This window comes from Candidatus Enterococcus moelleringii, from assembly GCF_017377575.1.
In the GTDB taxonomy this organism is placed as follows: domain Bacteria; phylum Bacillota; class Bacilli; order Lactobacillales; family Enterococcaceae; genus Enterococcus_A; species Enterococcus_A moelleringii.
This window is the reverse complement of the sequence record NZ_JAFREM010000004.1, coordinates 288,356-403,698: the sequence shown is the minus strand read 5'-3', so window position 1 is coordinate 403,698 and position 115,343 is coordinate 288,356. Positions and strand designations below refer to the sequence as shown.

The window sequence follows — 115,343 nt, the reverse complement described above, 5'->3', positions numbered from 1 at the left end:
GCTCTTGATGGGCTACTCGAAAGTCTAAATAGAATTGCTGGATATCGTCCTTGATCTGATTGAAGTTTTTCTGGTCTTGGTACAAGCTGTAAGATGGCATCGGTGTGCTGGGCTGCGTTTCGCACAGGTATTCATTGTACAACTTGTTGCGCAGTAAATTCAGAATATGCATGTTGCGGCGATCCTCTGGTAAGAAAACCGTGAATTTGCGGCAGAATTCTGTTAACAGCTTTTCCGAAAATTCAAAGGAGGTAAATTTCCCTTTGCGTAAAATCTCGTACTGATGCTGCGTCTCTTCCAGACTAGAAACCTTAGTAATGGCTAAACGGCTCAACACGTTAATGATGATGCGCTGCTCCTGACTTAGATCCGCGCAGGCTTTCAAAATATCGATACCGGGATCTTGAAAAATCTTAGTGGTAGAGTGATGCTCAATTTCTTCCCGGATACTTTGAAAGGATGTATAAGGATAATACTTCGTGCAAAGCAGCAGCAAATCATACAATTTGTGCAGCAGACCGCCATTTAAGCTTTGCAGGACATCCTTTTTAACCAGCTTATTCAGCAGCGATTCTTTTTCTTCTTGCGTCGCATTAAAGGGCAGCTTGGTGCTGGAAAAAATCGACCAGTGCACATCCAGTATGCAGTAAATAATTTGGAATTCGGTGCCCAGCATTTGTTTTTCGCCGTCATTTGAGAAACGAATGCCTACACCGTACAGCTGCAAAAAGGCGTTGATATCCTTCATTCGGGAATAAATATAGGAAGGACTGTAGCTGGTGGCTTGGCTCAGCTTCAATACTGAAGTAACTTCTCGGTTCAGCAGTGCCAGTCCGATGCGATAGTTGGTGGCTTGTTGGCAGTAATGGCTGAAAAGCAAGTGAAATTGATAGGTGAAATCCTCGTTTGAGCAATACAAACGAATCAGACCCTTTTGATTAACCAGCTCGAGATTGCTGTTTACAGCTAGGATGTCTTCCTTGATTTCTCTGCTGTAACGCAAAAAATTAGTGGTACTCACTTCAAATCTAGTGGCTAGGTAGTTGGTGTTGTAAAATTGCTGATTCTTCAATAGGAATTGGATAATTTCGATTTTTTTGACAGATTGCTTCGGCAAAAGGAATTTTTGGACAGCTTCTTGCGTTTGCATGTTTTTCTAACCTCACTTTCCAATCAATTCACCTAGTGCACACTTTTAATATAACACATAAGTGACAAAAACAAGGTCGATAACCCTTTTGACCGCAATCGCGGTTTGCCAAAAATCGGCATGTTTTGATAAAAAGAAATGAAGGAGTGATGTAAATGATCCAAGTATTGTCTGATCCGGGGTGCCCCAACTGCCGGAAAACGAAAAAGCTGCTGCAAATGAATAACGTGGACTTTGAGTACAGCAATTTGCAAACCGAACCGATGAAAAAAGAAACACTGGCGAGGATTTTGCAGCTGGTGGAGGATGTCGATGAAATTCTTACGGTGGGTTCGCCGATTTACAATGAACTGGAAGTCGATTATTCCAAGCTTCCACCGGAGGAACTGTTAGAAACATTGCGGAAATATCCAGATTTAATCAATCGTCCGATCTTGTTTAATGAAAAGAACTTGTGTGTCGGTTACGATCCTGAGAAGCTGACGGCTTTTGGGGTAAGTGCAGACGTGTTTTAGCATAAATGAACCGAGGAACAGCTGTCTAAGATGACGGCGGTTCCTCGGTTTTTCGTTAAATCGTAGGATTGATAATTTCCAGCAGGCGGAAGCTGTCATTTTCGAATTCATACTTCATGATGCAGCAGTTGCCTAAGCGTCCTTCGTGGGTAATCTCACTAGTGTGGGCCCAGCTGCGCATGAATTGACGGCAGGATGCGCCGTGAGAAACCATCAAGACATTTTGGTGCGTTTCTTTTTGCATCAAGTCCAAGATGGTGCTGGAGACGCGTTCTCTAAATTCTAATTCCAATTCACCGCCAAAGTCGGCAAAGAAATCCCCGTAAGGCAGCGGCGGATTCAAGTATTCGTGCTCGCCTTCCAACTTGCCAAAGTTCCATTCCTTTAAGCCTTTGACTCTTTTATAAGGCAGATCGGTAATCAGCTCCAGGGTATCCGCAGTTCGTTCCGAAGTAGAAGCGTAGGCGCTCTCAAGGGTGATTTGGTTGTCCTTGAAATATTGAGCGGCCATTTTAGCCTGTTCTTTTCCCAGCTCCGTTAAGGGTGAATCGCACCAGCCTTGGATTTTTTTCTGTTGGTTAAACAAGGTTTGCCCGTGGCGCATTAAATAAAGTGTTTGTGTCATGTGATCCCTCCATTGATTATCTTACCTTTAAGTGTAACCTATGGAGGGCACTTAAGGGCAATAAAATTTCGGCTTTTCTCTGATATCAGCGGATGGTTTGTGGTATATTCTAAGAAATACGCGATGAAGGTCGTTTGCTTGAAGGGGAGAAAGAGATGAAAATTGAACCATTTAAAGTCGAGCTGTGGATGAACGAGCACGAGGAAAAAGCCGTCTACAATACCGGTGAAACCTGTGTTGATTCCATCAGCATGGAAGAGCTGTTTGAATTAGCCGAGATTAATAAGGAAGAAAAACTAACGGAATTAATGCAGAAACGCTTAACCTACGGACACATTTTTGGCAATCCGGTGTTTAAAAGTGGGATCGCTTCTTTATATAAACAAATCAAACCAGAACAGGTGCTGACTACCCATGGAGCAATTGGAGCCAATCATTTGGTGCTGTATTCTATGATCGAGCCGGAGGATGAAGTGGTAGCCGTCTTGCCGACTTACCAGCAGCTGTACTCGATTCCTGAATCCTTTAGAGCCACGGTGAAACGGCATACTTTAAGTCCGGAAAACAACTTTTTGCCGGATTTGGCGGAGGTTCGCCAACTGGTTTCGGATAAAACCAAGATGATTATTATCAACAATCCTAACAATCCAGCCGGGTCCTTGATGGATGAAGGGATGCTGAAGGAAATTGTGGCTATCGCTGAATCAGTGGGGGCTTACGTCTTATCAGATGAAACTTATCGCGGCTTGACCCAAGCAGAGGAAGACAGCCCGTCGATTGCCGATCTGTATGATAAAGGGATCAGCGTCAGCAGTATGTCGAAGGTCTTCTCACTGGCAGGCCTGCGCCTTGGCTGGATCGCTACCAGGAATCCAGAAGTGATCGAGGAATGCAGCTTGCATCGGGACCACAATACTATTAGCTGCGGCATGCTGGATGAGGAATTAGCCGGCATTGCTTTAGCCAATAAAGACAAAATTTTAGCTCGCAACAAAAAAATCGTGCGGGACAATTTGAAGATCTTAGACGAATGGGTACAAAAGGAAAAGCATATCAGCTATGTGAAACCTAAGGCCGGAACGGTTACGCTGCTGTATTATGATTTTGATCGCCCAAGTCGTGACCTGTGTATTGATTTGATCGATAATCATGGCCTGCTGTTTACCCCAGGAGACTGTTTTGAATTTGAACAGTGTATTCGCATCGGCTATGCTTGTAAGACGGAAGAACTGATTGCCGGCTTGAATAAGTTTTCGGAATATTTAGCAACGATATAAGAAAAAGGCGCAATCCTCAAAAAGTGAGGATTGTGCCTTTTTAGATGGGCAACGCACTGCGGATAACAAAGGCTAAACAAAGGATGACTAAGAATCCAGTGAACCATTTGAAATGAACCAGCATGGCGATGTATTCGCGAATCAATGCAGAAGGCAGGAAGTAAAAGGCAGTGGGTGCACCGACACCTTCAGCTTTCAAGCCCGCTTTTCTGGCATAAACTGCGCCGCGCAGGACGTGATAATTGTTGGTGGAGAAAAGAACCGATGGCGTACCGGCTTTTTGCCAATGCTTAGTGATCACTTCTTTTGAGAACTTCATGTTTTCCAGCGTGGTGGTGGAACGATCTTCTACTAGGATCCGTTCGTCAGGGACACCTTGGGATAATAAGTATTTTTTCATAGCGAAGGCTTCTGACACCGGTTCGTCGGGACCTTGCCCGCCGCTGACTACAATGTAGGCATCTTTATTTTTGTGATAGTATTCCAGCCCTTTATCTAAGCGACTCTTCAATAAAGGCGGCACTTCTTCACTGCGAATGCCGGAGCCTAAAACGATGATGTAATCCACCTGTTTTTTCACCGGCAGCATTTGATACATCCAGGAATAAAACAGGTAGCAGGCAAACAGCAGCACCAGCAGTAAGTCCAAGATCAGCAAAAAAATCAGTAAATTGTAAACCACTAAGGGCAAAGGACCATTGCCCATCACGATTAAGTAGAAAAACAGCGGTACAGCAATTAAAACGTTCAGTCCTAACATCGCCGACAGCTTGGCCGTAAAGCTGCGGCCTTCCTTGGTGCTCATGGTGCGAGTATTAAAAATAAAGGCTAAAACAATCGCCAGAAAAATTAGTGGAAACAAGCCATAAACGATTACTAGCGAGGCCGTATCGCCAATTGCTGAGGAATTAGCCAAGCGGGTCAGGGCCTCGACTAAACCAAGGAATACCAGCAGCATGCCGCTAAAAGCGAAAAGCAACCCGCCAAACATACTTCTTCTTTCTTTTACCAATACCGCGCCGCCCACGGCTAAAAGCGCTAAACAAACAAACGTAACGAACATTATTTTCTCCTTTATGATTCAGATGAAGCTAAGCATAGCATGAAACGGCAAAATTCTCCCGAATCTTGATTAGTAAGAAGTACCTAGAACCATCGCTAACAAAGCAATTCCCCATAAATGTAAGGGATAGTACACGTAAAACAGGTATTTCGCCCAAGGCTTACTGCTGCCTTTTTCGCCATTGTAAAGATGAAGTATCGGAATCACGGTAATAAACATCCATGAAGAATTAAAGCCCAAGTTCAGCCAAAATTCCCGGCTAGTTTGCGATTGCAGAATCGGTGACAGGTCAAACAGTACCAATAAAACTAGCGCAAAAAGTACATATAGAAAATCCCGTCTGATCCAATTGTTTTTAGTAAAGTAAGTGATCAGGATAAATGGCAAGACCACGATGCCACCTTCGGTCAACACCGATCCAACCAGTAGTAAGATCAGGAACCCGAGGACCAGCATGAATTTTTTTGGCGTTGACAGTCCTCGTTGAAATAATTCAATCAAGTAAAGCAAGGTGGCGCCCACCGCTAAGGTCAGGAAAATATTGTTGTGAATCTGAACGGGGCCTTGCAGCAGGTGATTGATCACGAAGTTCCCTGCCAACATCACCAACGCCCAACCATACAAGCGGCCGATATAGCCCTTTTGGTTGCGGGTATAATGGAAGCCTTCCACCAGCATATAGCCGAAGAAGACCGCCACACAGCGGGTCAGGGCATGGAAAAAGGTGGCCCATTCTCCCGTAATAAAGGGGGCGATATGATCTAAAGTCATTAGGCCCATCATAGCAATTTTCAATTGATTTCGATTAAACATGTTCAATACCTCATTTTCTATTGGTTGTCAGGATTATACATCTGCTGGATTTTCAAGTCTTTGTAGTCGGTAATCACTTTTGATGCATCCTCATTTGAGCGAATCGCCGCTATGTGAATCGTCGGTGCGTTTTGGAATTTTTGGTACATGGCGTTATCCGTAACTAAAATGTGAGAAACGAACATGGATGAATCGCCTAAAACGACATATTCCGTCTGATTAGGTGTAATAGTTTCGCCAGCATCATCAGTGACGGTGATGGTTGAATCTTTGGAAAACAACAGCGGCAGCTGGTCAGGTAATTTCGTAACCGGCTCAAACAAGAAGTGATCCTTCTCTGTAGTTACTTTATTCAATGCTTTCAAAGTAGTCAATTTTAGCGCTTCTTCTTGAGATAGAACCAATAGATGATTGTCATCCTGCCATTTCCCTTCTACTTGTACTTGCTTGGCATCCTTATCCAATTGGGCCAGCTTGTTATCTATTTTTTGTTTGTCGTAATCCAATACGATGATTCCATGAACCGGTTTGTGGCGGAAGGTCTCGTAGGCAAAAAAGCCCCCTCCGATTATTGCTGCCAACAAACCAATTGTTGCGATTAACTTCTTCATATATATTTTCCTCTTTCTCTGGTTGTCATTTTCAATCCTGTCATTAGGCAAAAAAGTTGAGCTGTCGGATTGGCGGCAACTCACAACCCTATTCTAGGGGAGAATGGAAAAGATCGACATCGAATCAGCTGTAAACGAACTTACAATATCGTCATGCTTCAAAATTATTTTGTTTCTTGAATAATCGTCTAACGTTTTTGTTAGATGGATGACTGCTGGAACGATGGTGGAGAAGACTGAGAAGGAGTATTCTTAAGGAACCAGTTAGGGGGGATCGAATGAAAAAGATGAAACCAAAATCGAAGCTATACCAAATCGTGACACTTATACTTTCAGAAATTGCTGACCGCATTATGTTCTAGACCAGCGGATAACTAATAAATTGTAATGGGGCACTTGGCTTTTGGCTGGGTGCCTTTTTTAGTGCTCTTTTTTCGAAAGTCCCTTGCCACTCCCCGTGATGATAGGCATAATAAAGAGACAACGTGGAAGGGCTAGGGAAAAAGGGATGAACAATCAGAAAAATACCAAATTAAACTTACAATATATCAGTATGCAGATGCCGTATTGGATGGGCTATTCGGTTTTAGCCACCTTTACATCAGTCTTTCTGCTTTCTAGAAATTTTAACAATGGGCAAATTGGGGTAGTGCTGTCACTGGCGAATCTGGTGGCTTCGCTGCTGCAGCCGTTTATCGCGTCATTTGCCGATCGCATGCAGAAGCTGACCTTGTCCCATTTGGCAGCGATCATGGCTGCTTGTATTATCGGCTTTTCTTTCATACTAATCGTGCTGCCTAGGCAATTTTTGCCGGTGGCGTTGATTTATATTTTGCTGTACACTAGTTTGATTTTGCTGCAGCCGATTACGATTTCCATCGGCACGTTTTTCATTAGTCGCGGCTATGCCTTAAATTTCGGGGTGGCCCGGGGATTGGGTTCACTAGCCTTTGCGGGCGCTTCGGCGGTAACCGGCTTTTTGATTGAACGCTTTTCGGCCAATGTGATTTTGTACTTAATGATCGGGATTTTTCTTCTGTTTATCGCCGCGACGGTCTGGATTGATACTCGTAAGAAAGCCGGGAAGTATTCGGCTTCAATGATCGATACTGGGGAAATGGAATTGGAGTTGCCTGAACCCAGCAGTCTGCCGGTTTTTATGCGGAAGTACAAACGCTTCATGGTATTGCTGGTGGGCGTGTCGATGCTGTTTGTCTTCCATAATATCGGCAACAGCTACATGTATCAGATCATGGCACCTTTAGGCGGGAGCGAAGGCAGTGTGGGTTCGTCGCTTTCAGTGGCGGCGTTGAGTGAATTGCCGACAATGTTTCTATTTTCTTGGCTGCTGACTCGCTTTCGCTGCAAATCATTAATCCGTACCGCGGCTTTCTTTTTCACCGTCAAAGCGGTCCTGATTTTGTTTGCCAATAGTATTGCTATGATTAATGTCGCGCAAAGTCTGCAAATGCTGGGCTTTGCCCTACACACCACCGCATCGGTTTATTATACGAATAAAATTATTCCCCAAGAGGATTTGGTGAAAGGCCAGACCTTGATGGCCACCGCTAATACTATCGGCGGCATCGCCGGATCATTTCTCGGCGGACAGCTGCTGAACTTCTTTTCAGTAGAAGCCATGCTGGTGGTGGGGACGATCATTTCGGCTACCGGAACGATCATTGTTTTTCTGGCAGCTGAGGATTAAAAAAAGCGCAACGATCATTTTAGATCGTTGCGCTTTTTTAGTCTAAGCCTAAAAACTTCGAGGTGCCTTCATTTTGCTTATTCATAATATCTGCTAAAACCGAAGCATCAAAGGAACCATCTTCACGACTGGAATAAGTTTGAATGGTCAGCTGATGATCTGCTAAATTGTAGGCAGACAGTTTTTCCTGAAGAACTTCAACGTCGGAGTCCTCCAGCGTCTCTCCCACCAGTGTCAGCTGAAGTTCTTTCGGCGAGCTGCTGATCTCCTGCTCCAGTACAAAATAGTCGGCCAACTCAGTTTCGCTAAACTGCTTGGCGCGATATTCAGTGATGGTAGTATCCACTGTAGAATAAACAAAGAAGCCGCCAATCAGCAAAAAGGGCAGCACAAATAGGGCATAGCGACTTAAATTACGTTTTTCAAAGGAACCGTATTTTAACAGCCAAACGACTACAAAAACAGCTAAACAAATCAAAAAGACGTTGATTAAAAACAGCTTCACCGAATTCCAGGCAGTAGTAAAATCGCCGTTGGACAGGCCATACCCAGTCACACACAAAGGCAGAATCAAGGAAGTTCCAATCGACACCCCCACTACCACATTGTTGTCTTTGGCCCGGGTCTTAGAAATAGCCAGCGCTGTTCCGCCGAGAAGAGCAACTAAAATATCCCAAATGGTGGCGGAAGTTCGCGAAGTGATCTCCGGTGTCGGCTCTTTAATGGGCGTTAAGTAAAAGAACAAAAAGGAAATCCCTAAAATAATCGCAAACTGCAGCAGGAAAATGAATGTTCCTCGTTTAGCCATGTCTAAGCGAGAAAAGCCCAGCCCAAAGCCGATGCCGCTGATACCCGACATCAAGGGTGAGATCAACATCGCTCCAATAATAGTGGTAGTGGAATTGTAGTTTAAGCCAACAGAAGCCATCAAGGTGGCACAGACTAGAATCGCGTAAACCAGGGCGGTTTGTTCCATATCATTATCAACATTCTCCACCAGCTGCTCCTTAGAAATAAAGTCAGGTTTTAAGTTCATAAGCAAAAGCTCCTTTTCTTCAGCTGTTTCTATTTTCTAACCAAATCAGGATTTTGACAAAGAAAAGGCTTTCTCTCCCGCGGCAGATTATTCGCCTAATTTTATGAATGCGGGTACACTGGACTTACAAGAAAGGGTGGATACCATGACAAGTTATCAAAAACGAACCGAGGATCATTTGCTTTCTCCCGAGAATACGGTTTTGACCGTAATCGACTATCAGCCAACTCAAATCAACTCCATCAATTCCATGAACCATTCGGAACTGATTCGCAATACCGAAATCGTGATTGAACTAGCCAAGCTGTATAATATTCCGATTATCTTATCAACGGTAAATGTTGAAAAAGGTTGGAACACCGATACGATTCCTGTATTGAAAAGAGCCGCCGGCGAAGACATCAAATCCTATGACCGCAGCTCAATCAATGCTTGGGAAGACAAAGAATACAACGAAGCCATTAAAGCAACTGGCCGCAAAAAAATCTTGATCGTGGCTTTGTGGACCGAAGCCTGCTTAACTTTCCCAACCTTAGATGCGTTAAAAGAAGGCTACGAAGTATATCCGATCGTCGATGCGGTTGGCGGTACTTCCCAACTTGCCCACGAAACAGCCTTGCGTCGGGTAGAGCAAGCGGGCGCGCAATTAACTTCGATTGCTCAATTGGCCTGCGAACTGCAGCGGGATTGGAACCGGGAAGAAACGGTAGACGGATTTGACGAACTATTAACTAAATTCGGTGCCTTCTCTAACTTAAGATAAGTATGCTAAGTCGTATCCACAGGGATGCGGCTTTTTTGGTGCCCAGAAGAAAATTGTTCGTTTCTTTATTTTCGCAAGCGCCAAACGAAAAAAATCTGGAAAACAGAGGTGAAATTCCCTGCTATACTTCGTCTTGTAAGAAAAGAGGTGCACAAGTAATGGAAAATAATTTTATAAATCCTTTTCCATGACGAGAGCGGTAATAAGAGAATAAACGAAAAGGAAGTCTTGATATGGACAAAAAACAGTTATCTTTATTCGGTTTTTTTGCTTTAACCGCGTCGATGGTTTTAACCGTCTATGAATACCCAACCTTTGCGACTTCCCAGCTGCATTTAGTTTTCTTCCTATTATTAGGCGGAATTTTGTGGTTTTTGCCAGTGGCTTTGTGTGCGGCTGAGATGGCAACGGTGGAAGGCTGGAAGGATGGCGGGATTTTTACTTGGGTGAGTCAAACCTTGGGGGAACGCTTCGGCTTTGCGGCGATCTTTTTCCAATGGTTCCAAATCACCGTCGGCTTTATTACGATGATTTACTTTATTTTAGGCGCGCTGTCTTATGTACTGAATTTCCCAGCACTAAATACGGATCCCTTTATTAAATTCATTGGTGTGTTGGTGATTTTCTGGGCCCTGACATTTTCGCAACTAGGTGGAACGAAATGGACGGCTAAAATTGCTAAAGCTGGTTTTTCCATCGGGATTGTTATCCCATCGATTGTTTTGTTTGGGTTAGCAGCGGCTTACTTTATCGGTGGCAATCCGATTCAAATGACCATCAGTGCCAAAGCGTTTATCCCTGATTTTTCACAGCTGTCCACTTTAGTCGTGTTTGTTTCCTTTATTTTGGCCTATATGGGAGTCGAGGCTTCGGCTTCGCATATCAATGAGCTGGAAAATCCCCAAAGAAACTATCCTTTGGCGATGTTTCTATTGGTCATCTTAGCGATTGCACTAGACGCGATTGGTGGGTTTTCAGTGGCGGCGGTGATTCCGCAAAAGGAATTGTCTTTAAGCGCCGGTGTGATCCAAACCTTCGAATCGTTGATCTTGCACTTTAATAGTCATTTAGGCTGGCTGGTAAAAGTGATAGCTTTAATGATTGCCTTTGGTGTCATGGGAGAAGTTAGTTCGTGGGTCGTGGGACCTTCAAGAGGAATGTTTGCTGCAGCGCAACGAGGCTTGCTGCCAGCCTTTTTCCGCAAGACCAACAAACAAGGGGTTCCGGTTCCTTTAATTATGGTGCAAGGAATCATTGTAACTATTTGGGGTGCGGTCTTAACCTTCGGCGGTGGCGGCAACAATTTATCTTTCTTAGTAGCCATTTCCCTAACCGTGGTCATTTACCTGGTAGGCTATTTATTGTTTTTCATCGGCTACTTTGTGCTAATTTATAAGAAGAAAGAATTAAAACGTACCTACAATGTGCCTGGGAAAACTCTTGGCAAAACGATTATCGGCGGTTTAGGCTTTATCTTGTCGGTGTTTGCTTTACTGATCTCCTTTGTTCCGCCCGCATCGATTGCGGCCAGTGAACATCGGACTTATCAAATTATTTTGCTGATCAGCTTTGTGGTGACGATCCTGTTGCCTTTGATCATATATGAATTGCACGACAAAAAAGGGCACACGACTATTGAAGAGCCAACTCATCTGAAAGCCTTGGATGTGAACCCGGCGGTTTATCCAGCTGCTCGCGGGGAGCACCACATTATTCAAAAAGAAGAACATACATTGAAACATTAGGAGGAATTTATGATGTTATACGGAAAAGATGATCAAGAAGAAGCCAGCTATTTAGAACCAATCTTTGGTTCAGCCAGCGAAGATGTGGATTTACCTAAATACAAATTAAACAAAGAATCAATTGAACCGCGAATTGCTTATCAATTGGTGCAAGATGAAATGTTGGATGAAGGCAATGCCCGCTTGAACTTAGCCACCTTCTGTCAAACCTATATGGAACCAGAAGCAGTGAAGCTAATGAGCGAAACGTTAGAAAAAAATGCCATTGATAAATCCGAATACCCTCGTACCACCGAAATTGAAAACCGCTGCGTCAATATGATTGCTGATTTATGGCATGCCTCCAGCGAGGAAAAATTCATGGGTACTTCTACTATCGGTTCCTCGGAAGCCTGCATGCTGGGCGGAATGGCCATGAAGTTTGCTTGGCGCAAACGAGCTGAAAAATTAGGCCTAGATGTTCAAGCGAAAAAGCCTAACTTGGTAATTTCTTCCGGCTACCAAGTATGCTGGGAAAAATTCTGTGTCTACTGGGACGTTGAAATGCGGGAAGTGCCAATGGACGAAGACCACATGTCACTCAACTTGGATACCGTGATGGATTACGTAGATGAATACACCATTGGTATCGTCGGGATCATGGGCATTACCTATACCGGCCGCTATGACGATATTAAGGGCTTGAATGATTTAGTAGAAGCCTACAATCAAACCACCGACTACAAGGTCTACATCCATGTGGATGCTGCTTCCGGTGGTTTCTATGCACCATTCATTGAACCAGACCTAGTTTGGGATTTCCAATTGAAGAATGTCATCTCGATTAATTCTTCAGGTCATAAGTATGGCTTAGTGTACCCCGGTGTCGGTTGGGTCTTATGGCGCGATCAACAATATTTGCCAGAAGAATTGATTTTCAAGGTCAGCTACTTAGGCGGCGAAATGCCGACTATGGCGATTAATTTCTCCCACAGTGCAGCCCAATTGATCGGCCAATACTACAACTTTGTCCGTTACGGCTTTGACGGTTATCGCGACATTCACCAAAGAACCCACAATGTTGCCCTGTATCTAGCCGAAGAAATTAAGAAGACCGGCTTGTTTGAAATTATCAACGACGGTTCCCAATTGCCTTTGGTTTGCTACAAGCTGAAGGAAGACCCAAATCGAGAATGGACCTTGTACGATTTATCTGATCGTCTATTGATGAAAGGCTGGCAGGTTCCAGCGTATCCATTACCAAAAAATCTGGATCAATTGATTATCCAACGCTTGGTGGTTCGTGCCGACTTTGGCATGAACATGGCCCACGATTACGTGGAAGATATGAACCAAGCCATTGCAGACCTGAATAAAGCCCACCTCGTTTATCACAAAAAACAGGAAGTGAAAACGTACGGCTTTACTCACTAAAATCCCCGATATTTCCCCGTCGGCAAACAGTTCAACCGCTGTTTGCCGGCTTTTTTAGTTGGAAGGGTTATTTCCGTTTTTTCCGATGCCGGTTCTTTTTACTGGTATTCTTCTTGGAATAGGCGGGCTGCTGTTTTTGATTGTTCTGCCCTTTGTTTTTCCCCTTTTTACCTGGCTTGAGGAGATCTTTATATTTTGCATCCGGTCGCCGCCCTTCTTCCTCGGAGGCGTCTGGTTTCTTTTCCTGCGAGCCTTTTTCTACTGGCGGCGGAGATGCATCATTTTTAGTCGGTTTCCCTGTTTCTGCCGCTGTTTTGCGGTTAGCTGCTGCATCAGTTCCTGCTGTTTGGTTAACGGTCTTAGTCATACCCGTTGACGGAGTATTAGCTACTTCTGAAGATTGTTTAGATTCAACCGCTTCTACTTCTTCAGGTAAGTCAGTTTCTTTTGGCACGTAGGTTGGATCATCTTCTTTTCTGGTATCGAAGGCACGAAACTTCTCATCCACCGCAAAGTCCAACCAAATAGCGCGGGTAAAGCGACGGGTGCCATCTTCCTTCTTAAAAATAGTCAATTGGTCGAAGATAGCCAAAACAGCCTGGTTTTCCAAGGGATCAGGATGAGGCACAACATTGCTGAGACTCCAGCTGTGGATGCTGCCAGCCGCATCGGAAAAGGCGGTCTTAAGGTTGTATTTCTTTTCTAGCTGGTATGCACCGGAGTAGAGGCGATGTCCCAGCATCTCTATAGTTGAACGAGCTGTCTCGGTAATTTGTAAATATTCCTGTTGATTGGCGAATAGTTTGGCAACGATCTTTTGCCACTCTTCTTTTTCGAAATAATTTTCAAAATAGGGGCATAAATGACGAATCTCAGCTAGTTCCTCACGGGTTCCTTCTAAGAATAGGGGGCAAATAATTTCTTCGGCGAAGGATGAAAAATTTTCTACACTAAAGCAGTTTCTGATCATGACTGCGACAGCACATTGAATAAGATATACCTTATCCTTTGACTGATTGCCAAATTGTGAGAATCTTTTTAAAAGAGACTCCCTCTTCATGCCGTATATTTGTCTGGAACCCAGTGGTTTCGCTTTCATTCGACTATACTCCTCTCGATTATCCCTTTGATTAGTTCGCTGCACCTTTAGTCAGATGATTTTGCCAGATACCTGAGACCTCAATTGTGAGCGGTTAAATTTTTTTAGATTCATTATCTTTTTTATTAGGATATACGATATTGACACAGTATTCAATAACAAATTTCAAATTTTCAGAGTCCTGAAGACAGCTGGCTATTTTTTGGGGTTATTTTATAATTAGCCCCTTGATACTTAATTAAAAAGCTATAAAAATTGAAGCCCAGAACAGGTGAGTTTAGTTATTTATATTCGATGAATCAGCAAAATACGAGTGTTATTCTAAAAATAGAAAGAAGATATTTTTTGATGAAAAATTTTCTTAAAATAGGTGTCCTCTGATTAATTAACCGAATTTGTAGCTGTCATGACAGTTCTATGAAGATTTAAAATAATGAAAGGAGTTATATAAAAGAACATAAAAAAAGGTAATTACAATGGCAAACAAGCGAGGATCCTCAGATTCTCGCTTGTTGAAACAACACGATGTTGGTTTTTTTAGAAGATGTATCTTTGAGGGGTGTCAGCTAGAACCTGTACCTGTTGATTCAACTGCGCAACCACCTCGGCAATGGTGTGGCAGTTGATGGAATAAATAAGAGTATTGTCACTGCCTACGTCTTCCTGGTAGAGGGAGCTGTCGCACAGGATTACGCGCTTCGTGCAGAAGAACGTGTCGTCCACCACCTCATTTAAGTGGTTGCAGATCATGCTGCTGATGTTGAAGTGTTCCCCCAGCAGCTCTTCTAATTGCTGGTGGTAATACAAATATTTGAAATCGGAAGGCGCGACAATGAAGACCTCAATCTTTTTAGCTGGCTGTTGATTTAACAGGCTCAGATTTATCGTCAGTCGGCGAACCAAGTTATCGTCCCAGCGAATCGTCAGCTGGTTGTCTTTTTTCCACTGGTCCAAAAGCTGACGAACCTGCGCATAAAGGGGCTTCTGCTGACGGCTTAATACGCATATTTTTTCCGGTTGGAACAGCTGCATATCGGCCCAGGTGGAACGAATAAAGGGCAGAAAGGCCTTTTCAAATAGTAGCTGATTGCTTTCAGATAAGCACAAAGCTGCAGTAAGTCGCTGACTAAGCTGAAGCACTAAGGGATTGTACTGCACGTGGTTTTGATACACCACCTCAAAATCCTTTTGTAATAGCTCAAGATTATTGCATAGATAATTCCGCGAGTTAAAGAGAGAGTAAAGATAAAATTCTTCGTTTTCATCGTGACACAAGGAAAAAGACAGCTGTTTTAACCCTCGTTTAATTAATTGAAACAGAGGTGTTCGGCGAGCCTCGGCTTTCTCTTTCTCAGTAAAGAAGATCGGATTTGTTTTGGCCCGCTGCAAGCCAATAGCAACTCCCAGCAGAATCAACTGCTTTTCTTCTATTGGATAGCAGCGGGAAAAGAAGCGGCCTTCTACATACTCTATCAGCTTATTTCCCGCTTGGCTGATGGGTTGATTCATTTGCACCAAGTCGGTTTGATTGGTGTAATGCACCACCGACAGCAGCAAATAGCGATAATCCTTTTCAGGAATCTGAAGTGTTCCGTCAGGCTGTAAATAGTGCAGGTCATCAAAGAAGGAGCGCAAACTGCTTCGCAGGTGATAGACCTTGCTTAAGGAAATAAAGGATGCTTCAGCCATAGTTCCCCAGTGGCGTTCACCAGCCAGGTATAACCCTAAAATACGTAAAAAATAAGAGCGTTGATAAATGAGTTGGGTAAGCGATAGGCTGGAGCAGTCTGGGTCAAAAACAACCGTGCAGCAGTTCCGTCCTTTAGCAGTAGAGACAATGTGCGGTTCCAACAGCTCGATGATTGCCTCCAGATCATTCGCGATTGTAATCGAGCTGACCTGCAGCTGCTCCGCTAATTCGTGGAGGCGAATCGTTCGATTTTCGTAAAGCTGTTCACAAAGATACACTTGACGGAAGATGTTTTTCTCAAGATAGTTTTCCAGCATAAAAAAATCCTCCTGTTTTTATTAAGTACATAAATAATTATAGACCTTGCAGAAAATCAGCCAAAAAGATAAAACGATTTCGCCGCTAAAACTCGCTGTATTTTTAGAATTGGGGTTAAAATAAACGGAATAAATCTAAGAAAGAGCGTAAAAATAATTCTGTAACACTCGTCATTCAGCAAAAAATTGTGCTTTCAGCTGAATAAAAAACTTATAAGCTGCTGAAAAAAGGTATTATCTATAATGAGAAAAATACCGGAAAGCAGAAAATTACCTGCTTTCCGGTATTCGTTAGTTGCTTAAACGCATATCCACATGGGGGATATTGTCCTCTAAATAAATGTCTGAGACCACTTCAAACCCAAAGCCTTCATAAAACTTCCGCAAGTAAGCCTGGGCGGAAATCGTGACGGACTTATCAGGAAAACGCTGCTGGATCTCTTGGAGCGTTCGCTGAACCAGCTTTTGTCCCAGCTGCTGCTTCCGAGCTGACTTCACCACCAGGACCCGGCCAAAGGTGACATCATCCTCACGATCAATAATACGGGCGTAGGCCTTCAAGCCTTGTTCGTCTGCTAGACAAACATGCAGGGCTTTTTGGTCGTCTTGGTCGGCTTCTTGATAGGGGCATTCCTGCTCCACGACAAATACGGCGACACGTTCAATAAAAATTGCCAATAATTCTTCGGCAGATAATTCCGGGGTTGCTTTGATTTGGAAATCCATTAGGGTAAAACTCCTTCGTGTACTTTTTAGAAAAAAGACTCTTAACCATTATAGCAATTAACGAACAATTTTCCATATTTTTTGCTATTTCTTTCGCTAATCAAAGGTTTTTTTATAATTGTTTTGGTGAATATTAGAAGGTGTGAAAATCCTTTAGCAGCAAGCATTACAAGTGATTATTTCTAGATGTAAACGGTTTATTTCGGCTGCAAGATAAGTTTTTTTATTTAAAGTGCTTGACAATTAGAAAAAACACATCTAGAATTAACCCAATCTTAAAAAACAGTTTGGAGCGATTGATATGATTAAAAATATTAATACACAACTGAATACTTATTACTTTAGCTATTTTAGATAGGTTTGTGTTCATGCACTCATGGATGCAAACTACAACCAGTTTGTATCTATGATGGCTAGAGGAGTTTGAGATGACTTTCGCCACGTAGATGAATTTATCTATAGTGGCTTTTTCTTTACCCAGCTTTCGGGAGCAGAAGACTCATTGTAGATTTTTCATCTACAATGAGTCTTTTTTTGGTACTGATTTTTAAGATCTGATTTATAAAAAACCTAGGAGGTAAGGTATGGAAAAAGCAATTTCGGGAAAAACAAGATTGGCTGGCTTATATGCCCTGCCAGCTAGACACAGCTTTTCGCCAACGATGCATACGACGTCGTTTCGCGAGTTAGGAATCGACGCCGTCTATTTAAGCTTTGACGTGCAGCCTAAGACGTTAGGCCGATCGATCCAAGCGATTCGTGATTTGGAAATGCTAGGGGTGAATCTTTCAATGCCCCATAAGATGGCAGCTGTGGAATATATGGATGAATTAAGTCAAGCCGCTCGTCTGATTGGCGCAATCAACACGATTGTCAATCAAGACGGCAAGCTTGTCGGACACACAACCGACGGCATCGGCTGCTTGGAAAGCTTAAAGGAACACGACCTGACAGTGGTTGACCAGAAGGTAACAATCTTAGGCGCTGGTGGTGCGGCGACAGCGATTATTACTCAGGCCGCCCTGGATGGCGCGAAGGCAATTGATGTCTTCAATATTCAAGATTCCTTCTATCAAACGATTGAACCAAAATTAAAACTGATTGAACAAGAAACCAATTGCCACTTAAACCTGTACGATTTAGCAGACGAAGAACAATTGAGTCGTTCGTTAGCTGAGAGTGATCTGCTGATTAACGGAACCAATGTTGGGATGGACCCAGAGCCAGACAAAATGCCGATTCCAAGTGCTGATCTGCTTAGAAGTGATTTGCCAGTTTTTGATGTGATTTATCATCCGGCCAAAACAGCCCTGCTTAAAGCGGCTGAAGCCAAAGGCGCCGTTGCAATTAATGGATTAGGAATGCTGCTGCATCAAGGAGCTGCTGCCTTTAAATTATGGACCGGTCAAGAGATGCCGCTAGCGGTCACCCGACCCTTGCTGGCAGCTGAAATTCAAAAATAGGAGAGTGGATCAATGATTTTAATTATGAAGCAAGAGGTCACAGAAAATCAACTGTCACCGATTATCAATAAAATAAAAGAAAAAGGCTTAGGTGTTCAAGTGAACCACGGCAAGGACCGCATTGTTTTAGGACTGTTAGGCGATCCGGAAATCCTTCAAACGATTTCTTTCAAGAGTTACCCAATGGTGGATCGGGTAGTGCCGATCACCAACAGTTACAAGCTAACCTCTCGGGAATTCCACCCGCAAAACACGGTGGTGGATGTCGATGGCGTCAAAATTGGTGACGGCAGCTTCGTAACCATGGCCGGTCCTTGCTCAGTCGAAGGGGAGGAACAGATCATGGAGGCCGCTCGCATGGCTAAGGCCGGCGGGGCACAAATTCTCCGGGGCGGAGCCTACAAACCACGGACTTCGCCTTACGCCTTCCAAGGACTAGGTGAAGAGGGCTTGAAGATGATGCGCAAAGCTGCCGATGCTCACGGCTTGAAGGTGATTACCGAAGTGATGGATGAAGCCCATATTGAGGTAGTTGCCAAGTACGCTGACGTAATTCAAATCGGTGCCCGCAACATGCAAAACTTCCGTTTATTGGAAGCAGTCGGCAAAACCGGCAAGCCAATTGGTTTAAAACGCGGCATCTCCGGTACGATTGAAGAGTGGTTGAACGCGGCTGAATACATTGCGGTTCAGCAGAATTTCAATATTTTGTTCATTGAACGGGGCATTCGCACCTACGAACGAGCGACCCGCAATACCTTAGATTTAAGTGCCGTACCATTAATGAAAAAGCTGAGCCATTTCCCAGTCATCGTGGATCCAAGCCACGGTACAGGAATCTGGGATTTGGTTTCGCCGATGGCTCGGGCTGGAGTTGCCAGCGGCGCCGACGGCATGATTGTGGAGATTCACCCGGATCCAGTCAACGCTTGGTCCGATGGGGATCAATCCTTAAATGAAAAGAATTACCTGCAGATGATGCGGGAAGTAACCATTTTAACTAAAGCAATGAAGCAAATTACTGAACAAACAAAGGAGGAAATCGTATGTTAAATATCGACTTAGCTAGTAAAAGCTACGAAATTCTTGTCCAAAAAGATGCCTTGAAAAAGATCGGCAGCTGGACAGGTGAACTTTGGTCCCAACGAAAAATTGCCTTAATCAGTGACTCCAATGTGTTTCCCATTTACGGCGAAACCGTGACTCAGTACCTAGGCATTCAAGGCTTCGAGGTTCATTCCTACGTAGTGGACGCCGGTGAAAAAAGCAAATCGCTGGCAACAGCTAACGAGATTTACGATTTTCTAACGGAGCATGATTTCAGCCGCAGCGATTCCTTAATCGGTTTAGGCGGCGGGGTCATCGGAGATTTAACCGGATTTGTGGCTTCGACTTACATGCGAGGCTTGTCCTTCATTCAAGTACCGACTTCTTTATTGGCGCAAGTGGATTCCAGCATCGGCGGAAAAACCGGCGTCAATTGTGAGAAGGCTAAGAATTTAATCGGCACCTTCGCTCAACCAGATGGGGTCTTGATTGATCCGAATACCTTAAAAACTTTGCCAGACCAACGCCTGTCTGAAGGCATGGCAGAAGTCATCAAATGCGCCTTGATTCAAGATGACAACTTATGGAAGCAGCTGCGGCAGATGACCAAGCTGGAAGACATCATGGCTAATAGCGAAAGTATCATTCAGAAGGCTTTGCAAGTGAAGAAAGTATTAGTGGAAAAAGATGAGTTCGACCAAAATGAGCGCTTGCTCTTAAACTTCGGTCATACCATTGGCCACGGCTTAGAAGCCAGCTCCAATTACGAAATGATTAGTCATGGCGAAGCTGTCTCTCTAGGGATGGTGCAAATGACCCGCGGTGCGGAAAAAAAGGTTTATGCAGAAGTCAGCTAACCGATGAAATTATTCAAATGGTGGAAAAATTTCAGCTGCCTTCTGCCTATATACCTTGGGACCCGGCGAGAATTTATCAAGCAATTTTACACGATAAAAAAGTGCGGGGTGACCAGATTCACATCGTACTAGTGGAGGATATCGGTAAGAGTAAAATCCTTACCGTTCCGCTAGTTGAATTAAAAGACTATTTATTAGCATAAAAAACAAAATCGAAAAGGAGCAAAACACAATGGAATCTATTATTTTAATCGGCTTTATGGGAGCTGGAAAAACCACAATCAGTCGCGAGGTCGCAAACCTATTAAACTGTCAACGGGTAGATATGGACGATGTTTTAGTCGAACGCATCGGCTCTATCAGTCAATACTTCGAAAAACATGGCGAAGCTTCTTTCCGCCAGCACGAAACCGAATTGTTAAAAGAAGCCATCACCCAAAAATCCGTCATCGCAACGGGCGGTGGCGTAATCATGCAGGAAGAAAATCAGCAGGTTTTAGCTGATAAAAAAGTGATTTACTTAAAAGCTGATCCGGAAATTTTAATTGACCGTATCAGAAACGACGAAGAAAATATTCGGCCCAATGCTTCTAATAAAGACGATAGCGAAATCAAGCATTTATTCTACTCTAGAGAAAGATACTACGAACAATTAGCTAAAATTACCGTGGACACCACCCATAGATGTCCCAAAGAAATCGCCCAAGAAATTATTCAGCACCTGGCTTAGCCCCAACAGCGGTAAATTGTGGTAAACTGTCTGTATAAATCCATGCCTTTTGCATGCGGGAGAGGAGCGAGGAACATGATTGCCCACAAAAGAGATGTACTCCATGTAATAGCCAAAAACTAATTTTAATTACATGGAGGAAAATAAAATGACCAACAACATTTATGACAACGAAGAATTTTTTGAAAGCTACAGCCAAATGGAACGCAGTAAAAAAGGCTTAGACGGCGCCGGTGAATGGCAGACCTTAAAGGAACTGCTGCCGGATTTTAAAGACAAAACCGTCCTGGATCTAGGCTGCGGCTATGGCTGGCACTGTATTTATGCTGCAGAGCATGGGGCTAAAGCCGTTACAGGAGTGGATATCTCTGAGAAAATGCTGGAGGTAGCCAGACAGCAAACCCCTTATGACAATGTGACTTACTTGCAGGCAGGGATCGAGGAAGCCGACTTTGACGCAGACCAATTTGATGTAGTCATCAGTTCTTTAGCGTTGCATTACATCCCCTCATTTGAGGTAGTGGCAAAAAATGTTCACCGCTATTTAAAAGCAGGCGGACAATTTATCTTTTCAGTGGAGCATCCCGTCTTTACCGCCTATGGTACCCAAGACTGGTACTATAATGAAAAGGGCGAGATTGACCATTTTCCAGTAGATAATTATTTCTACGAAGGCAAGCGTTCGGCTCATTTCTTAGGCAGCGAGGTCACCAAGTATCATAAGACCTTGACGACTTATCTAGATGGCCTTTTGACCAACGGTTTCACCATTGACCGGATCGTTGAACCGACACCGCCGGAAAATATGCTGGATGTCCTTGGCATGAAAGATGAATTTAGACGACCTATGATGCTGATTGTTTCAGCAACCAATTCAAAATAAGATTCCGGGCCCTATCAGAAAAAAATGCTGATAGGGTCTTTTTTGTAGCGCCACTTATGCTACACTTTTAAAAAAGGGGTGTGAGTAATGGCAATAATCGGAATTGATTTGGGAACATCAAACAGCTTGGCGGCCTACTGGGACGGCCAAGAGGTAGGACTAATTAAAAGCCGCTTTGGCAACCATTTGACACCATCGGTTGTGGGGATCGATGACAATGGGGAGCTTTTAGTGGGAGAGATCGCCAAGGAACGGCTAGTGAGCCATCCGCAAAAAACGGCGGCGACTTTTAAGCGCTTTATGGGAACGGAAAAAATTTACCAATTAGGTGAGCAGCATTTTACACCGATTGAACTTTCTTCATTAATTATCGCCAGCTTAAAGGAAGATGCAGAGCTGTATTTACAGCAGCCCTGTGAGGAAGTAGTCATCAGTGTGCCGGCTTATTTTAATAATATTCAACGGGAAGCTACGATGGAGGCGGCGAATTTGGCCGGCTTGAAGGTGCTGAATTTAATCAGCGAACCCACCGCAGCAGCGATGGCCTATGGCTTCCACAAAGAAGATGACCTGTCGATTTTAGTCATAGACCTTGGCGGCGGTACCTTCGATGTTTCTTTATTGGAAATGTTTGAAGGCATCATGCAGGTGGAAGCTATTGCCGGGGACAATCATTTGGGCGGGGAAGATTTCACCCAAGTGATTGTGCGGGATTGTTTGGCGGAAAATCAGCTGGAGAACGAAAGTCTGCCGGCAGCTGTGCATTCGGTGTTGTATCAAAAGGCCGAAACCTTGAAAAAAGAACTGGCCAATCAAGGCAAAACCGGTTTCGATTTTACCTATCAGGATACCAGCTATCACTATCAGCTGGATCGCCAAAAATACGAAGAACTATGCGAACCGTTGCTGGCTAGAATGCGGATGCCGATTGGTCGGGTGTTAAATGACAAACGCATGGCGGTAGAGGATATCGATCGAGTGATCCTAATCGGCGGTGCCACCAAAGACTCGGTGGTCCGCAGCTTCTTAGCCAAGCTGCTGCGAAAGATTCCTTATACTGGGATTAATCCTGACGAAGCCGTGGGCATGGGTGCCGGGATTCAAACGGCTTTGAAAAAGGATCAGAAGATGGTTTCCGAGATGATGCTGACGGATGTTTGCGCCCATACATTAGGGGTGGAATCGGTTCGTCAAATGGGTGATGAATGGATCGGGGGTGTATTCTCACCGATTATTGAGCGCAACACCACGATTCCGGTGAGTAAGATCGAGACCTTTTACACTGTTCGGGATCAGCAGCCGAAGATTCGTTTCGGTGTCTACCAAGGGGAAAGTCCCCGTGTAGAGGAAAACCTGAAAATCGGCGAAATCGTGATTCCGCTTGAACCAGCACCGAAGGATTATCCAGTGGATTGTCGCTTTACCTATGATACCAACGGTCTGCTGGAGGTCTTAGTCACGATCCAAAAAACCGGCAAGACCCATCAGCTGATTATCGAAGAATCACCTGGCAAATTAACTAAGGCCGAAATTAAAGAAAGTCTGCGGAAGCTGGAGAAATTGAAGATTCATCCTCGCGATTCAGCCGAAAATCGCCTGCTGATGGCCCGGCTGGATCGCTTGTATGCGGAGACAACCGGCGAGATGCGGGGGTATGTTCAAAATATGCTGCTGCAATTTGAAGCAGTCATGCAAAAACAAGACCCGCAATTAGTTAAAAAGACCGCCAAAGAGCTGAATCAGAAGCTGAATGAACTGGAGAAAGGGTTTTGGCTATGAGCTTTTGGGACATTTTAGAAATTGAACCGACTAAAGAGCTCAAGGTCATCAAAAAAGCCTATGCCGTCAAACTCAAGCAGCTGATTCCTGATGAACAGCCGGCAGAATTCCAGCAATTAAAGGAAGCCTTTGATGCGGCAGTCCGCTATGCGAAGCGTACAGAGCCGGTTTTCGTGGTAAGAGACGAAGAGACAATCGTTGAAAAAGTGCCGGAAATTCCGGAAATCTCGGAGCCGGAAGTGGAAGAATCAGCGCCTTCTTTTAGGGAACAAGTCTATCAGCTGTTGGACACCATGAGCTTTTTTGAAGATGAAGCCGCCTGGAAAGCCTTGCTGACGGATAACCGAGAGTGGTCGATTCAGGAATTTATGCAGAACTCCCGCATCATTCAACAGGTGCTGGTGGAAAATTTCATGTATTTAGCCAAGCCGATCATTGAGCGACTGCTGCAAAGCTTCCAATTGCTGGAGCTGGAAAGTGATGCGTTGGGACAACCAATGGCTTTACCGCAATTTTTATATCAGCGGGAACAAATTTTAAACGCGCCGGCTTTTTCTTTTGCGCTTTGGCCGGAGCTGCCGGAAGAGGAGCGGAAAAATTACTTCTTGTACCGCTATAAATATTATACTTACTTGAATTCAGAAGAGCATGAAGAAGTCCGGTTAAAATCCTTAGCTAAAAAAATGCTGGCCCTAGTGACCAATGACGGTGATTTTGCGCTTTTGCAGGCCCAGCAAATCCTGATCAAAGCCCGGGGCGATTTGACTGAGCCGGAAGTATTTGCAGCCTTTAATAAAAAAGTCGAAGCTGCTATGAAGATGCGCTATGGCAATAAGCAGCTGGCAACCTTTCTGTTGATCTATCGGGAGGTTTGGCAAAAGGGGACGATGTCCGACTTCCAGAAGAAGCAATTAGCAACAAAAAATTATTTAGTCTTTCCAGCTTGGCAAGCGTATTTGCTGGGGATGCTTTATTACCGGCTGGAATATTATCCACAGGCCTTCGCTTATTGGGAGCAGGTTTCTTATTATCAGTCGTTGACCTTAGACCGTTACTGGAACCAGGCCAGCCGCTATTTGTCTACTGAAGAGAAAAGCAGTTACCAGCAGATCAGGGCCTTTCATCGAAGACAACACGGTCAGCCGCCGGAAAGGCAGCAACAGGAAAGGCAGTTCCAGGAAATCCGGCAGCCCGAGGCTAAAAAGAAGCAGTTTAAATGGTACCGTTATCTGTATATTGCAGCAGCTCTGGTCATGTTTATCGTAAAGGTTAGTAACTTTAGTCAGCGGCGACCAGAATTGCCGCCGACGGTTCCAAACATTTCAGAAAATCGAACCTACCAAGATAATTATCAGAAAAGTATGAAGAAATATTTTTCCATGGAAAGTCTGATTAGTGACGATGCCGATGCTGTTAAGCGGTTTGCTTATTACTATTTATATACTGAGGATCCCGGCGCTCGGCAAACCTTGATTGATGAGTATGCAACCGGGGAGGCAGTTGCCTTGCTGCAGCAGCATTTAAATGATCCGGCGACCTATCCCGATGCGATGCGCCATAATTTTCGTTTTGATTTCGACTCCACTGTCGATCATGGGTACTGTCAGGCTATTTATTACAATAGTGAGCCGCTGATGGTTATCAAGGAGGATGATGACGGAAAGATTATCGACGTACTAGGACCCGGCTGGCATGAGATGGAGGCGGCAGCTTATGACGCTTTATTGTCCGATATTGAGGTTCGGCCGGCTACTTCCATCAGCTTTTTTGTTGCAGAGTATCTGCCAAGTGATGATCGGCCTGCTGTTTTGGCTGAAAATTCCCGCTATGTGACTGATGAAGTTATGGCGTTGCTGCAAGCGAAACAAGCGGATGGGCCGGATGAAAACTACTTAGAAGGTACTTGGCAGCTGAGCTGGTACCTAGATGAACCCTATTTCGTAGTCAATGATAACTTGGGACGTGCCTCGCTGATCCTCGCCTGTGATCAAGGCGGCCGGATCGCTCATATTTATCGAGGCGACTGGGAAGAGATGAATAACTCTACCGCCGAAAGGATTGTTGCCGAATGTGAACCAGAAAAGAACCCATTCAACTAAAAAAGGTCGAAGGACGTTTTACTCCTTCGGCCTTTTCAGCTGTATCCAATAGATTAGTACCCTTTCTCCAGTCTCATCCGTCTTTTCTTCCGTTAACACGCCGCCATACCTCACGAGCTTTTATTTTGCATCTAGTGTAGCACAATAAGTTAGGCTGGAAAATCTGGCAGAAAGAGTATTGTTTTGTCGCTTATTGTTATTTATTATCAGTTGGAAGATTGATAATGAAATATATTAGGTTCAAAAGGAAGGCTGGGTAGTGAAAATATCCTTTGGGGATTCCGATTACTAGAAAAGCGTTGTAACAGCATTGATATAGCTGTTTTTCATTGATATATCAACGTATTTACCTAATAGGTAAATCGGGAATCGTAAGATGGAAGTCAACTAAACTTTTCTGTTTGCTAAACTATTTAAGCGGCATACTCTGATATGCTGAATTTCTAAAGAACTATTTTACTCTTTCTTTACTGTTATTAAGAAAGAGTAAATTCAGCTGGGATTTTCGGTTTTTGGTTGCAAGTAGTCTATCCCAAAGAGTAAGATTGGGTCGTAAAAATAAAATAGCAACAACCTTGTTAGGTGAGGCTCCTATACAAACACAAGCTATTGCTCAGAAACATCGAAAGATGCCAATGGGTAAAACAGGAATTGTCGGATTAAGGCTTTTTCCAAATAGCTAAGATGCAAATCTTTACGTTGTATAGTGCTAAAACTCGGACGATGAGATGACGCTTGGTCAGAATTCTTGTTCGAAAAGGTTTCTGACCTTTTTGTATGGATTCTAAAAAGTATAAATACCCGCTCATGTTCACCTGACAGTTGTTAATGGAGGTGAAACGATGCAGCAAATTAAAAAGATCGATTGGTGGATTTTAGGACCTTATGCTGTCCTGAGCACAATCGGTCTTTTAGAGGTTTTCAGCGCCAGTTCTTACCGTTTGATGATGACCGGCGAGAATCCCCGCAGCTTATTTTACCGGCAGCTGATCTTTATGGGAATAAGCTGGGTAGGATTAGCCTTAACGTTTTCCGTCAAATTGCCGCATTTTTTAAAACTGCCAATGGCTCAGGTCATGCTGGGCTGTTCGGCGCTACTGCTTTTAATGGTGAAGATTCATCTGTTTGGGGTCACGGTCAACGGGGCCCAGCGTTGGATTTCCATTTTTGGGATTCAGTTTCAACCTTCGGAGTTGGCAAATGTCGCCTTGATTTTTTATCTCAGCTACTATTTTCGCCACCCGCTGGAGACAAAAAAGGAACTGCGGGCACCGATTGTGGTCACGCTGCTTTTGATGACGTTGATTCTGATTCAACCTAAGGTGGCGGGCGCCATTTTGATTTTGATCATTGCCGGCGTGTTGTTCTGGTCTTCGGCAATTTCAGTGGATATGGGTTTGCTTCTAGGGGTCGCGGCATTCTTTCTAATGATTGTTACTTCTGGAGTTGTGCTGCTGTTAGGTAAATTTCATTTATTGCCCCATCTTTTTCAGCATGTGTATGAACGGATCGCCATCGCCGGCAATCCCTTTGCGGACTTCAATGGGGTTGGCTATCAGATGAGTAATTCCTATTATGCAATGTACAACGGAGGATTCTTCGGGCGAGGGATTGGCAACAGTATTACTAAAAACGGCTACTTGCCTGAAGCGGAAACGGATTTTATCTTTTCGATTATTGTGGAAGAATTGGGGCTGATTGCCGCGATTGGGATTTTATTTCTGCTGTTTCTGATTTGCCTGCGTTTGTTCCAGTTAAGTACTCGCTGTAGAAATCATCAGGCCGCCTTGATTTTACTAGGAATTGGTACACTGCTGCTGGTGCAAACCAGTATCAATGTGGCCAGCACCATCGGATTGATTCCCATGACGGGGATTCCTTTGCCTTTTATTAGTTATGGGGGAACCAGTTACTTGATTCTTTCCTTTTGTATCGGTGTTGCCCTGAATATTTCGGCTAATGAAAGGAGGCAGATCCATGCTGGAAAAGCGCAAAACTTGGAATGAGGCGCTGCTGCTGCCGATCTTTTTATTGCTGCTGGTGAGTGTCTGGGTCCAGTATCAGGCGGCAGTGCTGGATGGCAATTTTGTACGGCCTATCGTCATTAAGCAATTGTTTTTTTGCGCGTTAGCTTTCGGCGCTTTGTTGGCAGCCCGCCACTTCTCTTTTGCCTTTTTGATGAAATTTTCACCGTTATGGTACGGGCTTTCGTTGGGAGTCATGCTACTGTTGCATTGGTACTACGACGCGGCCATGTTTGAACTAACAGGAACCAAACGCTGGCTGCGCATCGGACCACTGACTTTACAGCCGTCGGAAATGATGAAGATCGCCTTTATTCTGATGCTGGTGTACATCACCATCAATTATGAACAACGAACCCCGATACGAACCTGGCAATCAGATGGGCGCTACATGTTGAAGAGCTTTTTAATCGCTCTGCCAACATTCCTTTTAATGTTCATGCAGCGGGATTTTGGGACAAGTCTAGTTTTTATTTGTATTATGCTAGCACTGTTTATTGTTTCGGGGGTGGACAAACGAATTTTAATTAGTCTAGCCGGACTGTTGGCCGTGTTGGGCGGTTGTTTACTTCTTTTCGTGTTCACGGAATGGGGCAGAGAGATCCTGAAGGCACTGCATTTCAAGGAGTATCAGCTAAATCGGGTGGAAGCCTGGGTAGATCCACTGAAGTATCAAGACTCTATTTCCTTTCAACAGGTTCGCAGCATGCTGGCAGTCGCCACTGGCGGATTTGCCGGAAAAGCCGGGGAGGCAGCTTGGGTCTATGTACCCGTACGGGAATCTGACATGATCTTTACCGTCATTGCCGAAACATTTGGTTTTGTCGGCAGTGCCAGCGTCTTGTTTTTATATTTTTACCTGTTCTACCAAATGCTCCGAACCGGCATGCAGACCAACAAACGGGCTTATCTTTATTTTTCAGTAGGATTAGTTTTTTCGCTGTTGTTTCAAACGGTGGAAAATGTGGGGGCTGCGATTGGGCTGCTGCCATTAACCGGAATCCCGTTACCATTTTTGAGTCAAGGCGGGACCTCGTTGATTACCGGATGTTTTGGATTAGGAATTGTTTTAGGCATGGAAAAAAGCGGGCCGAAGAGTTGCAGCTCATTCGACCCGAAAATAAAACGTATAAACTGAGAAACTCTCAGCTTGAATTATCATAACCAACAGCTTGCGAATTTTCAAGCGAGAGTTTCCCTTCAATAGAAAGGAAACAAAAAATGAATAAACGACAGACAGCGGTAATTCTAGTTTTGACCTTAATAGTGGCCGCAATAGGCTTTACTTCCTTTGAGTTCCTCAACGGTTTTTCAGCTGAAAAGCCGCAAACCAATCAGACTAAAAATTCGTCAGCTTTGCCAGTACCTGAAGGTGTACCAGAGGTGATCAATGTCGTGCTAGTCGGCTCAGATGCCCGGCCGGATGAAGAAAGTGGTCGATCGGACAGCTTAATGATTGGTCAATACAATCGGGAAACTAAACAGCCTAAGCTGATTTCCATCATGCGGGACTCCTACGTGGATATTCCCGGCTATGATCTGGACAAAATCAACGCCGCTTATTTTTACGGCGGCATTCCGCTGTTGCAGCAGACTTTGAAGAACAATCTAGAGGTAGAGCCGCCTTACTATCTTAGTATGACCTTCGACAATTTTGTCGATTGTATCAATGAACTTTTCCCCAAAGGTGTAACCATCGACGCCCAGGAGTCCTTCGAGTTAGACGGTGTGGAAATTCAGACCGGTAAGCAGCAAATGGACGGCAACACCTTGCTGCAATATGCCCGCTATCGTGGAGACGGTGAAGGCGATTTTGGCCGGATCAAACGCCAGCAGCAGGTGGTAGAAGCCTTGAGCCAGCAGGCCAAAGAGGTAACCACCTTAGTTAAATTGCCTAAAACCATCGGCAAACTGCTAGGCAGCATCGAAACAAATTTACCCAACAAAGTCCTAATCGCTTGTGGAATGGATTTTATCAAAGGAGATCAAAAACCAATTAAAACTTTATCGATCCCAGTAGCAGGCAGCTGGGATTACAACGATGATACTCCTTCTGGCAGCGTCTTGGAGCTGGAGTTGGAACCTAACCAAACCGCTATTCATGAGTTTCTAAAATAAAAAAAGTTCACTCGGCCAAATCAGCGGCTGAGTGAACAATTTTTTATAGTGTTATACCGCAATTCTTTTCGATTTCAGCTGTGAAGTATTCCTCCAGCTTAGCCGAAATAGGACCACGTTTGCCATCGCCAATCGTTTTTCCATCAATGGCGGTAACCGGAGTAACTTCTGCCATAATACTGGAAACAATCACTTCATCGGCATTTTTCAATTCTTCAACGGTGAAAACCCGTTCTTCTACCGGAATGTCATTTTCTCTTGCCAGCTTCAAAATGGTTTGTCGGGTAATCCCGTTTAGGATCAAGTTGTCTGCCGGATGAGTAATGAGAACGCCATCTTTTACAATCGACACATTGGAGTGGGAGCACTCTGTCACGTGATCTTCATCCCGATACAAAATCGCTTCGTCAGCACCAACTTTTGCTGCCTGATTTTTCGCCATGATGTTGCCCAGCAAATTCAAGCTCTTGATATCGCAATGCAGCCAGCGATCATCGACTGCTGTGACAGCGGTGATGCCTTTTTCAAAAGTCGCCGGATCACGAGGTCCCACCAAGGTAGTCGCCATCATCACTGCTTTGGTTTCCGACAAATACACATGATTGCGCGGTGGCTGTGTACCACGAGAAATCTGCAAATAAAGCATGCCGCTATCCAATTGATTGGCTTCGATCAGGTCATACAGCTGGGTTGCCAGTTCTTCCTGCGTATAAGGAATCGTCATATCAATTAGTTCTGCACTGCGAAATAGCCGCTGAAGGTGCTCATCAAGGGTAAATATTTTACGGTGGTAAACGCGAAATCCTTCGTAAATCCCATCACCAAATTGATACCCGCGGTCTTCGATATCTACCTTTGCTTCATTGCGATCCACCAATTGACCATTCAAAATAACCTTCATTTTTCTCCCCGCTTTCTTTTTGCTAACGCACTACCGAGCTCTTCAAGCTGCGGTATGACCAAATCCTGTGATAAATTCTAGCATCTTCAAATCATCGGCAGCAAAAACAACCGAATCACTTAGTTAGATTTTATTCATGTTTAGACCATCATAATTTAATCAAATAAAAAGGTCAATGAATCGTGCGAAAATGCCTTACGAATAGTAAGCGTGTGGCTTAAATGAACGGTAATAACTAATGTTTAGCAGGGGATTTTTCAGTGGAAATTGGCTTAAAATTAAAATTAGGTAAAAAGAGCAGAGTGCATATCATTCGTAAAATCATTTTTTCTCCCCTAAAATTAAAGTATAGGAAAAAATATATCAGGGAGAGGGTCGTATGATTGGACGGATAATTAGATGGAAACGCTTAATGGCCGGCTGGTCAATGAATGCCTTAGCCAAACGAATGCACATTACCGTGTCTCATTTATCGAACATTGAAAAAGGCAGAAGAAAGCCGTCGATTGAAATCGAGATTTGGGTGTCGGAGATTTTTAATCTACCAACTCATTTTTCTGAAGTAGAAAAAGTCGACAGCGAATGCTTCTATCCTTGGATAAAGCAAATAGTCAGCGAAGAAGATTTTGACAAGATTGCTTTGATTCGCCGCATTCAAAAGGAAAAAACGCTAACGCCTCAGCAATACTTAGCCAGCGATATTTTTGCTCACTCTTTAACAACCTTTACTAGAAAGAAGAAGCAAAAGGAAATCATGGAGTTTTTACATACTATCTATTTGAACGAGAGCTTGGATAGTGAACTTAGAAGAGCTGCTTTATTTTACCTATTAATGAATGCGCTGAATAAGAAGCAATTCGACGAAGCCGAGAAGTATGCGAATCGCTACATAGACCTGATAAAATCCGATGAGCAGGAAGAAAGAGTCTGTATGCTATTAAGACGGAGTATGATTCAATGGAATCGTGGTGTTAGAGCCGATTTGCTGCGGACCTTGACGGAAATTAAAAGTGAGATTGATCAGTTGGAGAATCCAGAAAACTTTCTGGTGGCCTGGAATTACCTTTACGGCAAGTGTATGATCTATTATGGCTTTATCGATGAGGCGGCCCATTTCTTAGAAAAAAATATCCAGCAGCCGAAGACGGAAAAACAATCGAAAGCCGTCTTGGAATTGATCAGCAAGATTCTGCTTTTCGCCTATACCGATAAGATTACGCCGGAAAAGAAATCAATCATTGCCACAATCAAACGAAATGCCGCCAACCATTGCTTTATGTTGAATGTGGTACCTTACATTTACACCATGGCCGCTTCCTTGCTTAATTTTGGCAAGACTGAAGAGGCCAAGCAGGTCGCCTCGTTAGCTGAGGAGTACCCCTTAACTAGCGAAGATTTGCCCAATCGGCAATTTTACTTGATTTTGTTAAATGCCAAGGAAGAAAATCAAGCAGTGGTAGAATGCTTGAGTGAGCAATACTTTGAAGAAGAAAGCCGGATTGCTGCCAATCCCTTCCAGGCGATGGACGTCTGCAAGCTGATGATTCAGCACTTCGAAGGAAAAAATCAGTACAAAAGCGCCTCGAAATGGGGGCACTTGGCGACGAAAATATCCACTACCTACTTTGGCACGCGAAGTCTAGCTTAGTAAAAACAATTTTCTGACAATTGAATACAACTTACTGAAAAAGTGCGCTAAAGCACTTTTTTTGTTGCGGACTATTCAAAACCGCTATATTTAGGATTGAGAGGATATAATCATTATATAACATATGGTATTTAAAAAGGGGAGGTGTCTGTTTGGAAACGAAAAAGCTATTATTACTAACAATTGAAAATTGCACCTTAGTCTGCGGCAGAAATTCAGTGGAACTCAGCGCGAAGGAATTGATGATTCTAATCAAACTGTTTGTTCGCCGCGAAAAGGCAGCCTTTGTCTCACCAGTCACCTTAAACGAAGAAATCTGGAAGGAAGAGGAGTTTCGTGGAAAACGTGACTCGCAAAAAATCCGATATTACCTGTTTCGCATGAAGAAAAAGATTAGCGACACCCTAAACATCGAAGACATTTTCTATAGCGTCCATGGCAAAGGCTACAAGCTGAATGATGCGGTTGAATTAAAGATTCAGATCGTTGAAGAGTAAATGGGTCATAAAAAGCGAAGCGGAGGGATTTCAACAAATCCTCAGCTTCGCTTTCTTAATTATTCCTTCAAATCAAACTGACTAATCTTCCGCGTTTCCTCCAAAGCAATCGAATTTCCTACCTTAAAGGTATAATTGCGAATATAATTCTTCGAGAAATACCCGGCATACAAAATATTTAATAGGAAGAGAATCGACTCTTCGGTAGAGAAGTTGCTGATTTTCTTAAAAAGCCGTTCCCGGGAAGAAATCGTCAAGACGGTGGGAATCACCTTACGAATATAATTGTCCCCCTCACTAGTTAAGCCAATCAGCATTACCCCGTTCTTCTTCATTAACGAAATAAACCGCATCGGCTCCCGACCGGCATCATTTCCCGAATAAGAAACAATAATCGCCGCATCCTTTTTCGTCAAAGAATGGGAGATCATGCCGATTTCCCCGCTTTGAATCACTTCAATGCTGCGGCCCAGCGTGGCCATCTTACGGCGAAAAACTTCTCCCAGCAAATTATTGGGACTAACTCCTAGTAAAACCACCCGTTGCGCCTTCAGTAAAATAGTCACTGCTTCGTCTAGGACATTCACATCAATTCGGTCCGCGGTATCTTGAATACTCTCGATTTGAATCGTGGCGATTTTTTGAATGATCTCGCTATAGGAATCCTCCTGATTAAAGGGCAGATTGGGATCAATATCGGAATAATGCTTTTCTTCATAATGAATTTCTTCGATTAAAGCTTGGAAAAAATCCTTCCAGCCGGCAAAGCCGAGCGATTTGCCAAAACGCACCAAAGCTGACTTGGAGGAGAAGGATTCTTTGGCAATTTTCTCCATCGAATAGCTTTGAATCTCGTTCTTATGCTCCAGCAGCAGCTCAGCAATCTGCTGCTTGGAATCCTTTTGGGTAATGGTATATTCTTCAATCTTTTGCAACAGCTTCATGGCCAACGCCTCCTTTCAAACTTCCTTATTAAGGCTAGTATAGCAAAAAAGTTTCAAATAGTTTCACTAAATCGATGGCAAATAAAGTAAAAGGTGAAACTATGGACCAGGTTCTACCGAAATCATTGAAAGCGGATACCCCTACCCGTATATTAAGAGTACGAAGCGCGCGGGAAATCATAAGGAGTGAAAGAAATGTCCGGTAAATACGAAAAATTAGCAAAAGAAATTATCGAGCTTGTTGGTGGTAAAGCAAATGTAAAAAATCTGATTCATTGTCAAACACGCTTGCGATTTGACTTAGTGGACACAAACAAAGCAGCCAAGGATCAACTTGGGCAGCTGGATGGTGTCGCAGGCGTCATCGACAGCGGCGGCCAATTCCAAGTAGTTATTGGTACTCATGTCAGTGAAGTCTATGAAGATGTCAAAGCCCAATTAGGAGAACTTGAAGAAGTTGCCGATACCGGTGATGGCAAAAAGAAAAATCTGTTGACCTTAGGAATTGAATTTATTTCGACCTCCTTTAGTCCGATTATTCCCGCCATGAGTGGTGCCGGGATGATCAAGGCACTTTTGGCTCTACTAGTATTATTCAATCTAGTTTCTAACGAAAGTCAAACCTACTATATTGTTAATTTTATGGCAGACGCGGTGTTCTATTTCTTGCCCTTTTTCCTAGCTAATACAGCTGCTCGAAAATTAAAATGTAACCCTTACTTAGCGATGGCCTTAGCCGGCGTGCTGCTGCATCCCAACTTCGCAGCCTTGATCGCGGAAGGCAATCCAGTGGAATTATTCGCAATGCCAGTTCGTTTAGTGGGATATGGCGCCAGTGTGATTCCGATTCTATTGATTGTCATTGTCCAGTCCTTTATTGAAAAATTTTTCAACCGCATCATTCCAAATGCCGTGAAGATTGTCTTTGTACCGATGTTTACCATCCTGTTAACCGGGATCGTGGCATTAGTTGCTGTGGGACCATTAGGCTCATATGTTGGTGAATTTATCGCTGCCGGCTTTAACGGCATCCGCACAGTTGCGCCATGGGCACCAGCCGTGATTGTGGGAACATTATTACCAGTGATGGTAATGTTCGGAATTCATACAAGTATTGGACCGTTGGATGTCATTCAATTAACTTCTGTCGGTTATGCCAATATCTTTGGACCTGGTGCGATGGTTTCAAACATTGCTACCGGTGTTGCATCGTTAGTTGCCAGCCGCAGAACCAAAGTCCAAAAAGAACAGCAAGTGGCAGTTTCTGCCGGAATTACAGCTTTAATGGGAATTACGGAACCAGCCTTATACGGGGTTGCTTTACCGAAGAAATATCCCTTGATCGGAACCATGATTGGTGGGGGATTAGGCGGATTGTACGCCGGAGTCAGCGGAGCGTCTCGTTTTGCCACCGGATCATCTGGTTTACCAGCGATTCCACTGTACATTGGTGAAGATATCTCTAACTTGATCAACATCCTGATCGCGATTGCCATTACCATGATTACGACAGCGATTGCCACATACTTGTTAAGCCTGCGTTTTGAAAAAGAAGAAGTTCAAGAAAAAACTACCAATTCAGTGATTGAAGTAGATTCAATTTTAATCAACAGTCCCATCAACGGGGAAATGATGCCATTGGCTGAAGTAACAGACGAAGCCTTCTCAACTGGCATGCTGGGCCAAGGGGTTGCCTTTGAACCAACAGAAGGAAAAATTGTTGCACCATTTGACGGGGAAGTGGTCAGCCTGTTCCCAACGAAACATGCGATTGGACTACGCTGCGAAAATGGCGTGGAACTATTGATTCACGTAGGGTTAAACACGGTAGAACTAAACGGTAAATATTTTGACGCGTTAGTTGCCCAAGGAGACAAAGTAACTCGCGGACAAACATTGCTAACCTTTGACTTAGACAAGATTCGGGCAGAAGGCTACACTACCCAAACACCGGTAGTAGTAACTAATACCGCCAACTATAAAGAAGTAAAATTAGACAGCTTAGGATTGAAAAATATCGACAACGTCATGTTAACGATTCAAGTATAGAGGAGCGAAAAAACTATGGGATTACCAGATAACTTTTTGTGGGGCGGCGCCACTGCTGCCAACCAAGTAGAAGGTGGCGTATTAGAAGGCGGCCGAGGGTTAGCCAATATTGACGTGCTGCCTTGCGGTCCAGATCGTAAAAAAATCGCAGCCGGCACAATGAAAATGTTAGAGTGGCAGGATGATTATTTCTATCCTGCCAAACGCTCCATCGATATGTACCACCGTTACATGGAAGACATCAAGCTCTTTGCTGAAATGGGCTTCAAGGTGTATCGCATGTCGTTGTCTTGGTCGCGGATTTTTCCAAACGGCGATGATCAAGAGCCCAACGAAGCGGGCTTGGCCTTTTACGAAGAGATTTTCAAAGAGCTGCGGAAATACAACATAGAACCCTTAGTGACTATCGCCCATTTTGATGTGCCACTGCATTTAATCAAGGAATACGGCTCTTGGCGCAACCGCAAGATGATTGATTTTTACGCTCGCTATGCCGAGACTGTTTTGAAACGCTACAAGGGCTTAGTTAACTATTGGTTGACCATCAACGAAATCAATATTTTACTGCATCAGCCCTTTGTCGGCGGTGGGATTGTCTTTGAAGAAGGGGAAAATCACGAAGAAGTGAAGTATCAAGCAGCTCATCATCAGCTGGTGGCTAGTGCTATCGCCACCAAACTGGCTCATGAGATCGATCCGAAAAATCAAGTAGGCTGTATGCTGGCTGGCGGGAATCACTATCCATATACCTGTCGTCCGGAAGACTACAAAGAAGCGATCGACCGGGATCGAGAAGGCTATTTCTTCATCGATGTGCAGGCTCGTGGGAAATACCCGAATTATGCCTTGAAGAAATTTGAGCGGGAGGGCTTGAACATTGTGAACGAGCCAGAGGATGTGGAAGCCTTGGCCTCTGCACCAGTGGACTTTGTGTCCTTCTCTTACTATTCTTCTCGGACAGTCAGTGCCCACTCCGAGGATTATGAACAAACCACCGGCAACGTTTTTGCCACCATCAAGAACCCGAACCTGGCTTCCAGCGAATGGGGCTGGCAAATTGATCCGATGGGACTAAGAAACGCCTTGAACCAAATGTACGATCGCTACCAAAAACCCTTATTTATCGTGGAAAACGGCTTAGGAGCGGTGGATCAGCCGGACGAAAACGGCTTTGTGGACGATGAATACCGGATTGACTACCTGCGTCAGCACATTGAAGCCTTCACAGACGCGGTGGAAATCGACGGAATCGAACTGTTAGGCTACACTACTTGGGGCTGTGTCGATCTAGTCGCTGCCAGCACCGGGCAAATGAGCAAACGCTACGGCTTTATCCATGTGGATTGCGACGATGAAGGCAACGGTACCTTAGAACGTACCAAGAAAAAATCCTTCTACTGGTACAAAAAAGTCATTGAAACCAATGGTGAAGATTTAACTAGTGAAAACTTAGCAATACCTGAAAAACAAGCAGTCGGTTAAAGGAATCTATACTCGGTGGAAGGACAAACTCTTACCGAGTATAGATTTTTTCTATTGACTTAGAGTTCACTCGAAGGCGTAGACTAGGCTTATCAAAAGAAAAGAGGAATGTACATGGACTACGTAAAATTTGGCAATACCGGTATGGAGGTTTCCCAGCTTTGTTTAGGTACGATGGGCTTTGGTGATCCCAACAGCGGCTTCCACGAATGGGTTCTGCAAGAAGACGAAAGCCGTCCCGTGATCAAAAAAGCCTTGGATTTAGGCATTAACTTTTTCGATACTGCCAATATTTATTCCTACGGCGAGAGTGAACAGATTTTAGGAACAGTTTTGAAGGAATACGCCAACCGTGACGAAATCGTAGTAGCAACGAAACTATTTTCCACCATGAAAAAGACACCAAACAGCGGCGGTTTGTCACGGAAAGCTATTTTCCACGAAATCGATCAAAGCTTAGAGCGCCTGCAAATGGACTACGTAGATTTATACATCATTCATCGCTGGGACTACAACACCCCGATTGAAGAAACAATGGAGGCTCTTCACGATCTAGTCAAATCCGGCAAGGTTCGCTATATCGGCGCGTCAGCCATGTACGCTTGGCAGTTCGCTAAAGCGCAGGCTGTCGCTGACAAAAACGGCTGGACCAAATTTGTTTCCATGCAAAATCACTTGAATTTGTTGTATCGGGAAGAAGAACGGGAAATGCTGCCGCTATGTGAAGATCAAAAGGTTGCGGTGACGCCTTATAGCCCCTTAGCTGCCGGACGTTTGACTCGTGATTGGGAAGCCACTACCAAACGTTTCTTAACCGATACTGTCGCTAAATCAAAATACGATAAGACTGCTGACCAAGACAAGTTGATTGTGGAACGAGTGGCAGAAATTGCTGAAAAACGTCAGGTCAAACGGGCCCAAGTGGCTTTAGCCTGGCTGCTGCAAAAAGAAGCAGTGGTGGCACCAATCATCGGTGCCACCAAAGAAAGCCATCTGCTGGATGCATTACCGGCGCTGGAATTAAAGCTGACTGCTGAAGAAGTACAATACCTGGAAGAACCTTATTTACCTCACCAAGTTGTGGGTGCGATCTAAGTAATTCGTGCTACTATATAATAGTAGAAACACGAAAAGAGGCGGAGTATGGAAATTCGATTGTTGCGCTATTTTTGGACAGTAGCAGAAGAAAAAAATATATCAAAGGCGGCTAAGCTGTTAAATATCACCCAGCCTACCTTGAGTCGCCAAATGAAGGAGCTGGAGGAATCCACGGGTGTGCCCCTATTTCATCGGGAGCGCAATCAGCTTTCCTTAACCGAAGACGGGATCTTTTTAAAAGAGCGGGCAGAAGAAATTCTGATGTTAAACGATAAGCTGGACCAGGCTTTTTTGGATCAAAAGAAGAAGCAGCTAAGCGGCACCTTCACCATCGGCTGTGTGGAGGCGGACAATTCCGACACATTATCTATGATGATCGAAGAATTAATCAGCGATTATCCCCAGGTGCGCTTTAATCTGGTAACAGGAACCAGCGACGATATTTTGGATCGTTTAGACAAAGGAATTTTGGACTTGGCGCTTTTACTGGAGCCCATCGATATGAGTACTTACGACTACTTGGTGCTTCCCCGGCAAGAACGCTGGGGCTTGCTGGTTTCCAAAGAGACCTTTTTAGCCCAGAAGGAGACCCTTGCACCAGCTGATTTAAAAGGAATTCCCGTGTTAAGCTCCAATCGCAAGGAGGTCCAGGAATTGATTGCTAATTGGTTGGGCTCTCCCTTTGAAGAACTGAATGTCGTTGGTACCTATAATCTGATTTTTAACATTTTTTCTTTAGTGGAAAATCGCGTCGGTTCCGCTTTAGCCATCGAAGGGGCCACCGCCTACCGCAACACGGAACAGTTCAAGTTTGTCCCCTTAGAGCCTGAATTGAAAACTCATTGTGTGCTGGTCTGGAAGCGCCGAATTCATACTCCAGTGGTGGAAGAGCTGATCCAACGCTTCAAACATGCCTTCCAGGCATAGGACTATGATTCAATAAGCATTAGACGAATACCTCACTAAGCTGTAGGATGAACTTATCATCTTACAGCTTTTTACAATGATTAAAAATATAAGTTTTCGCAATTGAATAAGCGTTATAGCTACAGTACTAGTGTCTGGCTTCGCAAATCGAACAAATTTGCGAAGCCTTTCTCAAAAAGGAGGTGCACCATGAAAGCAGTCATCTATTTTTCCCGCAAAGGGGAGAACTTTGTTGGCGGAAGTATTCAAGAGCTGACCGTAGGCAACACAGAAGCAGCCGCTAAAAAAATCGCAGACGAATTAAATTGTCCAGCATTCGAAATCACCCCAGTGATCCCGTATCCCAATAATTATCAAGAGACCACCAAACTGGCGGAAGCAGAACACCAGCAGCAGCTAACAGTCGAGTATACAGTTGAAGACTTAGACTTAAGTCGTTATCAGACGATCTTTTTAGGCTATCCCAACTGGTGGGGTGGTCTGCCGCAAATCGTTGTTTCTTTTCTAAAAGCCAACGATTGGACCGGCAAAACCATCCATCCATTTTGTACCCACGAAGGCAGCGGGATGGGCAGCAGTGTTCAAGAGCTGCAAAAATTATGTCCGCAAGCAACTATCGAAACAGGTTTGCCGATTCGCGGTTCTCGCGTCGATCGAGCTGACAAAGCCATCAACAACTGGCTAATAAACGAAAAATAATGGAGGAATTTATAATGGCAAAACACGAAGAAGTAAAAAATGGAGTTATCTTTCCTATCGGAGAAACAAACGACGCCTATGCTCAATATTTTGTAGGCCAAAGCTATTTAAAAACACTAATTGCTGATCCAGAGGTTAATGTAGGGGTGGGCAACGTGACCTTTGAACCCGGCTGCCGCAACAACTGGCACATTCATCATGACGGCTTTCAATTGTTATTGGTAACCGGCGGCGAAGGCTGGTACCAAGAAGACGGCAAATCGGCCCAATTCTTAACAGCGGGCGACGTAATCGTTACCCACGGTGGTGTAAAACATTGGCATGGTGCGGCTAAAGACAGCTGGTTTGAACACATCGCTATTACAGCTGGCAGACCAGAATGGTTGGAACCAGTAACTGACGAAATTTACGACCAACTTGAAGGAGGAAAATAATCATGGCAAAACAAACAGCAGGAAGAGACAACTTAGGGGAATTCGCACCACAATTTGCAGCATTAAACGATGATGTATTATTCGGAGAAGTTTGGGATCGGGAAGATCAACTATCGGCTCACGACCGCAGCATGATTACTTGTTCCGCGTTACTAGCAATGGGTGCTCCCCAACTAGAAGCACACTTGAATATTGCCAAACAAAACGGCGTAACCAAAGACGAAATCGTAGAATTAATTACTCACATCGCTTTTTATGCTGGATGGCCGAAAGCTTGGTCAGCCTTCAACATGGCCAAAGAAATTTTTGGTGAATAAATTTAGAAAATGTGGCGCTTCGGTGCCGCATTTTTCTATGCAATATAATCAATAGTAAGCTTTAGGAGGAATCATGCATAAATTAACTAAAACAGCATTACTATCAGTCTCGCTGCTGGTAGTATCCGGCGGAGCAATTGCTGGAAATATCCCGGCCATCATGGAAAGCTATCCTACCGTCAATGGCACCTTAATCGAGCTGCTAACCACCATTCCGTCACTTTTTATTATCTTAACGATTCTGGTCAGTCATAAAATTGCCCGCAAAATCGGCTACAAGCAAACCGTTCAACTGGGGATTTTCCTTGTATTTATTGCTGGAATTTTACCAGTATTTACGCAATCATTTTTACTGCTTTTTCTTAGTCGTGTTTTCTTCGGTATTGGAATTGGTTTGTTCAATCCGCTGTTGTATTCATTGGCTGGAAACCTGTATAAAAACAGAGAACTGGCAACAGTGATTGGCTTGCAAAGCTCCTTTGAAGGAATTGGCGGGATGCTGATTACTTTCTCGGTAGGACAGCTGCTGATCATGAATTGGCGAATATCCTTTTTAGCCTATGGCATTGCTTTGCCGGTGTTGCTGCTATTTTCACTTTTCGTACCGGCCGTTAAGCCGAAAATGCCTGAAAAAAATCCGACAGCTCCTAAAGAAAAAATCAGCCGTGCCGTTTGGGGCTATGTCGGGCTGCTGATTTTAGTAGTGACCGTCTATATGTCTGTAACGGTGAAAATCACGTCGCTTCTATTAGACAAGGGCATTGGTGGTGCAACTGCCGGCAGCAACCTAATTGCATTAGTCGGATTAGGTGCGATGCTGGCCGGGATTCTTTTCGGCCGTTTGGTGATTGTCACAAAAAAATGGACGCTGTCATTAGCCTTTGTAGGCTTGGCCGCATCCATGTTTCTAACAGCTTTTGCGCCAAACATCATCGTAGCTTCGATTGCTGCGGTCCTTTGCGGTTTGGCCTTCCGTACCTTCATTCCTTATCTGTTCAATGAAGTGAACCAGCAATCTGACAATGCGGAAAAAAGTACGTCAATTCTGCTGATGGCTTTCAATTTAGGGGCAGCCTTTGCGCCGATTACCATTGCCGTTTTCCAACAGCTGCTTCCAGTGTTAAATCAGCAAGGCTTATTTATCGGTGAAGGGATTCTGATGCTGATTCTAGCAGCTGGTGCCAGTCTTACGAATAAGAAATTCAACATACTTGATCGGGCAGCGGAATAGTCAGCTGTTGGGTCAAGTTATTTTTTTCACAAACAAAGTGTAAGATTAAAAATTCCTGTGGATTACGTGAGTCAGTAATGCTAAAATTAGATAAATTATTGATGGAAAGTGGTTGGAGCATGGTACCGATTTATATTTGTGACGACGTAAAAGAAACCCGAGAGTACTTAGAAAAAATCATTTCCAACTTAATTATGATTAATGCCTATGATATGGAGATTGTCCTAGTGACCGGTGATCCATTGGAAGTACTGGAGCATCGCCAGAGCCACACGATGCGTGCCGTTTACTTTTTCGACGTTGATCTGAAGCATGATACATATAACGGCTTTTCCTTAGCCAAAGAAATTCGCGAACTGGACACGCGGGGCTTTTTGATTTTTGTCACCACCCATGAAGAACTGATTTTTGAAACCTTTAAATATCGTTTGGAAGCCATGAGCTATTTGTACAAGGATGTTCCTGAAAAACTAAATGAACAACTGATGGAATGTCTGCAGGAAATTCATCATTTATTGACCAAAGAAGTGGGCGACAATCAACGCTATTACACAGTAAAAGTGGCCGACGCCAGCTATCAGCTGCCTTTGGAAAGTATTTTGTTTTTTGAAACAGTCGGAGCGCATCGAGTTGTCTTGCATAGCGAAACCCGCTTGTTGGAATTTCGCGGCGAGTTAAAGAAGATTGAGCAGGAGCTTTCGGAGGATTTTATCAAAATTCACCGTTCCTACTTGGTGCAAAAAAGCAAAATCCAGCAAATCCACTATTCTGATAATACGGTGATTATGGAAAATGGTTCAGTTTGTTTGATGTCCAGGGGTGGCCGGAAGTTGTTGAAGGAACTATTTGAGGAGAATGCACGATGAAGGACGAATTAACTAGAATTGCTTTCTTGTTTCTGATATTTTTGATCATATTCGTCTTAGAGTATGTGATGGTCTATCTAGTCACGAAAGAAAAAAGAAAAAGAAGCTTTACTTGGTTGATGTATGCCGGGATGGCTTTGGTCCTAGCTTTATTAGCTTTTTTTACCCAGAACATGCCACTGGGGGCTTATCTGGTTTTCCATGCTGTCGTAGATACGGCCTTGTCGCTGTTACTACATCGGTATATCTTCAAAGTGGTAGACTGGCGAGTGATTTTTTTCTTGGCCATGTTCAACACCATCGTTCTTTTGCCAATCCAGAAGATCGTTACCGCTATTCTAGGCCTGTTTGTTTCAGGACCAGCGACAACTAGATTAGGAAACCTGCTAACTTATTCGATCATGCTGGTGATTTTTCTCCTGCTATCAAAAACCAGGGTATTCTTCGTACTAGGCAAGATTGCCCGTTTTCCTAAGCTGGCCTTAACCATTGCTATGGTAGTCAGTTTGCTGAATGTAGCGATCGAGCTAATCAACTCTATTGTTTTTTTGAATACTCTTTCTGGTTTTCAGATCGCACTTTATGCAGCCAGCTATGTTGCGGTAATCGCGGTCTATGTCTTTTTACTCAGAGAATACTTGCGGGAACAGCGGCTGCGGGAATCAGAGGCATTGGTGTTGCAGCAGCAAGTCTATTTGCAAAAATTAGAAGCAATTCAACTGGATCTGCGGAAAATCCATCATGACTACAAAAACGTCGCCACTGGACTCTATGCCAAAATGGAATCCGGCGATGTAGCCGATGCCCAAGCCTATATCAGTACCAAAATGCTGCAGATGGATAAAGAAATCCGGCTTGATTTGCAGCAAATGAACCAGTTGACCAACATCGAAGTCATCGAGCTGAAAACTTTGCTGATGGCTAAAGCGATGCAGGCGGAAAAAGTCAATGTTCAGCTAATCATTGAAGTCATGGAACCCGTCAAAAAAGTGCCAATGGAAATTTCTGACTTGCTTCGTTGCGGTGGCATCCTGCTGGATAATGCCATCGAAGCTGCTGCCAATGAACATCAAAGACAAGTGACAATTGTTCTCTTAAAGGAAAATGGCAAGCTGACCTTCATGGTGAAAAATCCCGTCAGCCAGTCGGTGGACTTGCAGCGGATCTGGACCGACGGCTATTCTACTAAGGGAAAAAATCGTGGCCTAGGCTTAGCCAACTTAAAAGAAATTACCCATCGTTACCCGGATGTCTGGTTAGAAACTCGGGTAGAAAAACAAGAGTTCATTCAATTGATGACCTTTAAACTCATTTAAAGATCGAAGCCTTGCCAAAAAAGACAGGTTTCGGTCTTTTTTGGACGCAACGAACAATTTCAGCTCCTGGCTCTTTATAGTTAGTTTAACTATGAACGGAGGACGCCTGATGAAAGAAGAACTATTAAAACTCAGACATATCTCAAAAGTGTTTATTAATAACCACGCCCTAAAAGATATCAACATGACCCTGGCGGCCGGTGAAATATTAGGATTCTTAGGACCATCAGGGGCCGGCAAGACAACTACGATTAAAATCATCACTGGGCAAATGATCCAAAGCTCCGGCGAAGCCTTCATTTTAGGCAGCGATACTCGCAAGCTCAACGAGAAAATTTATGAGAAAATCGGGATTGTCACCGATGCCAGCGGAATCTATGAAGAATTCAGCGTCTACGAGAATCTGCTGCTGTTTGCTCAATTGCTGCAGGTGCCTAAAGAACGGATCGAGGAGTTGCTGGATCGAGTTGGACTAACCGAACAGAAAAAACAGTTAGCTGGAAAATTATCCAAAGGCCAAGAACAGCGCTTGATTTTAGCCCGCGCAGTCTTGCATCAGCCGAAGGTTTTATTTTTGGATGAACCAACTTCCGGACTCGATCCTACCACTGCTCGGGAAATTCACCGCCTGCTGCTGGAATTAAAGGAAGCCGGGATGGGGATTTTCTTAACCACCCACAACATGGAGGAAGCTGCGAAGCTATGCGACCATGTGGCCTTATTGAATGACGGCAAGATTGTGGAATTCGGCACCCCGCAGGAAATTTGCCTGCGCTACAATTCTGAGAAGAAATACCGAGTGTTACTAAATACTAGAGAAGAAGTGACCTTGGCTCACACCGAGGAAAATACGAAAAAGCTGAGTGATTGGCTAACCAGGGATGTGGTAGAATCCATCCACACCTGTGAACCAACCTTGGAAAGTGTCTTTCTAACCGTAACTGGAAGGGGATTAAACTAATGAGTCTGTCCATCAGTAAAATTGTTGTTTTAACCAGATTCAAGTTCAAGGAATTATTCCGCAACAAAACCTTTCTAATCACCGCTAGCATGGTGCCGCTGTTGACGTTGTTGATGCGTTTTCTTTATCAAAATATTTTAGATGGTGAAGCGATGCCGCCAATGATGCTGGCGTTGGTTCTAAATTTAGGTCTATTGATGAATCTAACTAGTGTATCTATGATGATGCCGGCCACGATGCTGGCAAAAGACAAAGAGAAAAGCACGCTGCGAACCCTGATGACATCTTCGGTGAACGGGGGAGAATATTTTGTCAGCTCGGTGATCCCTTCATTTGCCGTTTCGGTGGTGATCAATCTGCTGATCTTGTTTTTATGCGGGATTGACATGAGCCAGCTGAATCTAGGTTTGTACCTTTTTGTAACTTCACTGGCCAGTTTAACCAGCTGTGTACTGGGAATGTTGATTGGCCTATTTGCCAAAAATCAAATGGCCTCCAGCAATTTATGTGCGGTATTTATCTTAGTCTTAATGCTGGTTCCGATGTTTGGCAATCTAGCTGATAGTTTTCAAAATATCAGCGGGTTTCTATACACCGGCATTGTCGGTAATATGGTGTCGGCTTTTGCTGAAGGTAGCAACCAGGGCCTTTCAATTCAAAGCTGGCTGGTGTTAATTGTGGAGCTGCTGGTGATTTCGTGTTTATTTGTGGTCAATTATCGTAAAAGCGGGTTTGAAAGAGAGTAATTTCATGACCTCAATACTTTAGCCGATCAGGATCAACAGGTAATCTTTGGTGGTCGCTTGGGAATGTGTCGCTATTTTGTATGCATCAGGTGATTGAAAAAGCCTTGCAGGCAGCAGCTAAAGAGCAATAAACAATTAAAGTATCCTGCAGGAAGTTTTTGCTGGATACTTTTTTGACGAAAGCCAAGGGAAATTAGCAAGTAACTATTTTGCAGAAAATACTATATTTTTCATAAAATTTGCAAATTAGAACCATTATCATTTTCAAACCAGATGGTTTTTACCTATACTTACTTCAATCAATAGCTGAAGAGAGTTCTGAAATGAAAAAGTTTCTTGATGTGAATGTATGCCGCAAGGTGGATATACTGACTCTATTGAACAACAAAGAAAAAGTTAGTCTGGATGAGCTGGCCCAGTACCTTCAGGTTGCTCGCGGAACAGCCGCTCAAGCGATTGAAACCATTCAGGCAGACTTCTCTGACTGGGGAATAGTCGCGCCCGTCATTGTCAAAGAACGCAATACTATCTATTTTAACGCTAAAGAAAATTTTTCTCTTCATCGCATATTGCTTAACTATTTAAGTCAAAGTGTTCAGTATCAAGCCATGATCGAGCTGTTTAACAAAGGTGAGATACGATTGAAGGATTTCGCTGAAGAACATTTTCTCTCCTATAATTCATTGTATAAAAAGATGCTGGCCCTAAACGAGACGCTTCAACAGTTTGACTTAACTTTTAGTACCAATAGTCGTGGTCAGCTGCACGGCAGTGAACACCAAATCCGTTTCTTTTATACTGAATTCTTTTGGCACTCCAGCAGTGGTGTTTCCTGGCCATTCCCCCGAGTGAACAAAAAGATCATCGAACGTTCAATTAAATACGTGGAAAAGATCCGAGGTCGGAGACTGGGGATTGTCGAAAAGCAAAAGGTAGCCAACGATTTAGGGGTAATTATCACCCGGATTTTGCAAAAAAACTACGTTGATCCGGCCATACTAGATCATGAGATGTTGAAGGATAGCCGTCATTTTGCTGGCCTTTGCAAGAAAGTGGAACCCTTGTTCAAACTATTTTTCCAGCTCAAGGATGACACTCAAGTAAGAGCCGAACTCGCCTATGCCTATATAGTCCTATTTTCTCAAGAATACCATCTCTCCGATAACAACAATATCGGCGACATGCTGTTTTATTGCCAAACCCATGAGTTGAGAGCCGGTGCTCTGACCAATCAGTGGATGACAGAATTCTATCAACAATTTTCTGTCTATCCTTCGGCAAAAGATTACGGTCTGCTTTATGCCAACCTTATGCATAAGCATGTCAAAGCTCTTACTTTTCATGGATCGGGAGTGTTGATGGAAATTGACCTAGGTGCTGCTCTGTTTACCAATTCAAACTTCGATGCCAAGGTCCAGTTGATGTTTGACCAACTGTGTAAAATGGAACCCTCGCTGCAAAAAAATCGCGACTTTCTGCTGACCAGCTACAAATTTCTAATTTGTCAGTACATAGAAGTAGAAAAGGAAGCGCAAAAACTTTCAATTTGTGTCCTATCGGTCTTTGGCGATGAGTATATGGAGGTCATCAAGCGCAATGTTTTCCAGCGGCTGGATATGGATATTCAAGTCACCAGTACCATTGAAAAAGACACGGACTTAGTGATCGCGGATCGTATTTACGAGAATTTGAGCTTCAATCCCGAAGCAACCCTTTACTGGGAAATATTCCCCAGTAAAAAGTCGATTCAGCGGATTCAACAATTTATTTATCAGCAGTTTAGCTAGAAAACGAAAGACCATCTTTTTCTGTCAGCAAAAAAGCACTGATCGAAAATTTCAAGAAAAATAGTCAACCGGATGATTGGCCTATACCCTTGATGGTAAAGGAATCATCCGGTTTTTTGCAATTATTCGTCAAAAAATCACAAAAAAGTGTTTGCAAAAGAATGAGTTTCTGTTTATAATGATTATAAATAAATGAGAGCAGTAAACTTAGTATGTGCCGTTTTTTCAGTCGGTTTTTTCAATTAAGGGAAGCTATTCTCAATATAAAAACAGGAGGAATTTACCTATGTCATTAATTGGAAAGCAAGTTGAAGAGTTTCAAGCAAACGCGTATCATCAAGGAGAATTTATCGAGGTTTCACATGAGAATTTTTCTGGCAAATGGAGTGTTTTATGTTTTTACCCGGCCGATTTCACCTTTGTCTGCCCAACTGAATTAGAAGATTTACAAGAACAATACGGAAAATTGAAAGAATTAGGTGTGGAAGTTTACTCTTGTTCAACTGATACGCACTTTACTCACAAAGCTTGGCACGATACTTCAGATGCGATTGGCAAAATTGAGTACACAATGATTGGTGATCCTTCTCATCAAATTTCACGCATTTTTGATGTATTAGATGAAGAAGCTGGTTTAGCACAACGCGGTACATTCATCATTGATCCAGACGGCATTGTCCAAGCAATGGAAATCAATGCAGACGGTATTGGCCGTGATGCAAGTACTTTAGTGGACAAAATCCGCGCAGCGCAATATGTACGCACCCATCCAGGTGAAGTATGTCCTGCAAAATGGAAAGAAGACGGCGAAACATTGAAACCAAGCTTCGACCTAGTTGGCAAAATTTAAGGAGCGGCGCATGTTAGATAATGAAACGAAAGCACAGCTAAAACAATATTTAGAACTATTAGAATCAGACGTGGTTTTCACAGCAAGCTTGTCAGAGGACGAAAACTCAACTAAGGTTTCTGACTTTTTGACGGAAGTTGCTGAAATGACACCGCGTATCACGGTGGAAAAAGCGAATCTATCTCGCACACCAAGCTTTGAAATTAATCAATCCGGCACAGAAAAAAGCGGTATCGCTTTTGCCGGTCTGCCTATGGGACATGAGTTCACTTCATTTATTTTAGCTTTGCTGCAGGTTAGCGGACGAGCACCAAAAGTAGATGACAAAATCATTAACCAAATCAAGACTATCGACAAAGACTTGCATTTTGAAACGTACGTCAGCTTAACTTGTCACAACTGTCCTGACGTAGTTCAAGCCTTAAACATCATGTCTGTAGTGAATCCAAAGATTTCCCACACCATGATTGAAGGCGGCATGTTCCAAAAAGAAGTCGATGAAAAAGAAGTCATGGCTGTTCCAACCGTTTTCCTAAATGGTGAAGAGTTCAGCAGCGGCCGTACAACCATCGAGCAATTGATCGAAAAGGTTGCCGGACCAATGGATGCAGAAGAGTTTGCAGAAAAAGAACCGTTTGATGTGTTGGTTGTTGGCGGCGGTCCTGCTGGAGCTAGTGCAGCGATCTATGCTGCCCGTAAAGGAATTAAAACTGGTATGGTGGTTGAAACCTTTGGCGGACAAGTACTTGAGACATTAGGAATTGAAAATGTCATCGGTACTCCTTATGTTGAAGGCCCACAATTGATGCGTCAAGTGGAAGAACATGTGAACCAATACGGCGTTGATATTATGAAAGGTCAACGGGCAAAAGCCATCCGCAAGAGTGAGTGGATCGAAGTTGAACTGGAAAACGGCGCACAATTGAAATCAAAAACCGCGATTCTTTCTACCGGAGCTCGTTGGCGTGCAATCAACGTACCTGGTGAAAAAGAATTCAAGAATAAAGGAATTGCTTACTGTCCTCACTGTGATGGTCCATTGTTTAAAGGCAAAGACGTAGCAGTAGTTGGCGGCGGTAACTCTGGGATTGAAGCAGCAATCGACTTAGCAGGTTTATCTAAGCATGTTTATGTAGTGGAATTCTTGCCTGAGTTAAAAGCTGATAAAGTCTTGCAGGATAAATTGTATCAACTGGACAACGTAACAGTGATCACAAACGCTGCGACAAAAGAAATCACTGGCTCTAGCCATGTCGAAGCACTTACCTATACGGACCGTGAAACCAATCAAGAGCATACCTTGTCAGTTGAAGGAGTCTTCATTCTAATTGGCTTAATGCCAAACACGGAATGGTTGAAGGATTCTGTTGCATTGACTGATCGTGGTGAAATCTTAGTTGATAAGCACGGAGCGACCAATGTAGAGGGTATTTTTGCGGCAGGGGACTGTACTGACAGTGCCTACAAGCAGATCATCATCTCGATGGGATCGGGTGCTACAGCGGCCTTAGGTGCCTTTGATTACACGATTCGTAATGAGTTTCCAACAAAATAAACAACAAAAAAGCTGCGTTTTCGCAGCTTTTTTGCGTTGAGGGATATATGTTGTTAGGATTTAGGCTAAGCTTTGTTTTTCTAATTCCATAAATACCAACATTTTTGCCATTTCTTTTGCCGCAGTACGACGGATTTTACGCGGGATGAATTGGTGAATCTCATCTTCGTTGTAACCAACTTGCAAGCGCAATGAATCTAAAATAATCGGACGGCGCAATAGACCTGGGTACTTTTCAATTAGAGCAATTAGTTCATTTGTTGATAGTCTGTCAAAATCAATGTTTAATTTTTCGTAGATTTTTGAGCGAGTTGAAATAATTTCTTCTGTACCGGCTTCAGTTAAGGAAAGTATCTCTTTAATTTCTTCAGCATTCAATGGGTCTGAGAAAATATTACGTTCTTCAAATGGAAGACCTTTCTCTTGTAACCACGCTCTCGCTTTTCTACATGAAGTACAACTTGGGGAAATATACAGTTTAATCATTTAACATCCTGCCTTTCTAATAGGTGAAAAAATATTTATATAAATAACTAGAAATATCTTACACACACTACGTTACAGGAAAGTTTACCATTTGTGAAATTTTTGAATTAAATAAACGGCTAAAAAAGAGTTGTTCTAATTTGTAATCTAAATTAAAAGAACCTGAAAACATTATAATTTCAGGTCGCCTTTTGGCTATAAAGTGCTAATTGAAAGGGTTTCATAAAGGTGGCTTGCTTAACTTATATAACTAATGAGTAATGTGATATTAGAAACAATCAAAAAATTCTTAAGAATCGAAAAAACTGATTTAGTTGATTTTGTCACTATTCTTCATAATAAAATGCTGTACCGAATAAAAAATGAAAATGAATTCTGATCAGTTTCTTCCTATATATATGGAGACCCTTTATAAAATTACAAAGACTGATCAAAATCATTTGATCTGGCAATCAAGATTACTTCTGGTGATTCCCCTTACAAAGCCGCTTTTATTCATTTTGAAAAAGTTTATACATTTTAGCTAAAGGAAAAAAATCCATCAGCTGTCGGATAGAAAGCCGATGGATTAAATTTTATCGTTTAATGAGTTTGCGGAAAATAAAGGAGAGTCCCAACCAAAGAACAATACTGATGAGGATAGTAATAAGCCAGCCAGAAGTATTGTTCTCTAAAGGCAGCGGCATATTCATTCCGAAAAATCCCGAAATAATCGTAGGAATCGTCAGCAACACCGATAAGACCGTTAAGATTCTCATGGTGTCGTTCAAATTATTGTTCAACACGTTGTTATAGGTACTAGACAGTTGACGCAAAATTTCGGAAGACAGTTTAGTCATTTCAACTAATTGTCTGGCCTCAATCAGAGCATCGTCCAGTTGTTCCTTTTCTGAATCGCTTAGCTGCTTATAAATCGTATGAGCCTTTAACTGTTCTAAAAGAACCACATTTTGCTTAGAAGCGGAGATAAAAAAGACGATCCCGGTCTCTAAGTCAGACAAAGCTAGTAAATTCTGCTTAGTGGCTTTCTCCTTCAATTTATTGCTGACCTTAGTACGTTCTCGATTCATTTCTTCCACAAGGGGGAAATAGGCGTCGCTAATAAGGAAGAGACTGGTAAATAAAAATTCGAAAATGGTTAGTGTCGGAAATTTCTCAAGCGAATTCTGCATCTCAAAAAACAGATATTGGTTTCGTTTATTGGTCACAGTAATTAATGTCCGATCCTTCACAATGAAGGTCATAGGAATCGTTTCGTAGTGATTATCAATTTTTAACCGATTAGGCACATTGTAAATCAACACCAGCGTTTGGGCCGACTTATCATAATCCAGATGGGCTCGTTCATTTTGGTCCAGCGAGTACTCAACAACCTCTTGGTCGATTTGGTATTCGGTATAAAGCTGCCGGACTTCGTCTTTATCTTCAGTAGTTAGATTAATCCAGGTATTTTGATGGTGGTTGAATGTGATTTTGGTTCGCATGGCTTAACCTCGTTTCTTATACCAGAAAGTTCGTCTTATTTTATACCTTATTAGCTAAAATTGGAAGCTCATCTATTTTTGTATTGAATTCAAAAAAGATGAATGTGTAATTGGCGAATTCCTGTTATTATAGAAACAAACAAATTTATTGATAAAATTTAGGGGGGTGAACCCGTTGTTAAAGGACGAACGACAAAGGGCCATCATGGGCTTGTTGGAGGAAAACGGTACAGTGAAGGTTAGTGACATGATTAAACAGCTGTCCATATCTGATATGACTGCTCGGCGTGATCTGGATGAATTAGAAGGACAGGGACTATTGGAACGAGTCCACGGAGGAGCACGGCTGAAGAATTTCATTCGCAGTCACGAATTAACCCATCGTGAAAAGCAAATTGTGAACATTGATGAAAAACAGATGATTGCCCGCAAGGCTGTGGAATTGATCCACGAGAACGAAACAATCTTTTTAGGCCCAGGGACAACAATTGAACTGTTGGCCGAGTTGATCACTTTGCAATCAGTACGAATTGTAACTAACTGTTGGCCAGTATTCCAGCAAATAAGTGAAGAAAATAGTTTACGGAAAGTCTATTTATTGGGTGGAGAAATGCGCAGTACCACCCAAGCATTTTATGGCGAAATTACTAACAAGAATCTAATGGACATGCATTTCCACAAAGCTTTTTTCAGCTGTAATGCACTAAACGAGCAGGATATCATGACCTCCACTTTTGAAGAAGGACAGACCCAAGCGATCGCCTTGAATAACTCGGTTGAAAAGTATCTTTTAGCCGATCATTCTAAAATTGGCCAAAATGACTTTTATTCTTATTACCACTTAAAAGATGTCACGGCGGTTATTACTAACAAGGATGATTGCGAAACCTATACCAAAATTGAAAAGGAAGAAGTCCTTTTAGCCGAATAGAATCATGGACACCAACGCAAAAGCCAGAAATCAGAACGACATCTGATTTCTGGCTTTTTTAGTATTAAGCTTTTTTCTCAGCGTAAATGGCATTGCGTTTCTTCATTTCTCTTGCATACCAGACGAAGATCAGCAGATAAGCAGCTAAGGCTAAAGCGGCATACAAAATAAATTCAATTTGACCTTGTGAAGCATTACCAACAAGATAGCCTAAGAATTTTTCAATTGGCCCTTCCATTGTTGTGTGTGAGATCAAGGCATTTTCGCTTAATCCAGCGGGGAAAGCTCCAACTTTTTTAGCAGTTTCGGTTACGAATGGAGCAATTAACGTTCCTGACCATAAGAATAGCGGAAGTTCAATCGCACCAATGACGATCATCCGAATTAATTTACCACGAGTGACAACTAGTAAAGCCGGTGTAACACCCATGGCGATGATCCCGCCTAGAGGTAAAAGCTTGTTCCCAGGTAAAATGATTGCTTCCAGCAACATGATTGGTGCTAATACGTTTGCTGCTGCCCAAATTTCTGCGCGACCTGCCAAGAAGGGCCAATCCAAACCAATATTGATTGTCCGACCTTTCAAGTGTTTGTTGGCAAAATCAGTGATCCCTTGTGATAAAGGTTCTACAGCTGCAATAAACCAAGCACCAATCAAAGAGAATAATTCCAAACAGACGGCTGCAGTAAAGGCTAATGAAAAGATTTCGGTAGGTGTTTGACCGGCTAGCAAGCCAACAAAAATCCCCAAATAAATCCCGATAGCAAATTTCGAACCCCAGAAACCTATTTTATTGTTCAATTTAGCAGCATCGAAATCGTATTTGTCCAACCAAGGGAAAATCTTATCAAAAATCTTGTCGAAGACCATGATGATCGGATTCACCATATAGTTCATATGGGTAGTCGTCATCGGATTTTCATCCGGTGCATTTAGTAAATCATTAAATGTTGGCTTCATTAAATCCGAATTGATGATCTTCAAAATACCAATAAAAATGACTAAAGCAGAAGCAACCAATAAATTGGCACCGCAGAAAATAGCGAACAATCCCACAATTGAAAGATGCCAAATATCAAAAATATCTACATCTAATGTGTTTGTTTTGTTCAATGCCAACATGATGACATTGACAATCACCATGACTAATAAGAAGTACAGCGTATAAGGTGAGCCCCAAGTAATAGTTGCTAGGGGTGCCCAGCCGACGTCGGTGATATTTAGCGAAATTCCGGTACGTTGAACAAAATCGGCCATTGCACCTGAAAAAGCAGTAGTTAGAATCCCAATAATAGCTCCGATACCGGTTAATGCGATCCCGAGTTTCAACCCGCCTTCGAGGGCACGAGTTGGTTTAACCTTGAAAAATAGTGCAATGATCGTTAGTACGATGGTCATTAGTGGAGCAGCCCCTAGGTTAATCAGGGGCTGAAAAATAGTATTAGCTAAATCAATAATTGTACTCATTTAATGGTCCCTCCTACACGGAACAAATATTATTTGCTGACTGACTTGATGGCAGCTTCCATATGTTCATAAACCGGTTCAGCCATTGCGGGAATCCGGTAAAGAATCGCACCAGCATCGACAACTGGGATATGAATATCAAAACCTAAGTCAGTATTGGCAATTTGAGCAAAAATATCGTAGTGAGACAACATGTCTTCATTAATATCCTTAATCATGACCGCATCGCAAGTTACTTGATACCCCCGATTTTTTAGTTCGTTTTCCAAGGCGCTTTTAATTTGATGGCTTGAATTCACTCCGGCACCGCATGCTGCTAAAATTTTAATCATTGTTTTTCTCTCCTTTAAAATTTTTTTCCAAAAATTGATAGATTTCTTCGGGACTATTCGAAGATAAAAATGATAACAAAGCTGGTTTTTCTGTTGCGTTAATGAAATCCATGATGTCAGCTAATAATCCTGCCTGCTCTTCGCCGTTTTCATTCAGGATCATAAAAAGAAAGGACACACTTAATTGATCGTCAGGTGTAATCATATTGTGAAACGTAAGTGGTGTTTGCAACCGAATCGGAATAATTCGGGTGGTTCGTACAAAATCACTCTCTGTATGAGGGATTGCAATATTCGGCAAATCACCATCAACCGGCGTGAGATCTAATCCCGTTGGATAGTGTTGCTCCCTTTCCAAAAGACTAGTGAGAAATTCATTGGTAACCAGCTTCTTCTTTAATAGATCCAAATAAACTTCTTCAAATACTTCGGTGGGGGACGTTTTGTCAGTGACGTATACCGTTTCCCTGTTAAAAAGCGATGTCATTTGTAAACCTCCTCAAAAAAATGTTTGTTTATGTTGAATACACCTTGAGTATAAACGCTTCCAAACAGTATGTCAACTGAAAAACAAACTAAATCGAACAAAAAGAGTTGAAAAATGTTTGTTTGTGTTTTATTATGGTGGTGGAGGTAAGACTATATGCTGAAGAATGAACGTCATCGATCAATTATCGAAATGTGCAATCACTATGGGGTAGTAACCGTCCAGTTTATCAAAAATAAACTGGCAGTTTCTGATATGACTGTCCGTAGAGACTTGGATGAACTGGCTCAAAAGGAAAAAGTAGTCCGTATTCGCGGTGGAGTCCAAAGTTTGGGATATGAAGAAGGAGGGGGAATGGGAACAGTCAATGAATTGTCACACACAGAGAAAAAGAATATCCATACGGACGAGAAAAAATACATCGCTCAAAAAGCAGTCGAATGGATCGAAGAAGGCGATACTATTTTTCTGGGATCAGGAACAACGATTGAATTGATGACGCGCTACTTAGCAGACAAAAAAGTAAGAATTGTAACCAATAGTCTTCCAGTGTTTCAACTATTAAATGAGCAGCATTCGTTTGAACTGTACTTAGTGGGTGGTTTGTATCGGGAAATAACCGGAGCATTTGTAGGTACGATGGCTCACGAAATTGTACAAAAAATCAGCATTCAAAAAGCTTTTATCGGTGCCAATGGGATTCAGCAGGATATAGTATCCAATTTTAGTATTGAAGAAGGAACTTTGCAGCAGATTGTTTTGGATAACGCCCAAAAGAAATTCTTGGTAGCTGATGCCAATAAATTCAATCGCAGCGACTTTTATAACTTCTACGATTTGCAGAAAGCAGATGCCTTATTTACAGATTACACCCTGCCAGATGAGGTGAAAAACAACTATCAACAATACACGACCATCATTAATTAATTCTATAAAGGAGGAAACAGCAATGCGCGTAGTAATTGGATCAGATCAAGAGGGAATGGCGCTAAAGGAATTTATTAAAGAAAATTTGAGTAAGGAAGGCCACGAGGTAGTCGATAAAAGTGAAGAAGCGGCTAAAGATTTTGTGGAGTCGACTTTAGCAATTGCCCAAGACCTTTTACAAAATGAAGACAGCTTAGGAATTGCGATTGACGGTTATGGTGCTGGCAGCTTTATGACAGCAGTCAAAGTCAAAGGCATGGTGGCAGCAGAAGTTTCTGACGAGCGTACGGCTTATATGACCAGGGAGCACAACAATTCACGCATGATTACCCTAGGATCAAAAATAGTTGGCAGTGAGCTGGCGTTAAATATTGCAAAAGATTTTTTGGCAGCGGATTACGATGGCGGACGTCATCAGGTTCGGGTAGACATGCTCAATAAAATGGCTTAGGAGAGGACGGAAAAATAATGAAAATTGCACTAGGATGCGACCATATTGTTACTGATACGAAAATTGCTGTATCAGATTTCTTGAAATCAAAAGGACATGAGGTAGTAGATGTCGGAACCTATGATTTTACCCGAACCCATTATCCTATTTTTGGTAAAAAAGTTGGGGAAGCTGTGGTAAGTGGCGAAGCAGATTTAGGCGTTTGCCTGTGTGGAACCGGTGTAGGTATCAACAATGCGGTAAACAAGGTTCCGGGTGTGCGCGGGGCACTGGTCCGGGACATGACAACAGCAATTTATTCTAAAGAACAGTTAAATGCCAACGTGATTGGGTTTGGCGCCCGGATTACCGGCGAGTTTTTGATTTGCGACATTATCGAAGCTTTTATTAAAGCAGAATACAAAGAAGACGAAACCAATAAAGCATGGATCGCGAAAATTGATCACGTCGAAAAAGCGGCTAAAGAACAGTTCTCTGAAAACTTTTTCGATGAGTTTATTGAAAAATGGGATCGGGGAGAATACCACGACTAGGGAGACTAAAAATGATTGTAACCATTACGATGAATCCATCGATTGATATTTCGTATCCGTTGGAAACCTTTCAGCTGGATACGGTGAATCGGCTAAGCAATGTCAGCAAAACAGCTGGCGGCAAGGGTTTGAATGTGACTCGCGTATTAAAGCAATTAGGCCACGAAGTAACAGCCAGTGGATTATTGGGAGGCTACATTGGCGAAGGAATCAAAGCCGAATTAGCCGCCGCAGGGATTGATCAACGATTCGCACCAATTGCCGGAAACACAAGAAATTGTATTGCCATTTTACATGAAGGCAATCAAACCGAAATTCTGGAAAGCGGACCGGTCATTTCTGCGGAAGAAGCTGAGGGCTTTCTGCAGCAGCTGGATGACTTAATCAAGCAGGCCGATGTCCTGACGATTTCCGGCAGTTTGCCGCAAGGATTGCCTAAGGATTTCTACGTTGAAATCATTAAACGCTGTAACCAAGCGAACAAGCCAGCTGTGTTGGATTGTTCTGGCGAAGCCCTGAAGCAAGTATTGGAAAATCCCTACAAACCATATTTGATCAAGCCTAATCGGGAAGAGCTGTCTGACTTAATCGGTCAACCGATGGAAAATCAAGCAAGTATCAAAGCAGCTCTTGCCACGGAATTGTTTGCTGGAATTGAATGGGTAGTCGTTTCGTTAGGCGCTCACGGGGCAATCGCAAAACATCACGACACGTTTTATCAAGTGACAATCCCTAAAATTTCCGTAGTTAATCCGGTGGGTTCAGGTGATTCGACGATCGCCGGATTCGCTGCGGCCATTGCAGAAAAGGCAACAGATGAAGAATTGCTGAAGAAAGGTAATACGTTGGGGATGTTAAATGCTCAAGAGCAAACAACTGGGGCAGTCAATTTGGCAAACTATCAAAAGCTTTCCCAGCAAATTCAACTAACAAAATTTTAGAAAGCAGGAAAATTATGAAAACAACGAAAAGAGACTACTTAAAACAGATAAGCAATGATCAAGGAATCATTGGCGCTTTAGCCATTGATCAACGAGGTGCTTTGAAAAAGATGATCGCAAAGTCTAAAGGCTCTGATGCCACAGACGAAGAAATTATTGAGTTCAAGCAGTTGGTTTCGCAAGAGTTAACCCCTTATGCTTCAGCTATTTTGTTAGATCCAGAATATGGCCTGCCGGCTGCAGAGAGTCGTGATGCTAATGCTGGTTTGCTGCTGGCATATGAAAAGACCGGCTATGATGCTTCGACACCAGGACGCTTGCCGGATATTCTTTCTGTTTGGTCAGTGAAACGCTTGAAAGAAGCCGGGGCGGATGCTTGCAAGTTTTTACTTTACTATGATGTCGATGAAGCCCAAGAAATTAATGAACAGAAAAAAGTCTTTATGGAACGGATTGGCTCTGAATGCGCAGCCGAAGAATTACCCTTCTTTTTAGAACTGGTTTCCTACGATGCGCAAAATGCTGACAGCAGCTCCAGGGAGTATGCCCAAGTAAAACCTCATAAAGTGATCGACATGATGAAGGAATTTTCAAATGCCCGCTATGGAGTGGATGTCTTGAAAGGCGAAGTACCCGTGAATATGAACTATGTAGAAGGCTATACTGATGAAGAGCCCGTTTACACGAAAGAGCAAGCCGCGGCTTACTTCAAAGAACAGTCAGAAGCAACGAACCTGCCCTTTATCTTTTTGAGTGCTGGAGTAAGTGCCGACTTGTTCCAAGAAACCCTGCGCTTTGCCAAAAACAGCGGTTCAACCTTTAACGGTGTTCTCTGTGGTAGAGCAACCTGGGCCAACGGAGTAGAGCCTTACGTTGTTCAAGGCAAAGAAGCTGCAAAAGAGTGGCTGCGGACACAAGGACGCGAAAATATCAAAGGATTAAATAAAATCCTCAATGAAAACGCAACACCCATTCAGTTAGATTAGGAAAAAAGCATCTTTTATAGATGCTTTTTTGTTATTTTAAATAGCATTTGTCAGATGAGTTAACTTCCTTATGAAAGAAAAATTGACTAGTTAATGGTATTTTTCACAAACAGCTAACCGAAATCTAATCGTTTTGAAAACACTAAACACCCGTTATTGAAAATAAGTGCACTTGTTTATCTGAACACAAAGCTGTCTTGACAACGTTTTTTGGACTGTTATAATTAGTTAACAAAGAATTGTGTGAATAGTCTGTCTTTTTAAACTATTAGAAAACGGATACATATCTAATGGTAAATTAAAGAATGAAGTGTGTGGGGAGACAATTATTTTATGGAAGAAGAATTGTTACGTGTAGAGCAGCTGACTGTAAGGTTTAAAACCTATAACGGAACAGTCACCGCTATCGATAATTTGGACCTTCAATTAAATACAAACGAAACACTGGGGATTGTAGGGGAAAGTGGGAGCGGGAAGAGTGTGACTTCTCTGAGCATCATGGGTTTATTAGATGCCGATACCTCTTCAGTGACTGGTCAGGCCCTATTTAAAGGGAAAGATTTAATCAACATGCCAGAAAGAGAAAAGCAGCATTATCGCGGCAATCAGCTGGCAATGATCTTTCAGGAGCCCATGACTTCCTTAAATCCGCTGCACAAATGCGGGAAACAAATCATGGAATCGATGCTGATTCATGAAAAAATCAGTAAAGAAGATGCCAAAGCGAAGGCGATTGAGTTGCTGGAGCTGGTAGGGATTCCGGCACCAGAGCAGCGCTTTAACGAGTATCCCCATCAGATGTCTGGCGGGATGCGCCAGCGGATTATGATCGCGATGGCTCTGGCCTGTGATCCGCAGCTGCTGATTGCCGATGAGCCAACGACGGCTTTGGATGTGACGATTCAGGCCCAAATTTTAGAGCTGTTAAAGGACTTGAGAGGAAAACTAAAAATGGGGATCATTATGATTACCCATGATTTAGGCGTCGTTTCAGAGGTCTGTGACCGAGTTGTCGTGATGTATACCGGCAAAATTGTGGAGCAAGGGAGCATTCGCGAAATTTTAGATGAACCGAAGCATCCCTATACGGAAGGCTTGATCGCTGCCATACCAAAAATGCAAACCCAAAAAGAACCGTTAAACAGCATTGACGGGGTCGTGCCGCGATTGGATGATATGCCAAAAGGCTGCAGTTTTCACCCAAGATGTCCTTATGCGATGGACATTTGCAAGGAGAAACGGCCGGCCTTATCGGAAATTGCCGCGGGCCGCAAAGTTCGCTGCTTTAAATACTCTTCTGCAGAGGAAGCTGAGGTGAACCCATAAGATGGAAGCACAAAAACCAATTGTCGTATTGGAAAACGTGAAAAAATACTTTGATATCCGTGACAGTAAAGGCCAAAAAGGAATCTTGAAGGCAGTGGATGATGTCTCCTTTACCATTCAAAAAGGAGAAACATTTGGTTTAGTTGGTGAAAGCGGCTGTGGGAAAAGTACCTTAGGCAAGACTTTGCTGAATTTATTCCCGATTACAGACGGCACCATTTATATTGAAGGCCTGGATGTTACTAAGCTAAAGAGTCGCAAAGAGAAGGTTGAATTTGGTTCAAGAGTTCAGCTGGTATTTCAAGATCCATCGGCTTGCTTGAATCCAAGAAATCGGATCGGGGCAATTTTAGCCGAGCCTTACAAGATCCATCATAAAAAAGACATGTCCAAACAAGAAATCGATCAAAAAATTGATGAGCTGCTAACGATGGTGGGCTTAGCTCCAGAATACAAGCACCGCTATCCCCATGAAATGTCGGGAGGTCAGAAGCAGCGGATCGGGATTGCCCGGGCGTTGGCTTTGGAGCCAGAAATTATTATTTGTGATGAGCCAGTTTCGGCCTTGGACGTATCGATTCAGGCCCAGGTGATCAATTTATTGGAAGAGCTGCAGGAAAAAATGAATTTGACCTATCTCTTTATTTCCCATGATTTAGGGGTTGTGTATCATATGTGCGATCGGATCGCTGTGATGTACTTGGGAAATATTGTTGAATTGGCAGATAAGAATGCCTTGTATGAAGACACCTTGCATCCGTATACGCAGGCTTTGATTTCGGCTGCGCCAACGATTGATCAGATAAAGAAAGATCGGATTGTGTTGAAGGGGGATGTACCTAGTCCGTCTAATCCTCCAAAAGGCTGCAAGTTTCACACCCGCTGTCCGTATGCGATGCCGGTTTGCGAAGCAGAGAATCCTGCATTAATTGAAGTAAAAGACAATCACTTTGTGGCTTGTCATTTATGTAAACAACCAAACACTGAGGGAGGAAACGAAAAATGAAAAAACATCGTAAAGTCGCATTAGGATTATTAAGCGCGTTGGTATTGATGTTAACAGCATGTGGCGGCGGGGGAGAAACCGATGACTCTGGCGGAGGTGCTAGCGGCGGCAGCGGCGGTGGCGACAACACGTTAATTGTCGGAATGGATTCTGACTTGAAGACCTTGGACCCGGCGCACGGTTACGAAGTGTACGGCAACATGATTTATTATGCTCTTTATGACAATCTATATCGCACCTATGACACATCTACTCCCGAGCCTTCATTAGCAGAAGATCATGAGTTGGATGATACTCAAACCGTTTATACCTTTAAATTGAAAGAAGGCGTAAAATTCTCCAGCGGTAATGATTTAACTTCTAAAGACGTGGCCTTTAGTATTAATCGGACAATGAACTTGAAGAGTAATACTACTCCTATAACTGAAAATGTGAAAAGCGTCGAAACACCAGAGGATTATACCGTAGTGATCACCTTGAATGAACCCGATGCAAGCTTCCTAGTAAAGCTGGCCAACAACGCATTTGCGGTTCTTGATTCCGAAGTGGTTAAAGAGCATGGTGGAACCGATGCGGAAGATGCAGCCACTACTGATACAGCCGAAGAATGGTTAAACCAAAATTCAGCTGGTTCTGGTGCTTATGTCTTAAGCGAATGGAAACAAAATGTAGAAGTTGTTTTAGATCGCAACGAAGAATATTGGGGCGAAGTGAAGAACGACAAAGTTATCTGTAAAGAAATTCCAGACGTAAATACCCAAATCCAAAACTTGAAGCAGGGCGACATTGATATTGCTTTAGGTATTGGGGTGGATAATGCCTCGCAATTGGAAGGTCAAGACGGGGTTGAATTAAGTAATTATACTGGAACATCCACGACTTTCTTATTAATGAATGATGATCCAGAAGTCGGTGGACCGATGGCTGATCCAAAAGTTCAAGAGGCTGTTCGTTTGGCGATCAACTACAAGGAATTGTTGGAAATTTGTGGTGACAAAGCAGTCTTACCATTGAATATTGTACCGCAAGGTTTTACTGGAGCATTGGAAAAAGAAACCGACTTTATGGATTTAGACGAAGCGAAGAAATTGATGGAAGAAGCTGGCTTTGCAGACGGCTTTGACGTGAAGTTCACTGTAGCCAACTTTGATACAGAAGGTATGTCTTGGACCACAATCGGTCAAAAGATCAAAGATGACCTAAGCAAAATCGGTATCAATGCGGAAATTGAAACTTCTGAAATCGGTGTAGTAATCGACTCTTACCGTGAAGGAAAAGAAAGCTTCTTATTAATGCATTGGCATCCAGATTACATGGACATTAACAATCAGTTAGCCTTCTTACCAGGAGAAACTATTGGAGAACGTGCAAACTGGCAAGATCCATCTGACGGCAAGATTGGCGAGCTGCAAACAACAATTCAAACAGAATCGGACGAAGACAAACGGTCAGCTGCTTCTAAAGAATTACAAGAATTAATTACTCATGATATGCCGTATGCTCTTTTGGTTCAACATCCAAAAGTACTGGCTTACCGCAGCAATTTAGATGATGTGAATTACTATGAAGTACAAAAAATCAGCTTCCAAGATGTAACGATCAACTAATTTAGACGCAAGGAGCAAAATCACATGAGGAATATGGCAAGGTTTTTATTGCGGCGCTTAGTGTTTGTCTGCTTTTTGATCGTTGGGATTTCCTTCTTGGTATTTATGATCTCCCATTTGGTTCCCAGTGATCCAATCGCATCAAACATGAGTACCCACGCAATGAGTGATCCTGAAGCCGTGGCGGCCTACCGGGCGAGATGGGGATTGGACAAGCCGCTGATGCAGCAGTACTTTATCTATCTGGGTAATCTGCTTAGAGGTGATTTGGGGACATCGATCCGTACCGGAAATCCGGTACTAAGTGATTTGAAGCAGTTCTTCCCGGCAACTTTGGAGCTGTCGGTTATGGCGATGCTGATTGCGGTCCTGTTTGGGATTACTTTTGGGGTATTATCAGCGGTTTATCGGAATAAACCATTGGATTATGCCGTTCGAACGATCTCCATCAGCGGGGTTTCTATTCCGAATTTCTGGTTCGCTCTGGTGATGCTTTTGCTCTTTTATTCGAAATGGCACTTGTTCCCAGGCGGCGGACGGATTAATTCGCGAATGTCTGCGCCAAGTGGTGGGACGGGATTGTATGTATTAGATGGAATTGTCAGTGGGGATTGGGCATTAGTAAGTGATGCCCTCTCCCACCTGATTTTACCGGCGATCGTTTTAGGCTTCTTTACGATGGGCTTGATTTCAAGGCAAACCCGCTCGAATTTATTAGAAGTGACTTCGATGGATTACATTCGTACAGCTAAGGCAAAAGGCTTATCGCAAGGACGGATTATTCTGCGTCATGCGTTAGGGAATGCTCTGATTCCTGTGATCACGGTTATGGGTATGGGCTTTAGTAATTTGCTGGGTGGAATGGTGTTTGTGGAGAAAATTTTCTCTTGGCCAGGGATTGGTCAATATGCTTATCTGTCAGCAACTACCTTGGATTTCCCGGCAATTTGCGGGGTTTCCTTGTTAATTGCCATGATCAATGTCATCCTCAATCTTTTGATCGATATCCTTTATGGGGTGATCGATCCGAGAGTGAGGTACAGCTGATGAAACGATTTTTAAAACAAAAAAACTTTCTATTTAAACTAGGAATTGTCATTTGTATCGGCTGGATGCTGGCAGCTTTGCTGTCACCTTATTTAGTCCCACAAAATCCGATTGCTCAAGATATGACCGCCCGTTTTCAAGCACCAGGGTCAGGGCATTTTCTAGGAACGGATGAATTAGGACGCGATGTGTTTTCCCGGGTTTTGGTAGGTAGTCGTGTATCGATTGCGGCCGGACTGGTGACCGTCTGTATTACGATTGTCGTGGGAACAATTTATGGCGGAATCGCCGGCTACGTTGGCGGCATAGTGGATGATATCATGATGCGGGTAGCTGAATTGATCAATGCCTTCCCGCCGCTGATTTTGGCGATGGTGATTGCTTCGGCTTTAGGGCCAAGTATTTCCAACTCGGTATTTGCCATGACCATTATTTGGTGGCCCAACTACGCGCGGCTGATGCGTAGTTTGGTGATCACCTTGAAGGAAAATGAATACATCGTCGCTTCACGGGTTTTAGGAGCCAGCCATTTACGGATTTTAGTCAAAGAAATTGTGCCCAATGCACTAGGTTCTTTGTTGGTTATGGCCACCTTGGATATCGGAAATGCGATTGTGACTTTCTCTGGCTTGAGTTTCTTAGGCCTTGGGACCCAACCGCCGACACCGGAATGGGGCTCGATGGTTTCTGACGGGGTGAACAACATGAACTACTGGTGGATGTCCACTTTCCCAGGACTAGCGATCTTCTCTATGTCTATTGGCGCGAACTTTGTTGGTGATGGGCTGAGGGATTATCTAGATCCAAAACTGAAAAATAAATAAACGAAAAAGAAATAGGGGCAGCTCTATTTCTTTTTCTATGTCAAAAAACAAATGGGACAGCTAGTTGTCATATTAGCTATGCTATGATTTTTTACAAGGAGCAGAGATATGCAAATCGAGCGCTTAATTCAAATGATTTTTTATTTAATTGATCACAAACAGGTGACTGCTAAAGAACTGGCAGTGTATTTCGGTGTGTCGACACGAACGATTTATCGAGATGTGAACACGTTAACCCTTGCTGGGATTCCGATCTTGTCGACGAAGGGAACGGGTGGCGGAATTTCCTTGTTGGACGGCTACACAGTGGATCGATCTTTGCTAACTAAAGAGGAGCAGCAAAACATTTATCAAGGACTGCAAATCCTGCAGGCTACTAAGTTTCCTAATAGTGAGCTAGCCCTGAGAAAGATTGGCGCAGTATTCAGAGAAGCCTTGCAGCCAAAATGGTTGGAAGTAGACTTTTCTTTCTGGGGCAGTGACGACAGCGAAAAAATTAAGATTTCGGATTTGCAAGAGGCAATTCTAAACAAACAGGTGATTGCCTTTGAGTATTTCAATTCAGAGCTGCAAAAATCGGAACGCCAGGTGGAGCCGTTGCGCTTAGTATTCAAATCTCATGCTTGGTATATCGTGGGCTATTGTCAAACGAAGCGGGAAATCAGAATTTTTCGTCTTTCGAGAATCAGGGGCATGCAGGTAAAAGAAAAAATCTTTGATCGGGAGCTGCCCAAGGATTACTCCTTGAAATCGCAGCAGTCGACAGATCATTTGCCAGTTTTGAAGCTGAAATTTTCTCCGGAAGCTGCTCATCGTTTATATGATGAATTTTCAGCAGAGCAATTGGTGGCCCAAAAAGATGGCAGCTATGTAGTGGAATTTCAAGCCGAGTTGAATAACTGGATGATTCATTATTTGCTTTCTTTTGGCAAGCAGGTGGAAGTTTTGGAACCAGAATCAGCACGTGTCGCCTTGAAGGAACGGGTGCTGGAAATTGCTGGTCTCTATCAAAAGGAAGAGGGAGTTGAAAAGCATGAGTAAATGGGTCTACGCCATGTTCATTGAAAAAACTAAAACCTACAATCGTTTAACGAAGGTGGAGGTTGAAAAGCATGTGGAAAATCTGCGAAAACTGGATGAAGCAGGCAAGTTAGAATTTTGCGGCGTTTTTAAAGGGTATCCGGGTGTTGCCGGCATGCTGCTGTTGAAGACTGACAGCTACGAAGAAGCGGAAGAACTTTGTAAGCAAGAACCGTTGGTGGTTGGCGGGTATGCAAAATACAAATTGAAGGCTTTGCAGGTGGCCGATAAAGAAAATAATTATTTGTGGGGGTAAAGTGATGTTGAATGAAGCAAGTGTTTTGTACGTAAGAACCGATTACAAACTGGATGATCGAGTGGTTAGTGAAGCAGAAGCGATGGCCTCGATGGATTATCTGCAACAGACCGCAAATGAACGTTATCTCTTAGCTGGAGTGTTTGGCGATATGGAAACGGAAGAAGTGGATAGAGCGATGATTTTGTTTGAAGCGAAGGACCTGGAAGAGGCTAAGCAAATTTCTGATGAAGACCCGATTATTAAGGGTGGTTATTACCGTTACGAATTGAAGCGTTGGAATTTAATGGTCTTTCCCGCAAACAACTAAAAAAAGGAATAAGCAGTCCTGCTCCCCAAAGTCAAAACAATGGAGAGCAGGATGCAGCTTATTCCTTTTTTTTGTAGATGGGTGCTTCAAAGGTAAAGGGTGTTTCCTTCAGCCAATCAGCTAATTGTCGGCCCAGATCCGCAGCCATTTCAAAGGAAGCCTTGATCTGTTCTTGGGTGATGCCATTGACGTGCACGCCAGAAGTGATAACGCAATTACCTGGAAGATAGGGAGCGATTATTTCCAGTATTTTCTCGGCCAACACATCATCCTTGTGGAAACGACCGCTGTGACTTTCAAAGCGAATCGTTTCTTTGGTTTGCTTGCTGGACCAGGTAGTGACTGTACCGATATGAGGTGTGTCACCGCCGACTAAGGTAATAAAAAGGTCAGAACCAATTTGCTGCGCTTCGGCAGACATGGTAAAGCCAACTGCTGCAACTTTCACCTGTTTCGATTCTCTGCTATTCATCCTTCCAACGTCCCGACAAATTATTTTCAATCTTCAAGGCGTCCAACAGCTTCATGGTTTGATGGTGCACCAAATCTTGAATCGTTTGGGGCTGATTGTAAAAGGCCGGAATCGGTGGGATAATTTGGACGCCCATTTTGGCCAGCTTGGTCAGATTTTCCAGATGAATCGCATGCAACGGCGTTTCCCGTGGGACTAAGATCAGTTTCCGTTGTTCCTTCAACGTCACATCGGCAGCCCGTGTAATCAGATTATCAGCTAAACCCATCGCAATCGCCCCGACTGTCCGCATGCTGGTGGGAACAATTACCATTGCGTCCACTAAAAAGGAACCGCTGGCAATCGATGCCCCTAAATCTTTTACTGAGTAGTGATAGTCTAGCAAATCATAAACCTCCGCCAACGTCATGTCGGTTTCGATTTTCAAATTTTCTTTGGCCCAGTCGCTGATCACCCCGTGGGTTTCAATTTCTGGATAGTTCTTTAATTCCTTTAACAGATCCAGAGCATAAATTGTTCCTGAAGCTCCAGTGATTCCGATGACAATTCGTCTTTTCTTCAAATTGGGTCACTACTTTCCTACTTCAAATATTTTTCCCAGTCAGGAACTTCCATAAACTGGGCCCGGACAAATTTATCCTTCAAATCAAAAGGTACTGTGCCGTCCAAAATGGTTTTCGCACTCATGCCGCGAAAACGAATCACGCCTGGATTGTATTCCGGAATTTCCGAAGGGTCCAATGGATGATTCCGCATGCCTGGTAAAACAATGATGTCCTTATCACCTTGGAAGCGGGTGTTCAAAGTCCACATCACGTCGTTCATATCGAAAATATCTACATCATCATCAACTAAAATTACGGTTTTTAATTCTTTAAAGGCAGACAGGGCTAAAATCGCGGCTTGCCGTTGAATCCCTTCGTCGGCTTCCCGTTCTTTGCGAATTTGCAGAATACTCATCAGTTTGCCGCCACCAGCTGGAGGATTGTAGACATTGACGACTTTTCCTGGAATCGCTTTGTCCACTAAATCTAAAATGCTGGCTTCGGTTGGGATGCCCGCCATAGAAACATGCTCTTCACTTGGTCCGATGGTGGTTTGCATAATCGGATTGTCCTTGCGGTGAGTGATGGCTTTCACCTTGACCACATTTACGGCTGGATTCGCATCGCCATTGTAGCCAGGAAATTCCGGCATCGCGTGCCCAGTATTCGAATGCAGATCTTCCTGCATCCGTTCATTAGGTAAAATCTCGGCTTCAATAATAAATTCAGAACGAGCAATTCCGACTTCATCAACAGTTAGGCTGTCGACTAATTGCACCGGTTGGTTTCTCAAAGCCCCAGCAATCCACAGCTCGTTGTACCCAAGTGGAGTAGTTGGCGGTTCAAAGGTGGTGCCGATGGAAATCGCCGGATCAAGTCCGATGTTGATGGTGATCGGCATTGGTTTATTTAGTTTTTCGTATTGTTCCTGGAAGTGTCCAATATGGCGACCGCCAGGCATTACGTACATGCCGATAGTGTCTTCATCTTCTAAAACCATCCGGTGAATCGTCACATCACTCATGGTTTTATCAGGATCGGAACCTAAAACAACCCCCATGGTAATATATGGACCAGCATCCAGCGGAGTATTGGTAGGTGCCGGCAAAATTTTACGAATGTCGAAGCCTTCATCGGTTGCTAAGTGAACGACTTCTTGAGCAGGCGCTTCTTCCCGCGAAACCTTCACGGGTTCAATCGGATTTGCCACCGATTCCTTCAATAATTTGCCTAAGTAACGGTAATCGTAGTTTAAAATTTTCCCCACGCGTTTGCGGCTGGCGATGATTCCGATCGTTACTCGTTTTCCCGGGAAGCCTTTGATATTGTTAAACATCATAGTCGGGCCTTCTTGGGTTGGGCGCATAACGGTACCGCCAGATCCAATGTAGCGGTAGACGCCGGCTAACTCAGATTCGGGATCAATTTCTACATCTGTCTCATGGTAGGCACCTGGTTCTTCTTTCAATTCTTCCAATACTTTTCGCAAATCATACAATTCTTCTTGGCTCATTAAAGTTCCTCCTTCAAATAAAACGCTTCTATTCTATTGTAGTCGCCATTGGGAGCGGAATACAAATCGTATTTTAAAAAGAAGCATTCCAAGACGGAATACTTCTTAACGATCAGCAGGTAATTGACTGCCAGAAAGCATCGTTGATAGAACTATGTGTCCCTTTTTTGCGAACAAAACAAAGCTGACTGACTTTGTTAGGGGTAATAGGGACGTAGGTAACATTTTCCGGCAATTTATCTTGAATCGTTTTTTCCATCAATAAAGAAATGCCTAGTCCGCTGGCAACCATATTTAAGATCAAGTCAATCCTTGAGCCGCCATAATTATTTTTCGGAACAAAACCGGCTTGCTGACAAAGTTGATGAATTGGCGATAAAAGTCCAGTTTCCTGACCTAATAATAAGAAGACTTCCTGGTTCAACATCTCCAAAGCCAGCTGCTTTTCGCCAGCCAAAGGATGCGATTTCGGCAGTACTGCGACAAAACGATCTTCATCAACAATCTTGTAGTCAAAAGAATGCTCAGGCAGCTGGAATAAACGGGTGAAAAAGAGACTGTGCTCGTCTAAAAAATCAATCGAAGACAAGGCTTGGTTTTCTGTTTCCTTCAATTGCAGCAGCACATTCGGATTTTCCCGGCGAAAAGCCGCGATTTTTTCCAACGCCGGATAATTAATCAAAGTCGGGATCGTATAAATTGTTAGAAATTGCTGATTTTTCTGGCTGATGGCCGCCGCTTTTTCCTGCATAACTGCTGCTTGCTGAACAATCGCTTGGGCATGGGGCAATAAATCATTTCCCGCTTCCGTCAAGGCAATTTGCCGTTTGGAGCGGTTGAACAAATGAATCCCCAGCTCTTTTTCCAGCGCCAAAATATGTTTGGAGATATTTCCTTGCGTGGTATAAGTTTGTTCCGCTACCTGGGAATAATTTAAGTAGTGAGCCAGTTGAATAAAGGTCTCAAGTTTTTGAATGTCCATAAGCAGGTCCTCTTTTTTCTAGTTAATTCTATTATATAGGAAGAAAGCCGTTCCGGCAGAAAAAATCTAGCGAAGCAGAATAAACAAAAAAGCTAGAAAACTGAGTGATCAGCTTTCTAGCAGATTGGTTTTGAGATCTAATTTATACTGCTCGTATAAAGCTTGGATCTGAGTTCGTTTTTTGATGTCCAATTTAATAAAGATATTGTGTACGTGGGTCTTGACTGTACCAACCGATAGAAACAGCTCATCAGCGATTTCCTGATTTTGCTTATGCTCCAGCAGTAAACGGAAAATCTCCATTTCTCGCTGGGTGAACTGGTAAGTCTGACAAAATTGCTCAAAGCAGCGTTCCTGCTGAACTTCCGCGGCTACTTCTTCAGCCGGCTGTTGCGAGTGGCTGCGCAAGAAATAGTTTAGCCCTATCAGGCAGGCTAAAATGGAAAAGATATCTTCGCAAAGATTTCGATTAAAGATTTTTACGGTTAGCGAGGAGTATTGATCCACATTGAAGATGACAAAGGTATCTTCACACAAGATCGCAACACTGAAAATCATCGCTAACAGACCGATTCGTTTTAGATACTTTTTGGCCATCGGCGAAATATCCAAAGCTTTCTTGTAATTGTACCAGGCATAACCGCCAAGATAAAACAGGAAAAGCTGATTTGGCAGATAATACAGCCAGACCTTAAAAGCCGAATTCGCTAACAAGGGAGTTGAGAGCATCCAAACCGCCAACAGAATCAGTATACCATTTTGGTACGGCTTCATTTTATCCTTAGCTAACAATCGGACAATCCAGAGGGAGCAAAACGCATTCACTACAAAAATAATGGTCTTGGCTGCCGGAATACTCATAAAGGTTTGATTGTATTGATGGGCAAAGGTGTTAAAAAATTCGGTCATGTAAATAATGACATTATCAAAAATGAAAAAAGCTAAATAGACCGAAAAAGCTAGAAAAACTTTGCGCTTTTCTCTTAGGTAGAAGATCAGCGAAATGGACATGGTGATGGTGTATAAAACAATCAGAATGATATTGTATATAAAAACTGCAATCATCAATGAAACCCCTTCCGGAAAAAATCTGGCACTTTGAATGGTTCATTTTGTTTCCCGTAATAATTATAGCATTTTTTTCAGAAGGTTTTGAATATATTTGAGTAAACCATCCTCTAAACTTTTCTAAACTTTGTCTCGTAAGCGGTTTAGATTGACGATAAACCCGCTCTATACCGGCGTTTTTAAAGGTGATAGCGTTTACAACTTTTAGATTATCGTAAACCCTTACATTAATTGGTACATTATGGGTGCAAAGCAAACGAAAAACAAATTAGGAGGAATCATCATGGCAAAACGCGACTTTATTACTACAGAAAACTATACTAAGGAGGAAATCTTATACATCGTTGATTTATCATTGAAAATCAAGAAGGCAATTAAGAGCGGCTTTTATCCACCTCTATTGAAAGACAAAACTTTAGGAATGATCTTCCAGCAATCATCTACTCGTACTCGGGTTTCATTTGAAACAGCAATGACTCAATTAGGTGGACATGCTCAATATTTAGCACCAGGACAAATTCAACTAGGTGGACACGAAACAATTGAAGATACTAGCCGAGTACTTTCTCGTTTAGTAGATATCTTAATGGCTCGGGTAGAACGTCATCATAATGTAGACGACTTGGCAACTAACGCAACTATCCCAGTTATTAACGGAATGTCAGACTACAATCACCCAACTCAAGAAGTCGGCGATTTAACTACTATGGTAGAACATTTACCAGAAGGCAAGAAAATTGAAGATTGTAAAGTAGCCTTCATCGGCGATGCAACACAAGTATGTTTCTCATTAGGTTTAGTGACAACTAAAATTGGTATGGACTTTGTTCAATTCGGACCAGAAGGCTTCCAATTAAACGAAGACCACAGAGCAAAATTAGAAGCAAACTGCAAAGTATCAGGCGGAACTTACACGGTAACTGACGATATCGAAGCAATTGTCGGCGCTGACTTCGTCTACACAGATGTATGGTACGGTTTATATGAAGCAGAATTATCTGAAGAAGAACGGATGAATGTCTTCTATCCTAAATACCAAGTAAACCAAAAATTAATGGACAAAGCTGGTAAAAATGCGAAATTCATGCACTGCTTGCCTGCAACTCGCGGCGAAGAAGTAACGGACGAAGTAATGGACGGCGCTAACTCAATCTGTTTCGACGAAGCGGAAAATCGTTTGACTTCCATTCGCGGCTTGCTAGTTTACTTGATGAACGATTACGCAGAAAAGAACCCAATCGATGTAGCTGATACTGCTAAAGCAAAAGCAGAACTAGAATTATTCTTGAAAAAACCACTGTAAAACAGCGTAGGAATGGAAATAACTCTGCTTATTTAATCAGCTAAGACTTATTTCCATCAGATGGTTGAGGCATCTGCCTCAACCATTCCTTCCATTATAGAAAGGAAGAGAAAAATGGAACAAAAGAAAAAATTTAGCTTGATGAGTGCCATTCTTTCCGTTATCTGTGTGGTATTCGTAGCGGAAGCCGCTGCACCCGTTGCGGCAATTGGGAATTCCCAGTTCTTCTGGTGGATCTTCCTGTTAATTGCCTTCTTATTACCTTATGGACTAATTTCATCCGAATTAGGAACAACTTATATTGGCGATGGCGGTATTTATGACTGGGTAACGAAAGCCTATGGTCACCGTTGGGGAGCTCGTGTTTCTTGGTATTATTGGATTAACTTCCCACTATGGTTGGCATCATTAGCCGTTATGTGTCCCGAGCTGTTAACGACAATTACCGGAATTAATTTCCCAACGATTCCAGCGATTTTAATTCAACTAGCCTTTATTTGGATCGTTGTGTGGATTAGTTTTTATCCGGTTGCTGACAGTGTTTGGATTTTGAATGGCGCAGCCGTTATCAAAATGATCTTAGCTGTATTGATTGGTGGATTAGGTCTGTATGTAGCCTTTACTCGCGGAATGGCCAACGAATTTACCGTTCAATCGATGCTGCCTTCATTTGATTTGAACAGCTTATCATTTATCTCTGTAATTATTTTCAACTTACTTGGCTTTGAAGTTATCTGTACCTTTGCAGATGACATGGAAAACCCTAAGAAACAAATTCCACAGTCCATCGTGGCTGCCGGAATCGTAATTGCCGCTATTTACATCTTCTCTGCCTTTGGTATCGGGGTAGCTATCCCAACTGACCAAATCAGTACTGGCAGCGGGATGATGGACAGCTTCAAACTATTGACTGGCTCAACTGACGGCTGGTTTATTATCTTGATGGCCTTCTTCTTCCTATTAACACTATTCGGGAATATGATCTCATGGTCACTAGGGGTAAACAACACGGCTTGTTACGCGGCTGAAAATGGCGACATGCCAAAATTCTTTGGTAAACGCAGCAAGAAAAATGAAATGCCAATTGGTACTGCTTTGATGAACGGAATCGTCGCATCAGTAGTGGTTGTCATTGCACCAATTTTACCAAATCAAGATTTATTCTGGGCGTTCTTCTCCTTGAACTTGGTAATGTTCCTACTATCTTATGTACCTGTATTTCCAGCGTTTTACAAATTACGTCAAATTGATCCTGATACTCCACGACCATTTAAAGTGGGCGGCGGAAACGGATTTTTGAAAGTTTTAGTGATTGCCCCTATGCTGATGATCCTTATTTCATTAGTCTTCACAGCGATCCCGCTGCAGTTTGATGCTGCATCATTAACGGAGCAGCTGCCGATTACCATCGGAGCAATCGTGTTTATTCTATTTGGTGAAGGAATCATTATTTTCAAAAAAATAACAAAAGAAGGAGCCGATAATCATGGCGAAAAGAATCGAGAAGACAACACCGAAACAAGACGGGTTTAGAATGCCCGCAGAATATGCACCACAGGAAAAAGTATGGATGATTTGGCCTGAACGTCCAGATAACTGGCGTGACGGAGGCAAACCAGTACAAGAAGCCTTTACTGAGGTTGCTAAAGCAATCAGCCGCTTCACTCCAATGAACGTGGTAGTATCTCAGCAGCAATTCCAAAACTGTCGTCGTCAATTACCACCAGAAATTACTGTTTATGAAATGTCTAATAACGATGCGTGGATCCGTGACTGCGGTCCAACCTTCTTAATCAATGATAAAGGTGAATTACGTGCTGCTGACTGGGAATTCAATGCTTGGGGCGGATTAGTTGATGGCCTGTACTTCCCATGGGATCAAGATGATTTAGTTGCTCAAAAGGTTTGTGAAATCGAACATGTTGATTCTTACCGTACGCCAGGCTTCGTATTAGAAGGTGGATCATTCCACGTGGATGGCGAAGGAACAGTCATGACAACTGAAATGTGTCTATTAAGTGAAGGACGCAACCCGCATATGTCTCGCGAAGAAATCGAAAAAATGCTATGCGACTACTTAAACTGTGAAAAAGTTCTTTGGGTGAAAGACGGAATTGACCCTGAAGAAACCAATGGACACATTGATGACGTAGCTTGCTTCGTTGCACCAGGTGAAGTGGCATGTATCTACACTGAAGATGAAAGCAGCCCGTTCTACGAAGCAGCGCAAGATGCGTACAAACGCTTGTCTGAAATGACTGATGCCAAAGGCCGCAAATTAAAAGTACACAAACTTTGCTGCCCAGTTGAAACCGTTACTATCGACGGCAACTTCAAGATTGATTATGTTGAAGGAACTATGCCTCGTGAAGACGGCGACATCTGTATCGCTTCTTACATGAACTTCTTGATCACGAACGACGGTGTCATCGTTCCACAATATGGCGACGAAAATGACGCTTTGGCTTTGGAACAAGTCAAAGAAATGTTCCCAGGCAAAGAAATCGTGGGTGTCAATACAGTAGAAGTTGTTTATGGCGGCGGAAACATCCACTGTATCACTCAACAACAACCAAAACGCTAATAACTGATCCGGCTATCTGTTAAAGATAGCCGGAATCTCTATCAAGCAGAAATGAGGGTTCCTATGTCAAAAATTGTCATTGCTTTAGGCGGTAACGCACTAGGCAATTCAGCCAACGAACAATTAACCAAAGCCGAGCTGGCAGCCAAATCGATTGCCGATTTAATTATTGGCGGTCACCATGTGGTTATCGCTCACGGAAACGGACCGCAAGTGGGGCAAATCCGTTTGGCTTTTGAAAATGCCAGTGGCGACGATCCAGAAAAATTAATGCCTTTCCCAGAATGTACTGCGATGAGCCAAGGCTACATCGGTTATCATTTACAACAAGCGATTGACGAAGAACTAGTGGCTCGCGGTTTGAATGATGTTCCGGTTGTATCGATGCTTACTCAAGTTGTGGTTGATCCAAAAGATCCTGCTTTTGAAAACCCAACAAAACCAATCGGCGGCTACTACGATGAAGCAGCTGCCAAGAAAATTATGGAAGAAACTGGTGATGTTTATAAGGAAGATGCTGGACGTGGGTGGCGTCGAGTGGTTCCTTCACCAAAACCAATGGACATTTACGAAAAAGTCAGCCTGCAAACCTTAGTTGATGCTGGCCAAGTCGTAATTGCCTGTGGTGGAGGAGGTATCCCGGTTGTTTATCGCGGCAAACGCTATGAGGGCGTAGATGCTGTAATTGATAAAGACTTTGCTGCGTCTAAAATGGCAGCATTGATCGATGCGGATATCTTCATTATCTTAACCGCAGTAGATCACGTCTTTGTTAACTTTGGTAAAGAAAACCAAGAAGCTTTAGTAGATACAACGGTTGAAAAAATGAAAGAGTATATTACAGAAGATCAGTTTGCTCCAGGAAGCATGCTGCCGAAAGTTGAAGCAGCAATTGACTTTGCTGAATCAAAAGCCGGCCGCAAATCAATTATCGCTTCATTGGAACAAGCCTCTGAAGCTGTTGTCGGAAAAAGCGGCACCATCGTACAACAGTAATAAATTTTGCCTATTGACCAAAGCCCGTTCAACGAAAAAACGTTGAGCGGGCTTTTCTAATTTCTAATCCAGAAAAAATTCTCACATCTTCTAGTAGAGAATGGTAAAAAATCTCGCTGATTTTGGGATAAATAATCAAAAGTATTTGTTGAAGAGGAAAACAAGCAAGATTCGATAAAAGATTATCATCAAAAATGTTTTAGAATACATAGAGATAATCAACGTTAATATAAATATAATAATTATTTTTAGAAAGGTATACCGCGTAAATATAGTTTAAATTACTGTTGAATATGTTATAAATACAGGTATACTATAGAGTGATGAATGATTAATCTCAGGTGTGGGGCTGGTAAATTAATCGATTCAATCAAACATTAAACGAATTTTTTGGAGGAGAAGAAAATGAAAAGGGTTAAATTAGTGGTATTGTTAGTAATAATTTTAGTTCTGGGAGCCTGTAGTAAAAGTCCCAAAGAGGAATTTATTGCTTCCTATGATTCATTAGGAACTGGGGAATACAATGCGGGAAAATTTGAGGCTACAATTACTGATTTTAAGATGAATCAAACCAGCGGGGCAGCCTGGGCACAGATTTTGAACGACAGCTTAAAGAATATGACCTCCCAGGGTGATTATCAATTTAATGAAAAAGACAGCAGCTTTAGTTTTAATGCAGCGGTGGAAGTCTTCGGAACAGAGATGCCGCTAAACATAGTCGGCAACGAGGAAAAGTTCTACGTTTCAACTTCCTTTGTGGATGGCATGTTTGCCTTGATGGACAGCTTTGGGGTTCCCATTGAAGCCGATCAAACTCAGATAGAAAAGTTAGCCGGAAAATATATCGAAGTTGACACAGATGAGCTGGTGGAAGAAGCCGGAGAAGACACTGACAGCTCAGCTGACGCCGAAGAAATGAGCAGCAAAATGACGAAGCTGCTGGAAGATGCTAAAGAGGAAAGCTTCAAAGCTGATGGAGATACCGTTTCTCATACCTTCACTAGCGCTGATTTAGTGAAAATTGCTGAGGACCGCGATTTAAGTGAAGATACCAAGACAAGCTTGGAAAATACTAAAATCACTATGAGTATCAACAAAAAGACTAAGAAGACGAATTGCACAATTAAAATCAGCGATGATGAACAAGAAATGACGATGAAGCTGAAGTTCACTCCTAGTAAAAAGGATAAAGCAATTAAACTGCCAAAAGAAAAAGACATTGTTTCTGAAGAAGAGCTGAATAATTTCTTCCAGGAAATGAATCAAAGTACAACTAATAATCTGTCAGCTTACACCGACCCAGAGATATTGTCGGATGAAGAATTTGAGCTGCTGTATCAGCAAATTGAAGCCACTCTTGATGAATTCGATGAGGATCAAAAGCATGATATTATTGAGGCTTACGCCCTTCATTTGACAGAAGAACAGCAGGGAAGATTGATTGCATTGCTGGCCAGTTCAGCTGCTTAACTTGTTTGCGACACCTAGCGCCCTTAATTTAAAGGGTTCTAGGTGTCTTTTTTATTGTGCAAATTGCCTAATATCGTATTGCGTCCACCTTACTATTTTGTTAGTTCGTTTAAACCTGATTCGATGTCGGGAAAACGGCATCTGCTATAGACTGAGTCCAGAAAGTTATTTTGGAGGCAGAACATGAAGAAAAAGAAAAAAATCATTATCGCCGGTCTAGCTGGCTTAGTCATTGCAGGAGTTGGAGTTTTAGCATTAAGCTCCAGAAAAGTGGAGCCGCAATATAGCGCATATACAGTAAAAACAGCAGATCCTTTACAGCTTAAAGGCAAGGTCGAACCGATTCAAAAGCAGCTGTATTTTTTAGATAGCACCAAAGGCGTGATTCAAAATATTCCAGTTACTAACGGACAAGAAGTGACCACTGGAACTCCTTTAATCGAATATCAAAATGACACGGCACAAAATGAGTTAGTTACCCAGCAGCATGCGATTAACAAAAGTAACCTGGACGCTTCGCAGGCAGAACAAACCGTTGCCTCAGGCGAACGTCAAGTTCAGACCATAACCAATCAAGTCAATGATACCCACAGAAAAATTGCTGCGGCTCAAGATCCAGAAGAAAAAGCAGCACTTAATGAACAATTGAAACAGCAGGAGGCTGAATTGCAATCAGCCAGTGATCAGTTAAGTCAAGCGCGTTTTGCCGTTCAAGGTGCCTACGAAGATGCACAAGCAGCTAAAGATGTATTGGCTAATCAGCAGGCGCAGGCTTCAACCACGGTGAATGCTGAAATCGACGGAATTGCTTCAGTTGATGAAAAAGGCAAAGCTTCACCAGAGGTTCCAGTAGTTACGGTTTCCAGCAAAGGAAAACAAATCAAGGGAACCGTCACAGAATACGATTTGGACAAATTAGTACCTGGTCAAAGTGTTCAAGTGTCAACGATTGGCGATAACAAACAAGCCAAGGGAAAAATTAAAAGCATCGCTTCTAGTGCCATTCCGGCCAGCAGCGACAGCAACAATGAGGCTTCTTACGAATTTATCGTAGAAGGAGATTTCCCTTGGGCGGACGATCTGTCTTCAGTGATTACCTTAAAACAAGATCAATTATTGATCCCAGATGCTGCAGTTATGAAAAAAGGCGATAAGCAATATGTCTACAAGTACACCAGCGGCAAAGTAAAACAAACCGAAATTCAAACGCAAGACATTGGCGGACGCAAGGTGGTAACTGCCGGGCTGAAGGCCAAAGATCAAATTATCGAAAATCCCGACAGTACTTTAAAGGACGGGGAAACAATTCAGGTGAGTGCAAATGATTAAATTGGAACATATTTATAAATCTTACGAAACCGGGGGAACCAAGCTAAATGTTTTGGAAGATATTAACTTTTCCATCGATGCTGGGGAATTTGTAGCGATCATGGGACCATCCGGCTCAGGCAAATCTACGTTGATCAACTTGCTGGGCTTTATCGATCGCAGCTTTGATGGTCAGTACTATTTTAAAGGCCGTGAGATTGCTGATTTCAAGGATGAAGAATTATCAGAAATCCGCAATCAATCGGTAGGCTTTGTTTTCCAAAATTTCAGTCTAATCGAAAATTTGACTGTAGCTGAAAATGTCGAGCTGCCGCTTCTATACAATGGAGCTAAACACAACGAAACTCAGAAAAAGGTGAAAGCTGCCTTGGCAAGAGTGGGCTTAGCCGATAAGTTGAACCAGCTTCCCAAACAATTATCCGGAGGTCAACAGCAGCGAGTAGCAATCGCCCGTGCCTTGATCAATCAACCTAGCTTCATTATTGCGGATGAACCAACTGGGGCATTAGATACCCACACAACAGATGAAATCATGCAGTTGTTTAAGCAGCTGAACGAAGAAGGAGTGACGATTATTTTAGTCACCCATGATCCAGAAACCGTCATTTATTGCGACCGCTTGTTAAAAATCAGAGACGGCAAAATGGTAGAGGAGGTGCTGCAGGCATGAGAAAATATATTCTTTGGCGCACCGCCTTTCGTTCGATTTTCAAGAACAAACGCCGCAGCTTGTTGACGATGTTCGGAATTATCATCGGAATCGCAGCTGTTATTACAATTGTCGCGTTAGGTAATGGCTTCAAGCGAAATATTTTGTCCACCACAGCGGGAGTAGACGAAAGCGGCCAAACCCAATACATCAATATCAAGTACAATGATTTTGATAATATGCTTACTGATGAGACGGGGATTTCTCAGACCGACAAAAGCATGGTTGCCAACCTGCCTGAAGTGAAGGACGTCAGCTACTATAAAGCCATGAAAACCGACGGCAACCCAAGCGTCGACTTTTATGACAAAAACACAAAATTCACCATGACTGTTAAAGCAACGGATCAAACATCATTGCCGATAATAACTGGTCGTCAGCTAAACTTGGCCGATAATGACGGTTTAAATAAAGTAGTCGTGTTGGATGAAGCAGTCGCTAAGCAGGTTTACGGTTCTGCTGAAAATGCGATGGGAAAAGGCTTCGAGCTGAAAGGCCAAGTTTTTACCGTTGTGGGCGTCTCCACTAATACATCAGGAGAAATCGGCCTGCAAAACTATGAACCCTTAGCCTTTTTCCCAAAAAAGACTTACACTCGCTATTTTGGGAAAAAGGAAGACCATTCGACGCTAGCTATCAAATTTACACCGCAAGCGGATCAAGCTGCTGCAATGAGCAAGGTGCTTAAGCAGTTGAATGTTAACGGCGAGAGTCGTCAACAAGGAGAATACCAAGCCTATGATCCCGCTTCTGAGATCAAGCAGCTAGGTTCTACCTTGGATCAAATGACTATGTTCATCGGTGCTGTGGCAGCTATTTCGTTATTTATTGCCGGTGTTGGCGTGATGAACATGATGTACATTTCTGTTTCAGAACGGACGAAAGAAATCGGGATTCGCCGGGCATTAGGCGCAAATGCCAAATCGATTAAGCAGCAGTTTCTTTTTGAAGGGATCGTCCTGACCTTAAGCGGCGGCGTGATCGGCTATATATTAGGAATTCTAATCGCCTATGCTGCTTCCTTGGCGCTGCCATTTTCGGTGCGGCCGGATTTAACCACAGTGCTGATTTCAGTAGGAACTTCCGTTTTAATTGGCGTATGCTTTAGCTACTTACCTGCTTCAGCAGCCGCAAAAAAAGAATTGATCGATATTTTAAAATAGATTTTTAAAGTAGACTTCTGTATTTTTACAGAGGCCTTTTTTTCTATAAAAGGCTTCAAACCAGACTTTTGGGCCAACATATAGTAGACTCAAGTTGAAAGATAAGGAGGGCAGTCTTATGCCAAAAAATCGAATTGAAGCCTTTACCGACGCTGTCATTGCTATTGTTATGACTTTACTAGTATTGGAATTACATGAACCGAACGGAGATACCTTCTTGGCTTTTGAAGGTAACGCGCATCAGTTCATTATTTATTTGGTCAGCTTTATCTCGCTGGCAATTTATTGGAACAATCACCATCACCTGTTTCATATGGTAAAAAAAGTCGACGGATTGGTTCTATGGATGAACAATTTATTGATCTTAATGATGACCCTATTTCCCTATGTGACCGTTTGGGTAACTGATTATCCCACCTCATTAGTACCGCAGCTTTTTTACGGGTTAGTTATTTTAGGTGCCGATGTCGCTTACTATCTTTTGGGACTAGCTTTAGTCCGCTGCAATGGCAAGGATTCAGCTATCGGCAGATTATTTAGCCATTATACAAAAATGTGGACCACCATCGGATTGAACGTAATAGCTTTATTAGCTGGCTGGTTGATTCATCCATTACTGGTGATTGGAATTAACGGTGTGATGCTGCTCTTGTGGTTCATTCCCGAAAAACAACTGGAAAAATATGCCGACTAAAATCGTCATAATTTCACAAAGAAAAACGCTTGGTTGATGCAAACCAAGCGTTTTATTTTGAAAATTTCACTTTATCCTCTATGCTTAATATATAAGAAAAAAGGAGGAAGAAGAATGGAAATTCAAAATCTAGTAGATAAAGAGATGAAGAAAGAAGTTACCGAAAGTGTCAAAGAAGCACACGATGCGGCCGGCGGAAATTCAGAAGACATCAAAAAAGACGACAACAAAGTAGCAGACCAAAAAGCTAAAACACCTGATGTAAAAGGTGACCAAGAAACTAAGAAAGATTCAGACGGCAAAACAGCACAGAAAGAAAAAGCAGTTGAAGCCAAAAAAGAAGAACAAGATAAAAAAGAAGAACAATCAGACAACAAGAAAGAAGAGAAGGACATGAGCAAAGAAGAGATGAAAAAAGAGGAAATGACCCAAGAAAACAAAGACGTAAACAAAAAAACAGAAAACAAAGAAGCTGACAAGAAAGCAGAAAATTCAGCAGACGATCAAGATATCGAAAAAATCCGCGGTGAAGTAGAATACGACGATTCAGTCATCAAAAAAATTATTGCTGTTGCATTAGACAGCGTTGATGGTTTACTAAATGTAGACGGAGGCTTCTTCTCAAATACAGCGAAGAAAATCAGCAACAATGCAGACGACACTGCCGGCATTGAAACTGAAGTTGGCAAAAAACAAGTAGCAATTGACATGGACGTAGTTGTCGAATTCGGCAAAGATATCCAAGAAATCTTCAAAAACTTAAAACAAGTTGTTGCTAAAGAAGTTAAACAAATGACTGGACTTGAAGTCATCGAAGTCAACTTGAAAGTCGTAGACATCAAGACCAAAGAAGAACACGAAAAAGATAAAGAAACCTTGCAAGACAAAGCTTCTGAACAAGCGGACGATGCAAAGAAATTCGTAGATGAAAAACGCGAAGAAAACGCTGATGACAAAGAAGAAAAAGATAAAGAAAAAGAAGACGAAGAAAAACCACGTGTTGAATAATTAAACAAATAACCAAGGCCGGATCAGATAAATGATCTGGCCTTGGTTTTTTAATTTGAACGTATAGGTAAGCTAATCAGACGAACCGGGTCATAAGATCAGGTTCGTTTTTTCTTTGGCATAAGGCAGCTTCGTTAATTGATGATTGCAAATTCAGCGAAAAAGCGTCAGAATGTTAAGGAGCACTGTGAAGTAAAGTTGATAGGAGGCGCTCGGATGAGCCAAAGCAAGCTTAAAATCGTCATCTTTGATATGGATGGTTTATTAGTAGATACCGAGAGAGTGTATCGGGATGGGTGGCAATATGCCACTAAGCAGCACGGAGTTGATTTGCCAGAACACATGTTTCAAGGTTGGGTGGGTAAAGGATACCATGAAACCACTAACGCCTTAGTTGAACTGACCAATGACCCGCAGCTGGTTCAAGAAATACGAAAAACTCGGGAAAATTATTTCTATCAGGAATTGGAAGCCGGACGGGTTGAGGCTAAGCCTTATGCCAAAGAAGCATTACAGGCTGCTAAAGAAAATTATACAGTCGCCTTAGCAACTTCGACTATGGGTGAACGAGCTAGAAATGTATTGGAAACATTAGGTTTTTTGCAGTATATTGATCATCCAGTTTTTGGTGATGAGGTTGAGAAATTAAAGCCGGCACCTGATTTGTATTTGGAGGCCTTAAGACGAGCAGGTTTTTCTGCGGGTGAAGGTGTAGCTGTAGAGGATTCGATTACCGGAAGCCAGGCCGCTGAAAATGCTGGGTTGCCTGTGTTAATGGTTCCTGATTCAAATTTTGAATTAGATGTAGAGAAAGTTCCAGCGGGCGTGGTCAAACGGGGAAAAGATTTGCGAATTGTGCTGGAGTATTTGGAAAAGCATTGACAGATGTCTTCAATAATTATAAGATACTAGGTAATTACTAATCTTATTTTAATAGTATGCGTTGAGAAGAAGAGTAGTGCTGGCACGATTTCTAGAGAGTCTCTGGTAGGTGAAAAGAGATAGTCAAACTGGCATGAAGATGGTCTTTGAGCATCAGACACTGAGGGAGGAATCTTTAAGTGCTGCGGGTTCGCCCGATATCGCGACAAGCTATCGATAATTTTTTCTGTAGCTGTGAGGCTTGTATCTGCAAGCAAAAAAAGGTGGTACCACGATACTTAGTTTGTAATCGTCCTTGGTTTAGCATTTCGTATGCAAATCAGGGGCGTTTTTTTATTTAAAAAAGGAGTGGAGCGAATGGTTTTGAAAGAAAATGTACCGCAAACGACGGTAGCAGTTTTAGGTGGCGGAGCGGCTGGGAAAGCCGTGGCAGCGGATTGTGTATTAGGGGGCAACAAAGTAAATATTTGTGATTTACCTGGATTTTTTGAAACAACCTTAGGAACGGTGGAACGGACTGGGATTAATTTGACTGGGAAACAAAACAGCAAATACGGCTTCAAACGTTCCGGCAATGCCAAGTTTGAAAAAATTACCGACAATGTAGCCGAATGTGTCAAAGGCTGTCAGCTGATTATCGTAGCAGTGCCTTCAATTGCTCATGATGCTTTCTTTGAAGAGCTGGTTCCAGTGTTAGAGGATGGGATGATTATCCATATTATTCCCGATAATTTTGGCTCGCTGAAATTGCGTAAAAAAATGCGGGAAAACAATTGCACCAAAAAAGTGGTGATCGGCGGCTGGTCCAGTGCTCCTTATGGCGCGCGGGTAGTCAAAGAGGGCGGCGTGATGACTTCTGAAATCGGCTTGATTTATCGGGCGATTACTTTGCGAGGTGCCAGCTTGCCTTCTACTGATCAAGAAGTCTTTTTGGAAAGCACTAAACAGCTGGGCTGCTTTGATGCGATTACTGAAGGCGATGGACCAACCAGTGGGAAAACAGTTTTGGATATTGGGTTTAGTAATGTAAACCCTGTGCTGCATTGTCCAGGAACGATTCTTGGGGTTGGCGTGATGGAAAACTGGGGTCGGGTTTTTGGCGGCAATGACAAATCGACTTATTCGATTTATTCTCATGCCTACTGCGAATCGATTTCCGAAGTGCAATATGCCTTTTACTTAGAAGAAGTTGCCTTGGCTGAAGCAATTGGTGTGGATCTGCAACGTTTCCCGAAAAAGAATTTTCTGTCTCGCACCAGTATCTTAGGGCCTGAATATATGGGTGACGACTGTATTGTACCTTTTGATGAGCAGTATGAAATGGCGATTGGTACTGGACCTTTTAGTATTCAAGATCGCTATATTACAGAGGATATTCCGGTAGGCTGCCATATTTATCATGAGCTGGGCAAAAAATTCGGCGTGGAAACTAAGGTTATTGACAGTATGATCACTTTGGCTTCTGTAATGACAGGTCGTGATTTCTTGAAGGAAGGCTTGACCTTGGATGATCTGGGTATTGGTCATTTAGAGAAGGCGGAGTTATTGGACTACTTAGAAACTGGCAAGCTGTAGGGGAGGTCTTGACTATGGATTGGAAAGGTACTTTGAACAACCAGCAGGATTTGCAGGGGATTCATCAAGTTCCAGCGACGCCGTTTGCTGGTTATGCGATAGGGATTATTGCGGTGGATTTGAAGTATCCGAAACTGCCGGGAAATGTAGCCAATGCCACCACTTTTTCGTTTCCAGTTTTGTATGAAGTGGTAGAGTTTGAGATTGAACAGCTTTTTGCTGGAGCTGGTGAGATTGAAGAGCAAATAATTGCGGCGGCAAAGAAATTAGAAAGTCGTGGTGTTCGGGCGATCGTAGGGGCTTGCGGTTATTTTGGTCATTTCCAACAGGTGGTAGCCGATACAGTGGATATTCCGGTATTTTTATCTAGTATCAGCCAGATCCCTTTGATCAAGCTGAGCTTGAAAAAAACTCAGAAAATTTTGACGCTGGTAGCCAGTGGCGAAGATATTACGCCGGAATTTTTCCAGCAATCTGGCGCTGACTTAGCTGACTGTGTGATTTGCGAAATTGGTTCTTTGGAAAGCTTCGCGCCGATTCGCTGGGGGAAAACGAAGTTGGACAATCAACGATTAACCGATGATTTAGTTGCTACCGTCAAACAGCAGTTGGCGGAAAATCCAGCGATTGGTGCGGTGTTGCTGGAATGCAGCGACCTGCCGCCATATGCTTGTGCGATTCAGCAGGCGACAGGGTTAGCAGTATTTGATTTCATTACCTTGATTAATTGGGTGTATACGGCGGTAGTTCAGCGACCTTATTATGGACATTTTTAGAACAAAGAAACGGACTCGCAGTTGAGTCCGTTTTTTAGGTCGTTCTTCCTTGAATCAATTTCACCGGCAAAACATAATGCTGTTCCAGTTTTTTGTCGGGATGGGTAATGCGTTGAATCAGCAAATCCACTAATAAATCAGCAAAATCAGAAATCGGCTGAGCGATTGTGGAGAGCTGCGGGAAATAATTTTGGACAAATTTGGTGCCATCATAGCCAATCAGCTTCAAATCATCTGGAATCGAAATCTGCATTTCCTGGCAAATGTTGTAAACCAAAATAGCGGTTAGATCGTCGGTACAAAAAAGACTGTCCAAATCTTCGTTTTCCAGTATCCGTTTAATTTCCAAAGTTTTTAAAGCCATCGAGCTGGCGCGGGAGTCAATAGTGAACACGCGGGGCTCCAGCAGTTTTTCCTGCAGCAGTTTTTCGTAGCCTTCCAACCGGCCATTAGTTGGCGAATTTGATTTCAGACTACCAGTGAGAATACCAATTTTACGACAGCCCCGTAAATAGAGATTCTCTGCGGCTAAATAACCGCCGCGATAGTTATCACTACCGATGATAGGGATACTTTCTGACAAATAACGGTCAAAGGAAACAATCGGCAGGCCGATGTCTTCGTATTCCTTAATCCCTAAATTGTGGGCACCGGCGATAATACCATCCACTCGGTTGGCGGACAGCATGTTGATATAGGCCCGTTCCTTTTCTTTGTTGTTGGCACTGTTGCAAAGAATCGTCTTGTAGCCTTGCTCAAATAAGGTGGCCTCTAGCTTATCCACTAACTCACCAAAAAAAGGATTGGAAACTGTTGGGAAAATGAGCCCAATCAGCTGGGTATTTTTTCCTTGCAGCGAACGGGCCAGTGAATTAGGCTGATAATTCAATTCCTTCATGGCCGCGTGGACCTTATCAATCGTTTTTTGGCTAAGGGAGCCGTAATTGTTAATGACGCGCGAAACGGTAGTGGGGGAAACACCGGCTTTTTTGGCGACATCGGTTAATTTGATTGCCATTGTTTGTGCTCCTTATTTGTTTTTCATTTTGCGCAAACGCCAATAGCTGCCGGAATAGGTTCCATTACTTCCTTCAATAAACAGGCCAGTTTCACCTTCTTGTGGGAATACCCGAGCAGTTGCTACTTTTTGACCATCATTGATAAAGATTTCGCAGACGGAATGATCTACGAAGATGCGTAAATTAAGAGCCTGCTGCTTTTCGATAGAAAAACTGCGAGTGGTTCCATATCCTTCAGCAAAGCTGATCCCGGCGTTTGAGCGATCTACCTTAATCATACCATTTTTTGCATCAAAATCGATCACCAATGAGTGATTCAATTCCTTGTCGGCAAACAGGTGCAGCTTGCCTTGACTATCCGCGGAAAGATCTAACATGATTTCGTAACTATTGTCTGTTTCTTCAAGTAAAGGAGCAGCTTGCGGACTTAATGTTCCAGCTAAAGCTTGCTCCTCTTGGCGCAACTCAGCTTGTTCTGCTACGGGTACTTGGTACAACTGACCATTTTTCAGCTTCAGTTCTTTGATGATACTTAAGCAATGTGCCCAACCTTCTTGGTCACTAGGGTATTCAATTTCCGGCAAGCCGATCCAGCTGACTGCCAAAGCACGACCATCGGGAGCATTAAAGGCTTGGGTGGCATAGACATCGAAGCCTTCGTCGAGATTTTGCAGCTGGCTTGGATTTGTTAAGGCCAACTGTTCAGTGTCGAAAGTATCAGCCGTAATATAAGTATTCGGATAAATATTTTGATAGGGATTGAGTTTTGAATCTAAACCTTGCGGACAAAATAGTAAAACCGGCGTACCATCAATAAACACTAAGTTAGGGCATTCTACCATAAAGCCCATTGATTGATCGGTAAAGTTCAGCTCACCTTTAAATTCAAGAGCTTCCAGACTTTCTCCAGCATAAGCCAAAACTACACCTTCTAAGTTTTCTCTTTGAGCACCGATCAACACCCAGTAGTCGCCGCCATAAGTAAAGACTTGTGGATCCCGGAATTCATGAGTATATCCCTTTGGTGGTGTGGGGATAAATGGTTGATCAGACTTAGTAATTTCTCCTTGCTGGTTCATGTAAGCCAGCATCTGGTAAGATTGTCGCTGCCAGTTTTCGTCCCGAACATTTCCGGTATAAGCCAATACTAACTCGTCATCTACCACAATGCCTGAACCAGAGTAGACGCCGTGGCTGTCATAGGAAGAATCTGGTAGAAGGGCAAAACCCTCTGGCTGCCAGTCTATTAAATTTTCTGAAGTTAGTTGATACCAGGATTTGACGCCATGAACTGCCCCCATTGGGTAGGCTTGATAGAACAAATACCATTTCCCATTAAAATAGGAAAAGCCGTTGGGATCATTCAGCAAACCGCTTTCTGGCTGAATATGATAATTCAAATGCCATGGTGAGTTGCGAACTGTCTTGATTAATTGTTTTTGATATTGTTGGTCCCATTGATGGTAAGGCGTGTAGCGCAATTCATCGGTCCATTCTTTAATAGTATTCATTAGTAATTTCCCCTTTTTAGAAAACGTATTCCTCGCTATAAAGATACTGTACAAATCAATAAATGTCAAACGTATATCATTTGGTGTTAGTCTTATAATATAGGTATATAAATGGTTGTTAAGGGAGAAAAAGATTGATTTTTGATTAACGTTTGACAATGTAAGGAGACGGTTGTATGATGAAGATGAAAAAGCGTTTATGCGGAGTAGCGGGTTTAGAACCTATCAATTTCAGCAAGTCGGCCGTTTTTATAGCTGAAATTTCTGTTAATTACTGCTATCATGAATAAAAGAATCTCTAAAAAGAGTGAGGGAGCGATAACATGGTATATGGATCAATCGAAGCAGGCGGAACGAAATTTGTCTGTGCAATCGGCGATGGAGATTTTAATATTAAGGAACGGGTGAGTTTTCCCACCACGACGCCAGAAGAAACGATGAAGCTGGTAATTGAGTTCTTCAAAAAATATCAAAATGAATTGGAAAGTATCGGGATCGGGTCCTTTGGTCCAATTGATATTCACCGTGACTCACCTACGTACGGTTATATTACTTCTACACCAAAATTGGCTTGGCAAAACTATGATTTTGTTGGGACCTTAAAAGAAGTTTTTGATGTACCGATGGCTTGGACGACTGACGTGAACGCGGCTTGTTATGGCGAATACATCGCTGGGGCAGGTCAAGGATTCTCTAGCGTGGTTTACTATACAGTCGGCACAGGTATTGGCGGCGGAGCGTTGCAGGATGGTGTATTTGTGGAAGGCTTTAGTCATCCGGAAATGGGCCACATGCTGGTGCGCAATCATCCAGACGATTCCTTTGAAGGCAACTGCCCATTCCATAAAACTTGCTTGGAAGGGATGGCAGCTGGACCAGCCATCGAAAAACGGGCAGGCAAAAAAGGCCAAGAATTAGCCGAAGACGATCCAAACTGGGATATCGAAGCCTATTATTTGGCGCAATGTGCCTACAACACGACATTGATGCTTTCACCGGACAAAATCATTTTGGGCGGCGGTGTAATGAAGCAAAAACAATTGCTGGGCAAAGTCTATAAGGCTTTCGATGAATTAATGAACGGTTACGTGAAAACACCCAAATTGGAAGAATACATTGTGACACCAGAACTAGGTGATAATGCTGGAACGATCGGCTGTCTAGCTTTAGCAAGAGACAGCAAATTACATTCTTAAGAATACTAGGTCAATGGGCGTTGTGAATAGCAGCGTCTATTGGCTTTTGTTTTAAAAAAAGGAGGCAAATTAATGGATAAAGAACGCGTAATTCAAGATGAAAAAGAAGTGGTTTTTACCGAGTTCACTCATGAGCTTGGTTACCAAATCGCTCAACGAATTATTGAAAAGGTGCAGGAAAGAAAACTAAAGCCGGTGGGTGTGCGGATTCTTTTAGATGATTTAGTGATTTTTCAGTACCTGATGGACGGCAAAAATGAGAGCAACTGGCTGAAACGGAAGGAGAAAACCGTTTTAGAAAGTGGTCACTCTTCCCTTTACGTATTTTTCCATCAAGATGAATACAGTGAGTGGATTGATGATGAGCGGTACGCGGTTTGCGGCGGAGGTTTTCCGCTTATTATTGATGGTAAAGTTCGTGGAGCGATTTGTGTTTCCGGCTTGAAGCATGATGAGGATCATGAATTATTGACAGAGACAGTAAGTGAGTTTATTTAACTAAATGAAGTACTTATCCCCTGGAAAAGTTAACGCGACTTTTTCAGGGGATATTTATTTGTTTAAAAAGCATATTCACAAATTCTTCAATAAAAATCCACAGCCTAAGGGAAAACTTCCGCTACTATTTTAGACAGAAGTGACGGACAGGAACGTGGAAAGGGAGTTGGGCAATGAGAGTCTTAATAATTGAGGATAATATCGAGCTAGCCAATACGGTAAAGACGGGACTGGAACGGGAGAACATTTCGGTGGATGCGGCCTATACCGGAGCGGTTGGTGAAGAGAAGGCCTTTGTGAATTTGTATGATGCGATTTTATTGGATTTGAATTTGCCAGACAAGGATGGCTTGGCGATCTTGAATTTTTTGCGGGAATCGGCGGTGGAGACGCCAATTATTATTATCACCGCCCGGGATGAAATTCAGGAGCGGGCGAAGGGCTTGGATTTTGGAGCGGATGATTATCTGGTAAAACCCTTTGAGCTGCTGGAGCTGACGGCGCGGCTGAGGGCGATTATTCGCCGGTTTCATGGGCGGACGACACCCCAGATTACGGTTGGTGAGCTGGTGGTGAATCCGGTGTGTCGTCAGGTGATGTATGGCGCTGAATCGATTGAACTGAAGCCGAAGGAATTTGATATTTTGCTGTGTATTGCGGAGAATTATCCGGCGATTGTTTCGGTGGCGAAGATTGCGGAGCTGGTTTATGACGAAGATTTTGATCCGTTTTCTTCAGTGCTGCGGGTGCATATGGCTCGTTTGAAAAAGAAGCTGGCTGACACGGCGGGAAAAGAATTGTTGAAAAATATTCGGGCGAAGGGGTATCAATTATGCGATTGAATTTTAAGATGACCTTGGCGATGCTGGCCTTTTCCTTATTAGTAACCGGTGTTTTGATTGTCAGCTTTGTTTTGATGCGCAGCAATATTTTGCAAATGAATGTCGCGAGTTCTTTAGGCGACACTTTTTTGGTGCAAAATATTCAACAGGCCAATGTAGAAGTTTCTTCGGCGGCTGATTTTGATATCATGGGTCAGGCGGTCTCCAGTGAAACGCTGGATAATTTGTATATGAATGAGTATTTTAAATATTTGCCGACGGTGGCTTTGGTGGTTTGCAGCATTATTCTGCTGCTGACCTTTTTGTTGTGGGCAGTGTTGAAACGGATTTATCAAGGACAGGTGTTGGCGATTACCCATGATCTAAATTTTATTGAGCAGCTGAGTACCGGCAGCGTCAAGGACGAAGCTGTCTCCAGTGCTTTCGTTAATTTGAAACAGAAATTTGATGGGCATCTCAGTGATTACAAGCGCTTGAACAGTTATTTGACTCATGAGCAAAAAAATGCGATTGCGATTTTACGTACTAATCTTGAGCTGGAGGCGGCGGAATCTGCCAATCTTCAGGTATTGGATCGGCTGACTGACAGCATCGATGATATTTTAACCTTATCCAATAATCAAGGAGATCTGACGGATGAGCTGGTGGACGTGGCGATGATTGGGGCCGAAGTCTGTGATTTGTACAAAAAGAATTATCCGCAGCTGGATTTTAATTTTGATGAGGAACAGCCAGCGTTGATTTACGGCAAGGATCGTTGGATTTATCGGGCAATCTCGAATCTGGTGGATAATGCGATTAAGTACGGGGAAGGAAAACCGATTCATGTCTCAGTAGAGAATCAAAAAGGCAGTATTTTGTTAAAGGTGGCAGATCAAGGTTCGGGCATTCCGCAAAAAAGGCAGTCGGAAATTTTTTCTCATCGTTATCGGATTCAAGGTCTGAAGCAGGATGGCTACGGGATTGGACTGTCGGTGGTAATGCATGTCTGCAGTCTTTGTCAGGGCTTTGTTTATTTGGAAAGTGAAGAACAGCAGGGGTCAACCTTCTATTTGACTTTTCCTAGTGTGGAGTAGTTAACACAGAGTTAACAATTGGTTTGCTAGTATACAGAAGTGGAGGAGAAAAAGTGAGGATCATCATCAAACATGCTTGGCTAAATCTAAAACGCAATACAGGAAATGATCTGTTGATTGGTTTACTTTTCTTTTTCTTTCTGATGGGCTTCTTTTTCCTGCTGCAGGTGTACACTGCAACGGATTACTCGCTGGCAGAATTGAAAAAGCAGACGGATACCATTGTAAAGATTGAGCCGGATTATCAGGCGGACAAGCATGCAGCAAATTTGAAAGAAGCGGATTATCAAGCGTTGAAGCAGTTGCCTTATGTCAAAAAGAGTCACCTGTCAGGTTATGCGGCAGTAGTGATCGACAATCTTGATCCAGCAAATTTTCTTGAGACCCAAGGAACGATCACTTACTCGGATTCAACCATTGTCAGTTCGGCGGATGACGCACGAACAGGATTGACTGTTCTAGATGACGTGTCCTTGGATAAGTTTTTCGGTGAAGGAGCTGGAGATGAACTTGAGGGGACATTACCGCTGGAACAGGGAACCTGTCTAGTGACAAAAGAATTTGCCGAGGCTTATCACTTAAAGCTTGAGGATGTGTTGACTATCGGCGATAAAAAGCTGAAAATCGTCGGCATTGTAGATTCAGCAGAGGAAAGCCAGCAAGAGATATTCGGCGGACTTTTTGTAAATTTAGCAACCTTCGAGTACTTGGATGAAGCTGCTGAAGAATCATTCTTAACATTGACGCTGCAATTGAATCAGTCGAAACATGTAGCTGACTTACGTCAAGACTTGAAGCAAATGTCGGCCTTTAATAATTATCAACTGCAAAGCGGGCAGCTTTTCATACAGGGGTTTGAAACCTTCAGCAACCGCAACGAATTCTGGTTGAATGGAACGCTGGTAGGTGGATTGGTTACCTTGTTCTTGATGGGGGCAGGTTATTGGCCGCTCTTCAAGCAGCGGCGATCGGATACTTACGCGCTGCGCTTAATGGGAATTCGGCCGAAGTATTTGGTTTCCAGCAATTTGTTGGAGGTCTCGCTGATTGCCATGATTAGTTGGTTTTTAGCGATTGCCGCAGCCAGCTTTTTCAGCGGAGCAGTGGTGCAAAAATGGATGGATCGTTTGGCCCAAGCTAGTGGGGAACATTTTCCTTTGCTTGACTTGAAGCAGGCTGTGATTAATAAAGCACAGCTGCATCAGTTAGTGTTGGCAAGCAGTGAAGCTAAGCTGATGCTGGGGGTTTATCTAGCGAGTTTTCTACTATTAATTACAATCTTAACGAATCGTCTGTTGTATGTTTTTGGCCATTATTCTTTCCGTTTAGGGAGGTATTCAAAGAAATGAGACGACTAGTTGTAGAAAATGTCAGCTATGAAAAGAACAAGCCAAGGATCGGGATTATCAATCAAGCTTCGGCCAAATTTCTGCCAGGGAAGGTCTACCATATTTTAGGCGGACCACAGTCAGGGAAAAGTACGCTCTTATCATTAATGGCAGGCCTTGAAGTGGTCACATCTGGCGCGATTTATTTTGACGAATCCGATTTGGCTACAATCGATCGGGAAGCTTATCGAGCTGAAAATGTATTGTGCCTGTTTGAAAGCGGGAATTTGGTGAATGACACACCGCTTGCGAATTTGGAGCTTGCGGCACTATTGGCAGGACAACCTGTGAAAAGCAGTGAGCTGAAGGGGATTCTTTTGGCAACCGGTCTTACACCCAAGCAAATCAAGACATCGATCACTAAGCTTTCAAAAAAAGAGCAGCAGCTGGTACACTACGCCAAGATTATGGCTAGTGGATCAAAACTGGTGTTAATCGATGAGCCGGAGCAGGTTTTTTCGGAATGGCTGGAGACAGAACTGCTGCAAAAGCTGACTGATTTTTGTCGTAAAAAAGAAAAATGCCTGATTATGGCTTCGCAAGGAAAACAAACAATCAAATTTGCTGATGAACTCTGGGGGTTGAATGGTGGAAAACTATTATTTATCAAAGAACAGCAAATTGATTAGCACGTAAACACTGTTCTTTGATCGAAAGGACATAAAATATGAGTTATTGGAATCGAGCATGGTACAGTGTCAGCCGTCGCAAAGGCAAATCGTTGATTCTTTTTGCCGTGATTTTTGTTTTAGGAAATGTCATCGCCGGCGCTATCGCCATTCAGCAATCCACCGGAAACGTCGAGAAAAAAATGAAGCAGCAGCTAGGGGCAACCGTCACTGCTGAAGTTGATTTCGATAAGCTGATGGAAGAGAGTGATTCGATGGCCGCGATGCAGGCACCTGATCCCTTGAAGGAAGAGACGGTCAAAGAAATTGGCAAATCTCGGTATGTAAAGGACTACGACTACAGCTATTCCGGCTATTTAACCTTAGGTGATTTTAAAAGCTATCAGCTTGAGGAGAATAACAATAGTTCAGTTAGTGTCAACGGCAGTATGAATGTACTGACACTGAAGGGCACCAATAAAACGGAGCCGGCTGATTTCAGCAATAAAAAAATCAAATTGGTAGATGGCAAGATGCCGTCTAAGGAAGAGTTAGACAGCGGTCAGCCAGTGGCGGTCATCTCAAAAAAAGTTGCCGATGAAAATGGCTTAAGTGTCGGAGATCAAATGGTTTTAGATACAACTGTGGTTTCACAAAAGGAGGACGGCAGCACAGAATCTCAAGAAGCGTTGAAACATTCGGTAAAAATTGTCGGCTTGTTTGAACCAGTCAAGTTGGAGGAAAAGAAAGAAGACGGCAAAGGCGGTGGAATTGAGCAGCAGTTTATGGAAATGGACCAATTCAATACGGTTTATATGTCCAATAAATTGGTTCAATCGATTAACCAGGCGGAGTTTGAAAAAGGCAAAGAGCTGGATCCAGCAGCTTTTGAGGATGCCGACAACTCAGACCGAATCACGCCGATTTACAACTTGAAATCGCCAGATGATGTGGACGCCTTCAAGGAAGAAATGAGCGCTTTACTGCCGGAGGGCTATAAAGCGACTGCTTCGACTGATGAATTTGATAAAGTTGGGGGCAGTGTGAAGAAGCTGTCCACCATCTCGGGGTATGTAGTTGTTTTGGCCATCGCGGCTTCCTTGTTGATTATTTCGTTAGTTGTGGTGCTCTTTTTACGAGATCGCAAGCACGAATGGGGCATTTATTTATCGCTAGGTGAAAAGCGCCAGCGGATTATGAAGCAGGTCGTTTTGGAATTAGTGCTGATCAGCTTAGTTGCTATGTGTTTATCCTTGGTGACCGGTAATCTTTTAGGAAAAATGATTTCGGAAGCGCTAGTCTCCAGTGACGCGTTAGTCGAGGCGAAAAATTCTGCCAGCCAGATGATGGTATTTGGCGGCCAAAGCTTAGGACCAACGTTGACAACCGATGATGTAATCAGCAATTATGAAGTCACCTTCTCTCTTAGCTACATTGTAACGTTCCTGATTGCTGGGATTGCCACCGTACTTTTTGCAGCCGTTTTACCGCTGACGTATGTGATGCGCTTGAATCCCAAGAAGATTATGATGTAGGAGGAGAATACCATGACTATTTTACAAGCCAAAAACGTCAGCTACTTTTATCAAGATGGAGATCAAAAACGGATCATCTTAAAGGATACCTCCATCAACTTTGAACAAGGTCAGTTTTACACCATCTTAGGAGAATCAGGTTCCGGCAAAACGACCTTTTTGTCACTGATCAGTGCTTTAGATGAACCAAAGGAAGGGCAAATTCTGTATCGCGATCAAAATATTCGCAGTATCGGCTATGAAGAATACCGACGCGACGACATCAGCATTATTTTCCAGAATTACAATTTGGTGCCTTATTTGACGGCCTTGGAAAATGTGCTGGTGGCCATGAACATTACCGATAACACTCTGCCGAAGGAACAAAAGGCAGTTGCCTATAATCTGTTGGACTACATCGGCATTACCAAAACCAAAGCTGATCGTTTGGTAACTCAGCTTTCTGGTGGGGAGCAGCAGCGGGTAGCGATTGCCCGGGCGCTGTCGACGAATGTGGATATCATTTTAGCCGATGAGCCCACCGGGAATTTGGACGAGGAGATGGAACAGGAAATTGTCGATATTTTTCGAGATTTGGCCTTCACCCACAACAAGTGTGTGATCGTGGTGACTCACTCCAAGGAAATTGCCAAGCAATCGGATAAAACCTTCTATTTAAAACAAGGCGAGCTGGTTGCATATGAGTGATTTTTTATCGAATTTCAACAAAGACAATTATAAAAAAGAGCGTGAGGAACCGCCAGTCAAAAGACAACCAGCTGAACAGCCTGAGGAGAAATCCCTTGAACCGGAGCCAGCGGTTGAAGTATCTGAAACGCAACGAACCGAAAGTCGTCGGCAAAAAACGGAGCTCACCGAAGTGGATGAAAGCTACCAAGGCAAGCAGAAACGGAAAAAACGTTTGATTATCATAGGCGTGATGGCTTTAGTGTTTCTAAGCTTGGTGGTTTATTATCAAATGAGCCATGTAAAAATGCCGAATTTCACTGATAAAGAATTGTCGGAGGCGCGGGTCTGGGCGACGGAAAATAAGCTGCAAGTGGAGACAGAACAGGAGTATTCACTGGATAAAGCAGCCAATACTGTCTTAAAGCAGTCTGTCAAAGCCGGCAACCGAGTGAAAAAGGGCGATACGATTCGCTTAACCAGCAGTAAAGGTCCGGATCCTGATCAACAAATCAAACTGCCGGATTTTTCTGCTATGAGTAAACAGGAAGCGGAAAATTGGATTGAGGAAAACAAAGCCACCAATCTTTCCTTAATCGAAGAGTATAGTGATGAAGTCGAAAAAGGCAAACAGCTGCGCTTTGAAATTGCCAATGCTGAAGTTACCCAGCAGAACTATCGTCGCAAAGATGCGGCGAAGGTTTTCTATTCAAAAGGTAAAGAGACCTACAAAAAGGATATTACCGTTCCTGACTTTGGGCGAAAAAACCGCAGCGAAGTTGAAACATGGGCCCGCAACAACGAGATCGCCATGACTTATGAGGAAGCTACCTCCAACGATATTCCGGCTGATAGTGTGATTTCCCAAAACATTGCAGCCAATGAGAAAGTTGCCAAGAAGGATGCCATGACAGTGGTGGTTTCTTTAGGCAAAGGTTTTACGATTCCGAACTTTGCTGACTATACCTTGGAGGATGCTGCGAACGCAGTAGATGGCGTGCAAGTTCAGGCCAAGGGTGTCTATACTAACGATCTGCCTTATGGTCAGCTAGTCTCCCAAAGTGTGGCAGCAGGTACAGTGTTAAATGCCAAGGATGAGCTGAAGGTTCAGGTACTTTATTCCTTGGGACAACCGTACTTAAAGGATTTAAGAGGCAATACCCTTGAAGGGGATTTGCAGAAATACTTTTATGATGAGTTTCAGTCTAAAGGTGCCAATATCAATTATGTGATTCGCCACGTTGATTCCGATCAACCTAAAGGTACGGTGGTAGGTATGAGTACTCATAGTGTCTATTTGCCGCTGGAGCATACAGTGTCGATTGATATCAGCTTAGGTAATTTAGGCTCCGCTCCTAACAGCTTCCCCAATAATCAGCAGCAGGGAACTGGCGGCGGCAGTGATGATCCACAAAATATGGAATAATGATAAGAACTGTAGACTTTCGGGTCTGCAGTTTTTTAATTTTATAGTCAAATAATGGCGGTTTTATGGAATTATCCGTATGTAAATAATCAATTTTTTTAATTTGCATAAGGAATTCCCAATGAAAGAGAGGTTTTTGTCTTTTTCGTGTTTTTCTCCTGTGTTAGTGGAAAATTTTAGTTATAATGAAAGAAAAAGAGGGAGGCAGTCTTTGGGGAATAAATATAATGTTTTTGAGAAGTTAGTCAGTTCAGTTATTGATGTGTTGCTGGGCCTTTTGATTATTGTTGTTTTGGTAGTCATGGGGGAAGCGATCTTTACGATTATCACCCATGTTATCCCGTTGGCGACGATGGAGGAGCTGTCAGTTTTAATCGAAGAAGTGGCCACCTTATTCATTTTGCTGGAAATTATTTTGATGCTGCTGCGTTACGTGAAGGAAGGGCATCACATTCCGGTTCGCTATTTAATTTTAATCAGTATTACGGCTATTTTGCGGGAGCTGCTTTTAGCGCAAGGGGACGGTGTCGAGTCCTTGTTCTTATCAATTGCCATTTTAGTTTTGGTTTTAGTTTTAGTTTTGCTGGAAAAGATAAAAGCCTTCCACAAATCCGGAGAAGAGGAATTGTAAAAGGCTAAGCTGCTAGCTGTCTGTGTCTTCTTTTAGTAAAGGAATCGCAATCACAAAAGAAGTGCCGGCACTGGAGCTTTTAACTGAAAGCGGCCAATCGTTCTTTTTAACGATAGAAGAGACAATGAACAGGCCTAAGCCGGTTCCGCCGCTGGCTGTTTTGGTTGTAAAGAAGGGTGTAAATATTTTGTCTTCGATTTCTTTAGGAATACCGGGACCGTTATCGGTAATTTGAATCAGTGCGAACTGCTTATCACGATAGACAACGGAGTGTTCCTGAAATTGCTTGACCTCATACTCATTGGCTTGTTTGACCAGTACACTGATTTCGGTATTGATCTGGCGGGCCTGGTAGGCATTGGTTAACAAGTTATACAAGATGACATGCAGCTCTTCTTTTTCAAAGTAGCTAAATCCGGTGGTGTGCTCTTCAAAGCGCAGCTTAACAGTTCTAGGAATCAGAATCTGCATTGTTTCAATCGCTTCTGAAACAGCGGCAGTGATATTTACTTTTTCTTTTGTATTGGAAGCAACCTTGGAAAATCTTAGAACATTGGAGGAAAGCTTTTGTCCTCGCTGAGCGGCGTGGTAAACTTCCTGCAAATCAGTAACCAGTTCTTCATTGTCTTTATGTTCGTCAATCATTAATTGCAGATTGCCGATCATCGGTGTCAAGAAATTATTCATATCATGAACAATGGAAGTGGTTAATAAGCCAATGGTTTCCAGCTTGGATTCTTGAAGCATGCTTTTTTCCAAGGAATGCCGTTCGTCCATCAATTTTTGCCGTTCCAACAGCCGCAGGTTTTCCATGTAGCTTTGGTTACGGCGGGCGTAGTTGCGCATGCTGATGGCCATCATGAAGATTACCGCCAGTAAGATTCCCAGCAAGCCAAGAATGATCATACTTTCTTGCAGGGCATTGCCGTTTTGCTCGTAAAAGTCTAAGTTGGTGGCTACTACCCATCTGGCTTCGCCAATGTTGATCCATTCGTAGGCGGCCAGCTTTAAGACGCGGGGCGGATTTGGTTGATCCCACCAATAGGAATAATAGCTCATGGTTCCTTCAAGGTTGGCCAGCTGGGTTTTCTCCAGGCGTTCCAAGTCCGTGTAATCAAAATCAGGGTATTGTCTTTGGCGGTCTTCAATAATCGACCAGCTGATTTGCTCGCTGGAGGGATGCATAACCACCTTCATGTCCTGATCCTTGATCATGGTGTAGCCGTTAAACTTATCTTCAGTTGAAGAAAGGGTAGACAAATAAAGCTTTTCTAAATCCAAAGGCATTACCAAGAGAGCAATCGCCTGATTTTCATTGTCTGTGATGGGGCGGTAAAGATTCAAATAGGAGCGACTGTCCTCAAAATAGCTGTCACCATTTTGATGGACATTGCCTTCCAGCGCTTCAGCGAAGTACCGGTCCTTTTTTATGTAAGCCGGCAGTTCTGTCTGGGATGTCAGTTGGCGATCGTCTAGGGCCATACCGCTCAGCAGATTTCCTTGCGTATCCAGCAAAAAAAGCCCATCGATTGCGGCTGCTCTTTTATTTAAGCTCTTTTCAAGCTGCTCGGTTTGCGTTAATCTTAGAGGTGTATCATCTATAAATACATTTGAGGCATAGTCCTCCAGTGACAGGGAGTAGGTTTCAATCTCAAGTTTTAAAATATTGATTGCAAGATCGTTTATTTTAACAAGCTGATCAGACCCCATTTTCAAGGCATGTCTTTGAGTATTACGATAGGTAGTCGCCGTCACGACAATCCCAATGATCGTTAAAAGAAGTATACTGATCAGACTAATACTCAACCATTTATTTGAAGGTTTGTTCATAAATGATCCTTTCCGTAAATAAGGTAACAAGTCAACTAACAGGAGGAACGATTGTGAGAAACGAAAAGATTTTGGTTGTAGATGATGATCCAGCTATTCGGCGGCTAATCTGGAAATCACTGCAATCAACAGGTATTCTAATTTATCAAAGTGAATCGGTAGAAAAGACACTTGATATTATGAGTCGGGTAACATTCGACCTCTTCATTTTAGATATCAGCCTAGAGCATGAAAACGATGGCTATCACCTGGCTCAGCTGATTCGTGAGCAGGATATGGTTGTTCCGATCATTTTCCTTAGCGGTAAAAAGAATGAGGAAGATATCATCAATGGTCTGGAGGTCGGGGCTGATTATTACATGACGAAGCCGTTTTTGCCTAATCTGTTAAAGGCCCAAGTGGTAGCAACCCTGAACCGGGGAAAAGTACTTAGAAATCATAAAACAGTAGAGAACACCAACGAGATTATCGAAGGTGATTTTCGCTTCGACAAAAGCCGCTATCAGCTATTTAAAAAAGACCAGCCGATTAAGCTGTCTTCAAAAGAAATCAAGTTAATACAGTTTTTTATGGAAAATCCCGACCAGGTATTTACAAAGGAACAAATTTATCATAGCGTTTGGGGCGGTGGCGAATTAGACGCCAATACCATCATGGTCTTTATCAATCATTTGCGTAACAAGATTGAGGATGATCCGAAAAACGCCAAATATATCAAGACGATTTGGGGCTTAGGTTATACTTTTTTGCCTGAAGGGGAGTGAAACAAGCCTTCCAGCAGAGCAAAATAAATACCTAAAGCCAGTAAATCAGCGGCTCCACCAGGACTTAGGTGGCGCTTGGTTAATAGTATATCATAAGAAATCAGTTCATTGAGCAAGTCTTCTTCAGAAAGATTTGCTTGATGAATTTTTTTGCACTCCTCTTGAACCAGCAGCAGCCCTTCAAAACCGCCGCGATGCAGGAGGTTGTTGTCCTCAATTTCACTCATTAAATACACCAAGCTGCGTAAAAGCAGCAGATGAGTTTCTTCCTCTTTGCCAGCACGTAAAAATGGCAGCAGATGATCTGCTAGGCTAGGGTAGCCTTCAGCCGCTTCTCCGCGAATACCGGTAATGCCTTTTTCCAAATACAACCGTTCACCATAGGTCAGCTGCTTTTTCTCATGAAGTCGATCAAAATCTTGTTGAACCAAATGCTTCGTCAAGTCACCTGCCAGCTGTAAAATCGCCTGAGTATCTTGGGGTGAAAAGGGTAGAGTCAGCTGTTTGTTTTGTTGGACATATTTTCCAGTAGCACCTAGTAGAACCGCAAAGGAAAAGTTGGCCCCTTTATGGGTGTTGATACCGTTAGTGGCGGTCAGCATCGCTTTTTCGGCCCGGCTTCCTGCCTGGCGCAGCTGGTCAAAGAGACTGATTAAGTCCCCAGTATGCTGATACCCTAACTGGTAATATTCTTGAAAAAAAGGGGCTAAGCTGTCAATACTTTTTTCAAAGGTAGAAAAGTCCATGTCATCATGGGCTCCGTTCGTCTTTTGATCCACTAAGCCCGGCTTGGGGGTTAAGGAAACCTCCTGCCACAGTGCTTCTTCGGCGTAGTGAACGATGGATGAAGCTAAATCAGTCAATTTTTCGCCGCTCCATTTCCTTCAAAATAAACTGCAACGAGCGTTCTAAATGCTCATGGGTAATTAAGGTAATTTGTTCAACATTGTTGGTGCGCATGCCGCGGTAAATCAGCCAATGCTCATCCAAGGCCAGCACGCGGCGATCTGAGGAACGAATGGCGATGTCCCGGAAATAAACCAGATAGGCCTGCAAATTAAGTACAATTGATTTTAAGCGAGGCATTTGGCTTTTTTCATAAATAAAAGCATTAAAGTCAGAGAAGTTCTTCAGGACTTCATCCACCTTGTTTTCTTTATTTAGCTGTTCACCGTGCTCCAGCAAGGCTTTTAGCTCAGCGAAGTCTTCTTCGGTCATGCTTTCCATGGCTTTAATCGTCGCCAAGGTATCCAGCGATTTGCGAATATCGTAGATTTCATAGGCATCCTTGATGCTGATGCCCTTGACTACAACGCCTACACGGGGAACGTGCTCCACCAGCTGCTCATTCACCAGCTGAGTCATGGCGTAGCGAATCGGGGTACGGCTGATGTTCAGTACTTCAGAAAATTCTTTTTCATTGATGCGGGAACCAGCCGGGATTTCTCCCAGGATGATGGTTTTTTTGAAAGCCTCATATATCAGAACTTTTAACGTCTTGTTTTGTGTCAGATCCAAATTTTTTCGAATTGCATCTACATAAGGGCTCATAATGTTTTCTCCTTTTTAAATACGGGTAAAAAAAGTAAAAGCAAGGCCAATAAATGACCTTGCTAGCTTTGCTTTTTTTATTGAGGGATGTAAAGCGGCATATAACCAAATAGTACAAGGGTAACAATGAAGATTACGAAAATACCTAGTGCGTATTTGGCTGATTCTTTTTGCCATTGACCCATGTCTAGTCCAGTTAGACGCAACAGCAAGTAAATGAATGCCACTAACGGACTCAATAAGTGGAACGCTTGTCCCATTAGTGAAGCTAACGCCATTTGCATATTTGTGAAGCCGTAAGAACGACCTGCTTCTGCTAATACTGGCAACACGCCGAAGTAGAAGCCATCATTGGAGATGAAGAAGGTACCTGGTGCCGAGATAAGGGCAATAACCAGTCCCCAGAAGCCTGCCAATTGTTTTGGAATAATAGTTGTAAAGCTGTTAGCTAGTGCAGTAGCCATACCTGAACCTTGGAACAAGCCCATGAATACGCCGGCTGCGAATACTAGGATAACTACTTGTACTGCATCGCCGCCGTTTGCGCCGATACGTGCTGATTGATGTTTCAACACTGGGTAGTTTACCATTAAAGCAATACATGTACCAACTAAGAACAACAATAATGGAGGAAGACCGATTGGCTCATAGAATGATCCGGCAACTAGCCAAGCGATCAAGCCGATAGTCAAGATTCCATTGAAAATGAAGTTTTTCGGACGACGGATTTCCAAAGTTTCTGGATCAGTAACAGTTGTCATTTCTTCAATTTCAGCATCTGATAATTCGGTAACACCTAAGCGAGCACGTTCTTGTTTACCCATACGACGAGCAACGAACAAGATGACATAAAGTAATGAAAGAACCATACCAGGAGCTAGGTAGCTCAAGATGTCTGCGTCTACTTCTAATACTGCCATTGCCCGAGCTGTAGGTCCGCCCCATGGCAATAAGTTCATGATGGTATTTTGCAGGATAACCAAAACACCCAAGTTCATCATTTTCATATTTAGTTTCTTATAAATAGGAATAAAAGCTGAACAACAAATCAATGTTGTGGTTGTTCCGTCACCGTTTAATGATACGGCAGCAGCTACAACTGATGTTGCGATCAATACTTTCATTGGATCGCCTTTAGCAAAGTGAATCATTTTCTTAGTAACTGGATCGAACAAACCAGCATCCAACATAATAGAGAAATATAAAATAGCAAAAAGCAACATAATCCCTGTAGTGGAGGTGGTGCTAATCCCTTCTAATACAAATTCTCCGATATTTCCTTTTTCCGCTACCCCTGCCGCCATGGCAATCAAGGTAAAGATCAATGGGATAATTACCAGTGATGTAAATGGAGACATTTTCTTTTTCATGATTACGAACATAAATACGATAATCATTAAGTAAGATAGTACTGTTAATAACATAAATTCCCTTCCTTTCTCATAATGAAACGATAACCCTCTTTTTTTGTAAGCGGTGACAGATTCTGTCGATAATATCTGAAATAATTCAATTGCAATATCCTGGACGTTATTTTTTTGACAAAACTGAAATCGCTTTACGGGTCTAATGATAATCAATTCACAATCAACAAAAAAGGGGTAACAGGCAAAAAGAACAGTAAAAAGACAATTGTCATCTCGAACTCTTACTGATTGCTTAACAAGATATTAATAGAATCTTAACGGCTCGAAAACGTTGATTTATCAAGGTTTCTGGGCGTTTGGCTAGTTTTTTTCGCTGCAAGGAACAATGAAAGAACAATATTCGACAAGTTTGCACTACCCAACAGGGGAGAAAATCATTTACTCTTAGCTTAAGCAAAGAAATGTCAGAAAGGAGATTGCCGTGTCTATATTCGATAAGTTTTTTAAAAGGACACAAGACAGCGATGAAAGCCAAGTTGCTGTCGAAGCTTCTATAGAAAGTGTCCAAGAGAAAGATAACGATGAGTGGGAAGAACTACCAGCTTTTATTGAGACAGATGCCAGTGAATATGAATTGGTGAGTCTGATTGCTACTGCCATTGCCACGGGGGATCAACCGGAAAGTCAGTTTGTTGTTAAAAAAATTATGCAGCGCAATCCTGAGGCACAGTTGGTATCCGTGATTGCTGCAAGTCTTGCGGCTGGCAGTAATGAAGAAAGTCAGCTGAGCATAAGGAAATTATCTAAGAGAAAATAGGAGGAAGATCATGTTACGCAAGTTTAAGATCGCAATTGATGGAAAAGAATACTTAGTTGAAATGGAAGAAATCGGTGGCGTACCGCAGCCTGCACCAGTCGCTCCGGCACCTGTTGCCGCACCAGTACAAGCTGAAGCAGCACCGGCTCCAGCGCCAGAAGCAGCACCCGCACCAGCAGCACCGGCTGCCGCAGTTTCAGCAGGAGCTGATGCATTAACTGCTCCAATGCCAGGAACTATTTTGAAAATTTTAGTAAACCAAGGCGATGCAGTGAAACAAAACCAACCATTAATGATTTTAGAAGCAATGAAAATGGAAAACGAAATTGTTGCGAACAACGACGGAACTGTTACTGGAATTCACGTAACACAAGGTCAAGTAGTTAACCCAGGAGAAGCTTTAATCACTGTTGGATAAAAAGAGTTTTTAAATAGTAGAAAGAGGAAGTGAAATTTTTTGGAAACATTGATTGAAGGAGTTATCGGCATGGGCCAAGAGCCAGGCCGGATTGTAATGATGATCATCGGTGGCGTGCTGATGTACTTGGGTATCAAAAAAGAGTACGAACCAACCTTGCTGGTACCGATGGGATTAGGAACAATTTTAGTCAATTTCCCTAATTCAGGGGTATTGAGTGCTGCAGGAGAGCCTGGACCGTTTCAGGTGTTGTTTGATTTTGGGATTAGTACTGAATTATTCCCGTTGCTATTGTTTATTGGGATTGGCGCAATGATCGACTTTGGTCCATTGCTGCAAAATCCGTTTCTATTGTTGTTTGGAGCTGCGGCTCAATTCGGAATTTTCTTTACCATCATCGTAGCTGTCTTGCTAGGCTTTGACATTAACGATGCGGCGTCAATCGGAATTATCGGTGCTGCCGATGGTCCGACATCGATCTTCGTTGCCAACACCTTGAACTCTAAGTACATGGGGGCAATCATGGTAGCGGCTTACTCTTACATGGCCTTGGTTCCAATTATCCAGCCTGTAGCGATTAAAGCAGTTACTACTAAGAAAGAACGTCAGATCAAAATGAGCTACCGCGCTGGTGAAATTTCACAAACAGCGAAAATCTTGTTCCCAGTGGTCATTTCAGTCGTAGCTGGTTTGATTGCACCGGTATCCTTGCCATTGGTTGGTTTCCTAATGTTCGGGAACTTGCTGAGAGAATGTGGCGTGTTAGAGCGTCTGTCACTAACTGCTCAAAACGAGTTAGTAAACATCATCAGTATTTTACTAGGTCTTTCAATTTCAGTTAAGATGCAATTCGCAGAGTTCTTGCAAGTTGACACCTTGATGGTTATCGGACTAGGATTAGTTGCCTTCGTAATGGATTCAGTGGGTGGCGTACTATTCGCTAAATTCCTGAACCTGTTCCGTAAAGAAAAAATCAATCCAATGATTGGTGCAGCTGGTATCTCAGCTTTCCCAATGTCTAGTCGGGTTATCCAAAAGATGGCTACTGAAGAAGATCCTCAAAACTTTATCTTGATGCACGCTGCTGGAGCGAACGTTTCTGGTCAGATTGCTTCAGTTATTGCCGGCGGTCTGTTGTTAGCCTTGTTAGTTTAGGAAGGAGAAAAAGATGTCAGCTGATTTATTAACCGCATTAGAATTATTGGTATTTGGATGGGGCGGCGTGTTCGTCGTTATTTTGATCATTTACCTTGCCTCTCAAATGCTAGCAAAGATGTTCCCAGTCAAAAAATAAAGAAGGGATCTTACAATGTTTGAATTAAAAAGAATCTGGTTAGATAAGGATAAGAAAATGTTTCAGCAGTGGGCCAAACTGATGGAACGTTCAGGATTAAGCTCCAAAGAGAGCACCGAATATACTGTCGGTGTTCTTAATGAAGGCGTGTTGATTGCTTCCGGTTCTTATGAAAAGAACATCATCAAATGCTTAGCTGTAGACAAAGAATATCAGTCAGAAAACTTATTAACTCAAATCATGATCCATTTAATGGAACGGATGCGAGAAAAAGATGAAACTCATTATTTCTTGTACACCAAACCTAGTGAAGCGAAAATTTTTCATTCACTAGGGTTCCATACAATTGTTGAAAATGAGTCGGTGCTCTTTACCGAGCAAGGCTCACCCAACATTTACGATTATCAGGAGCTGCTGGAAGAGCACAAGCACGAAGGTGTTGCCAGCAGCATCGTGATGAATGCTAATCCGTTTACCAAAGGGCATCAGTTTTTAGTGGAAATGGCATCAGCTAAAAGTGATCATGTTTATGTCTTTGTCTTATCGGAAAATCGCTCTGAGTTTTCCACCGAAGACCGGATCAACATGGTGAAATTAGGGGTTAGTCATTTGCCGAATGTTACCGTACTGCCAAGTCGTGATTACATGGTATCAACGGCGACATTTCCAACGTATTTCTTAAAAGAGCATGCACCATTAGATGTTTCGAAGACCCAGGCGTCAGTCGATGCGCAATTGTTTAAAGAAAAAATTGCCCCGATTTTGAATATTCGTTCTCGTTTCGTAGGGGAGGAACCATTTTCGCCGGTAACAGAGGTTTACAATCGTTCACTGCAACAAGTGTTTGGTGATGAGTTAACCTTAGAAATTGTTCCCCGTAAAGAAGTTGAAGGCGTTGCAATCAGTGCAACGAATGTTCGCAAGGCCTTAAAGGAAAAAGATGGCCAATTGCTCGCTCATCTTATTCCGAAAACAACCTATGACTATTTGAAAAAAATAAAGAAAATAGAGGTGGAGTTAAGTGGAAATTACTAAGAGCGCTGTAGCAGGCACAGTAGAATCAAGCGACATTATGATTACATTGGACCCAAGTGATGGCGGAAAGATCGAAATTGAATTAGACAGCAGTGTCGAAAAACAATTTGGTGACCAAATCCGTAAAGTAATCAAAGAAACATTGGAAAAATTGGAGATCACTTCAGCTAAAGTAGTTGCTGTAGACAAAGGTGCATTGGATTGTACTGTTCAAGCCAGAACTGTAACTGCAGCTTATCGGGCTGCTGACAAAGCTGACTACAATTGGAAGGAGATCGACTCATGGAACGTTTAAGAAGAACAATGATGTTTGTACCAGGTGCAAATGCTGCAATGCTAAGAGATGCACCACTATACGGAGCAGATTCGATTATGTTTGACTTAGAGGATGCTGTCTCTTTGAAAGAAAAAGATTCTTCTCGGACATTGGTCCATTTTGCTTTGAAGACTTTTGATTATAGTCAAGTTGAAACAGTGGTTCGTATTAACGGTTTGGATACAGTCGGCGCTTTGGATATCGAAGCAATGGTATTAGCCGGTGTAAATGTAATCCGCTTGCCAAAAACGGAAACAGCTCAAGATATTGTTGATGTGGATGAAGTGATCACCCAAGTTGAAAAAGACAACGGCATTGAAGTAGGTACGACTAAAATGATGGCGGCAATTGAATCGGCTGAGGGCACATTAAATGCTCGGGAGATTGCAAAAGCTTCAGACCGTCTAATTGGTATCGCTTTAGGAGCCGAAGATTACGTAACCAACATGAAAACACGTCGTTATCCTGATGGACAAGAGCTATTCTTTGCCCGCAGCATGATCCTACACGCTGCTCGTGCAGCTGGAATCGCAGCGATCGATACAGTTTATTCTGATGTGGAAAATACTGAAGGCTTCCAAAACGAAGTTCGTTTAATCAAACAACTTGGCTTTGATGGAAAATCAGTCATCAACCCGCGTCAAATTCCGTTAGTTAATAAGATCTATGCACCAACTGAAAAAGAAATTCAGAACGCGAAAGAAGTTATTTGGGCAATCCGCGAAGCAGAATCAAAAGGCTCTGGCGTTATTTCCTTGAACGGCAAGATGATTGATAAACCAATCGTTGAACGGGCTGAACGAGTAATTGCTTTAGCTAAAGCGGCGAAACTAATAACCGAGGAGGATATTTAATTATGGTAATGAATAAGGTTAATCGTGATATTCCTCAGGCATTTGCTGATCAATACAACGTATACGAAGGTGAACTTGCTAATATCAACACCTATCAAGAAGCTAGCCGTCACATCCAGCCTAAGCGTCCGCGGGATCAAAAATTAGTCGGCAGCTTAAGAGAAGCAATTGAAAAAACTGGTTTGAAAGATGGCATGACGATTTCTTTCCACCATCATTTCCGTGAAGGCGACTTCGTGATGAACATGGTGATGCAGGAAATTGCGGACATGGGCATTAAAAATCTGTCGATTGCACCAAGTTCGATTGCCAATGTGCACGAACCGTTAATTAAACACATTAAAAACGGCGTAGTTACCAACATTACTTCCAGTGGTTTGCGGGATAAAGTTGGGGCAGCTATTTCTAAAGGAATCATGGAAAATCCAGTAGTCATTCGTTCTCATGGTGGACGTGCTCGCGCAGTTTCGGCTGGGGACATTCACATTGATGTTGCCTTTTTAGGTGCACCAAGCTCGGATGAGTACGGCAATGCCAATGGAACAGTTGGTAAGGCTACTTGTGGTTCTTTAGGTTACGCAATGGTAGATGCAAAATATGCTGACCAAGTAGTAATCATTACTGATACTTTAGTGCCCTTCCCGAATACACCAATCAGCATTCCGCAAACGGATGTCGATTTCGTGGTTGAAGTAGATGCAATTGGTGATCCTAAAGGGATTGCGAAAGGTGCGACTCGTTTTACCAAGAACCCGAAAGAATTATTGATTGCTGAATATGCAGCCAAAGTAATTACTGGTTCTCCTTACTATAAAGATGGTTTTTCTTTCCAAACTGGAACCGGCGGAGCTTCACTAGCTGTTTCTCGTTTCTTGCGGGAAGCTATGATCAAAGATGACATTAAAGCCAGCTTTGCACTAGGCGGAATTACTAATGCCATGGTTGAATTGTTAGAAGAAGGCTTAGTTGGAAAGATCATCGACGTGCAAGATTTCGATCATCCATCAGCGATTTCTTTAGGTAAAAATGCGCAGCATTATGAAATTGATGCTAATATGTATGCTTCACCATTAAGCAAGGGATCATTTATCAATCAGCTGGATACCGCAATTTTATCGGCTTTGGAAATTGATACCAACTTTAACGTGAATGTAATGACCGGTTCAGACGGAATTATCCGCGGCGCATCTGGCGGACACTCTGATACAAGTATGGCTTGTAAAATGAGCTTAGTTATTTCACCATTGGTTCGCGGAAGAATTCCAACAATCGTTGATGAAGTAAACACAGTGATTACTCCTGGCGACAGTATTGATGTAGTAATTACTGAAGTAGGGATTGCTATCAATCCGAAACGTCAAGATTTAATTGATCATTTCAAAGAATTAGACGTGCCGCAATTCACCATCGAAGAATTAAAAGAAAAAGCTTACAGTATCGTTGGGAATCCCGAGCCTATCGAATACGGAGATAAAGTCGTAGCGCTAATCGAATACCGGGATGGGACGATTATTGATGTTGTCAAAAACGTCTAAAGATTTATTTGACGGGCCAGAAATTACGTTAGAAGAAATGCTTGAAAGTCGTGAAGAACGCGCAGCTATGCAAAAGGAACTACTGCATGCTGACACCCAAAGCACACTGCTTTGCGCTACGATGAATATACCAGGTTCAGTTAAGACCTCTATGAAGCTAGAAGAAATCTTCAAGACGATCACTGAAGCCATTGAGCAGGAGCTAACAGGCATTTCGCCTAATGCAAATCTTTATTGGGAAAAGAATACTGGTCTTGAATATTACTTGCTGCTGCCAATGAAGCCCGAAGAACTAAAGGCGAAGATGGTCCAAATTGAAGAAACACATCCTTATGGACGATTAGTAGACTTAGATGTTCTTTGGCAGGAAGCAGAAGAAATAAAAAGTATCAGTCGGGAAGCTCTCGGAGTTGCACCGCGTCGCTGCTTTATTTGCGATAAAAATGCAAAAGAATGCGGTCGGGCAAGAACACATTCAATTTCAGAGATGCACCAAGCAATTGCCCAGATTGTTGAAAAGGAAGAGGAGCTGAAAAATGGCTAAAAAGATCCAGTTTACAGAAACGGTTTTACGCGATGGTCAGCAAAGCCAAATCGCAACTCGCATGCCGACTGCCGATATGCTGCCAATTTTAAAAACTTTAGATGAAGCAGGCTACCATGCACTAGAAATGTGGGGAGGCGCAACCTTTGACTCATGTATTCGTTTCTTAAACGAAGACCCATGGGAAAGACTGCGTTTAATCCGTAAAGAAGTAAAAAATACGAAATTACAAATGTTATTACGTGGACAAAACTTATTAGGGTACAAAAACTACTCTGATGATGTTGTTCGTGAATTTGTTGAAAAATCGATCAAAAATGGGATTGATATTATTCGGGTATTTGATGCCTTGAATGATACCCGTAATTTAAAAACGGCAGTTACCGCGGCTAAAGAAGCTGGCGGACATTGCCAAACAGCGATTTCTTATACAACCAGTGATATCCATACAGTGGATTATTTTGTTAAGCTGGCGAAAGAAATGGCAGCTATGGGTGCTGATTCTATCTGTATCAAAGATATGGCCGGCGTATTAACGCCGCAAACTGGTTTTGAACTAGTTACCCGTATCAAAGACGGAATTGACCTGCCTTTAGAAGTGCATACTCATGCAACTAGCGGAATTTCTGAAATGACTTATCTGAAAGTCGCAGAAGCTGGTGCGGATATTATCGATACAGCGATTTCTTCTTTCTCTAGTGGGACTAGCCAGCCGGCAACGGAATCAATGGCTTTAGCGTTGGAAGAAATGGGCTTTGATACTGGTTTGAAGATGGATAAGGTCAGTGAAATTGCTGATTACTTTAATCCGATTCGCGACCGTTTCAGAGAAGAAGGCATTTTGAATCCAAAAATTAAAGATATCGAACCAAAAACCTTGATCTATCAAGTACCTGGCGGCATGTTGTCCAATCTGCTTAGCCAGTTAACTGAGCAAGGCATGCAAGACAAGTACGAAGAAGTGTTAAGCGAAGTACCAAAAGTTCGGGCTGATTTAGGTTATCCGCCGCTTGTGACTCCTTTGTCGCAAATGGTTGGTACTCAATCACTAATGAACGTGATCTCAAAAGAACGCTACAAATTGGTTCCATCTGAGATTAAGGATTATGTTCGCGGATTATACGGTCGCCCCCCAGCGCCGATTGATGCAGCAATCCAAGAAAAAATTATTGGGGACGAAGAAGTAGTAACTGTACGTCCTGCTGATTTAATTGAACCTCAGCTTCCTGGTTTCCAAGAGGAAATCAAAGAGTACGCTAAATCAGAAGAAGATGTACTAATGTACGCTTTATTCCCACAACAGGCCAAAGATTTCCTTGGCCGCAGAGAAGATAAATTCTACGATGTTCCGCTTCAAACGGTTCAAGTAGCAATTGATATTCCTTAAATTTGTGTCCTCCTTATATAAGAGTTAGATAGAAAAAGAAGAAACAGTCACCTCTGACAGCTGTTTCTTCTTTTTTTTGACTTTTAAAGAAAGTATAAGATATTCACAATTAGAAAGCTTATTAAACCAATTCTAATGGTGTCCGGCTTCACAAACTAGCTTTGTCGGCAATAAGCAAAAATTTTGAGAAACTTGAGGAGCAGTTTATCAAAATTTTAGTCTTATTGCTCCAAAGCTGAGCGAGTTTGCGAAGCCTTTCTTATTGTGGGCTGGATTGGGTTTAGTGCTAGGGTGGGGCTTCTGCTATAATAAAGGCGAGAAAGCAGGGGGATGCTATGGACTTTAATGAGCTGAAAAAACAGCTGTGGGCGGAAAATGAAATCGAACAGGAGCAGCGGATTGAAGGCTATAATGTCAACGATCAGCATTTGCCTTATGAGGAAGAAGCGATTCCTAAGATGCCGGGGAAATCCTTCTTTAAGGAGGGTAACATCTTTATTAACAAGCACCATCGCTATTCCGAAATGCCGGCCCATACCCATGAGTTTGTGGAGTTTAACTACATGCTATCCGGCAGCTGCGTGCAGTATGTTAATGACAAGCGGATCGAGCTGCAAGAAGGCGAAATTTTGCTGATGGACAAGGACATTGTTCAACGAATTGATGCCTTGGCTGAGGACGATATTTTAATTAACATCCTGCTGAAGGGGGACTCCATCACTACTGAAATTGTCGTCAACATGGTGAAATCCAATGGCCTGGTAAATGAATTCTTGATGAATGCCTCCAATGACTACGGCAGCCATGACGACTTTATCCATTTTCATTGCGGGAACAACCAAGAGGTGAAGGGGATTGTCCGCCGGATGATGCTGGAATACTTTAACAAGGGAAATTATTATATGCGGGCCATGAATCTATGGCTGTCCTTGTTGATGATCGAGTTGACCCGGGCGATCGAAGAAGACAGCCTGGAGCAGTCCAGCGAGCAGGATGAAGAGATTCTGAACATCCTGCGTTACATTGAGGCCAATTATGCCAGCTTGACGTTAACCAAGCTGTCCAAGCATTTTGGCTACAATTCCAACTATATCAGTAACAAATTAAAGAAGGAAACCGGCCGCTCTTTTCAGGAATTAATCAACTCGCTGCGTTACCAAACTGCCTTGGAATTAATGGAGGAAACGGATAAGACATTTGAAGAGATTTCCTATGAGTTAGGCTTTGAAACGGTGCCCTCCTTGTACAAATTGTTGGCTAAATACACGGAAAAGACGCCAAAAGAGCTGAAACAAAGCATTTTAGAAAAAAGAAAAAATCAATAGTAAATAGAAGCGCTCGATAGAGAGCGCTTCTATTTTTTTGTCTTGATCTGTGAAATGGATAAGAAACGTGTGGGATTTTGCAATGGCTGAAAAGTGGTGATGCGCTTACAATCTAAGTAGTTAATAAATAGCTACTACGAAAAAACAAGGAGAGTGTTTAAGCGTGAGTAAACAAAAAAGCTCAACATTGGTGAAGGAATATTCACCATTAGCAACAGCCGCTGGTATCGGCTCAATGTTAGGTTCAGGTTGTATTGTCGGATTGTCAGCAACTATTCCCGTTTGGCAAAGAGGTCTGGATTTGACCGCTGGACAAGTCGGGATCATTTCAGGAGGGTTAACCTTCGCCATTGCCTTCGGTTCATTATTCGCTGGACAAATTACGAAGGGCTTCGGCTTGATCCGATCCTTTAACTGGTTGAATTTGTTTTATGCTGTCGGCGCAGGGGTTTGTATCTTATCCAACAGCTTTGTAATGCTGCTGGCTGGTGTGATTGTGATGGGGATTGCTTCTGGGGCGGATCTGCCAATTAGTTTAACTGTCGTGTCTCATGATGCACCGGATGAAAATACTTCGGCTCAGCTAGTTTCATCGACGCAAATCTTTTGGCAAATCGGGGTCTTTATTTCTTACATCTGTTCCTTCCTGCTTTCGGGAATTGAAGGGGTCTTAGGAGCACGAATTGTTTTCGGTATTTTATTCGCTTTTGCACTAATCACTTGGTTATGGCGCTCGCTTTCACAAAAATTCAAACGATTCCATGAAGAAGGAGCGGCTCGTCAGTTAGCACAAAAAGCAACGCAAAGCTCTACGCAGGAAGTTTCCTTCAAAACCGTCTTGTTTGGTAAAAACAAAAACAAATATCTTGGTTTCTTCGCAGCTATCTTGATTTTCTACGTATGCTGGAACTTGTTGGCAAACACTTGGGGCCAATTCCAAACCTATGCGTTGACGAATGCGGGTGCAAGCCAAACCCAAGCCACTGGTTTAGGAATTGTCTTGAATGTCGTTTCTCTAGCAACAACGATTGTCTTCGCATCGGTTGCCGGCGGAAAATTCCGGAACAAAGCGTTCTTCATCGGAGCATTTGTTCAGTTTGCGGCGATGATGGGCATGGCGTTAATCGGCGGCGGAGCAGGCTTTATCGCTCTAGCAATTACCATTGCCTTCTACAACTTCGGTAACCCGTTGGCAGGGGAAGCGATCTACAAAGTGTGGACGCAAGAGTCCTTCCCAGCAGAAGTTCGGGCGTCGCTGCAAGGCTTCATTAACGGCTTCTCTCGGATGTGCTGCGGCTTGTTCGCCTTCGTTACTCCGTTCTTAGTAGCACCTGATCGGATTCAAACGTCAATGTACGGCTTTGCCGGAATTGTATTACTAGCAACAATTGCTGGCGTGATCATGATGCGCCTGCAGAAAAAACACGGGGTGGGGGATCAACCCACCGAAGAACCAAAATTAAAAGACGCAACTGCTTAACACACAATTGAAGAAATCTCCTGTTTGGAGGTTTCTTCTCCACTAATGGAGGGAAAACAATGGCATTTACATTTCAAATTAACGATGATGTGGTTTGGAACCACGACGAAAAATTATTGGCAAAAGCTGAAGACAACACACCAGATTTAATTCAAACGACGGTTACTCCGACAGCGATTGCGGAAATCACAGCTGATGAGAAAAGTGTCAACGGTTTCAAATCAGTGGTTAGCGACAAGAATATCGCTCGCTTAGAAGACTATACTTTAGGCCGTGACGAAAAAATCGTTTTGGATCTTGGCGATCATTATGTTGGTAAGTTTTCAGTCGACATTGATTCAGTAGGTTCACCGATGGACGCACCGTTGTATCTGCGCTTGAAGTTCGCGGAAATTCCGGCAGAGATTCCGGCTGAATCAGCAGATTATGACGGCTGGCTATCTCGCTCATGGATTCAAGAAGAGTTCGTTCATATCGATGTGCTGCCAATGACCTTGGAAATGCCTCGTCGTTACAGCTGCCGTTACATTGAATTAAGCGTGATTGACACATCGCCAAAATGGAAAGCCAGCTTCAGCAACCCAACCTTTGTCGCCGAAAGCAGTGTCTCGATGGAGCAGCTGCCAAAACCAGCTATTCAAGACAAGGAATTAGAAGCGATTTATAATATTTCGGTAAAAACCTTGCAGGATTGTATGCAGACGGTATTTGAAGATGGTCCAAAACGGGATCGTCGCTTGTGGATTGGTGATTTGCGCCTGCAAGCCTTGGCTAATTATCATACCTTTGATGACTTAGCGTTAACGAAACGCTGCCTGTACCTTTTTGGCGGCATGACGACAGAAGAGGGCAAGATTCCGGCCAATGTCTTTACAGAACCGAAGCTGACGCCGGACGATACCTTCTTGTTTGATTACAGCTTATTCTTCGCAACGATCTTGTTTGATTATGTCGAGCATACGCAGGATCAGGAAGTGTTGTTGGATTTATATCCAGCAGCCAAAAAAGAAATTGATCTGG

The 115,343-nt window shown here is 42.9% G+C and carries 110 protein-coding genes, 1 pseudogene, 1 riboswitch and 1 other annotated feature (2 of these 113 running past the window's edge); of the genes and pseudogenes, 84 read left to right on the top strand and 27 right to left on the bottom strand.

Features of this window, described 5'->3' with window-relative positions:
* Window positions 1-1,150, bottom strand: the 5' portion of a protein-coding gene (locus JZO70_RS03725; RefSeq protein WP_207672185.1) for a helix-turn-helix domain-containing protein. Its footprint begins 365 nt before the window's first position; the window shows 1,150 of its 1,515 coding nt (coding positions 1-1,150); it begins with the start codon at window positions 1,148-1,150; its stop codon lies beyond the left edge, outside the window.
* A gap of 155 nt (window positions 1,151-1,305) precedes the next feature.
* Here JZO70_RS03725 and JZO70_RS03720 point away from each other — a divergent pair, with 155 nt between their 5' ends.
* Window positions 1,306-1,665 (top strand): ArsC/Spx/MgsR family protein, encoded by a 360-nt coding sequence (locus JZO70_RS03720; RefSeq protein ID WP_207672184.1) that lies wholly within the window; start codon window positions 1,306-1,308, stop codon window positions 1,663-1,665.
* A gap of 55 nt (window positions 1,666-1,720) precedes the next feature.
* Here the strand turns inward: JZO70_RS03720 and JZO70_RS03715 are convergent, their stop codons facing one another.
* The gene (locus tag JZO70_RS03715; RefSeq protein ID WP_207672183.1) at window positions 1,721-2,290 is read right to left on the bottom strand and encodes a histidine phosphatase family protein; all 570 of its coding nucleotides are present in this window, start codon (window positions 2,288-2,290) and stop codon (window positions 1,721-1,723) included.
* Window positions 2,291-2,445: 155 nt separating this feature from the next.
* Here JZO70_RS03715 and JZO70_RS03710 point away from each other — a divergent pair, with 155 nt between their 5' ends.
* Window positions 2,446-3,567: an aminotransferase gene (locus JZO70_RS03710; RefSeq protein ID WP_207672182.1), complete on the top strand. Its 1,122-nt coding sequence runs from the start codon at window positions 2,446-2,448 to the stop codon at window positions 3,565-3,567.
* A 40-nt stretch (window positions 3,568-3,607) separates the two neighbouring features.
* On the opposite strand, the gene JZO70_RS03705 is transcribed toward JZO70_RS03710, so the two are convergent.
* The 3 genes from JZO70_RS03705 to JZO70_RS03695 form a co-directional block, all read right to left on the bottom strand.
* Entirely contained in the window at window positions 3,608-4,630 is a 1,023-nt protein-coding gene (locus tag JZO70_RS03705) for a YdcF family protein (RefSeq protein ID WP_207672181.1), read from the bottom strand.
* 69 nt (window positions 4,631-4,699) lie between these two features.
* Window positions 4,700-5,443 (bottom strand): TraX family protein, encoded by a 744-nt coding sequence (locus tag JZO70_RS03700; protein WP_207672180.1) that lies wholly within the window; start codon window positions 5,441-5,443, stop codon window positions 4,700-4,702.
* 17 nt (window positions 5,444-5,460) lie between these two features.
* Window positions 5,461-6,054 (bottom strand): lipoprotein BA_5634 family protein, encoded by a 594-nt coding sequence (locus tag JZO70_RS03695; protein WP_207672179.1) that lies wholly within the window; start codon window positions 6,052-6,054, stop codon window positions 5,461-5,463.
* Window positions 6,055-6,562: 508 nt separating this feature from the next.
* Between JZO70_RS03695 and JZO70_RS03690 the strand changes: the two genes are divergently transcribed.
* Window positions 6,563-7,762, top strand: coding sequence for an MFS transporter (locus JZO70_RS03690; protein ID WP_207672178.1), 1,200 nt, complete (start codon window positions 6,563-6,565; stop codon window positions 7,760-7,762).
* A 37-nt stretch (window positions 7,763-7,799) separates the two neighbouring features.
* Here JZO70_RS03690 and JZO70_RS03685 read toward each other — a convergent pair whose 3' ends face one another.
* Window positions 7,800-8,798 (bottom strand): TIGR00341 family protein, encoded by a 999-nt coding sequence (locus JZO70_RS03685; protein WP_207672177.1) that lies wholly within the window; start codon window positions 8,796-8,798, stop codon window positions 7,800-7,802.
* A gap of 145 nt (window positions 8,799-8,943) precedes the next feature.
* Between JZO70_RS03685 and JZO70_RS03680 the strand changes: the two genes are divergently transcribed.
* From JZO70_RS03680 to gad, 3 genes are all read left to right on the top strand, one after another.
* Complete coding sequence (locus JZO70_RS03680; RefSeq protein WP_207672176.1) at window positions 8,944-9,561, top strand: isochorismatase family protein; 618 nt, start codon at window positions 8,944-8,946, stop codon at window positions 9,559-9,561.
* A 233-nt stretch (window positions 9,562-9,794) separates the two neighbouring features.
* Window positions 9,795-11,306 (top strand): glutamate/gamma-aminobutyrate antiporter, encoded by a 1,512-nt coding sequence (gadC, locus tag JZO70_RS03675; RefSeq protein WP_207672175.1) that lies wholly within the window; start codon window positions 9,795-9,797, stop codon window positions 11,304-11,306.
* Window positions 11,307-11,318: 12 nt separating this feature from the next.
* Window positions 11,319-12,719, top strand: coding sequence for a glutamate decarboxylase (gad, locus tag JZO70_RS03670; RefSeq protein ID WP_207672239.1), 1,401 nt, complete (start codon window positions 11,319-11,321; stop codon window positions 12,717-12,719).
* Between the two features lie 67 nt (window positions 12,720-12,786).
* Here the strand turns inward: gad and JZO70_RS03665 are convergent, their stop codons facing one another.
* The 3 genes from JZO70_RS03665 to JZO70_RS03655 form a co-directional block, all read right to left on the bottom strand.
* On the bottom strand, window positions 12,787-13,818 hold the full coding sequence (locus tag JZO70_RS03665) for a hypothetical protein (RefSeq protein ID WP_207672174.1): 1,032 nt from the start codon (window positions 13,816-13,818) through the stop codon (window positions 12,787-12,789).
* A gap of 537 nt (window positions 13,819-14,355) precedes the next feature.
* Window positions 14,356-15,825, bottom strand: coding sequence for a helix-turn-helix domain-containing protein (locus JZO70_RS03660; RefSeq protein ID WP_207672173.1), 1,470 nt, complete (start codon window positions 15,823-15,825; stop codon window positions 14,356-14,358).
* A 291-nt stretch (window positions 15,826-16,116) separates the two neighbouring features.
* The gene (locus JZO70_RS03655; protein ID WP_207672172.1) at window positions 16,117-16,551 is read right to left on the bottom strand and encodes a GNAT family N-acetyltransferase; all 435 of its coding nucleotides are present in this window, start codon (window positions 16,549-16,551) and stop codon (window positions 16,117-16,119) included.
* Window positions 16,552-17,135: 584 nt separating this feature from the next.
* Between JZO70_RS03655 and aroE the strand changes: the two genes are divergently transcribed.
* The 10 genes and pseudogenes from aroE (at window position 17,136) to JZO70_RS03605 (ending at window position 29,551) form a co-directional block, all read left to right on the top strand.
* On the top strand, window positions 17,136-18,014 hold the full coding sequence (gene aroE / locus JZO70_RS03650) for a shikimate dehydrogenase (protein ID WP_207672171.1): 879 nt from the start codon (window positions 17,136-17,138) through the stop codon (window positions 18,012-18,014).
* Window positions 18,015-18,026: 12 nt separating this feature from the next.
* Window positions 18,027-19,067, top strand: a complete 1,041-nt coding sequence (gene aroF / locus JZO70_RS03645) for a 3-deoxy-7-phosphoheptulonate synthase (protein WP_207672170.1) — start codon at window positions 18,027-18,029, stop codon at window positions 19,065-19,067.
* Window positions 19,061-20,121 (top strand): annotated as a pseudogene (gene aroB, locus JZO70_RS03640) (3-dehydroquinate synthase). Before aroF ends, aroB begins: the two are co-directional and overlap by 7 nt.
* A gap of 29 nt (window positions 20,122-20,150) precedes the next feature.
* A complete protein-coding gene (locus JZO70_RS03635; RefSeq protein ID WP_207672169.1) occupies window positions 20,151-20,648 on the top strand; it encodes a shikimate kinase in 498 nt (165 codons plus the stop codon).
* 148 nt (window positions 20,649-20,796) lie between these two features.
* Window positions 20,797-21,531: a class I SAM-dependent methyltransferase gene (locus tag JZO70_RS03630; protein ID WP_207672168.1), complete on the top strand. Its 735-nt coding sequence runs from the start codon at window positions 20,797-20,799 to the stop codon at window positions 21,529-21,531.
* Window positions 21,532-21,618: 87 nt separating this feature from the next.
* Window positions 21,619-23,310, top strand: coding sequence for an Hsp70 family protein (locus tag JZO70_RS03625; RefSeq protein WP_207672167.1), 1,692 nt, complete (start codon window positions 21,619-21,621; stop codon window positions 23,308-23,310).
* Window positions 23,301-25,409, top strand: coding sequence for a J domain-containing protein (locus JZO70_RS03620; RefSeq protein ID WP_207672166.1), 2,109 nt, complete (start codon window positions 23,301-23,303; stop codon window positions 25,407-25,409). The genes JZO70_RS03625 and JZO70_RS03620 overlap by 10 nt, the downstream gene beginning before the upstream one ends.
* 567 nt (window positions 25,410-25,976) lie before the next feature.
* Window positions 25,977-26,144: riboswitch (M-box (ykoK) riboswitch) on the top strand.
* Between the two features lie 107 nt (window positions 26,145-26,251).
* Window positions 26,252-27,415 carry an FtsW/RodA/SpoVE family cell cycle protein gene (locus JZO70_RS03615; protein WP_207672165.1) on the top strand — a complete coding sequence of 388 codons (1,164 nt, stop codon included), beginning with the start codon at window positions 26,252-26,254 and terminating at the stop codon, window positions 27,413-27,415.
* The gene (locus JZO70_RS03610; protein ID WP_207672164.1) at window positions 27,387-28,571 is read left to right on the top strand and encodes an FtsW/RodA/SpoVE family cell cycle protein; all 1,185 of its coding nucleotides are present in this window, start codon (window positions 27,387-27,389) and stop codon (window positions 28,569-28,571) included. Before JZO70_RS03615 ends, JZO70_RS03610 begins: the two co-directional genes overlap by 29 nt.
* Window positions 28,572-28,654: 83 nt before the next feature.
* Entirely contained in the window at window positions 28,655-29,551 is an 897-nt protein-coding gene (locus tag JZO70_RS03605) for an LCP family protein (protein WP_207672163.1), read from the top strand.
* 43 nt (window positions 29,552-29,594) lie between these two features.
* On the opposite strand, the gene dat is transcribed toward JZO70_RS03605, so the two are convergent.
* The gene (dat, locus tag JZO70_RS03600; protein ID WP_207672162.1) at window positions 29,595-30,452 is read right to left on the bottom strand and encodes a D-amino-acid transaminase; all 858 of its coding nucleotides are present in this window, start codon (window positions 30,450-30,452) and stop codon (window positions 29,595-29,597) included.
* 379 nt (window positions 30,453-30,831) lie between these two features.
* On the opposite strand from dat, the gene JZO70_RS03595 reads away from it, so the two are divergent.
* Together JZO70_RS03595 and JZO70_RS03590 are read left to right on the top strand one after the other, a co-directional pair.
* On the top strand, window positions 30,832-32,100 hold the full coding sequence (locus tag JZO70_RS03595) for a helix-turn-helix domain-containing protein (protein WP_207672161.1): 1,269 nt from the start codon (window positions 30,832-30,834) through the stop codon (window positions 32,098-32,100).
* Between the two features lie 152 nt (window positions 32,101-32,252).
* A complete protein-coding gene (locus tag JZO70_RS03590; protein WP_207672160.1) occupies window positions 32,253-32,597 on the top strand; it encodes a winged helix-turn-helix domain-containing protein in 345 nt (114 codons plus the stop codon).
* 59 nt (window positions 32,598-32,656) lie between these two features.
* Here JZO70_RS03590 and JZO70_RS03585 read toward each other — a convergent pair whose 3' ends face one another.
* Window positions 32,657-33,541: a MurR/RpiR family transcriptional regulator gene (locus JZO70_RS03585; protein WP_207672159.1), complete on the bottom strand. Its 885-nt coding sequence runs from the start codon at window positions 33,539-33,541 to the stop codon at window positions 32,657-32,659.
* A gap of 195 nt (window positions 33,542-33,736) precedes the next feature.
* On the opposite strand from JZO70_RS03585, the gene JZO70_RS03580 reads away from it, so the two are divergent.
* The 15 genes from JZO70_RS03580 (at window position 33,737) to ahpF (ending at window position 49,859) form a co-directional block, all read left to right on the top strand.
* Entirely contained in the window at window positions 33,737-35,590 is a 1,854-nt protein-coding gene (locus JZO70_RS03580; protein ID WP_207672158.1) for a beta-glucoside-specific PTS transporter subunit IIABC, read from the top strand.
* 15 nt (window positions 35,591-35,605) lie between these two features.
* A complete protein-coding gene (locus JZO70_RS03575; protein ID WP_207672157.1) occupies window positions 35,606-37,072 on the top strand; it encodes a 6-phospho-beta-glucosidase in 1,467 nt (488 codons plus the stop codon).
* A gap of 114 nt (window positions 37,073-37,186) precedes the next feature.
* On the top strand, window positions 37,187-38,167 hold the full coding sequence (locus tag JZO70_RS03570) for an aldo/keto reductase (protein WP_207672156.1): 981 nt from the start codon (window positions 37,187-37,189) through the stop codon (window positions 38,165-38,167).
* A gap of 48 nt (window positions 38,168-38,215) precedes the next feature.
* Window positions 38,216-39,097, top strand: a complete 882-nt coding sequence (locus tag JZO70_RS03565; protein ID WP_207672155.1) for a LysR family transcriptional regulator — start codon at window positions 38,216-38,218, stop codon at window positions 39,095-39,097.
* 189 nt (window positions 39,098-39,286) lie between these two features.
* Window positions 39,287-39,796: a flavodoxin gene (locus tag JZO70_RS03560; RefSeq protein WP_207672154.1), complete on the top strand. Its 510-nt coding sequence runs from the start codon at window positions 39,287-39,289 to the stop codon at window positions 39,794-39,796.
* A 14-nt stretch (window positions 39,797-39,810) separates the two neighbouring features.
* Window positions 39,811-40,230, top strand: a complete 420-nt coding sequence (locus JZO70_RS03555; protein ID WP_207672153.1) for a cupin domain-containing protein — start codon at window positions 39,811-39,813, stop codon at window positions 40,228-40,230.
* A 2-nt stretch (window positions 40,231-40,232) separates the two neighbouring features.
* Entirely contained in the window at window positions 40,233-40,547 is a 315-nt protein-coding gene (locus tag JZO70_RS03550; RefSeq protein ID WP_207672152.1) for a carboxymuconolactone decarboxylase family protein, read from the top strand.
* 73 nt (window positions 40,548-40,620) lie between these two features.
* Window positions 40,621-41,778 (top strand): MFS transporter, encoded by a 1,158-nt coding sequence (locus JZO70_RS03545; protein ID WP_207672151.1) that lies wholly within the window; start codon window positions 40,621-40,623, stop codon window positions 41,776-41,778.
* 77 nt (window positions 41,779-41,855) lie between these two features.
* Complete coding sequence (locus JZO70_RS03540) at window positions 41,856-42,644, top strand: LytR/AlgR family response regulator transcription factor (RefSeq protein WP_207672150.1); 789 nt, start codon at window positions 41,856-41,858, stop codon at window positions 42,642-42,644.
* Complete coding sequence (locus JZO70_RS03535) at window positions 42,641-43,960, top strand: sensor histidine kinase (protein ID WP_207672149.1); 1,320 nt, start codon at window positions 42,641-42,643, stop codon at window positions 43,958-43,960. Before JZO70_RS03540 ends, JZO70_RS03535 begins: the two co-directional genes overlap by 4 nt.
* A 109-nt stretch (window positions 43,961-44,069) precedes the next feature.
* On the top strand, window positions 44,070-44,921 hold the full coding sequence (locus JZO70_RS03530; RefSeq protein WP_207672148.1) for an ABC transporter ATP-binding protein: 852 nt from the start codon (window positions 44,070-44,072) through the stop codon (window positions 44,919-44,921).
* Complete coding sequence (locus tag JZO70_RS03525; protein WP_207672147.1) at window positions 44,921-45,667, top strand: ABC transporter permease; 747 nt, start codon at window positions 44,921-44,923, stop codon at window positions 45,665-45,667. Before JZO70_RS03530 ends, JZO70_RS03525 begins: the two co-directional genes overlap by 1 nt.
* A gap of 323 nt (window positions 45,668-45,990) precedes the next feature.
* Entirely contained in the window at window positions 45,991-47,454 is a 1,464-nt protein-coding gene (locus JZO70_RS22335) for an AcpB/EbpR/MafR family transcriptional regulator (protein WP_242703737.1), read from the top strand.
* A 286-nt stretch (window positions 47,455-47,740) separates the two neighbouring features.
* Window positions 47,741-48,304 carry an alkyl hydroperoxide reductase subunit C gene (gene ahpC / locus JZO70_RS03510; protein WP_207672146.1) on the top strand — a complete coding sequence of 188 codons (564 nt, stop codon included), beginning with the start codon at window positions 47,741-47,743 and terminating at the stop codon, window positions 48,302-48,304.
* 10 nt (window positions 48,305-48,314) lie between these two features.
* Window positions 48,315-49,859: an alkyl hydroperoxide reductase subunit F gene (gene ahpF, locus JZO70_RS03505; protein WP_207672145.1), complete on the top strand. Its 1,545-nt coding sequence runs from the start codon at window positions 48,315-48,317 to the stop codon at window positions 49,857-49,859.
* 60 nt (window positions 49,860-49,919) lie between these two features.
* On the opposite strand, the gene spx is transcribed toward ahpF, so the two are convergent.
* Window positions 49,920-50,345 (bottom strand): transcriptional regulator Spx, encoded by a 426-nt coding sequence (spx, locus tag JZO70_RS03500; RefSeq protein ID WP_207672144.1) that lies wholly within the window; start codon window positions 50,343-50,345, stop codon window positions 49,920-49,922.
* A gap of 575 nt (window positions 50,346-50,920) precedes the next feature.
* Window positions 50,921-51,829, bottom strand: a complete 909-nt coding sequence (locus JZO70_RS03495) for a magnesium transporter CorA family protein (protein WP_207672143.1) — start codon at window positions 51,827-51,829, stop codon at window positions 50,921-50,923.
* Window positions 51,830-52,004: 175 nt separating this feature from the next.
* Between JZO70_RS03495 and JZO70_RS03490 the strand changes: the two genes are divergently transcribed.
* The gene (locus JZO70_RS03490) at window positions 52,005-52,760 is read left to right on the top strand and encodes a DeoR/GlpR family DNA-binding transcription regulator (protein WP_207672142.1); all 756 of its coding nucleotides are present in this window, start codon (window positions 52,005-52,007) and stop codon (window positions 52,758-52,760) included.
* A gap of 64 nt (window positions 52,761-52,824) precedes the next feature.
* On the opposite strand, the gene JZO70_RS03485 is transcribed toward JZO70_RS03490, so the two are convergent.
* The 3 genes from JZO70_RS03485 to JZO70_RS03475 are packed head-to-tail and all read right to left on the bottom strand — an operon-like array spanning window position 52,825 to window position 55,047.
* The gene (locus JZO70_RS03485) at window positions 52,825-54,228 is read right to left on the bottom strand and encodes a PTS galactitol transporter subunit IIC (RefSeq protein WP_207672141.1); all 1,404 of its coding nucleotides are present in this window, start codon (window positions 54,226-54,228) and stop codon (window positions 52,825-52,827) included.
* 29 nt (window positions 54,229-54,257) lie between these two features.
* Window positions 54,258-54,560: a PTS sugar transporter subunit IIB gene (locus tag JZO70_RS03480; protein WP_207672140.1), complete on the bottom strand. Its 303-nt coding sequence runs from the start codon at window positions 54,558-54,560 to the stop codon at window positions 54,258-54,260.
* Window positions 54,553-55,047, bottom strand: coding sequence for a PTS sugar transporter subunit IIA (locus tag JZO70_RS03475; RefSeq protein WP_207672139.1), 495 nt, complete (start codon window positions 55,045-55,047; stop codon window positions 54,553-54,555). Before JZO70_RS03475 ends, JZO70_RS03480 begins: the two co-directional genes overlap by 8 nt.
* A gap of 156 nt (window positions 55,048-55,203) precedes the next feature.
* On the opposite strand from JZO70_RS03475, the gene JZO70_RS03470 reads away from it, so the two are divergent.
* The 13 genes from JZO70_RS03470 (at window position 55,204) to JZO70_RS03410 (ending at window position 66,341) form a co-directional block, all read left to right on the top strand.
* Window positions 55,204-55,974, top strand: a complete 771-nt coding sequence (locus JZO70_RS03470) for a DeoR/GlpR family DNA-binding transcription regulator (protein WP_207672138.1) — start codon at window positions 55,204-55,206, stop codon at window positions 55,972-55,974.
* Window positions 55,975-55,996: 22 nt separating this feature from the next.
* Complete coding sequence (gene lacA, locus JZO70_RS03465; protein WP_207672137.1) at window positions 55,997-56,425, top strand: galactose-6-phosphate isomerase subunit LacA; 429 nt, start codon at window positions 55,997-55,999, stop codon at window positions 56,423-56,425.
* A gap of 17 nt (window positions 56,426-56,442) precedes the next feature.
* Complete coding sequence (gene lacB, locus JZO70_RS03460; RefSeq protein ID WP_207672136.1) at window positions 56,443-56,958, top strand: galactose-6-phosphate isomerase subunit LacB; 516 nt, start codon at window positions 56,443-56,445, stop codon at window positions 56,956-56,958.
* An 11-nt stretch (window positions 56,959-56,969) separates the two neighbouring features.
* Window positions 56,970-57,899: a tagatose-6-phosphate kinase gene (gene lacC, locus JZO70_RS03455; protein ID WP_207672135.1), complete on the top strand. Its 930-nt coding sequence runs from the start codon at window positions 56,970-56,972 to the stop codon at window positions 57,897-57,899.
* Window positions 57,900-57,913: 14 nt separating this feature from the next.
* Window positions 57,914-58,885: a tagatose-bisphosphate aldolase gene (lacD, locus tag JZO70_RS03450; protein ID WP_207672134.1), complete on the top strand. Its 972-nt coding sequence runs from the start codon at window positions 57,914-57,916 to the stop codon at window positions 58,883-58,885.
* Between the two features lie 333 nt (window positions 58,886-59,218).
* Window positions 59,219-60,211 carry an ABC transporter ATP-binding protein gene (locus tag JZO70_RS03445; protein WP_207672133.1) on the top strand — a complete coding sequence of 331 codons (993 nt, stop codon included), beginning with the start codon at window positions 59,219-59,221 and terminating at the stop codon, window positions 60,209-60,211.
* A gap of 1 nt (window position 60,212) precedes the next feature.
* The gene (locus JZO70_RS03440; RefSeq protein ID WP_207672132.1) at window positions 60,213-61,217 is read left to right on the top strand and encodes an ABC transporter ATP-binding protein; all 1,005 of its coding nucleotides are present in this window, start codon (window positions 60,213-60,215) and stop codon (window positions 61,215-61,217) included.
* Complete coding sequence (locus tag JZO70_RS03435; RefSeq protein ID WP_207672131.1) at window positions 61,214-62,824, top strand: ABC transporter substrate-binding protein; 1,611 nt, start codon at window positions 61,214-61,216, stop codon at window positions 62,822-62,824. Before JZO70_RS03440 ends, JZO70_RS03435 begins: the two co-directional genes overlap by 4 nt.
* A 24-nt stretch (window positions 62,825-62,848) precedes the next feature.
* Complete coding sequence (locus JZO70_RS03430; RefSeq protein ID WP_207672130.1) at window positions 62,849-63,871, top strand: ABC transporter permease; 1,023 nt, start codon at window positions 62,849-62,851, stop codon at window positions 63,869-63,871.
* The gene (locus tag JZO70_RS03425; protein WP_207672129.1) at window positions 63,871-64,695 is read left to right on the top strand and encodes an ABC transporter permease; all 825 of its coding nucleotides are present in this window, start codon (window positions 63,871-63,873) and stop codon (window positions 64,693-64,695) included. Before JZO70_RS03430 ends, JZO70_RS03425 begins: the two co-directional genes overlap by 1 nt.
* 108 nt (window positions 64,696-64,803) lie before the next feature.
* Window positions 64,804-65,736, top strand: a complete 933-nt coding sequence (locus tag JZO70_RS03420; protein WP_207672128.1) for a helix-turn-helix transcriptional regulator — start codon at window positions 64,804-64,806, stop codon at window positions 65,734-65,736.
* On the top strand, window positions 65,729-66,031 hold the full coding sequence (locus tag JZO70_RS03415) for a YciI family protein (protein ID WP_207672127.1): 303 nt from the start codon (window positions 65,729-65,731) through the stop codon (window positions 66,029-66,031). The genes JZO70_RS03420 and JZO70_RS03415 overlap by 8 nt, the downstream gene beginning before the upstream one ends.
* 4 nt (window positions 66,032-66,035) lie before the next feature.
* Window positions 66,036-66,341 (top strand): YciI family protein, encoded by a 306-nt coding sequence (locus tag JZO70_RS03410; protein WP_242703736.1) that lies wholly within the window; start codon window positions 66,036-66,038, stop codon window positions 66,339-66,341.
* A 58-nt stretch (window positions 66,342-66,399) separates the two neighbouring features.
* Here JZO70_RS03410 and lpdD read toward each other — a convergent pair whose 3' ends face one another.
* The 5 genes from lpdD to JZO70_RS03385 all read right to left on the bottom strand — a co-directional run bounded on the left by lpdD (window position 66,400) and on the right by JZO70_RS03385 (window position 70,918).
* Window positions 66,400-66,813 carry a prenylated flavin chaperone LpdD gene (gene lpdD / locus JZO70_RS03405; protein ID WP_207672126.1) on the bottom strand — a complete coding sequence of 138 codons (414 nt, stop codon included), beginning with the start codon at window positions 66,811-66,813 and terminating at the stop codon, window positions 66,400-66,402.
* Window positions 66,806-67,375, bottom strand: a complete 570-nt coding sequence (locus tag JZO70_RS03400; protein WP_207672125.1) for a UbiX family flavin prenyltransferase — start codon at window positions 67,373-67,375, stop codon at window positions 66,806-66,808. The genes lpdD and JZO70_RS03400 overlap by 8 nt, the downstream gene beginning before the upstream one ends.
* Window positions 67,376-67,392: 17 nt before the next feature.
* Window positions 67,393-68,871: a UbiD family decarboxylase gene (locus JZO70_RS03395; protein ID WP_207672124.1), complete on the bottom strand. Its 1,479-nt coding sequence runs from the start codon at window positions 68,869-68,871 to the stop codon at window positions 67,393-67,395.
* Between the two features lie 112 nt (window positions 68,872-68,983).
* Window positions 68,984-69,853 carry a LysR family transcriptional regulator gene (locus JZO70_RS03390; protein ID WP_207672123.1) on the bottom strand — a complete coding sequence of 290 codons (870 nt, stop codon included), beginning with the start codon at window positions 69,851-69,853 and terminating at the stop codon, window positions 68,984-68,986.
* A 108-nt stretch (window positions 69,854-69,961) separates the two neighbouring features.
* Window positions 69,962-70,918: a response regulator transcription factor gene (locus tag JZO70_RS03385; protein ID WP_207672122.1), complete on the bottom strand. Its 957-nt coding sequence runs from the start codon at window positions 70,916-70,918 to the stop codon at window positions 69,962-69,964.
* A 286-nt stretch (window positions 70,919-71,204) separates the two neighbouring features.
* On the opposite strand from JZO70_RS03385, the gene ptcA reads away from it, so the two are divergent.
* From ptcA to JZO70_RS03320, 13 genes are all read left to right on the top strand, one after another.
* Entirely contained in the window at window positions 71,205-72,224 is a 1,020-nt protein-coding gene (gene ptcA, locus JZO70_RS03380; RefSeq protein WP_207672121.1) for a putrescine carbamoyltransferase, read from the top strand.
* Window positions 72,225-72,338: 114 nt separating this feature from the next.
* Window positions 72,339-73,757: an APC family permease gene (locus JZO70_RS03375; RefSeq protein WP_207672120.1), complete on the top strand. Its 1,419-nt coding sequence runs from the start codon at window positions 72,339-72,341 to the stop codon at window positions 73,755-73,757.
* A complete protein-coding gene (aguA, locus tag JZO70_RS03370) occupies window positions 73,711-74,808 on the top strand; it encodes an agmatine deiminase (RefSeq protein ID WP_207672119.1) in 1,098 nt (365 codons plus the stop codon). The genes JZO70_RS03375 and aguA overlap by 47 nt, the downstream gene beginning before the upstream one ends.
* Window positions 74,809-74,871: 63 nt before the next feature.
* On the top strand, window positions 74,872-75,804 hold the full coding sequence (gene arcC / locus JZO70_RS03365; protein WP_207672118.1) for a carbamate kinase: 933 nt from the start codon (window positions 74,872-74,874) through the stop codon (window positions 75,802-75,804).
* Window positions 75,805-76,209: 405 nt separating this feature from the next.
* Entirely contained in the window at window positions 76,210-77,274 is a 1,065-nt protein-coding gene (locus JZO70_RS03360) for a hypothetical protein (protein WP_207672117.1), read from the top strand.
* A gap of 183 nt (window positions 77,275-77,457) precedes the next feature.
* Window positions 77,458-78,603 carry an efflux RND transporter periplasmic adaptor subunit gene (locus JZO70_RS03355; protein ID WP_207672116.1) on the top strand — a complete coding sequence of 382 codons (1,146 nt, stop codon included), beginning with the start codon at window positions 77,458-77,460 and terminating at the stop codon, window positions 78,601-78,603.
* Window positions 78,596-79,273: an ABC transporter ATP-binding protein gene (locus JZO70_RS03350; protein ID WP_207672115.1), complete on the top strand. Its 678-nt coding sequence runs from the start codon at window positions 78,596-78,598 to the stop codon at window positions 79,271-79,273. The genes JZO70_RS03355 and JZO70_RS03350 overlap by 8 nt, the downstream gene beginning before the upstream one ends.
* On the top strand, window positions 79,270-80,475 hold the full coding sequence (locus JZO70_RS03345) for an ABC transporter permease (RefSeq protein WP_207672114.1): 1,206 nt from the start codon (window positions 79,270-79,272) through the stop codon (window positions 80,473-80,475). The genes JZO70_RS03350 and JZO70_RS03345 overlap by 4 nt, the downstream gene beginning before the upstream one ends.
* 118 nt (window positions 80,476-80,593) lie before the next feature.
* Complete coding sequence (locus JZO70_RS03340; RefSeq protein WP_207672113.1) at window positions 80,594-81,169, top strand: TMEM175 family protein; 576 nt, start codon at window positions 80,594-80,596, stop codon at window positions 81,167-81,169.
* Window positions 81,170-81,283: 114 nt separating this feature from the next.
* Window positions 81,284-82,177, top strand: coding sequence for an Asp23/Gls24 family envelope stress response protein (locus JZO70_RS03335; RefSeq protein ID WP_242703735.1), 894 nt, complete (start codon window positions 81,284-81,286; stop codon window positions 82,175-82,177).
* A gap of 216 nt (window positions 82,178-82,393) precedes the next feature.
* The gene (locus JZO70_RS03330) at window positions 82,394-83,059 is read left to right on the top strand and encodes an HAD family hydrolase (RefSeq protein ID WP_207672112.1); all 666 of its coding nucleotides are present in this window, start codon (window positions 82,394-82,396) and stop codon (window positions 83,057-83,059) included.
* A 52-nt stretch (window positions 83,060-83,111) separates the two neighbouring features.
* Window positions 83,112-83,359: a binding site (T-box leader), on the top strand.
* Window positions 83,360-83,416: 57 nt separating this feature from the next.
* Window positions 83,417-84,634, top strand: coding sequence for an NAD/NADP octopine/nopaline dehydrogenase family protein (locus JZO70_RS03325; protein WP_207672111.1), 1,218 nt, complete (start codon window positions 83,417-83,419; stop codon window positions 84,632-84,634).
* Between the two features lie 14 nt (window positions 84,635-84,648).
* Entirely contained in the window at window positions 84,649-85,410 is a 762-nt protein-coding gene (locus tag JZO70_RS03320) for an aspartate/glutamate racemase family protein (RefSeq protein WP_207672110.1), read from the top strand.
* Between the two features lie 34 nt (window positions 85,411-85,444).
* On the opposite strand, the gene JZO70_RS03315 is transcribed toward JZO70_RS03320, so the two are convergent.
* Window positions 85,445-86,428, bottom strand: a complete 984-nt coding sequence (locus tag JZO70_RS03315) for a LacI family DNA-binding transcriptional regulator (protein WP_207672109.1) — start codon at window positions 86,426-86,428, stop codon at window positions 85,445-85,447.
* A 12-nt stretch (window positions 86,429-86,440) separates the two neighbouring features.
* A complete protein-coding gene (locus tag JZO70_RS03310) occupies window positions 86,441-87,940 on the bottom strand; it encodes a sucrose-6-phosphate hydrolase (protein ID WP_207672108.1) in 1,500 nt (499 codons plus the stop codon).
* 323 nt (window positions 87,941-88,263) lie between these two features.
* Between JZO70_RS03310 and scrK the strand changes: the two genes are divergently transcribed.
* From scrK to JZO70_RS03260, 10 genes are all read left to right on the top strand, one after another.
* The gene (scrK, locus tag JZO70_RS03305; protein ID WP_207672107.1) at window positions 88,264-89,136 is read left to right on the top strand and encodes a fructokinase ScrK; all 873 of its coding nucleotides are present in this window, start codon (window positions 88,264-88,266) and stop codon (window positions 89,134-89,136) included.
* A 72-nt stretch (window positions 89,137-89,208) separates the two neighbouring features.
* Entirely contained in the window at window positions 89,209-89,634 is a 426-nt protein-coding gene (locus JZO70_RS03300; RefSeq protein WP_207672106.1) for a heme-binding protein, read from the top strand.
* A 173-nt stretch (window positions 89,635-89,807) separates the two neighbouring features.
* A complete protein-coding gene (locus JZO70_RS03295; protein WP_207672105.1) occupies window positions 89,808-90,476 on the top strand; it encodes a response regulator transcription factor in 669 nt (222 codons plus the stop codon).
* Window positions 90,467-91,552 carry a sensor histidine kinase gene (locus JZO70_RS03290; protein WP_207672104.1) on the top strand — a complete coding sequence of 362 codons (1,086 nt, stop codon included), beginning with the start codon at window positions 90,467-90,469 and terminating at the stop codon, window positions 91,550-91,552. Before JZO70_RS03295 ends, JZO70_RS03290 begins: the two co-directional genes overlap by 10 nt.
* Before the next feature lie 53 nt (window positions 91,553-91,605).
* Complete coding sequence (locus JZO70_RS03285; RefSeq protein ID WP_207672103.1) at window positions 91,606-92,901, top strand: ABC transporter permease; 1,296 nt, start codon at window positions 91,606-91,608, stop codon at window positions 92,899-92,901.
* The gene (locus JZO70_RS03280) at window positions 92,898-93,569 is read left to right on the top strand and encodes an ATP-binding cassette domain-containing protein (RefSeq protein WP_207672102.1); all 672 of its coding nucleotides are present in this window, start codon (window positions 92,898-92,900) and stop codon (window positions 93,567-93,569) included. The genes JZO70_RS03285 and JZO70_RS03280 overlap by 4 nt, the downstream gene beginning before the upstream one ends.
* Before the next feature lie 38 nt (window positions 93,570-93,607).
* Window positions 93,608-95,083, top strand: coding sequence for an ABC transporter permease (locus tag JZO70_RS03275; protein ID WP_207672101.1), 1,476 nt, complete (start codon window positions 93,608-93,610; stop codon window positions 95,081-95,083).
* Window positions 95,084-95,095: 12 nt separating this feature from the next.
* Entirely contained in the window at window positions 95,096-95,770 is a 675-nt protein-coding gene (locus tag JZO70_RS03270; RefSeq protein WP_207672100.1) for an ABC transporter ATP-binding protein, read from the top strand.
* Window positions 95,763-97,175: a PASTA domain-containing protein gene (locus JZO70_RS03265; RefSeq protein ID WP_207672099.1), complete on the top strand. Its 1,413-nt coding sequence runs from the start codon at window positions 95,763-95,765 to the stop codon at window positions 97,173-97,175. Before JZO70_RS03270 ends, JZO70_RS03265 begins: the two co-directional genes overlap by 8 nt.
* Before the next feature lie 211 nt (window positions 97,176-97,386).
* Entirely contained in the window at window positions 97,387-97,806 is a 420-nt protein-coding gene (locus JZO70_RS03260; RefSeq protein ID WP_430748883.1) for a phosphate-starvation-inducible PsiE family protein, read from the top strand.
* A 12-nt stretch (window positions 97,807-97,818) separates the two neighbouring features.
* Here JZO70_RS03260 and JZO70_RS03255 read toward each other — a convergent pair whose 3' ends face one another.
* Complete coding sequence (locus JZO70_RS03255; RefSeq protein ID WP_207672097.1) at window positions 97,819-99,636, bottom strand: sensor histidine kinase; 1,818 nt, start codon at window positions 99,634-99,636, stop codon at window positions 97,819-97,821.
* A 53-nt stretch (window positions 99,637-99,689) separates the two neighbouring features.
* Between JZO70_RS03255 and JZO70_RS03250 the strand changes: the two genes are divergently transcribed.
* On the top strand, window positions 99,690-100,400 hold the full coding sequence (locus JZO70_RS03250) for a winged helix-turn-helix domain-containing protein (protein WP_207672096.1): 711 nt from the start codon (window positions 99,690-99,692) through the stop codon (window positions 100,398-100,400).
* On the opposite strand, the gene citG is transcribed toward JZO70_RS03250, so the two are convergent.
* The 3 genes from citG to JZO70_RS03235 all read right to left on the bottom strand — a co-directional run bounded on the left by citG (window position 100,373) and on the right by JZO70_RS03235 (window position 103,375).
* The gene (gene citG, locus JZO70_RS03245) at window positions 100,373-101,263 is read right to left on the bottom strand and encodes a triphosphoribosyl-dephospho-CoA synthase CitG (RefSeq protein ID WP_207672095.1); all 891 of its coding nucleotides are present in this window, start codon (window positions 101,261-101,263) and stop codon (window positions 100,373-100,375) included. The two genes, JZO70_RS03250 and citG, sit on opposite strands and share 28 nt — an antisense overlap.
* A complete protein-coding gene (locus tag JZO70_RS03240; protein ID WP_207672094.1) occupies window positions 101,256-101,951 on the bottom strand; it encodes a GntR family transcriptional regulator in 696 nt (231 codons plus the stop codon). The genes citG and JZO70_RS03240 overlap by 8 nt, the downstream gene beginning before the upstream one ends.
* 77 nt (window positions 101,952-102,028) lie before the next feature.
* Window positions 102,029-103,375 carry a CitMHS family transporter gene (locus JZO70_RS03235; protein ID WP_207672093.1) on the bottom strand — a complete coding sequence of 449 codons (1,347 nt, stop codon included), beginning with the start codon at window positions 103,373-103,375 and terminating at the stop codon, window positions 102,029-102,031.
* 424 nt (window positions 103,376-103,799) lie between these two features.
* Between JZO70_RS03235 and JZO70_RS03230 the strand changes: the two genes are divergently transcribed.
* The 13 genes from JZO70_RS03230 to JZO70_RS03175 form a co-directional block, all read left to right on the top strand.
* Window positions 103,800-104,135, top strand: coding sequence for a hypothetical protein (locus JZO70_RS03230; RefSeq protein WP_207672092.1), 336 nt, complete (start codon window positions 103,800-103,802; stop codon window positions 104,133-104,135).
* A 10-nt stretch (window positions 104,136-104,145) separates the two neighbouring features.
* Window positions 104,146-104,553: an acetyl-CoA carboxylase biotin carboxyl carrier protein subunit gene (locus JZO70_RS03225; protein WP_207672091.1), complete on the top strand. Its 408-nt coding sequence runs from the start codon at window positions 104,146-104,148 to the stop codon at window positions 104,551-104,553.
* A gap of 39 nt (window positions 104,554-104,592) precedes the next feature.
* Complete coding sequence (locus JZO70_RS03220) at window positions 104,593-105,708, top strand: sodium ion-translocating decarboxylase subunit beta (RefSeq protein WP_207672090.1); 1,116 nt, start codon at window positions 104,593-104,595, stop codon at window positions 105,706-105,708.
* 13 nt (window positions 105,709-105,721) lie between these two features.
* Complete coding sequence (locus JZO70_RS22555; RefSeq protein ID WP_278252581.1) at window positions 105,722-105,847, top strand: OadG-related small transporter subunit; 126 nt, start codon at window positions 105,722-105,724, stop codon at window positions 105,845-105,847.
* 15 nt (window positions 105,848-105,862) lie between these two features.
* Window positions 105,863-106,882 carry a [citrate (pro-3S)-lyase] ligase gene (gene citC / locus JZO70_RS03215; protein WP_207672089.1) on the top strand — a complete coding sequence of 340 codons (1,020 nt, stop codon included), beginning with the start codon at window positions 105,863-105,865 and terminating at the stop codon, window positions 106,880-106,882.
* Window positions 106,869-107,177, top strand: coding sequence for a citrate lyase acyl carrier protein (gene citD, locus JZO70_RS03210; protein WP_207672088.1), 309 nt, complete (start codon window positions 106,869-106,871; stop codon window positions 107,175-107,177). The genes citC and citD overlap by 14 nt, the downstream gene beginning before the upstream one ends.
* Complete coding sequence (citE, locus tag JZO70_RS03205) at window positions 107,165-108,052, top strand: citrate (pro-3S)-lyase subunit beta (protein WP_207672087.1); 888 nt, start codon at window positions 107,165-107,167, stop codon at window positions 108,050-108,052. Before citD ends, citE begins: the two co-directional genes overlap by 13 nt.
* Window positions 108,053-108,054: 2 nt before the next feature.
* Window positions 108,055-109,587, top strand: a complete 1,533-nt coding sequence (citF, locus tag JZO70_RS03200) for a citrate lyase subunit alpha (RefSeq protein WP_207672086.1) — start codon at window positions 108,055-108,057, stop codon at window positions 109,585-109,587.
* Window positions 109,568-110,131 carry a citrate lyase holo-[acyl-carrier protein] synthase gene (gene citX, locus JZO70_RS03195; RefSeq protein WP_207672085.1) on the top strand — a complete coding sequence of 188 codons (564 nt, stop codon included), beginning with the start codon at window positions 109,568-109,570 and terminating at the stop codon, window positions 110,129-110,131. The genes citF and citX overlap by 20 nt, the downstream gene beginning before the upstream one ends.
* Complete coding sequence (locus JZO70_RS03190; RefSeq protein ID WP_207672084.1) at window positions 110,124-111,518, top strand: oxaloacetate decarboxylase subunit alpha; 1,395 nt, start codon at window positions 110,124-110,126, stop codon at window positions 111,516-111,518. Before citX ends, JZO70_RS03190 begins: the two co-directional genes overlap by 8 nt.
* Window positions 111,519-111,853: 335 nt before the next feature.
* Window positions 111,854-112,843 (top strand): AraC family transcriptional regulator, encoded by a 990-nt coding sequence (locus tag JZO70_RS03185; RefSeq protein ID WP_207672083.1) that lies wholly within the window; start codon window positions 111,854-111,856, stop codon window positions 112,841-112,843.
* A gap of 163 nt (window positions 112,844-113,006) precedes the next feature.
* Window positions 113,007-114,323 (top strand): MFS transporter, encoded by a 1,317-nt coding sequence (locus JZO70_RS03180; RefSeq protein WP_207672082.1) that lies wholly within the window; start codon window positions 113,007-113,009, stop codon window positions 114,321-114,323.
* Window positions 114,324-114,382: 59 nt separating this feature from the next.
* On the top strand, window positions 114,383-115,343 hold the 5' portion of the coding sequence (locus JZO70_RS03175) for an alpha-L-rhamnosidase-related protein (RefSeq protein ID WP_207672081.1). It continues 620 nt past the right edge of the window; only the first 961 of its 1,581 coding nucleotides appear in the window; it begins with the start codon at window positions 114,383-114,385; its stop codon lies beyond the right edge, outside the window.

Coding starts and splice junctions, on each gene's coding strand:
- ahpC (WP_207672146.1), top strand. CDS start 47,741: ATGTCATTAATTGGAAAGCAAGTTGAAGAGTTTCAAGCAAACGCGTAT.
- citE (WP_207672087.1), top strand. CDS start 107,165: ATGGAACGTTTAAGAAGAACAATGATGTTTGTACCAGGTGCAAATGCT.
- aroE (WP_207672171.1), top strand. CDS start 17,136: ATGGAAAAAGCAATTTCGGGAAAAACAAGATTGGCTGGCTTATATGCC.
- JZO70_RS03325 (WP_207672111.1), top strand. CDS start 83,417: ATGGTTTTGAAAGAAAATGTACCGCAAACGACGGTAGCAGTTTTAGGT.
- JZO70_RS03485 (WP_207672141.1), bottom strand. CDS start 54,228: ATGAGTACAATTATTGATTTAGCTAATACTATTTTTCAGCCCCTGATT.
- lacB (WP_207672136.1), top strand. CDS start 56,443: ATGAAAATTGCACTAGGATGCGACCATATTGTTACTGATACGAAAATT.
- JZO70_RS03690 (WP_207672178.1), top strand. CDS start 6,563: ATGAACAATCAGAAAAATACCAAATTAAACTTACAATATATCAGTATG.
- JZO70_RS03585 (WP_207672159.1), bottom strand. CDS start 33,541: ATGAAGCTGTTGCAAAAGATTGAAGAATATACCATTACCCAAAAGGAT.
- dat (WP_207672162.1), bottom strand. CDS start 30,452: ATGAAGGTTATTTTGAATGGTCAATTGGTGGATCGCAATGAAGCAAAG.
- JZO70_RS03570 (WP_207672156.1), top strand. CDS start 37,187: ATGGACTACGTAAAATTTGGCAATACCGGTATGGAGGTTTCCCAGCTT.
- arcC (WP_207672118.1), top strand. CDS start 74,872: ATGTCAAAAATTGTCATTGCTTTAGGCGGTAACGCACTAGGCAATTCA.
- aroF (WP_207672170.1), top strand. CDS start 18,027: ATGATTTTAATTATGAAGCAAGAGGTCACAGAAAATCAACTGTCACCG.
- JZO70_RS03480 (WP_207672140.1), bottom strand. CDS start 54,560: ATGATTAAAATTTTAGCAGCATGCGGTGCCGGAGTGAATTCAAGCCAT.
- spx (WP_207672144.1), bottom strand. CDS start 50,345: ATGATTAAACTGTATATTTCCCCAAGTTGTACTTCATGTAGAAAAGCG.
- lacD (WP_207672134.1), top strand. CDS start 57,914: ATGAAAACAACGAAAAGAGACTACTTAAAACAGATAAGCAATGATCAA.
- JZO70_RS03290 (WP_207672104.1), top strand. CDS start 90,467: ATGCGATTGAATTTTAAGATGACCTTGGCGATGCTGGCCTTTTCCTTA.
- JZO70_RS03615 (WP_207672165.1), top strand. CDS start 26,252: ATGCAGCAAATTAAAAAGATCGATTGGTGGATTTTAGGACCTTATGCT.
- ptcA (WP_207672121.1), top strand. CDS start 71,205: ATGGCAAAACGCGACTTTATTACTACAGAAAACTATACTAAGGAGGAA.
- JZO70_RS03265 (WP_207672099.1), top strand. CDS start 95,763: ATGAGTGATTTTTTATCGAATTTCAACAAAGACAATTATAAAAAAGAG.
- JZO70_RS03715 (WP_207672183.1), bottom strand. CDS start 2,290: ATGACACAAACACTTTATTTAATGCGCCACGGGCAAACCTTGTTTAAC.
- JZO70_RS03630 (WP_207672168.1), top strand. CDS start 20,797: ATGACCAACAACATTTATGACAACGAAGAATTTTTTGAAAGCTACAGC.
- JZO70_RS03420 (WP_207672128.1), top strand. CDS start 64,804: ATGCAAATCGAGCGCTTAATTCAAATGATTTTTTATTTAATTGATCAC.
- JZO70_RS03315 (WP_207672109.1), bottom strand. CDS start 86,428: ATGGCAATCAAATTAACCGATGTCGCCAAAAAAGCCGGTGTTTCCCCC.
- JZO70_RS03560 (WP_207672154.1), top strand. CDS start 39,287: ATGAAAGCAGTCATCTATTTTTCCCGCAAAGGGGAGAACTTTGTTGGC.
- JZO70_RS03335 (WP_242703735.1), top strand. CDS start 81,284: ATGGAAATTCAAAATCTAGTAGATAAAGAGATGAAGAAAGAAGTTACC.
- JZO70_RS03610 (WP_207672164.1), top strand. CDS start 27,387: ATGCTGGAAAAGCGCAAAACTTGGAATGAGGCGCTGCTGCTGCCGATC.
- citX (WP_207672085.1), top strand. CDS start 109,568: ATGTTGTCAAAAACGTCTAAAGATTTATTTGACGGGCCAGAAATTACG.
- JZO70_RS03475 (WP_207672139.1), bottom strand. CDS start 55,047: ATGACATCGCTTTTTAACAGGGAAACGGTATACGTCACTGACAAAACG.
- JZO70_RS03635 (WP_207672169.1), top strand. CDS start 20,151: ATGGAATCTATTATTTTAATCGGCTTTATGGGAGCTGGAAAAACCACA.
- JZO70_RS03310 (WP_207672108.1), bottom strand. CDS start 87,940: ATGAATACTATTAAAGAATGGACCGATGAATTGCGCTACACGCCTTAC.
- JZO70_RS03385 (WP_207672122.1), bottom strand. CDS start 70,918: ATGATTGCAGTTTTTATATACAATATCATTCTGATTGTTTTATACACC.
- JZO70_RS03495 (WP_207672143.1), bottom strand. CDS start 51,829: ATGCGAACCAAAATCACATTCAACCACCATCAAAATACCTGGATTAAT.
- JZO70_RS03665 (WP_207672174.1), bottom strand. CDS start 13,818: ATGAAAGCGAAACCACTGGGTTCCAGACAAATATACGGCATGAAGAGG.
- JZO70_RS03430 (WP_207672130.1), top strand. CDS start 62,849: ATGAGGAATATGGCAAGGTTTTTATTGCGGCGCTTAGTGTTTGTCTGC.
- scrK (WP_207672107.1), top strand. CDS start 88,264: ATGGTATATGGATCAATCGAAGCAGGCGGAACGAAATTTGTCTGTGCA.
- JZO70_RS03625 (WP_207672167.1), top strand. CDS start 21,619: ATGGCAATAATCGGAATTGATTTGGGAACATCAAACAGCTTGGCGGCC.
- JZO70_RS03605 (WP_207672163.1), top strand. CDS start 28,655: ATGAATAAACGACAGACAGCGGTAATTCTAGTTTTGACCTTAATAGTG.
- JZO70_RS03580 (WP_207672158.1), top strand. CDS start 33,737: ATGTCCGGTAAATACGAAAAATTAGCAAAAGAAATTATCGAGCTTGTT.
- JZO70_RS03270 (WP_207672100.1), top strand. CDS start 95,096: ATGACTATTTTACAAGCCAAAAACGTCAGCTACTTTTATCAAGATGGA.
- JZO70_RS03555 (WP_207672153.1), top strand. CDS start 39,811: ATGGCAAAACACGAAGAAGTAAAAAATGGAGTTATCTTTCCTATCGGA.
- JZO70_RS03320 (WP_207672110.1), top strand. CDS start 84,649: ATGGATTGGAAAGGTACTTTGAACAACCAGCAGGATTTGCAGGGGATT.
- JZO70_RS03240 (WP_207672094.1), bottom strand. CDS start 101,951: ATGAGCCCTTATGTAGATGCAATTCGAAAAAATTTGGATCTGACACAA.
- JZO70_RS03350 (WP_207672115.1), top strand. CDS start 78,596: ATGATTAAATTGGAACATATTTATAAATCTTACGAAACCGGGGGAACC.
- JZO70_RS03255 (WP_207672097.1), bottom strand. CDS start 99,636: ATGAACAAACCTTCAAATAAATGGTTGAGTATTAGTCTGATCAGTATA.
- JZO70_RS03525 (WP_207672147.1), top strand. CDS start 44,921: ATGAGTCTGTCCATCAGTAAAATTGTTGTTTTAACCAGATTCAAGTTC.
- JZO70_RS03470 (WP_207672138.1), top strand. CDS start 55,204: ATGCTGAAGAATGAACGTCATCGATCAATTATCGAAATGTGCAATCAC.
- JZO70_RS03685 (WP_207672177.1), bottom strand. CDS start 8,798: ATGAACTTAAAACCTGACTTTATTTCTAAGGAGCAGCTGGTGGAGAAT.
- JZO70_RS03345 (WP_207672114.1), top strand. CDS start 79,270: ATGAGAAAATATATTCTTTGGCGCACCGCCTTTCGTTCGATTTTCAAG.
- JZO70_RS03340 (WP_207672113.1), top strand. CDS start 80,594: ATGCCAAAAAATCGAATTGAAGCCTTTACCGACGCTGTCATTGCTATT.
- JZO70_RS03185 (WP_207672083.1), top strand. CDS start 111,854: ATGGACTTTAATGAGCTGAAAAAACAGCTGTGGGCGGAAAATGAAATC.
- JZO70_RS03360 (WP_207672117.1), top strand. CDS start 76,210: ATGAAAAGGGTTAAATTAGTGGTATTGTTAGTAATAATTTTAGTTCTG.
- JZO70_RS03545 (WP_207672151.1), top strand. CDS start 40,621: ATGCATAAATTAACTAAAACAGCATTACTATCAGTCTCGCTGCTGGTA.
- JZO70_RS03530 (WP_207672148.1), top strand. CDS start 44,070: ATGAAAGAAGAACTATTAAAACTCAGACATATCTCAAAAGTGTTTATT.
- lacA (WP_207672137.1), top strand. CDS start 55,997: ATGCGCGTAGTAATTGGATCAGATCAAGAGGGAATGGCGCTAAAGGAA.
- JZO70_RS22555 (WP_278252581.1), top strand. CDS start 105,722: ATGTCAGCTGATTTATTAACCGCATTAGAATTATTGGTATTTGGATGG.
- JZO70_RS03235 (WP_207672093.1), bottom strand. CDS start 103,375: ATGTTATTAACAGTACTATCTTACTTAATGATTATCGTATTTATGTTC.
- lacC (WP_207672135.1), top strand. CDS start 56,970: ATGATTGTAACCATTACGATGAATCCATCGATTGATATTTCGTATCCG.
- lpdD (WP_207672126.1), bottom strand. CDS start 66,813: ATGAATAGCAGAGAATCGAAACAGGTGAAAGTTGCAGCAGTTGGCTTT.
- JZO70_RS03445 (WP_207672133.1), top strand. CDS start 59,219: ATGGAAGAAGAATTGTTACGTGTAGAGCAGCTGACTGTAAGGTTTAAA.
- gad (WP_207672239.1), top strand. CDS start 11,319: ATGTTATACGGAAAAGATGATCAAGAAGAAGCCAGCTATTTAGAACCA.
- JZO70_RS03655 (WP_207672172.1), bottom strand. CDS start 16,551: ATGGATTTCCAAATCAAAGCAACCCCGGAATTATCTGCCGAAGAATTA.
- JZO70_RS03435 (WP_207672131.1), top strand. CDS start 61,214: ATGAAAAAACATCGTAAAGTCGCATTAGGATTATTAAGCGCGTTGGTA.
- JZO70_RS03535 (WP_207672149.1), top strand. CDS start 42,641: ATGAAGGACGAATTAACTAGAATTGCTTTCTTGTTTCTGATATTTTTG.
- JZO70_RS03565 (WP_207672155.1), top strand. CDS start 38,216: ATGGAAATTCGATTGTTGCGCTATTTTTGGACAGTAGCAGAAGAAAAA.
- JZO70_RS03375 (WP_207672120.1), top strand. CDS start 72,339: ATGGAACAAAAGAAAAAATTTAGCTTGATGAGTGCCATTCTTTCCGTT.
- JZO70_RS03355 (WP_207672116.1), top strand. CDS start 77,458: ATGAAGAAAAAGAAAAAAATCATTATCGCCGGTCTAGCTGGCTTAGTC.
- JZO70_RS03710 (WP_207672182.1), top strand. CDS start 2,446: ATGAAAATTGAACCATTTAAAGTCGAGCTGTGGATGAACGAGCACGAG.
- JZO70_RS03595 (WP_207672161.1), top strand. CDS start 30,832: ATGATTGGACGGATAATTAGATGGAAACGCTTAATGGCCGGCTGGTCA.
- citF (WP_207672086.1), top strand. CDS start 108,055: ATGGTAATGAATAAGGTTAATCGTGATATTCCTCAGGCATTTGCTGAT.
- JZO70_RS03425 (WP_207672129.1), top strand. CDS start 63,871: ATGAAACGATTTTTAAAACAAAAAAACTTTCTATTTAAACTAGGAATT.
- JZO70_RS03695 (WP_207672179.1), bottom strand. CDS start 6,054: ATGAAGAAGTTAATCGCAACAATTGGTTTGTTGGCAGCAATAATCGGA.
- JZO70_RS03295 (WP_207672105.1), top strand. CDS start 89,808: ATGAGAGTCTTAATAATTGAGGATAATATCGAGCTAGCCAATACGGTA.
- JZO70_RS03410 (WP_242703736.1), top strand. CDS start 66,036: ATGTTGAATGAAGCAAGTGTTTTGTACGTAAGAACCGATTACAAACTG.
- JZO70_RS22335 (WP_242703737.1), top strand. CDS start 45,991: ATGAAAAAGTTTCTTGATGTGAATGTATGCCGCAAGGTGGATATACTG.
- JZO70_RS03280 (WP_207672102.1), top strand. CDS start 92,898: ATGAGACGACTAGTTGTAGAAAATGTCAGCTATGAAAAGAACAAGCCA.
- JZO70_RS03330 (WP_207672112.1), top strand. CDS start 82,394: ATGAGCCAAAGCAAGCTTAAAATCGTCATCTTTGATATGGATGGTTTA.
- JZO70_RS03700 (WP_207672180.1), bottom strand. CDS start 5,443: ATGTTTAATCGAAATCAATTGAAAATTGCTATGATGGGCCTAATGACT.
- citC (WP_207672089.1), top strand. CDS start 105,863: ATGTTTGAATTAAAAAGAATCTGGTTAGATAAGGATAAGAAAATGTTT.
- gadC (WP_207672175.1), top strand. CDS start 9,795: ATGGACAAAAAACAGTTATCTTTATTCGGTTTTTTTGCTTTAACCGCG.
- JZO70_RS03550 (WP_207672152.1), top strand. CDS start 40,233: ATGGCAAAACAAACAGCAGGAAGAGACAACTTAGGGGAATTCGCACCA.
- JZO70_RS03300 (WP_207672106.1), top strand. CDS start 89,209: ATGGATAAAGAACGCGTAATTCAAGATGAAAAAGAAGTGGTTTTTACC.
- JZO70_RS03540 (WP_207672150.1), top strand. CDS start 41,856: ATGCTAAAATTAGATAAATTATTGATGGAAAGTGGTTGGAGCATGGTA.
- ahpF (WP_207672145.1), top strand. CDS start 48,315: ATGTTAGATAATGAAACGAAAGCACAGCTAAAACAATATTTAGAACTA.
- JZO70_RS03680 (WP_207672176.1), top strand. CDS start 8,944: ATGACAAGTTATCAAAAACGAACCGAGGATCATTTGCTTTCTCCCGAG.
- JZO70_RS03720 (WP_207672184.1), top strand. CDS start 1,306: ATGATCCAAGTATTGTCTGATCCGGGGTGCCCCAACTGCCGGAAAACG.
- JZO70_RS03575 (WP_207672157.1), top strand. CDS start 35,606: ATGGGATTACCAGATAACTTTTTGTGGGGCGGCGCCACTGCTGCCAAC.
- JZO70_RS03225 (WP_207672091.1), top strand. CDS start 104,146: ATGTTACGCAAGTTTAAGATCGCAATTGATGGAAAAGAATACTTAGTT.
- aguA (WP_207672119.1), top strand. CDS start 73,711: ATGGCGAAAAGAATCGAGAAGACAACACCGAAACAAGACGGGTTTAGA.
- JZO70_RS03390 (WP_207672123.1), bottom strand. CDS start 69,853: ATGGACATTCAAAAACTTGAGACCTTTATTCAACTGGCTCACTACTTA.
- JZO70_RS03275 (WP_207672101.1), top strand. CDS start 93,608: ATGAGTTATTGGAATCGAGCATGGTACAGTGTCAGCCGTCGCAAAGGC.
- JZO70_RS03415 (WP_207672127.1), top strand. CDS start 65,729: ATGAGTAAATGGGTCTACGCCATGTTCATTGAAAAAACTAAAACCTAC.
- JZO70_RS03440 (WP_207672132.1), top strand. CDS start 60,213: ATGGAAGCACAAAAACCAATTGTCGTATTGGAAAACGTGAAAAAATAC.
- JZO70_RS03190 (WP_207672084.1), top strand. CDS start 110,124: ATGGCTAAAAAGATCCAGTTTACAGAAACGGTTTTACGCGATGGTCAG.
- JZO70_RS03705 (WP_207672181.1), bottom strand. CDS start 4,630: ATGTTCGTTACGTTTGTTTGTTTAGCGCTTTTAGCCGTGGGCGGCGCG.
- JZO70_RS03660 (WP_207672173.1), bottom strand. CDS start 15,825: ATGCTGGAAAACTATCTTGAGAAAAACATCTTCCGTCAAGTGTATCTT.
- JZO70_RS03395 (WP_207672124.1), bottom strand. CDS start 68,871: ATGAGCCAAGAAGAATTGTATGATTTGCGAAAAGTATTGGAAGAATTG.